Below are 115,343 nucleotides of genomic sequence, written 5' to 3' on the forward strand. Positions count from 1 at the left end.
CAAGCAATGGGTCTGGTTAGCTTTGGACTCCAATACTCGTGAAATTGTCGGTGTTTATATTGGGGCAAGGGACGAAGCGGCAGCCCGTCAATTATGGAATTCTTTACCTGCGGTTTACCGGCAGTGTGCGGTTGCTTACACAGATTTCTGGGCAGCCTATGGAGCAGTGCTACCGAAAAAGCGTCCGGAAAGCTGTGGGTAAAGAAACGGGTAAGACCAGTTATATTGAACGATTCAACAACACCTTACAAAGAGCGAGTTTCTCGCGCCGATCGCAAAACCTTGTCGTTTTCAAAGTCATTAGACAACCATATCGGTGCTATCTGGTATTTCATCCATCATTATAATGCATCATTACTTGTTTAGCACTACCAGTTAATTTAAATTATGTAAATTAACTTAATATCTTGGGGCTAAACTCAGCTTTAAGCCTATATAATATTTTACCAAAAATTAAGTAACATTCATCTTTTAACACGAAATATCGCTTTAACATTAACAATACTAATAAATTACGAGACTTAATATGATAAATCCTTGAAAAACATATAGCCATACCCAAAACCAACACTGAGGATGGTGCATAGGTACTTGTAAGGAATACGTAACGAGCTATACGTACTAATACGTACAAAATTCGGTGGCAATAAATATGTATTGAAATTTAATTACAGTAATTGAATACATAGGATACTTTTATAACTCATGGAATCAAACTTTGTGATTTTAATATTTATTGACGCGCTTGAATGTAGATTGAGTTACAGTTATGCTATCATCAAAAATTATTGCTAGAATCCTTGATATCTGCCAAGATTAGTTTAGTCCTATAATATGCTATTCTTACGAGCAAACTGCCCTAATTTTGCTTAAATTACATAGTTTAAAATGGTAGAATTTACAATAAAAAACTAAAATATAAATGTCAAAGTTGCAGTCGCCAATTTGTCAAAAATCCGACCAACAAAGTAATGAGCTTCGGAAACAATCATATTTAATCGTTCGACTTCTTTTGGAGAAAATTTCTTTGTTAGCATAGCTAGAAGCACGGGTATTTCTCAAAAATGGTTACAGGATTATATAAATAATAAATATGCCTCAATCGAACGCACAGTAAAGGTTAAGCCTAAAAAAAGTCAGATTGAATGTTGAATGTGATGAACTGTGGTTATTTGTAGATTGCCAAGAAAATAAGCAATGGGTGTGGCGCCGCAATGGATAGAGAGACCAGATAAATTATTGGTGTTTATATTGGCGCTCATAGCGAAGAAGGAGCAAAAAAATTATGGAATTCTCTACCTCCTGTATATCGACAATGTGCTGTTTGCTATACAGATTTTGGGCTACCTATGCTTGTGTTTTTCCAAGCAAACGCTATCAGCCCGTTGGTAAAGAAAGTGGAAAAACTAATCACATTGAAACATTTAATAATACTTTGCGCTAACGTGTTTCTGGGTTCGCAAGAAAAACTCTTTCATTTCTCAAAAGTTAGAAAATTATATTGGTGCTATTTGGTATTTTATCCATCATTACAACTATGTTTTGAGCCAATAGATATCTAATTACTACATATTTATTACTACCCTTTTTTCAAACAGGTGGGAAGTTAGTCTATTTTAGATTTTAAATTGTAGATTTAGGGCTCGATACTTCATCTTTTGCTGGCATTACTATATATATAATCCCGCATCAAAACACTCAAAACAAGATGGAGGCTCTGCCTCCGGCGGATCTGCGTTACTTTCGCTCGGATTGGTAAGGAGTAAAACGAGTAAATGGAGGCTTTTTTTCGCCTATCTGCGTTAGCAGGCAGAATTGCGGGGCGGCTGGATTTTTGGGTTTTCTGGGAAAACCGAGCGACAAATCCGAAGCAGGTGATGAGTGTGCCGATTCGTCGGAAAGTGCGATCCCCGAAGAGGGCTGGGCTAACGACTGATGGTACAAAGAGACGATCGCGACGTTCAGAGCAGTTGTTATTTTGATATATTTAGACATCTCCCCTCGGTTTGCAACAGGCTTTTCCAGCTTGTTCTTCAGTGTCTTTGTTTGGTATGTCTAATATATCTTCAGAGTGTTGACAAATTTTATTAAATGTGTATTACAGATTAAAAGTTCTATCAAACTAACTATTTACCCGATCGCGCTTGAGTCAGCTATAGTTGTATAATCCAAAATATAATATCAACTTGATATAAATGCTTGAATTATCAGCCCTTGGTCTGCTACAGCGGGAACCGTTGCACGGCTATCGGCTAAAGCAAAAACTAGAGCTGTTCATGAGCAGTTGCATCAGCGTTAACTACGGAGCGATTTACCCGCTGCTCAAGCGTTTGGAACAGCGAGGCCAGATTGCGACAATTGCCGAAGAAGCCGGAGATGCGGGCTGTCCGCGCAAAATTTACGCCATTACAGACAAAGGGCGCGAACTCTGGCGAAAAAAAATGGTCGATCACCCTCAAGAAAGTTGGGTAAACAGTGGTTCCCGTTTCCAAATCAAATTTTTCTTTTTTGGCGACTTAGAACCTGCAGAACGCCTGAAATTGTTGGAACACCGCTTGCGAGTCTGTTACATCCGACAAGACTACATCGAAAGTCTCAAAAGCGAATATCCACTCACCGACGAGTATCAACTCGCCTCTGGCGATCGCTGCAACTCAGTGCTGTCCTTAGAAATACAGTGGTTAACCGAGCAACTAGCTAAGGAGAAAACCGATCGCGCGATTCTCCAACCCCATCAACAAAACACTTGGGAGATTCCATCTCGCTTGAGAGGGAGGCTAGGAAGCAAAGATTCCGCCAAAGTCTAAGTAAGTCAAATGTTAAAAAAAAATCTAAGTGGTGCTCCATGAGTTATTCTAAATCCCCAGAATCCGTCGTTGAATCTAAATCTCTAGAATCCGCCGTTGAAGTTGAAAACCCAAAAACTGGTACACCAGAACTTCATCTAACCGATGCAGACAACTATCAACCCGAAGATTTTCCCGCCGTTGCCGATCGCCCGCGCCCAGCCAAACCGCGCTCGCGCTGGCTGCTAATCGCCGCCATCGCGATCGTCACAGGTGGCGGCGGCTGGTATCTGTGGCAGTCGAGTCACAGTCGCCCGCCGGAACAAGCAGCAGCAGGTAAACCCAAAGGCATACCAGTCAAAATTGCAGCCCTTGAAACCAGCTCGATCCAAGATACCTCCGAATTTGTCAGCAGCCTAGAGGCAAAACGCTCAGTACAAATCAAACCCCAAACCGAAGGGCTAGTCACGGAGATTTTTGTCAAATCTGGAGACTCGATCGAAAAAGGACAAGCCATCGCCCGGATCAAAAGCGACAGCGCTCAAGCTCAGTTAAGACAATCCCAAGCCAATCTCAGCGCCGCCGAATCGAATTTAGCCGAACTCCAAGCAGGTGCCAGGCCAGAAGAAATCGCCCAAGCCCAAGCCCAAGTCGCCCAAGCTCAAGCCAACCTAGCCCAACTGCGATCGGGCAGTCGGCCCGAAGAAATTGGTCAAGCCCAAGCCCTCGTCTCCCAAGCCGAAGCCAACCTAGCCGATGCCCAAACAGGTAGCCTCCTAGAAGACATCGCCCAAGCAAAAGCCCAAGTAGAAGCAAGCACAGCCGAAGCTAAGCTGGCGGCCCAGCAACTTGTCAGATATCAAACATTAGCCAAAGAAGGCGCAACATCCGCCAACACCCTCCAAGAATACATTCAAAAAGAAAGCACCGCCAAAGCCAATCTCCGAGAAGCTCAAAGGCGGTTGCAGCAGCGGCAAAAAAACCGAGAAGCCGAAATCGATCGGCGCACAGCAGCCTTGCAACAGCAGCGGGAAGCTTTGCGGCAATCGCAAAACGGTGCGCGCCCCGAAGAAATAGTCAAAGCCGAAGCAGAAGTCGCCCAAGCCAAAGCCAAATTAGCTCAGTTAGCCAATGGCACCCGCCAAGAACAGGTCGATCGAGCCGAAGCGCAAGTGGCCCAAGCAGCCGCTCAAGTGCGCGGTTTTGAAGTACAACTCCAAGAAACTGCTGTCATCGCGCCCTTCGCCGGAGTCATCGGCGACATACCAGTCAAAGTCGGCGACTACTTAAAAACAGGTGATGCGATCGCCATCTTAACAGAGAACCAACTGCTAGACTTGCGGTTATCAATTCCTTTAGAACGGATGCCCCAATTACGCCTCGGGTTGCCAGTAGAAATGCTCGACACTCAAGGAAAGGCGATCGCCAAAGGTCAAATCAGTTTTATCTCCCCCAACGTCAGCGCCAACTCCCAAACAATCTTAGCTAAAGCCACCTTTCCCAACCCCACTGGCGAACTACTAAACCTCCAATTTGTCAAAGCCAGAGTCATCTGGGATCAGAAGCCAGGAATTTTAGTTCCAGTCACAGCAGTCACTCGCTTGGGCGGGGAAACTTTTGTCTTCACAGCTCAAAAGCCAGAACAGTCAAAACCTGGAATGCCACCTTTAGTAGCGCGACAAAAACCCGTGAAACTGGGAACCATCGAAGGCAATAATTATCAAGTTATCGAAGGCTTGCAAGCCGGAGAAAAAGTTATTGTCGCAGGCATTCTCAACTTGACAGACGGCGCTCCGATCGTGATTCAAGAACCAGGAGAAGCGGAAGGAAAAAAACCACCAGTAGGAGGAAAAAATTAATCCCGGTTCGTAGTGCAGGCGCTGACTGACGCAACATCTAATCAGACTTACAGCAGATTCCAGGTAAGTGAGTTACAAAAAAATTATCTGTAGGGGCGATGCCCCCGTGCTCGCCCTCCGGCTCCCGCTCCGGCTTTTTTGTACTTCATAAACCTGAAATCTTCTGTAAGTCCGCACTACCAACTAATTAAATATATTCGCAGCTTATACAAAAATTCAGGAAATAAACCAACCTTTTTTGGGAGAGCAATAATTTTGATAAATAGTATCAAATCTGAATCAAGATTTAGAGTATTTTCCCAATTAACAGGATTGAATAGAGGATGAATAAAATTAATCACCTTCATCCTTAAATATCTAAATCCCAATTGCAATTACCAATTACCGATTACCCATTACAAAAATAATGTTTGCAGATTTCTTTATTAAACGACCCGTCTTTGCCAGTGTCTGCGCCTTAGTGATCATTCTAGTAGGCGCAATTAGCATTCCCACGCTGCCGATCGAACGCTTCCCCGACATTAGCCCCACCCAAATCACCGTCACAGCCAACTATAGCGGGGCTAGTGCCGAAATTGTCGAAAATGCAGTTACAAACATCCTAGAGAGGCAGATAAACGGCGTTGAAGGACTAAAATATCTAACTTCTAGCAGCAGTAACGATGGCACCAGTAGCATCACAGCCACCTTTGACTCCTCGCGCAACAAAGATATTGCCGCAGTCGATGTTCAAAATCGAGTTGCAGTCGCCCAACCGCAACTACCAGATGCCGTACAGCGCACGGGAGTGAGAGTTACAAAACAATCTAGCAGTCTCTTGCTGGCGATCGGCTTATTTACAGAAAATAAAGAATACGACACCATATTTTTAAGCAATTACGCCGACTTGTATTTAGCAGACGCGCTAAAGCGAGTAAAAGGCGTTGGCGACGTGCGAATTTTTGGAGAACGCCGCTATGCAATGCGCCTGTGGATAGACCCCAATAAATTAGCCGCCCGCAGTTTGACAATGCAAGATATCACCAGGGCACTTAACGAACAAAACATACAAGTTGGCGCCGGGAGAGTTGGCCAAGAACCAGCTCCAGAGGGGCAAATGTATCAAATTGATTTACGGGCAAAAAGCCGCCTCCAAGAACCCGCAGAATTTGAAAACATTGTCTTAAAAACAGAGGCTAATGGCACGGTTGTTAAATTAAAAGACGTTGGTAGAGCCGAATTAGGAGCCGAAAATTACAACTCTTTTCTGAGATTTAGAGGCAATGATGCCGTAGGTTTAGGGATTTACCAACTCCCGGGAAGTAATGCTTTGAATGTTGCCAATGCAGTCAAAGCAGAAATGGAAAGACTAGCTGTTGGTTTCCCTCCCGGCTTGATACATAGAGTAGCGCTGGACACGACTTTATTTGTCCAAGAGTCGATGGCAGAAGTCATAAAAACGCTATTTGAAGCAATTCTGCTAGTGGTGATAGTAATTTTTGTTTTCTTGCAAGACTGGCGGACTACTATTATTCCCACGATCACAATTCCAATTTCTTTGATTGGAACTTTTGCTTTTATCAAAATTTTTGGATTTACGATTAACAGCTTATCTCTGTTTGGTCTAACACTAGCGACGGGGTTGGTGGTTGACGACGCTATTATTGTAGTAGAAAATATCGACCGTTTGATTCGCCAAGGTATGAGTGCCCGCCAAGCAGCTTTCGAGTCAATGCGGGAGCTTTTTAGCGCTGTGATTGCGACTTCCTTAGTGTTGATGGCAGTGTTTATACCAGTGGCATTTTTCCCCGGAACTACCGGAGCACTTTACAAACAATTTGCGCTGACAATTGCTTTTTCTGTACTGCTTTCTACCTTTATGGCTATTACCCTCACGCCCTCGCTGGCAGCTATATTGCTGCGGCGGGGGCAGAAGTATGGTGGGCCGCTGGGTTGGGTGTTCGAGCGTTTTAATAGAATGCTCGATTGGATGCAGCGGCAATATCGGGAATCCTTAATATTTCTCACAAGATTTAAAACTGCTGTCACCCTCGTATTCATCGCTTCTCTGGGATTAACCGCTTGGCTTTATCTATCAGTACCGACAGCATTTATTCCAGAGGAAGACCAGGGATATTTTCTGACAATTATTCAAGGGCCACAAGGTGTTTCGCTGCAATATACTCGGCAAGTGATGGATGAAGTTGAGCAAGAAATTCTTAAACTTCCTGAAGTTGTCGGGACTTTTTCCGTGGGCGGCTTCGGTTTTAGCGGTAGCACATCTAACCAAGGTATTATTTTTACTACGCTTAAACCCTGGAGCGAACGTCACGGAGAAAGTCAAACTGTACAAGCAATTATTGGCAGCTTGCAGGGTAAGCTTATGGCGATTCCCGAAGCTAGAATTTTCCCGGTGAATCCGCCGGCAATTCAAGGTTTAGGTCAATTTGGAGGCTTCCAATTTCAATTGCAAGACCGCAAAGGTAACAGCGGTTTAGATGCGATGGTTCAGACGATGGGTGGAATTTTGAAGCAGGCAAATCAGACACCGGGATTGCAGGCGGTATTTAGTACGTTTGCTGCGAATACGCCTCAGTTAATTGTGGAGGTTGACCGCAATCGAGCTAAGGCTTTGGATATTTCTCTCAATGATATTTTCAGTACGCTACAAACGGCTCTGGGTTCGCAGTACGTGAACGATTTCAATCTGGAGCAGCGCAATTATCGGGTGTACGTTCAGGCGGATAAACAGTTTCGCAGTAACCCTGAAGATATCGGTAAATTGTACGTCCGCTCTGGAAAGAATGAAATGATTTCTTTGAGCAATTTGGTGAAGCTAACTCCGGTGGTGGGAGCACAAACTGTTAATCACTACAATTTATATAGGTCAATTGAAATTACGGGTTCTCCGGCTCCGGGAGCGAGTTCGGGACAGGCGATTAAATCGATGGAAAAGGTCGCGGCTCAAGTTTTACCAGCAGGTTTTGCCTACGAATGGTCTGGCACTTCTTTAGAAGAAATTGAGTCGGGGGGTCAAGCTCCAATTATTTTTGGTTTGGGGCTGATTTTTGTGTTCTTGGTTTTGGCGGCTCAGTATGAGAATTATGTCGATCCTTTCATTATTTTGCTGTCGGTGCCTCTGGCGATTTTAGGTGCGCTTTTGGCTCAGTCGTTGCGGGGTTTGGCGAATGATGTTTATTGCCAGATTGGTTTGGTGATGTTGATTGGATTGGCCAGTAAAAATGCGATTTTAATCGTGGAGTTTGCTAATCAGTTGCGGGAGCGGGGGTATTCAGTTACTAAGGCAGCGGTTGAAGCGGCTCAAGAGCGTTTGCGACCGATTTTGATGACTTCTCTGTCTTTTATCTTGGGTATTGCTCCTCTGATCAACCCAGAGGGTGCGGGGGCTGCTAGCCGCCGATCGCTAGGGAATGCGATCGCGGGGGGGATGGTTGTTTCTACTTTCTTGAGTTTGTTTATAGTGCCGGTTCTGTATGTGGTGGTTGTCTCGGCTCGCGATCGCTTTAGGAAGCCCTCTCGCCCGGAAAATCCCCCCGACGATGACATAAATGTGGATGGAAAAACGACTGTCCACGATGAGGTGGAACGCGATCGGGTATCGCCATTGTAGTTTTAGAGGGATGGGTTTTTACTCATCCTGATTCTGAAAGTGAGTAATTCCTTGGTCGATCAAACCCTGGGTTACTCTTATCTTTTGGGAGATTTCAGAGTTTTTCAGCAAGCCCTAATTATAGAATGTCATCGCGAGCGTAACGGATTGAGATTGGTTCGCGCGGACGATCGCAATGACCGTTAGGTAATTAGTCATTGCAGGTATCTTTTCGCCGATCGCCCTCCACCGTGCAATAATAAAATGACTTGCACCCAAACTCTATCACAAGGGTAAACACTGACAAATTTACCGCTACATATAGCGTCTCAACTGTCAAGCTATGCAAGTTTCAAAATCAAACCGGCTGTTGCACTACACAATTTTTTCCTAATGGCTGAAGTCCCCCAAACACCCTCTGAACTTGCCGAAGCCCTCAACGGCTTTACCGATATCAACTTTCAATTGCCAGATCCCGAAGACGAACAAATACCAGACTTCGACTTTGAGAATCAGGTTGACACAGCATGGAAAGTGTGCGATCGCTTCGACTTGCAAACCGACATCTGGCGCGGACAAATTCTCCGAACAGTTAGAGACAGAGAAAAAAAAGGCGGCGAAGGACGTGGCACTGGCTTTTTGAACTGGCTCAAAGAACGAGAAATTGGCAAAAGTCAAGCCTATTCTTTGATAGAATTAGCTAATAGCGCCGATACTCTAATCCAGCAAGGAGATTTAGACCCAAATTCGATTAGAAACTTCAGCAAAAGAGCCTTTATAGAAACCGCCAAAGCATCTCCCGAAGTGCAGCAAATGGTAACAGATGCAGCCGCAAGCGGCGATCGCATTACCCGTCGCGAAGTCAAACAACTGTCCGACGAATGGATGGCCATGAACTCAGAATTATTGCCAGAAGAAGTCAAAGAAAAAGCATCTAGCGGTTCCCTTCCTTCCCGCTATCTCGCACCCTTAGTCAAAGAAATGGAGAAACTATCTCCCTCTCACCAAAGCGAAATTCAAAAAGAAATAACAGAAAATCCCGACGTAGATACAGTAAAACAGCTAACTTCCGATGCCAAGAATTTATCAAAATATCTCGACGCAGCCGCCCAAGTACAAGCTCTCAACCAGTCTCATTTAGACATGGAAATGGCTTTAGAAGAATCTTTGCGAGTTGGATGTTTGGGAACCACCGCCGACGTAGTAAAACAAGCAGCACAGCTAGAACAAACAGTAGTCAAACTCTATACAATTTGGAAGCGTTTAGGGAGTTTAGCAGATAGATTGTATGTAGACACAGGAGCAAGCACACCCAATTTGCGCTTACTGTTAGGATGCTTGGACAGTCTTTCGGGAGAAAAGATTGAGGTGGATTTCGGAGACGGAGAACGCTCTATTCGCTTACAAATTTTCAGCGAATAGCTAAACGTTGAAATAGGTTTGTAGTCAGGAATTTAGTTTTTCCTTATTGATGCGGAATAAAGTCCTGACTGCGAACCAAATCGGGAGCATCTCAGTTTTGCAAAAAGCATTTTTTTTATTGTAGTACCACTCGCGAGCGGGGATGCTCGCACTATCAATGAAAAACTGAGATACTCCCACCAAATCTGCGTTAATTTATGCTTATTTCCGCTTGAAATTTCTGATTTTTTTCCAAAGATAGCGCGGACTCAAATAACGCCGATATTTAGTAACTACTTCTTTCCCCAAAATTACCACGCTCAGCCAAAAGCAAACTTCTGCCCCAACAGCTAGAATGATATTAATTGTAGTTTTTTCGGCGAGGCTCAGTGGCATAAACGGCACAATAAACAAGATTGCCACCCAGGGCACGAAAGATGCAATAAATAAAAACCAGCCCAGCTTTTGCATAGATTCACTTTGTCCGCAATGACATATTTTTTGGTAGCAAGCACTTCAATCATTGTTGAGTTTGAATCACAACAGAGGACTTATGTTCTCACTAATAACTTATATTTTGCTCCAAACCCAAAATCAATTCTTAATTCCCGTCGCCGCAATCCCGCGAATAAACTGCCGCTGACCGGTCAAAAATAGCAACACCACCGGCACAGTCCCAATTACTACCGCCGCCATCAACAACTGCCAACTGCTAGTAAACTGTTCCTGAAACTCCGCCAAAACCAACTGCACAGTCCGCAATTCCGGCCGCGTCGTAAACACCAACGGCTTAAACAAATCGTTCCACTCCCCGATAAACGTAAACAAAAACAGCGTCACCAAAGCAGGGCGGGCCAAAGGTAACATCACCCGCCACAACACCTGCCAGCGGTTAGCCCCATCCAGCATTGCCGCTTCTTCCAATTCCACCGGAATTGTCATAAAATACTGGCGCAGCAGAAAAATCCCGAAACCGTTAGCCGCCGTCGGCAAAATCAGCGCCCCGTAAGTATTCAGCAGGTGGCCCCACTTCAAAACCATGAAAATGGGAATTACCAAAAGCTGAAACGGAATCACCAGTGTTGCCAAAACTACTAAAACTAGAGCCTGCCGCCCCCGAAACTTCAGCCGGGCCAAAGCATAACCCGCCAAAGCAGAAGTCACAACCTGAAAACCCGTCACTGCGATCGCCACTAGAGTAGAATTAACAAATGCCAACAAAAAATTCCCCCTGCGCCAAGCCTCCTGATAGTTTGCCAAAGTCAAGCCTGTGGCCTTGACACCGACACCAGATGGTGACAGCGAAACCAAAAAAACAGCAGCCAGCGGCAGGAGCACCAGCGCAGCCCCCGCCAACAAAAAAATAAAGCTCAGCACTTTCAGCGCTTGAGACCAGCCCAACGATTTACCCATAAACTTGCGAATTAACCTAAAATAATAAGCTTGTGAGGCTCTCAAACCAGATCGCCTCCCAGATTCCCACACAATCGTAAATTTTTAGTCGAAAATAGGTAAAGTGTAGTGCACGCGACCCCAAAATTTTAAGGGGTTTCCAAACATCCTACAAGGTTATATAAGGAGAAAACGTATCCATGCCACAGCTTGAGGCCAGCCCAACAATAGACTTTCAAACCGAAACTTACAAAGACGCTTACAGCCGTATCAACGCCATTGTGATTGAAGGCGAACAAGAAGCTCACGACAATTACCTGACACTGGCCGAACTGTTGGCTGACAAAAAAAGTGAATTAATTGGCTTGTCCAAGATGGAAAACCGCCACATGAAAGGCTTCCAAGCTTGCGGTCGCAATCTCAAGGTCACGCCCGATATGGCATTTGCCAAGCAATTCTTTTCTGATTTGCACAGAAACTTCCAAACAGCCGCGGCTGAGGGTCAGATTGTAACTTGCTTGCTGATTCAATCGCTAATTATCGAGTGTTTTGCGATCGCAGCCTACAACATCTACATCCCCGTCGCCGATGACTTTGCACGCAAAATCACCGAAGGCGTCGTCAAAGAAGAATACAGCCACCTCAACTTTGGGGAAGTCTGGCTGCAAGCTCACTTCGAGGAATCCAAAGCCGAACTCGAAGCCGCCAACCGTCAAAACCTGCCCATCATCTGGAAGCTACTAAACGCTGTCGCAGACGATGCCCGCGTCTTGGGAATGGAAAAAGACGCTTTAATCGAAGACTTTATGATTGCCTACGGCGAAGCCCTAGGCAACATTGGTTTTAACAACCGCGACATCATGCGGATGTCAGCACAAGGCCTCGCAGCCTAGTTAATTGGGAAATAAGGAATGGGAAAAAATTAAAAATTAAAAATGATATCCCTCATTTTTAAGGGAAAAATTGATATTTTTCTTCTTTCTTCTTCCTTCTTCCTTCTTCCTAATGACGGCAGAACTGATGGGTAATCGGTAATCAATGATGGGTGATCGGGAATTCTATTATCCGTTACATCCGTTAAATCCGCTACACAATCGGCTGCCGAACTTCCTTCTTCTTCAATCTTCCTTCATTTGACAACTTAATGTTTGGTCTAATCGGTCACTTAACCAGCTTAGAACACGCCCAATCAGTAGCTAACGAGCTGGGCTATCCAGAATATGCCGATCAAGGTCTCGATTTTTGGTGCAGCGCACCGCCCCAAATAGTTGACAATATCACTGTCACTAGCATTACCGGGCAAAAAATAGAAGGCCGCTATGTGGAGTCCTGTTTTCTGCCGGAAATGCTAGCCACGCGCCGGATTAAAGCAGCCACTCGCAAAATTCTTAATGCGATGGCACACGCTCAAAAAAACGGGATTAATATCACTGCATTAGGCGGATTTTCTTCGATAATTTTTGAGACTTTCAACTTGCAGCAAATTAAGCAAATTCGCAATCTCAAGTTGGAATTCGAGCGCTTCACCACTGGTAACACCCACACGGCTTACATCCTCTGCCGCCAAGTAGAACAAGCTGCCCCAAAATTGGGGATTGAACTTTCAAAAGCTACTGTGGCGGTTTGTGGGGCTACAGGTGATATTGGCAGTGCGGTGTGTCGCTGGCTCAATGTTAAAACAAATGTAGCAGAATTGTTGCTAATTGCCCGCGACAAAGAACGCTTGCAAGATTTGCAATCGGAATTGGGGCGAGGCAAAATCATGAAGTTGGAAGAAGCCCTGCCACAAGCGGATATTGTAGTGTGGGTCGCCAGTATGCCAAAGGGAGTAGAAATTGACCCGACAACTTTGAAGCAACCCTGTTTATTGATTGACGGTGGCTATCCGAAAAATTTGGCAACTCAGGTTCAGCATCCCGAAGTTTTTGTGCTCAATGGCGGGATTGTGGAGCATTCCCTCGATATTGAGTGGAAAATCATGAAGATTGTCAATATGGATGTGCCGGGCCGACAGTTGTTTGCCTGTTTTGCCGAATCCATGCTGCTGGAATTTGAAAAATTGTATACCAATTTTTCTTGGGGACGGAATCAAATTACAGTGGAAAAGATGGAGCAAATTGGTGAGATGTCCGTTAAACACGGTTTCCGACCTTTGATGTCATTCTGATGTGATTTGTTGCGGTTATTGGTTATTGAGGAAAGTTTTTCTGAGAATAAGCAGTAACTTTTTTTGATACAGCTAACAGTTCATTAACAACGGATATATAGCAGTTAGAGCGAAAGATGAGGTGTTGACCGATCGATCTCTCATCGAGAGTCAGAACTGCTATATGTCACCTCGGAAGTTCTCCCCGCAGTTTTTGAGAGTCATGACTGCGATCATGTTTTTGCTAAGTTCATCAGGAATGTCCAAAGCTTCGGACAGTTCAAGCAAAAAATCCTGTTCTTGAGCGGTGAAAATTCCATCTACCAAAACCAAATCTGTAGCGCAAAAGCTGTTTCTCGAAGCTGAGGAGTTAAGGCATTTTTAGCAGCAGCAAATACCTCTTCAGGACTTTCTTAAAAAGTTTTTGGAAGTGTTGGTGAGAGTAAGATCTAAACAAGCGAATGTGATTGGCTGCGAGAGTTTGTCTTTCTTCTTCTGAGATTTTACCGTCGGCGACAACAGCTAATACAGACAGAGCTGTTAAAGCTTCCGAAGCGGTGAGTTCGATCGCACTGGTATCGCTTTTTGCACTGTGCAACAATTCAACAGAATTTAGTTTTTTGTTGCTGTGGCGGGCATAGGGGCGTGGGTAGTGGCGCCGGTAAACTCAGGGATCTAACAAAAACAGTGTAGCAAAAAACGAGGCTGGAGCCTCTGGCTTTTAACTCTTGTCAACGAGCCAAACATAATTAAAAATTAAAAACTTCCCAAGAACACTCTTTTTCAGCAACACCTGACAGGGTAGGATCGGGAAACAGTCGATCGACTAAACCTTAAAACCCTATAGAAATTATCAGCGTGCCAAACTCAGACCGCAAACCACTACTCCTAGATTTTGAAAAGCCGCTGGCCGAACTCGAAGCCCGAATTCACCAGATTCGGCAACTCGCCGAAGAAAACAGCGTCGATGTCACCGACGAAATTCGCAAACTCGAAGCTCGTTCCACCCAACTGCGGCAAGAAATTTTCAGCAGCTTGTCCCCCATGCAGCGGCTGCAACTGGCCCGTCACCCGCGCCGCCCCAGTACCCTCGATTACATTCAGGCAATTAGCGACGAGTGGATCGAGCTGCACGGCGATCGGCGCGGCGGAGACGACCCGGCCCTAGTCGGCGGAATTGCCCGCATAGACGGGTGTCCTACAGTCATCATCGGCCATCAAAAAGGGCGCGACACCAAGGACAATATCGCCCGTAACTTCGGGATGGCAGCGCCGGGAGGCTACCGCAAAGCCCTGCGGTTGATGGAACACGCCGATCGCTTCTCCATGCCAATTTTCACATTTATCGACACTCCCGGAGCTTGGGCGGGCTTAGAAGCTGAACAGCTAGGACAAGGAGAGGCGATCGCCTGCAACCTCCGAGAAATGTTTCGCCTCGACGTTCCGATTATATGTACCGTCATCGGCGAAGGAGGTTCCGGCGGTGCATTAGGTATCGGTGTTGGCGAGCGGCTGTTGATGATGGAACATTCTGTTTATACCGTCGCCACCCCGGAAGCTTGCGCCGCCATCCTCTGGAAAGACTCTGGCAAAGCCAACTTAGCAGCAGAAGCCCTAAAAATCACTTCCTGGGACTTAAAAAACCTCGGCGTTCTCGATCAGATAGTACCCGAACCGATTGGTGGCGCTCACTCGAATCCCCTAAAAGCTGCGTCAGCGCTCAAACAAGCTTTGTTGGAAAACTTAGCAGAACTGGCACAGCTTACTGGCAAGCAGCGGCGGGATCTCAGGTATCAAAAGTTTCGTGATATCGGTGTATTCAATGAAATTGCTGCTTGAGCCGATCGATTCAGATTTATAAGACACAAACAATAATTCTTGTGGAGCAGGCTCAAAGAGCCTGCTCTTTACAGGCTTTTAGAAGATTCATCTATTAGTCACGAGTTTAAAATTTCTTAACTTCCAGCGAGTAATATCATCTCCGGTCGATTATCACCATAACAAAAATGGATCGCGCGTGCTCTGAGTCAATCCACCGGACACGAGATCAAAACTCACTACGATCTGCAAATCTGTCAGCAGTGTTATAATTTTTCAGGTGACACCGGCTTAACAGTTCTTAATGTCGATCTCATAATTAACTGTTATCACCCGCAGCCGACATTTGTCTGATTTGCCGAAGAAGGCTGTAACGCTCGAAAGAGATTTGCCGAGGGAAAGTATCAGGAAATTTAATGAACGATCGAACAACAAAGCAGGCTCTGATTACCGGAGCCAGCAGCGGTATTGGCAAAGCGACGGCCCTGGCGTTCGCCGCCGAGGGCATCAATCTGGCCTTAGTTAGCCGAGAGTCAGAAAAATTAGAAGCCGTTGCCGCAGCGGCCAGAGAAGTCGGAGTGAAAGCAGAAGCTTATCCCTTAGACTTGGCAAAAATTGAACAAGTGCAAAGCGGCATCAGCGCGATCGCATCTCAATTCGGGCCCGTAGATATCCTGGTCAACAGCGCTGGCATGGGCTACACCGGCTCCTTGACGGAAACCTCCCTAGCCGACTGGCAGAGCGTTCTCGACCTCAATCTGACTAGCGTTTGGCAGTGCATTCTCGGAGTTGTGCCGTCCATGCGCGATCGCGGATCGGGAATCATCATCAACGTTTCCTCGATCGCCGGCAGCCAAACTTTCCCCAACTGGGGGCCCTACTCCGTCAGCAAATTCGGTCTCATGGCTTTGTCCAAGACTTTAGCCACCGAAGAACGGGATCGGGGAATTCGCGTCACAGTCGTATGTCCCGGTTCTGTCAACACTCCCATGTGGGACACAAACACCGTGCAAGCGAACTTCGATCGCACTGCCATGCTAACCCCTGAAATCGTCGCGCAATCAATTCTGCACGCAGTTCAGTTGCCGGCAAGTGCAGTAATTGAAGAAATCACGATCATGTCCAACGCAGGAGTTTTGTGAACTTGAGATTTTAGACTGCTGAATTGCGATCGAATTCAACAATCTTTGAATCGATAGCTTGATGCCAATCGAAAATCGATAGCTTGATTCCAATCAAAAATCGAAAATCGATAGCTTTATCCCAATCGAAAATCGAAAATCCAAAATAGCTCGTTCCTCACACGAAATTATTATGACAATTGCATCGAACAACGGTTCAAATACCTCGAACTCAATCTCGACAGACAGCATGAAACCTTCACAAACCGCAGACAACAACGCCCCGCGCATCACGACTAGACCCGATCGCAATTCTTCCAACGGTCAAGAGTCTAACATACCCGTATCCTCAGAAGTAGGTATGAATGAAATGATGGAGTCCGTTCGGACGATGCTGCTGGGAATAGGAGAAGATCCCGAACGGGAAGGATTGCTCAAAACCCCCAAGCGGGTAGCAGAAGCAATGCAGTTTCTCACCAGCGGCTACAGCCAATCCCTCGAAGAACTCCTCAACGGCGCTATCTTTGACGAAGGTCATAACGAAATGGTACTGGTGCGAGACATCAGCGTATTCAGTATGTGCGAACACCATATGCTGCCATTTATGGGCCGAGTTCACATCGCTTACATTCCCAACCAAAAAGTAGTGGGACTGAGCAAATTAGCCAGAATTGCCGAGATGTACAGCCGTCGCTTGCAGGTGCAGGAACGTTTGACGCGCCAAATTGCCGAAGCAGTTCAGACAATATTGGAACCGCAGGGAGTCGCTGTAGTAATGGAAGCCAGCCATATGTGCATGACAATGCGGGGCGTACAAAAACCCGGTGCTTGGACGGTTACGAGTGCCATGTTGGGCGTGTTTCAAGATGAACAAAAAACTCGCGAAGAATTTTTGAATTTGATCCGCCACCAACCAGCATTCTTTTAGTCATTAGTCATTAGTCATTAGTCATTAGTCATTAGTCATTAGCCAATCACTTTTTTCCTGGTGGCTGTAATCAAACATGGGGCCCAGAAACCGGTTTTTTTTACGATATACTTCGTTACGCACCGTAAATTGGGTAAAAAACCCGGTTTCTTTGTCGGAGTGCATCCAAGACCGATCTAAAATCTAAAATCAGTAGGTTGGGTTGAGGGACGAAACCCAACATCATCTATCAACCAAGGCTATAGCGCGTCTAAATGATTTGTACAAAAATTGTAGGAGTCAGCCCCCGTGCCTACCCCGGATGATTCGGGGTAGGCATTCTTGGCACTACCCCAACAAGAATTACACAAATGATTTAGGCTCGCTATAGTGACAGCCAACAGTCAGCAGACAACAACCAGAGTAAAGGCTGTGGAAGCAATTCCACAATCTAAAATCTAAAATCTAAAATCTAAAATCGGATGACGATCGCCCGTTCTACCAATAAAATAGACGAGTGACCTATGGCTTTTGACTAAATGAATCCTATTAAATTCGGAACCGATGGCTGGCGCGGCATTATAGCCGACGATTTTACCTTCGATCGTGTAGCATTAGTAGCTCCCCTAGCAGCACAAGTTCTCGCACAAACAGGCGGCAATAATGCCAGCAGCGGTACTGTAATTGTCGGTTACGACCGTCGGTTTCTGGCTGAAGATTTTGCCCAAACAGCGGCTGTTGCCGTCCAAAACGCCGGATTTGACGTGTTACTGAGCGATTCTTATGCTCCAACTCCGGCTTTCAGTTTAGCAGCCAAACAATTAAATGCTTTAGGTGCGATCGTCCTGACAGCCAGCCACAATCCCGGCACATATTTAGGGTTAAAAGTCAAGGGCGGATTTGGAGGTTCAGTTTCGCCCGAAGTGACGCAACAGATAGAAGCAAAACTCGAAAATCCGGCCGCACTTTCAGCAACTCCCGGAAAATTGGAGAATTTCAATCCTTGGCCGGCTTACTGCAAAACCTTGCGGGAAATGGTGGATATTGAGGCGATTAAAGATGCGATCGCATCCGGGAAAATTACAGTATTTGTAGATGTAATGCACGGCGCTGCAGCAGGAGGATTATCTCAAATATTAGAAGAAACAGTGCAAGAAATCAACAGCGATCGCGATCCGCTGTTTGGCGGCGGCGCACCAGAACCATTACCGCGCTACCTGTCGAAATTGTTCCGCGTGATGCGTACCCATCAGCGCCAAAATTCCGGTTTGTCGGTTGGATTTGTATTTGATGGAGATAGCGATCGAATTGCAGCCGTTGACTCTAGCGGCAACTTTCTAAGTTCGCAAATCCTAGTTCCCATATTAATCGAACACCTAGCTTCACGGCGCGGGTTAACCGGAGAAGTCATCAAAACCGTCAGCGGTTCCGACATCATTCCCAAAATTGCCCAACTTTACGGATTACCATTATTTGAAACGCCGATCGGTTACAAGTATATAGCCGATCGAATGCTGAGCACCCAAGTCCTAGTCGGCGGCGAAGAATCAGGAGGAATCGGCTACGGAACCCACATACCCGAAAGAGACGCTTTGCTGTCAGCCCTGTACTTATTAGAAGCAGTCGTCAAATCCGGGGAAGACTTAAGCCACATTTATAGCCGACTGCAAACAGAAACAGAGTTTACCTCAGCCTACGACAGAATTGACCTGCACCTAGCAAACATGGAAGAAAGAGCGCGCTTGCTGGATTTGCTGCAAAATCAACCCTTAACAGAAATCGCCGGCAAAACAGTAGTAGAATGCAACAAAGTAGACGGATACAAATTCCGCTTAGCTGACGGAAGCTGGCTGTTAATTCGGTTTAGCGGCACAGAACCGGTGTTGCGGTTGTATTCAGAAGCAGCCACATTGAAAGAAGTGATGCAAAACTTAAACTGGGCCAAAGCTTGGGCGCAGAAAGGTTAATTTTTTAACCACAGGTGAATGACACGGGCGAGACGCCCGTGCCACATTTGAATTCCCTTAAAAAACTCGTTTGTAGTAAGGACGTAGTCCTTGTTGAACAATGATTACAAACAAAAACTTCAATATTATCGGTGTAATCGGCGATATCCACGCTGAAGAACAATTGTTGGATAAAACCGTAGCTTTTCTGAACTCCCAAAATGTTGATAATATCCTTTGTACGGGGGATATTGTTGATGGTTCAGGTGACGCTAATCAATGCTGTAATATATTGAAACGCGAAGAAATTCTGGTTGTTTTAGGAAATCACGATCGATGGTTATTAAACAATGAAATGCGAAGTCTAAAAGAGGCTACACAGCCAGATTCCCTTTCGGTTATTTCGCAGTCGTTTTTAATTTCTCTCCCTTCAACTATGGAATTCCCAACACCTCATGGTCTAGCACTCTTGTGTCACGGCCTTGGAGAAAATGATATGGCTCGACTAAATCCTGATGATTATGGATATGCCATTGAAGTAAACATAGATATCCAAAACTTAATTCGAGGGCAAAAATACAGATATGTCATCAATGGTCATACACATTACAAGATGGTTCGACACTTTGGTAACTTAACTATTATAAACGCGGGCACGTTAAAGCACGAGCATGAGCCTGGTTTTTTAGTCATTAATTTTGTTCAACAATTTATACAATTCTACAAGTTTTTGGGAGAGTCTGCGATCGAAGAAGCAGAAAGAGTTAGTTTAATAGCGCTAAGTTGCGATCGGGGCGGGTAGGAGAGCCAGCCCGTGAAAGGTTTATTTAGAATGGTGCAAAATGTTTGTTAATATCGATGCGTAAGTTTTAACAGAAATAATGACTAATAATAAATTGCTAGTTGTGGCTACGGGCAATCCGGGTAAACTCAAAGAAATGCAGCTTTATCTTCAGGATTTAGGGTGGGAATTGCGCCTAAAACCGGAAGAATTGGAAATTGAGGAAACTGGGGAAACATTTATTGCTAATGCTTGTTTAAAAGCTTCTGAAATAGCCAAAGCTACAGGCGAATGGTCGATCGCCGATGATTCTGGTTTAATGGTAGATGCACTCGACGGTAAACCTGGGATTTATTCCGCGCGCTACGGTTCAAGCGATGCTGACAGAATATCTCGGCTGCTGAAAGAATTGGGAAACGAAGCAAACCGGGAAGCACAATTTGTTTGCGCGATCGCGATCGCCCGTCCCGACGGTACAATTCCCCTGCAAGTAGAAGGAATTTGCCCAGGTGAAATCCTGCACAGTCCTCGCGGTACCGGAGGTTTCGGATATGACCCGATTTTCTACGTGCGGGCACAGCAGCAGACTTTTGCAGAAATGACAACGGATATCAAGCGATCGCACTCCCACCGCGGCAAAGCATTCGAGGCTCTCATACCACAAATGGAGTCATTAGTCATTAGTCATTAGTTATTAGTCATTAGTTATTGGTTATTTGTGATTAGTACCAATTATCCAATGCCCAATGCTATAATGCCCAATGCCCAATGCCCAATGCCCCATTCCCCAGTATCCTAGATTGCCTCCAGGTTCTTTTCTCCAGTCCGAATTCGGATAATTTGTTCTACCGGAGAGATGAAAATCTTGCCGTCGCCAATCTCGCCCGTGCGGGAAGCAGCGATAATTTTATCAACCACCATATCAACCTGATCGTTTTCGACAACAATCTCGACCTTGAGCTTTTGCAAGAACTCAACGGTGTACTCAGAACCGCGATAGCGTTCAGTCATGCCCTTTTGACGGCCAAAACCTCTAACTTCAGAAACAGTCATCCCCACAATGCCGGCATTGACGAGTGCGATTTTCACTTCGTCTAGTTTAAAAGGGCGAATAATAGCTTCAACTTTTTTCAATTTTTTCACTCCTAACACTTAGTACCTTCGTTATATTACTTAACTGGCGTGACATCTTTTAATATCACTGATAAGATTAAGTATTTTGTAAAATATACTACCGTATGTTGTACTCGCGATGAAATGCAGGCCAATATTTAATCACATTGTCTGAATTTTCCGGCGCGGGTAATGGCTGTGGTCGATCGCGCTAGAGAAAAAAAGAACGCAGCCTTCCCCCGCCGATCTGCTAAAACAGAAAAAGAACGCAGGAGACAGGAGTTTTCATCCGTTTCGAGTTTGTTGTGTCAGGTTTGCAGGTATTGCTGAAAATTATCATTGCTACAAGCGGTCAGTTAAACTATTCCTATGCACCCAGCCAGCCCTCCCCCTGACCGCAGCGGGCTTGATGCCCTACTGAGAAATCGCCCCTTCCTCGCCTTGTGGACGGGTCAGTTGTTGGCCCAAGTGGCGGATAAAATCTTTTACGTATTGCTGATTATTCTGCTGAAAACCGGCGACTACCAACCCTGGCCGGTTTCTGCGGAGTATTCGGGAAATTCAATGCTGTCAGCGGTGATGATCGCCTACACGCTGCCAGCGATCTTCTTTGGTTCCGCGGCCGGTATTGTGGTAGACCGCTTTTCCAAAAAGCAAATGCTGATTGCCTGTAACGCGATCCGAGCCGTGTTGATTGTAGCTTTGCCGTTTTTGCCCAAAACTTTTGTCGTGTTGTTGGCGATTACGTTTTTGGTCTCTACTGTAACGCAATTTTTTGCTCCAGCAGAGGCCGCAGCAATCCCCCTGGCCGTGGGGCGAGAGGGACTGATGTCGGCAAATGCTCTGTTCGCCTCGTCCACAATGGGCGGAATTATTGTCGGGATGACGATCGGCGAACCGCTGTTTAGTTGGGTCAAACACAGCTTCGGGCCAGCTTATCAAGAGTTTTTGTTGGGCGGGTTGTACCTGATATCCGCAGGTTTGATCTATGCCATGCACATCAAAGAAAATCATGGCGGCGGCAGCAGCAAACACGTCCATCCTTGGCAAGACCTTAAGGAAGGTTTGCGCTATTTGAAGCACAACCACCTGGTTAGCAACGCGATGGTGCAGTTGACGATTTTGTATTCGGTGTTTGCGGCGCTGCAAGTTCTGGCGATCGCACTTTCGGGCAAAATAGGTCTCAAAGAAACTCAATTTGGCTTTTTGCTGGCTGCTGCGGGAGTTGGAATGGTCTTCGGCGCGGCGTTTTTGGGCCACTGGGGCGATCGAATGCAGCACAAACCTTTGCCGTTACTTGGCTTCTTGATGATGGGTTTTGTGTTGGCAATGTTTGCCTTTACCAGACAGTTGTGGCTGGGATTTAGTTTGAGTGCTCTGTTCGGTTTTGGCGCTTCTTTAATTAACGGCCCGATGCAAGCTTTGATTCAAGAGAAAACTCCAGAATCTATGCGGGGAAAAGTCTTTGGCTTGGAGAACAATGCGATTAACATTGCCCTCAGCTTGCCTTTAGCAGTGACCGGCCCGCTGACGGATGCTGTGAGCAAAGTAGTGGGATCGGATGACTTGGGTTTGCGGATCGTGCTGCTGAGTTTGGGCTTTTTGGTCTCGGTGATGGGCATGGCAGCTTGGCACCACACTCGCAAAGTCTTAAAGGATGCTCTGTGAACTTTGGCAAGAAGAAGGAAGATGGAAGAAGGAAGAAGGAAGAAGGAAGAAGGAAGAGGGAAGTTCGGCAACGAGCAATGTACGGGATGTAACGGATGTAACGGATGTAAGTCAGGAGGAAGAGGGAAGAGGGAAGAAGGAAGAGGGGAGAAGGAAGAAGGAAGATGGCTTTCTTTTCGCGATCGATCTCTAACATATAGCGGTTATCAAGCGTGGTGAGGTATGCCCAATGACCTGTTTGGCCAATGCCCTGTTTGGCCAATGCCCAATGACCTGTTTGGCCAATGCCCTATAGCGTCATATCGCGGTAAACCGGCATAGAAACGGCGATTTCTTCTATTTCTTTTCTTCCTCTGCTGTTCCACAATTTTGCGATCGTCCGATCGCACACCGCCCCAGCGCGAAACTTTTTGTAAAATATCCGCCGGTGAACTACCAGAGTTCGATCGTAGAGATTAAAGTAGTATCAAAGCTTTCATTAAAATTCATAATTAGTTGGAGGTAAAAAAATCAGTGCAATTAAAAACTAAAGTAGCCGTCAGGCGTGCAACGGGTGGATTTGCTTTAATCGATAGCTTGATCCGCCACGGTGTCAAGCATATTTTCGGTTATCCCGGCGGCGCAATTTTGCCGCTTTACGACGAACTATACCGGGCTGAAGAAACAGGCGCGATCAAACACATTCTGGTGCGCCACGAACAAGGTGCTGCCCACGCCGCCGACGGTTACGCCCGCGCTACCGGACAAGTTGGGGTTTGTTTCGCGACTTCCGGGCCAGGCGCAACTAACTTGGTGACGGGGATTGCGACGGCCCACATGGATTCTATCCCGATGGTAATTGTGACGGGTCAAGTTCCCCGTCCGGCGATCGGCACTGATGCGTTTCAGGAAACTGATATTTACGGCATTACTCTGCCCATTGTCAAGCATTCCTATGTAGTGCGCGACCCGAGAGACATGGCCCGAATTGTGGCTGAAGCTTTCCACATCGCGAGTACCGGGCGGCCGGGGCCGGTGTTGATTGATGTGCCCAAGGATGTCGGTTTAGAAGAGTTTGAGTATCTGCCGGTGGAACCCGGATCTGTGAGAATTCCTGGCTATCGTCCGACAGTCAAGGGAAATCCCCGGCAAATTAATCAAGCAATCCATTTGCTGAAAGAAGCGAAGCGTCCTTTGCTTTATGTGGGCGGCGGGGCGATCGCAGCCGGGGCCCACGAGGAAATTAAGGAACTCGCCGAGATGTTCCAATTACCTGTCACGACAACGCTGATGGGCAAAGGCGCTTTTGACGAAAAACATCCTTTGTCGGTGAAAATGCTGGGGATGCACGGCACTGCTTACGCTAATTTTGCCGTTACCGAGTGCGATTTGCTGGTGGCTGTCGGAGCTCGGTTTGACGATCGCGTGACGGGCAAATTAGACGAGTTTGCCGCCCGCGCGAAGGTGATTCACATCGATATCGATCCGGCGGAAGTAGGTAAAAATCGCGGCCCGGAGGTGCCGATTGTCGGAGATGTCCGGCAAGTTTTAATCGATTTGCTGCGCCGCTGTCGGGAAACAGGAGTTTCGGGTACTCCCGGACAAACTGCGGAATGGCTGCACAGGATCGATCGCTGGAAACAGGACTATCCGTTAGTTGTACCTCACTACCCCGACATTTTGTCTCCGCAAGAGGTGATTTGGGAATTGGCTACTCAAGCGCCGGATGCTTACTACACGACGGATGTCGGTCAACATCAAATGTGGTCGGCTCAATTCTTGAACAACGGGCCGCGCCGCTGGATTTCCAGCGCTGGTTTGGGAACGATGGGTTTTGGGCTGCCGGCGGCGATGGGCGCGAAAATGGCGCTACCCAACGAGCAAGTCATTTGTATTGCTGGCGACGCTAGCATCCAAATGAATATTCAAGAGTTGGGAACCTTAGCACAATACGGTATTAATGTCAAGACTGTGATTGTAAATAATGGCTGGCAGGGCATGGTGCGGCAGTGGCAGCAGGCTTTCTACGGCGAGCGTTATTCGTCGTCGAACATGACTGTGGGGATGCCGGATTTTGCGATGCTGGCTGAGGCCTACGGCGTGAAGGGGATGCAGGTTTCGCGGCCGGATGAGTTGGAGGGTGCGATCGCTCAAATGCTCGCTCACGACGGCCCTGTGCTGATGAACGTGAAGGTGACGCGGGACGAAAACTGCTATCCGATGGTTGTTCCGGGCAAAAGTAACGCTCAAATGGTTGGTTTACCGGAACGCAGCACGTTGCCATCTGCAGAGTTGATTTATTGTCCGAGTTGTGGCGCGAAGAATGTGTCGATCAATAAGTTTTGTCCTGAGTGCGGGACAAAAGTTTAAGGAGTTTTGAGTGGGGACTTAGGCAGTGCTTATTAGTTTCAACTTAAGGTCAAACGTACTCACAGACTGCTGTTTATTGCTAAGGCCAGATCCCCCCTAACCCCCCTTAATAAGGGGGGGACAAGATTACGATAGAAGTCAACCCCTACTCCCCTTTTTAAGGGGGATTTAGGGGGATCTGGCTTGGGATAACAGCGAGAGATACAAAGGTTTTGGGGTTAAGTTGACACATATCGGCAATGCCGTGTCCTTACCGGGATCTGCTGTTTCACATTTAAAACCATCTGGGCTGGCATCCCATCGAAAGCTTTAATCTATAATCTATAAGCATATTTTATGAGCCAGTGTCTAAACCCTGATTGCCTATTCCAAAACCCGTCTGGCTCTACAAACTTCTGTCACGAATGTGGGAATAAACTGCTATTGGGCGATCGCTACGGAGCCCAAAAAATTATTGGACAAGGGGGATTTGGGCGCACTTTTCTAGCTATTGACGAGTATAAACCCTCCAAACCTCCCTGCGTTATTAAACAATTCTACCCCCTATTTCAAGGCACTTCAAGTATCCAGAAAGCTGCTGAGTTATTTGCTCTTGAAGCAGTACGCCTAGAACAGTTGGGTAAACATTCTCAAATTCCCGACTTATTAGCATATTTTAGTCAAGATGAACGGCAGTATTTAGTCCAAGAATTCATCGACGGTGAAAATTTAGCCGAAGCACTAGAATCTCAGGGATATTTTAGCGAAACGCAGATTCGCGACTTGCTTAATAATTTATTGCCAGTATTCGAGTTCATTCATTCCCGCCAAGTAATTCACCGGGATATCAAGCCAGAAAATATTATTCTTAGGCAAGATGGGCAACTGGTTTTAGTTGACTTTGGAGCCGCGAAATATGCGACAAAAACGGCTCTATGGCTAACGGGAACCAGGATCGGGACGGCTGGATATACGGCACCTGAACAAGCCAACGGCAAAGCTATTTATGCGAGTGATATTTATAGTCTGGGTGTCACTTGTCTGTGTCTGTTAACTGAGGTTGAGCCGATTTATTTATTTGATGATAGCGAGTTTGAGTGGGTGTGGCGAGAACACTTAAAAACATCTGTCAGCTCGGAACTGGGTCAGATTTTAGATAAAATGATACAACCTGCTATTAAAAAACGTTATCAATCTGCTACTGAAGTTTTGCAAGCTCTTGCTTCTCAATCACCTCAATTATCAGCTCAAACACCTTCACCGGCAACGCCACCAGACTCGCTTAAATCAGCGCGGGGTGTTGACTATACTCGTCTCCGGGATTTATTAGCAGCAGGGAAGTGGAAAGAGGCGGATCAGGAAACACTCAACGTGATGTTGAAAGCTGCTAGACGGGAGAAGGAAGGTTATTTTAATAAGGAATCAATTGATAATTTTCCTTGCGATGATTTACGGACGATCGACCAACTTTGGGTAAAATACAGTCAGGGTCGTTTTGGCTTTAGCATCCAGAAAAAAATCTGGTTGGAAGTTGGTGGTAAAGTTGATTGGGAGACTGAATGCAAGCTAGGCGATCGTGTCGGTTGGCGAAAAGGAGGCAGTTGGTTGGACACAAAGAACCTAACCTATAATAAACAAGCACCTGTGGGCCACCTCCCTAGGGAACTGTGTGGGTGGTGGGGTGGGTTCCGGGGTTTAGGTGTGAAGTGGCGTTATGGTTCTTCTCTCGCATCGAGAACTGTAAGCTGTAATCTATAACGATTTCAGCCCCTTTTCAAGTCTTTTTGATCGAACCTTTTTTGACTAATTTATCGAATTTTAGTCATTTTATTACCTGCTAATTGGATCAGTAATAAATGCCAATCAAAGTTAGAGATATCATTAAACAAATAGAAGCAGACGGTTGGTATCTAGCTAGAACGCGAGGGAGTCACCGCCAGTACAAACATCCTACGAAATCGGGTTTGGTTACAGTTCCCGGTAAACTATCTGATGATTTAGCTATCGGTACATCCAATAATATTCTCAAACAAGCTCAATTGAGAGAAGTCAAAGAGCAACAAGAACCGAACCAAGTCGAAACAAATCATCAAGATGAGGAACTCAACTAATGCGTTATGCTATTGTGATTGAAAAAACACCGAATAACTATTCAGCTTACGCGCCAGATTTACCCGGATGTGCAGCTACAGGCGCAACCCTTGCAGAAATACAGCAGCAAATTAAAGAAGCGATCGAATTTCACTTAGAAGGATTGCGAGAGGAAGGTTTACCGATTCCCCAACCAACTACGCTTTGTGACTATGTAGAAGCACGATAATCTCAGAAACCCGGTTTCTTGCTGACACACCCTACAAATACTGTCAACTGTCAACTGTCAACTGCTATAAATGAATCTTTATTTGGGAATAGATTTCGGTACTACGGGCGCGCGATCGACTGTCATAGACTCCCACGGTACAATACATTGTGAGACTGAATATACTTTTGCCAACAACGGGCAACAACAGACTGAATTGCCCTCGGTGTGGCAAAATGCGCTGTGGGATTTGATCGAGCAAATTCCCCCAACAATCCGCAATCAGGTAAGGGCGATCGCCCTTGACGGCACATCTTCCACTGTCATGCTGTGCAATACCGACGGTATACCAGTATGCGAACCCATTTTATACAATGATGCGCGCGGTGCAGCGGTGACAGAGAGGTTGCGGGCGATCGCGCCGGATAACCACACAGTATTAAGCGCAACATCCAGTCTGGCCAAACTCCTGTGGTTGCAAGACTTTCGAGGCTTTACCAGCCCGCTTTATTTCCTGCATCAAGCTGATTGGCTGGCATTTTTGCTGCACGGAAAATTAGGAATTAGCGACTATCACAATGCTTTAAAACTCGGTTTCGATGTTGATACTTTGTGCTATCCCGATTGGCTGATCCAGGGAATTGCGGGCGCTGCAACGCCTAAATTGCCGCAAGTTGTCGCACCGGGCACGCCTGTGGGGGAAGTTCAAGATGAAGTGAGGAGTCGCTTCGGATTTCCCCGCGATTGTACAGTTTGTGCCGGCACAACCGATAGTATTGCAGCATTTTTAGCAAGCGGTGTCAATTTACCAGGGGAAGCAGTAACTTCTCTCGGTTCTACACTAGCAGTCAAACTGTTAAGTCATACCCGCGTAGATGATTCTAGATACGGGATTTACAGCCATAAATTAGGCGATTTGTGGTTAGTTGGAGGCGCTTCTAATACCGGAGGTGCGGTGCTGCGACACTTTTTTACTGATGTTGAGTTGGATGATTATAGCACACAAATTGACCCAGCACAAGAGAGTTTGCTGGATTATTACCCATTGTTGAAAAAGGGCGATCGCTTTCCGATTAATGACCCGAATTTAGCGCCCCGGCTCGAACCGCGTCCCGCTGATTCTGTGGAATTTCTGCACGGTTTGCTAGAAAGCATCGCGCGGATTGAAGCGCGGGGATATCAATTATTGCAAGAATTGGGCGCAACTCCTTTGACCAAAGTTTATACGGCTGGCGGCGGGGCGAAAAATTCGGTTTGGAGTGCGATTAGAAAGCGTTATTTGAAAGTGCCTGTTGAAACGCCAATTCATACTGCGGCTGCTTATGGAACGGCGTTATTGGCGATGCGAAGTGCGATCGATTTGAGATTTTAGGATTGAAGAAAGCGACCTCACGGATCGATATGGATGCTGGTAATCTGGATGCTTTTAGTTAGGTTTAAATGTGGTAAATTGGGAGTGCGATCGCTCTTGATTCCAACTCAAATAGAAGGAAGCAAACATTCTGCTATATTGTGTTAAGAATCTAAAAGTTAATAACTTAAACACCTCCTACAGTCCTCTCTTCTGTAAGTTACCAGATAAAAGGAGGCAGAGCCTCCGGATCTGCATTACCAGGCAGATCCTGGTAACGATCAAACATTCTGATATATTGTGTTAAGTTGTTATCCCTAAAAATTAAGGACAATGGCAAAGCTACCTGATGACATCCTGAACACAATTTTCACATTGCAGCGGCGGCTAGTGGAAATCCTCAACGAAACAACCGCCACAGAATATATATTCATGCAGCAGTTTGGCGAGACAGAAGCGACACTCCCCGAACTAGAATCTCTGGATAATATTAAGGAAAGGTTGAGAACCTCTTACAATCGTTTGTACAGGCTTTTGCAGCAGGTGGCAGAATCTCAACCCGCTGCGACTGCGGATACGTTAAACTTTCTGTATGGCACGATAGAAGACGGAGAGGCCATTGTCGATGCCTCAGCAGCAAGCATTCAAGAAATCAAAATGGATTGGAACTTACGATGAATCAACAACCTAGAATCCCCGACGCTGAAACCAGAAAGCGACACGTTGAAAAGATGCGTGAAGTCTGCCGACAGCTTGACGCTTTCAATTTGAAGTTAGATGAAGCAATTGCCATATTTGAAGCTGACAACCGCCGCGAGCGTCGAGAACGTTTGGCGGGTAAATACAGGCGTGTGGAATCTCAGGTAATCGAATAATAGAAGAAAATCCGGCGGTTGAAACCGCCAGAAAGTCAAACGATGTCCGCCTCTGCGGACTCAAGAAAACAATGTAATTTTTACCGCCATTTTTACCGCCCATTCTTCAACCCCTCAGCTCGGGTTTTACCTGTACAGACGCGGTTGAAACCGCCTGGTTTTTTTGGAGTTTTTTATATTACACTCGCTGCAACTTGGCCGTCCTCGGATCGATGATTTTGCGGCCCAAACCTTTAAACTTAATTGCCAGATTAGTTTTATCGCCCACTCCCAAAACGTGGGTAATTTCTCCAACTCCAAAAGCATGATGAAAAACCCGTTCCCCCGTTTTCCATTCTGATGGAGAACTCCCAGAATCGGCTGATGAATTATTAGTTTTTCCCTGGGATGCACCAGTTTTGCCTGTCTTAGTTTTCTTCGCACTTCCAGCTAGCAAATGTGTCGGTAATTCGCCCAAGAATAGTGAAGGCGTACAGTGTTCGCGGTATCCTCCCCAGAGGCGGCGTTCGCGAGTGTGGGTGAGAAATAGCAATTCCTGGGCGCGAGTGATGCCGACATAGCACAAACGGCGTTCTTCTTCAACTGCTTTCGGGTCATCTAAACTGCGGAAATTGGGAAATAAACCCTGTTCCATTCCGACTAAAAATACTACGGGGAATTCTAACCCTTTGGCTGAGTGCAGCGTCATCAGCGACACGCGGGAATCGTCTTCTTTCAAATCATCTAAATCGGATGCTAAGGATGCTTTTGCTAAGAATGATGTTAGCGTCGGTTCTTCGTTTTGTTCTTCAAATTGCAGCACTGCGTTGTACAATTCTCTGACGTTTTCGATGCGATTTTCGGCTTCTTCGGTTCCTTGGTTTTTTAAATCGTCAATGTAACCAGAATCTTCGATAATTCCTTGGACAATTTGCGACGCGGGCGTAGTTTCAAGTTTTTGTTGCCAATTACCAATCATGGCGGCAAACTTAATGATAGCTTTTGCCGATCGCCCTGCGAGAGTATTTACAGAAGATTCGTCGCTGAGAATTTCCCACAGCGGAATACCTAATTGAGTTGCAGCATCTTCGATTTTACCAAATGTCGTGTCGCCAATGCCGCGGCGGGGAGTGTTGATGATGCGTTTGAGGCTGACGCTATCGTCGGGATTGGCGATCGTCCGCAGGTATGCTAGGATATCTTTGATTTCTTTGCGATCGTAAAACTTCAGGCCGCCGACAATATTGTAGGGAATATCCAAGTACATTAACGCTTCTTCAAAGGAGCGAGATTGGGCGTTGGTGCGGTAGAGAATCGCAAAGTTGCTGCCGTGTTCGTATTCGGAATTTTGGCGCTTCAGGGACTGAATTTGCCCCGCTACAAATTGCGCTTCATCTATTTCGTTGTCGGCGCGCCATACCACAATCGGAGCTCCGGGTTCGCGAGTCGGGCGCAGAACTTTCTCGATGCGTTCGGTATTGTGTTCGATCAAGTGGTTGGCGGCTTGCAGGATGTTTTCGCGCGATCGATAATTTTCCTCTAATTTGACCATCGTCTGAGTTTTTTCGTCCGACAAGCCATCGCCGAAATCCTCTTGAAATTCCAGCAAAATGGTATAATCAGCCATCCGAAAACTGTAAATAGATTGATCCACATCGCCCACCACAAAAATCGAGCGATTTTGCCATTTATCAAACTCTTTCGGGTCGCTGTTATTTGTCACCAACATCCGAATCAAATCGTATTGAGTGCGGTTGGTATCCTGATATTCGTCAACTAAAATATGTCGGAATTTGTGATGCCAATAACTTAAAACTTGCTCGTTTTGGCGTAAAAGTTTAACCGGAACTAGAATTAAATCGTCAAAATCTAAGCCATTGTTGGCGGCTAAAGCATCTTGATAACGGCTGTAAACATCCGCAATTACCCGCCCTCGGTAATCCGGTTCTGCTGCGAGGAATTCTTGAGGCGACCAACCTTGATTTTTAGCGTTGCTGATGGCATATCGGACTTTGCGCGGGTCAAATTTCTTATCGTCTAAATTGAGGACTTTGGTAACAATTTGTTTGACGAGACTTTGAGCATCTGACTCGTCAAAAATTGAAAAATTCTTCTTCCACTGGCGGCCTTTTTCGTCTTGATACTTCTCAATGTCGTAGCGGAGAATTCGGCCGCACAGAGAGTGAAAGGTTCCCATCCAAATCTGTTTGGTAATTCTCTGGTAAATTTGCGATCGCAATCTGGTTTGCACATCCGGCGCTAAATCTGCCAAAGGTTTCCCATATTCCGCTTCAGCTTGCTGAGTAGCCAGCAATTTCTCAATTCTTTCTTTCATCTCCCTGGCGGCTTTATTTGTAAATGTCACCGCCAGAATATTTTCTGGATCAACTCTATGGGTGCGAACTAAGTTAGCAACTCGGTAAGTTAGAGCTCGCGTTTTGCCGGAACCAGCGCCCGCTACTACTAACAGCGGCCCGTTATAATGGGCGACTGCTTGGCGCTGAGATGGGTTGAGGTGGCTGAGGAAATCAGTGGTTTGAGTCATAGCTAGATAGTTAGTTGTTGGATTTTTTTAAGAGATAAATAATACTTAGTATGTGATAAGCAGAAGGAAGAGGGAAGAAGGAAGAAGGAAGAAGGAAGAAGAGATACACAGCAAGCCTTTGAGGGTTTCGTATTTTACGTTTGATGAAATGAATTCATTTACTCCGAGTTTGTTTAAGGTAATGAGCGATCGCCCTACAATATAATATCATGAAGATCCGACGGCGGTTGAAACCCCCAGAAAGTCAAACGATATCCGCCTCCGCGGACGAAGAGAGAATAAGGTAAAACATAATTTTCACCGCCTATTATTCAACCTGCGGAGGCGGGTTTTGTCTCTATAGCCGCGGTTTCAACGGTCCGGATTTCTAACGTTTCAATATTTGTTTGAGCAAAATTGCTGCTAATATTCCCAAGCCAATCCAAATAACAATAATTATAGCAGCCGCAGCCAGATTTATCGGTTTTTCTCGCTCTATTTCAGCAGCGGCTTTTTCCCGACACTCGGCTAAAACCTGTGGGGGAATCATCTTCAGTACCAGCCAAATTCCCAAAGGTACAATTATCAAATCGTCCAAGTAGCCGAGAATTGGTATGAAATCGGGTATTAAGTCGATCGGGCTAAAAGCATAGGCCACCGTAAGGCCAGCTAAAATTCTGGCGTACCCAGGTACTCTCTGGTCTGTACTGGCTAAATAAACGGCGTAAGTCTCTTTTTTAAGTCGGCGGGCAGCTTGTTTTAAGGATTGCATATAGTAATAACTAATGAGTAATAACTAATGAGTAATGAGTAATGACTAATGACTAATGACTAATGACCAATGACCAATGACTAATATTTTTTTTAGTTGCCAAAAATGTAACAAGCCGGATATTTAGGAATTTCAGTGGCAAAGTAAAATATAGCATCTGTTGTATGTGAGGATAATCAAAGTTATGAATTCAAATTTGCGGCGCGGTACTAGAAATAATTTCCGCAGTCTGTTAACAGCGTTGTGTTTAACGTTAACTTTCGTGAGTTTTGTGAGGTTAGATCCGGCGGTTGCTCAAGAACAGCGGCTCAGAACGTTGACTGTTACCGGGCGGGGTGTGGAAGCGATTCCTACAACTAAAACCCAAGTGCGGCTGGGGGTTGAGGTGCAGGGGAAAACGGCGACCGCGGTGCAGCAGGAAGCGGCGAGGCGATCGTCCGCTGTGGTAGAGTTGCTGCGAGCGCGCCAAGTAGAAAAACTCGAAACTGCCGGCATTACCCTCAGCCCGAATTACAGCTACGAAAACAACCAGCAGCGGCTGACAGGGTATACTGCTACTAATACCGTCAGTTTTCAGATTAATACTGAATCTGCAGGCACTTTGCTCGACGATGCGGTGACAGCCGGAGCAACGCGCATTCAAGGTGTGAGTTTTGTGGCCGCCGAAAGCGCGATCGAACAAGGTCAAAAACAAGCACTCAAAAAAGCCACTCAAGACGCTCAATCGCAAGCGGATGCAGTCTTGAGCGCGCTCAACCTCAAGCGCGGCGAGATTCAGGCAATTCAAGTCAACGGTGCGATCGCGCCAGCTCCCGTGTACCGCCAATTTGCTGCTAAGGCTGATGCTAATGCTGCAACGCCTGTGGTGGGAGGGGAACAGCAGATTGAAGCTTCTGTGACTTTGCAAATTGGATATTGATTGCAGCCTGCATTCTAAATGAACGTAAAATGCAATATCTGTTAGATACCCGACTTCTTGAAAAAGTCGGGTATCTGAGTGTTTGATGGTTTTATGTTTGTCTGCTGGTTGTCAAAGCAAATATCTTAAATATCTGACAGTCATACCAATTACGGTTGCACTCAAACATGATTTTTGACTGTTGACTGTTGACTCGATGTCAAAAAAACTGAATGGTTGAGTGTTAAATGTTGACTCGATTTTATGATTCCGATGCAACCGGAAGCGATATAACATGATAAAATTAAATCATAAAATATGAAAGCAATTTTTTATGACGCGATTTATTCACGATCGCTTTGCCAAAGACTTGTTGACAGAACTGCTGTCTCCCATCGGAACGGTGAATATCGGGCATGATGTTACTGCAGAAGTCCGAGAAATCGATGTTTATTTCATTCCCAGCACTGTAATTCCCGAATACTCAGCAACTTTAGGATTGTTGGGAAAAATGGCTGATACGGCGGCAATTTTTGAACCGTTTCGCAATGCAGCAACTGTCGGCGAAGTCATTAGCTGTATGAGTAAGTTATGGGATTTGCGAGGTGAATTGGAGCGGCAAGCCAGAAGAGAAAATACTCGCTACGACGATGCTAAGCTGCCCTTATTGTGGATTTTGACACCTACAGCGTCGAAAGCACTGCTGGAGGGTTTTGGTGCGGTACCCAAGCCGGATGATTGGCTCGATGGCATTTATTTTTTGCCGAGGCATTTGAAATCGGCAATGGTGGTGATTCATCAATTGCCCGAAACTCCCGAAACGTTGTGGTTGAGGATTTTAGGCAAAGGAAAAGTGCAGCAAAGGGCGATCGCCGAACTGAGCTCTTTAGCAACCGACGATCCGTTACGGATTATCGCGCTAGAATTGCTGTATCAGTTGCAGTCAAACTTAGTAACCGATACCGAACAAGAGTTACAGCCAGAAGAGCGGGAGTTAATTATGGCGATCCCATCACTTTTTAGAGAACAGTTAGAAGCCGCACAACAACAAGGAATTGAACAAGGATTAGAACAAGGCAGACAAACACAACAGCGCTTAATTTTAGAGAATTTCCTGCAAGTGCGATTTGGAGAAGTTAACTCGAAAATGACAGCTTTTTTATCTCCAATATCAAAGTTGCCCGCTGCGGAATTTACAGTGCTGTTGCTGGCAATATCCATGCTAACCGTCGATGAAGCAGGAAGACAACAAGCGGTGAGATTATTAGCAGAAAATGTTTTGAGAATGCGCCAAAGTGAATTGGAGGATATTCTGCCTGCTGCCCTTACCAACTTACTAGCAATGCCTGTCGATGAATTGACATTGTTTGTAGAACAATTGCCTCAGTTATCGGCTGATGAAGTGAGAGCAAGGTTGGAATAAAAACCGCGATAACATTTGTTCGGGCAGTCATAAAGTCTACCCGAATTTCCCGCCATCCCGTGCAAGTCATCCGAAAAATCTATTTCGATCGCGCCCATCCCACTCTCCAACCCCGCCCCCAACAACCCCCACAACTTCCAATTACTGCCGGATCGGATCTCGAAGTACCCGATATCGACTACAGTAAACACAAAATATTATTGGCGGTGATTTGAGTGATTGAGAGTTTAGCAACAGGAATCGCAGCAGCAGGTTCGCTGCTAGCATTGGGCGGATTGGGCCTAGAGTTGAACTATCGCCGGACTGGGAGTGCAAATAAACTAGAACTTACAGCCGGAGAATGGCACTTAGCCATAAACGAACCCAATCGCTATTTTTTAGTCGGGGAAATGGAATTCCGCAACCTGACACAGCGGTTCGAGGTGATGTTGCCGGAAGTGCGCGCACAGGTGAAACTGCTGTCAGACGCAAGTTTGGATGGCGTGACTTTCCAGACAAAAGTGATTCCTTGTCACAAAGACGCAAAAGCCCGATCGGACGATTACTGGTTCGGCTATATTGTTAAAGCCCAACAAAACACCAAAATCAAAGTTTCTGTAGACATTCAAGGGCAAGATTTAACCAAATTGCAGTCAGCTTGGGTGCAAATACATTTCGTCACCTACGGCCCAGGCGGGCGCATCCCCAAAGTCCGCAACGTAGTAGTCCCGCTGCAATTTCCCAACTCGGACACCGTACCCGTCGCCCGCAATGTCGGAGTTGCCGAAGTTTTGCCGATTCGCACCCACATACTGGCAGAACTAGACGATCCCGTCGAAATTGTCAAGCGCTACGTGCTGCCGCGCGCCCAGAAAGGTGATATTGTCGCCCTTGCAGAAACTCCCCTAGCTTTGATGCAGGGACGCTACCACCACCCCAGCGAAGTTAAACCCGGATGGGTAGCAAAGCGAGTTTGCTTGTTTTTCTTGCCGATGTCGAGTTTGGCCACAGCTTGCGGAATGCAAACTTTGGTGGATGTAGTTGGGCCTTGGCGCGTAGTTGCAGCATTTGCGATCGGCTCTGTAGCTAAAATATTGGGTAAACCGGGAGTCTTTTACCAACTAGCAGGGGAACAAGCAAGGCTAATCGACGACGTTACCGGGACTTTGCCTCCCTTCGACCAATTTATTGTGCTTGGCCCGGACAATCCGCAGCAAGTTGTAGAACAAATTCAGCGAGAAACTGGACTTGCGGCGGCGATCGTAGACGCTAATGACTTGAAAGCAGTTAAGATATTAGCAGCGACCTCCGATTTATCGGTAACATTTTTAGAGCAAGCCTTGCGAAGCAACCCCGCCGGGAATGCTGACGAACGAACACCGGTCGTATTGATTCGACCTCTGCCACAGAAATCTTGATTTTAAAACTGAAAATTAAAAATTCAAATTAAAAATTAAAAAAAGATGATTTGAAATTTTTAATTTTCGCTCGATCGAGAAAGGGAGAAGCATCAAAAGTTTTTAGTTCGCGGACGCACGGGCTGCCAGAAACCGGGTTTTAAAAAGCGTTTCCTTCGCAGTAACCCACAGAAAGAGTAAAAAACCCGGTTTCTTTGTAGGTCACGTCCCCGAACAGGTTCTAAGTTTTGAACGCAAAATTAACGCATTCAAAACTCAAAACTTCCCTAACTTTTCCCCTTTCTGAAATTTTATTTAAAAACTTCCATTCCCCACTTTCGTGCTATGACTTCATTTACCTCTCAAAACCAAAACCAGGTTGTGATTCGCCCGTTTCAGTACCGCGACATCGAGGCGATGGAACAACTGTGCGCGGAAACAGCCGAACAACCAGAAAAACGCAAGGGTGCAAGCTGCGACTTGGTACTAGGTAAAAAATTGCAGCAGATTCGTCGCTGGTACGGAATGCTAAAGCTGCTTAGCTTGTTTCCCAACCCTTGTCAGTCTTTGTTTCGGGCCCACGTTGCTGAAGAACAGGGGAAAGTTAAGGGCATAATTCAGATTTCTCCTTTCAACCGCACCCGTAGCACTTGGCGGATCGATCGCATCGGAGTAGACCCAGAAGCCCGCAGCAAAGGCATTGGTTCCATGCTGCTGCGGTACTGCTTTGAGGCAGTCTGGGAGGCGCGGACGTGGCTGTTGGAGGTGAACGTCGGCGACAAAAACTCCCTGGCTTTGTACCGGCAGAACGGGTTTCAGCCGTTGGCGCAGATGACTTACTGGACGATCGCCCCAGAACGCCTGCAAGAAATGGCAAACTCAACGCCAGATTTGCCCAACCTGCTGCCGGTCAGCAACGCGGACGCTCAATTGCTGTATCAACTCGATACCGCATCGATGCCGCCCTTGGTGCGCCAAGTATTCGATCGGCACATTCAAGACTTCAAAACCAGTTTTTTCGGCGCTTTAGTCGAAGGTGCCAGACAGTGGCTGGCGAAAACAGAAGTAGTCAGCGGTTACGTGTTTGAACCGCAGCGGAAAGCGGCGATCGGCTATTTTCAGGTGCAGCTATCCCGCAACGGCGAAGCGCCACACGTCGCCCAGTTGACCGTACACCCGGCCTACACTTGGCTGTACCCGGAACTGCTATCCCAGATGGCGCGACTCGTTCAAGACTTCCCCGTTCAAAGCCTGCAACTAGCTTCGGCCGACTATCAACCGGAACGCGAAGCTTATTTAGAGCAATTTGGAGCCGTGCGCGTGGAACACAGCTTGCTGATGTCTCGATCGGTATGGCACAAACTGCGCGAATCAAAGTTAGTCTCCCTCGAAGGACTCCAACTATCAGAAATGTTGCAGAGCTTCCAACCAACTCGCAAACCCGTACCGGGTCGGATGTCCTGGCTAGGCCCGATGGCTGGGGAAGCCGCAGCAGGGCCCGCGTCCTCAGAGATTAAACCGTTTTTGTCGGACTCAGGAAACGGTCAAGCCGATCGAATTAACCCCTTGAACGGCCAAAATTCCGAATCAGCAGCAACAGATGCCAACAGCATTTTGCCTCTGAATTTGCCGGAATTGCCTCCAGACGGCGGCTCGCTAGGAGAACTCAATTCTTAACAATCAAAAGCAGAAGGTAGCAGGTAGAAAGCAGAAAAGAATAGAATTAATCATTCAACAAATTACTTTTTTTTCTGTCATGTTTACAGGGATTTCCTTCTGCTTTTGATTGATACCAACTTAATATTGCCTATTATCTTCTTGCTTTCTTCTGTTATTCCTTCGCGTTCTTTGCGTCTTCGCGGTTCGTTAAATAAAATTGTATCCGCCCAAAAACAGTAAATCTAAAATCTAAAATCGATAATAATGTCCAACGAAAAATTATGGATTTCAGCCCTCGGATTAGATATCGGCAGCAAACGAGTCGGCATCGCCGGATGTGACGGCACAGGTTTAATCGCTACGGGGATTACTACTCTGGTGCGATCGTCCTTCGATCGCGACGTAGCTTGTCTGCGAGAACTCGTCCGATCGCGCGGAGTAAAAATTTTGGTTGCAGGCTTGCCCTACTCCATGAACGGAGAATTGGGCAATCAAGCGCGACAAGTGCAGAAATATGCTGGCCGCATCGCCGAGGCCTTAGAACTCCCCCTAGAATACGCAGATGAGCGCCTGACTTCGGTTGAGGCAGAGGAATTGATTCAAGCACAAGGAATTTCGCCTTCGCAAAATAAGGGTTCGATCGATCGCAAAGCAGCAGCGCTGATTTTGCAGCGGTGGTTGGATATGAGAAGACAAAATATCGCCCCTGTTCCCAATCGTGATAGCTTTTAACAAAGCCGTGATATCCTAGTTGTGCAAGTTTGCTAGGCACACCTGTAACCGTTGACATACTTGAGAAAATTTCGCTGTACCCTTCGGTACTGAAGCAGCACAAAATTGTGATTTGTCCTCAGTGTCGCTCTGGACTAGACAGAAATTTAAACGCTGCACTCTCCGCGTGGAAAATGCCGCGAGTCTCGCAGTTTAAACTTGTGGGCTGGCGATCGCCCGCGCCGCCAGAATATCGCCACGAAAACTCCCCATTGTCAAGCACAAATTACTGAATAATTGACGGAAAATTAAGATACACGCGATGTCCTCATCCCCAAACCGCAAAGAGAATGGCAGTTCCAACGAAGAGTCCGTCACCCTGACGGATGAATTCGGGCGCTCGCTGACTTGCAACATAGAGCATTCGATGAACCTAGAAGGTCAAGAATATGCTTTGCTGATTCCGATCGACTCTCCAGTAGAAATTTTTACTTGGCACGGAGACGAAAGCGACGAAGCAGCAATTCCTGTAGAAGACGAGACCGAAATTGACAAAATTTTTGATATTGCTCAAGTTGTGCTGCAAGAGCAGAACTTGACACTCCGGCGCACGGCGGTGACGCTGACTGTAGTTGGCGAATTGCCAGAATTTCCCGACGAGGAGATGGCACCGGATACCGATCCCGATGAAGAGTCGGATTTCGAGGAACTGATGTGGCTGACCAGCTTCTATCACGAAGAACAGGAATATGCCATTTATACTCCTCTCGATCCGTTCTTTATCTTGGCTCGCATCAATGATGACGGCGAGCCGGAATTGCTCTCGGAAGAAGAGTTCCAAAGGCTCGAACCGATGTTGCCGATGCTAGAAGACCAGTTTTTTGACGAGCCTGATTAGATATTGATTGCAGGCAGAAGACCTGACGGCAAAAAGCAGAATTTTTGATTATCTTATGGTTAGAAGTTAACTGCTTGCCCGATCGAACTTTTTCGAGATTGTGCCTTCTGCCCTGTCCGCTCAGGGTGTTGAATTGAGCCGCGCCAATATGGTTGCGGAGCGTCGATTTTAGATTTTAGATTTACTTGCAGCTAGGTGAATCTGGGATGTTGAACTCTTGTCTAAAATTTCAGTCTCTCCACGACTGAACTCGGGGGCTTATATCAGTTTTTGGGTGGATCGAACAGGCTGCATCCCTGACTTTCGGTCAACAATCGCAGAGAGTTAGTCATTAGTCGTTAATTAATTGGCGCTTATCGAGGACAACGCACTATGAGCAAAGAACAACTGACAAAAAGCAGCGAGTCTGAGAGCCGAAAAGCTGCTCCGCAACTTTCAAAATGGTTGTTTTATCTGGTGTTGCTGCCGGCAATTTGGGGTGTTTGCGCTTGGCAGGGCTGGGCTTGGTGGAGCTGGGCTTCGGCCGCTCCTAAAATCGCTGAAACCTCAACTTCTTCGGGAGATGGTGCTGCTGTTTCCATCCAAATTCCCCCCGGTACTTCCAGTCAACAAATCGGGCAGGATTTGGAAGCCGCGGGCTTAATTCGATCGGCAGGAGCATGGGATATGTGGGCCCGCTGGCTGACAATGCAAAACCGCGACGGAGGTTTTAAAGCCGGAACTTACCAACTGTCGGCGACTCAGCCTCTGAGTGCGGTTGCTGAGAAAATTTGGAATGGCGAAGTCGCACAGCAGAGTTTCACGATTCCCGAAGGGTGGTCGATGCAACAAATGAGTGCTTATTTTGAAGCCCAAGGTTTTTTCCCGGCTAAGGATTTTATGGCGGCAGCGAGTCAAGTTCCCTACGCTCAGTACCCTTGGCTACCCAGCGGCTTGCCTCATTTGGAAGGGTTTTTGTACCCGGATACTTATCAGCTAGACGGCGATGCAATTAGCCCGGAAGCTGTCATTAAGCAAATGCTCGATCGTTTCGAGCGGTTAGCTTTGCCGGTCTATCAAAAAAATCAGAACAATACTAAGTTTTCTTTGAAAGAGTGGGTGACGCTGGCGAGTATTGTGGAAAAAGAAGCCGTGGTGGCGAGCGAGCGCAATCGCATTTCAGGCGTGTTCAACAACCGTCTGAAAAACAATATGCCCTTGGGCTCCGATCCTACAGTTGAATATGCCCTCGGCATCAGGCAAACTAAGGAGAAGCCTTTGACTTTTAAGCAGGTGGAAACGCCTTCTCCTTACAATACTTATATCAATGTAGGGCTGCCGCCAACTCCGATCGCGTCTCCGGGAATTGCCAGTTTGGAAGCTACTCTGGCTCCTGAAAATACGGAATATCTGTATTTTATGGCTCGGTACGACGGCACTCACATTTTCAGCCGCACCCTGGCCGAACACAATGCTGCTGTGGCTCAAGTTGACCAAAAAGTGCGATCGGGTCAATAGATTGGCAAAAACTAATACAAAAGTAAAAAGTAACAAAGCAAAAGCAATAACGCTTGCTGGAGATTTTTTACTTTTTTAATCCTTAACTTCCAATTTCTTATTTCTGAATCTAAAATCTAAAATCTCAACTCTAAAATCATTATGACTTGGGGTAAACTATTACAGCCTGACTTAGTTTTAGGCAATTCGATCGTAAATTTAACTGCAGATATTCTTCAGGAATATCAGATTAAAGGATTAGTTTTGGATGTGGACGACACTCTCGTTCCCATGACAGCAATGAATGCTTCTCCCGAACTCAGCGTGTGGGTGGAAGAAATTAAACCGATAGTATCGCTGTGGTTGGCGAGCAATAATTTAAGTCAGACTCGGATCGGTCGAATTGCTGAGTCGTTGAATCTACCTTATATTACTGGTGCTGCTAAACCGTCGCGCCGCAAGTTGCGAAAAGCTGTGACGGCGATGAATTTGCCGGTGGAACAGGTGGCGATGGTGGGCGATCGACTTTTTACTGATGTTTTGGCCGGCAATCGTTTGGGTATGTTTACTATTTTAGTCGAGCCAATGATTGATGCTGGCTACGCGCTTCGTAAGTATCCGGTGCGCTCTTTTGAAGTGTGGGTTTCTCAAGCTTTGGGGGCAACTCTGAAAATTAAAGATTAGTCAGTAGTCAGTTGTCAGTAGTTAGTTGTCAGTTGTCAGTAGTTAGTTGTCATTAGTCATTGGTAATTGGTTAGTAGTTAGCAGTCATACCAAATTCGGGTTTTGGATACCCTTTATGAACCAGTCGGCGCAGGCCGACATCGTTTGTGTAAACGCGGTTTCAACCGCCGAATCATATATTACCCGGATTTGGTATCATCAGTGATTAGACATATCATAAAAAGCCTGTTTGGAACAGGCATCCTGCCTGTTCCACAATAGTTATTGGAGAGGTATATTAGTAATTAATCTGAAATATTGTTTATGAATAGGCCGTTTGGAACTCGATCGCAATTAAATAAAAAAGCTCTGATTGTCATAACAAACAACAAATAACAAATAACTAATAACAAATAACAAATGACTCAAACTATTGTTATCAAAATAGGAACTTCGACACTGACTCGATCGACTACCGGAAACTTAGCTCTCTCAACTATTGCTGCATTAGTCGAAATATTAGCAGGTTTGCGGCAGAGCGGCCATCGAGTAGTTTTGGTTTCTTCCGGTGCGGTGGGCGTGGGTTGCGCGCGCTTGGGTTTGACGGAACGCCCGCGAAATATCGCTATGAAACAGGCTGTGGCTGCCGTGGGGCAAGGGCGGCTGATGCGCGTGTACGATGACTTGTTTACTACTCTACAACAGCCGATCGCCCAAGTATTGCTCACGAGGGGCGATTTAGTGCAGCGCAACGGTTATGTTAACGCTTGCAATACCTTTGGGCAACTGCTGAAGTTGGGCGTGATTCCGATCGTCAACGAGAACGATACAGTAGCGGTAGACGAGCTCAAATTTGGCGATAACGACACGCTTTCGGCGCTAGTAGCGAGTTTGGTAGAAGCCGATTGGTTGTTCGTGCTCACAGATGTCGATCGGCTGTATTCTGCCGATCCGCGCAGCAATCCCGACGCGCAGCCGATCGCCCTAGTCCAAAGTATGGCACAGCTCACAGAATTGCAGATCAAAATAGGAGATTCCCGCAGCGGTTGGGGAACCGGCGGAATGCTAACAAAAATTGAAGCCGCCAGAATCGCCACAGCATCGGGAGTGCGGACAGTCATCACAGACGGCTGTTTTCCTGGTAATATCGAGAAAATACTTAACGGAGAGTCGATCGGCACTCAATTCGAGCCGCAAACTCGCCCTGTAAACGCTCGCAAACACTGGATAGCCAACGTGCTAATTCCAGCAGGAAAACTGTATTTAGATGCGGGTGCTGTCAAAGCAATTTCCCACGGCGGAAAATCGCTGTTAGCTGCCGGAATTTCTCAAGTAGAAGGAGAGTTTCAAGCAGATGATTCCGTGCAGTTGTGCGACGGAGAAGGCAAACAAATTGCCAGAGGACTTGTGAATTATAGTAGTTTAGAAATGAGACAAATTCAGGGATGCAAGTCCGATAAAATCGCAGAAATCTTAGGCTATGCAGGCGTAGAAACAGCCGTACACCGAGACAATTTAGTAATAGTTTAATTAAGTCATTAATTATCGGGGCGGGTTTAGTGGAACATCCCATAAAAAAGCGACAAAACACAGATAAAACCCGCCCGCCCCATTGCAGATTTATTGGCAGTAACAATCTCAGATTTATTGATACTCAAAAGCGCGATCGAACGCAGAAATCGAAGATACTTGCAGCACAGTATTGCAAGAATTTGTTTTGCTGTGTCCGAACAACTCTTTCATCGCTTCAGTAAATAATTCAAATACATCTTGTGCTAACTCTAAAGCCGCTTCACGTTCGGAATAAGTAACTTCCATCTCTGTCAAAACTTGCAACATTTCAGGTATATTTACAATCTAATGACTCTCCCAACCCACATAACCTCCTTCAAAATAAACATATTCTTTGTTAGTAGCTTCTTGTAACTCCATTACCACAGCTAGCGCCGCCTCGAAAAAAAACGTAGCAGTTGCTTCCAGGACTTCGACTACAACCAACTTCTGAAGGGGAGAAGCTTTCCAAGCATAGCGTTCTAGCACCGAACAAAGCGATCGCATTTTTTGAATTTCTTCACCCCAAAGCAGCCGGAAGTCGCCATAATATCAAATCCTCTCTTCATCGGAATGATTCAGATATATATTCTCGGACTCTGTGTACTCTGTGTTCTAGCGCCGGTTAAATCATTCCGATGCAAGCGGAAACGATATAATTCATTAAAACGAAGCAATCTTAGTCTCGGCGATTGCTTCGTTCCTCGCAATGACACTTCTGTCTAAAATAACAATTTGCTCTTCCCAGAATTGCCATTGGGTACATTGTGAGCTACTCTATCTTTTGGATTGGTTAAGAAAATAATAGGAGTTAATCTTGGAACGGACTTTTTTAGCGATTAAACCCGACGGCGTACAGCGCGGACTCGTCGGCGAAATTATCAGTCGTTTTGAAGCCAAAGGCTTCACGCTAGTAGGGATGAAGCTAATCACGGCGAGTCGCGAACTAGCCGAACAGCATTACGCCGTGCACAAAGAAAGACCGTTTTTTGCGGGACTGGTAGATTTCATCACTTCTGGGCCAATGGTGGCGATGGTGTGGGAAGGCGAGGGCGTGGTGGCGTCGGCGAGAAAAATCATTGGCGCTACAAATCCTCTGAATTCGGAACCGGGAACTATTCGCGGCGATTTGGCTGTGAATGTCGGCCGCAACATCATTCACGGTTCTGATGCTGTGGAAACTGCGAACCAAGAAATTAGTCTCTGGTTCAAATCGGATGAATTGAGTAGTTGGACTCCTTGCTTGAGTCCTTGGATTGTGGAGTAGTTTTGATATTCTCCCGATTAATCATCGGGAGATATTCTAAGTTTTAATCAATATAAAGCCGGATTTATATAGAAACCGAATTTCTTCCTAAATCCCAGAAACCGGGTTTATTGCGAGATTTATCGCGTTCAGCGGAAAATCTCATAGAAACCCGGTTTCTCGCTACGAAGCGACAGAATTAGATGCACTTAAATCCTAGAAACCGGGTTTGTTTCGAGATTTATCGCGTCTCACCGAAAATCTCATAGAAACCCGGTTTCTCGCTACCCAATGAATTAAATTCGAGCGGAAATCAGCGATTGTCAACCGCCATTCTCCAATTCGCGGGATGGTGGAAATCGAACAGGCGCAGTTGAGCGGGGAACAGGGAGAAAGGGAACATCAGGGCGATCGCGAACAAATACAATTATCAGAGAAATGGGTTTAAAACCCATCCTTTTAGGACGGCTTTAATTTCTTAAATTCCTTCCTAAAAATCAGGGAGTTCCTAGTGTCTGTGGTATACTAGAATAGTCAAGGTTAAACTCGCAACGCCCTCGTGAAACAGGGATTAAGACACACTTTTAGGCGTTAATCGGGGGACAAAGAGTGGCGAAAACTCGCCATACAGCTAGAGGCTTAATACAGTCTCACAACCAGAAAAACAAACAATTTACTTTTGTTAGGTAGGGTAGGGCATACCCAAACTCTAGGTCAATATCCTAGTACCATGAGTGGAGATAGACCCTCTGGGGTGGCTGCGAATCAGACTCGTTAATTAGTAGGATTTCTACGGTTAAAAGGTTTGAGTATTGCCGTAAGGACGTAACACTTAAAGGTCAGTCGCTGAATTAAGAATCCCCATCCTTTAGGTTGGGGAGTGTCAAACAAGCAAAAGGAAGAAGAGCAGAAAGATCGCGATCGAGATAAAATGATAAAAAGCGCGATCGCCAACTTGAGAATATCATCTTTTTTGTCGGAACTGCGATCGGCGGCGGCCAAATCTTTTCAGCAGCCTATCCCTAACCAAGGATACACCCATTAAATGGCAACCCGATTCTTCCCTCCCGCTTCATCCCTTCACCGCGACGATTATCTGGAGTTTGCTTGGCGGTTTAGGATTGGGCGGGCTGATATTAGTTATGCTGTGGGTGGTAAGGAAAATATTTCCCAAGTCGTAGTCGCAGCTAAGAAAAATATTGCCCAGGTAGGGGCGACTTCACCAACAATCTTTAATTCCCACCGACAATTTACATAAACCCGCCCCCACCCAACTACGAACCTAAATAAAACTCATCAAACAAAAAAATCGGCTTTCTTACCAAAACCAGCCTACCCCGAACACAAATCACAATCGCGATTGGTCATTGCTTTCATAATATATCCCTAGGGCAAATGTTATTAAAATTATTAAGGTGAACAGTGTTATCCCGAAAAAATAGGATTGGACTATGGACGGCATCGTTTTTAACTGGATTGGTAGGAATTATTAACCTGCTATCTGCCGTAACTCCCAGTTTACCCGATCGCCGAAATTGGCTGGAACCGTTTTTTCCTTTTACCGTCCGTGCAGGTAGCCATTTTTTTGCAGCCGTTATCGGGTTTATGTTGCTAACTTTGGCAGCTAATTTGTTGCGGCGCAAGCGGATTGCTTGGTTGTTGACTGTGGGACTGTTAAACGTTTCTATCGTAGTTCATTTAGTTAAGGGATTAGATATTGAAGAAAGTTTGCTTTCTGGGGTGCTGCTGTTGCAATTATTGGTGATGCGGAAGACATTTACCGCTCAATCAGATCGCCCTTCAATTGCTCAAGGAATCCGCGTTTTGGTAGGCGCTTTATTATTTACACTCGCTTACGGTACGGCTGGTTTTTACATATTGGACGGGCGTTTTGAAGTTAACGAACGAGCAGTTAATTTCAATTTGGACGATGCTTTGTACCAGACTTTCGCTATGTTTTTTACGGCGGACAATGCGGGTTTGGTTCCGAAAACTCGATTTGCTAACTTTTTCGCAGATTCGATTTATGCTGTCGGTGCGGTAACGCTTGGTTACGCACTTTTGATGCTGCTGCGGCCGGTGCTGCTGCGAAATTCGGCAAGTATTTCGGAACGCAATAAAGCTCAGGAAGTTGTAGCAGAATACGGGCGGACAACCCTAGCGAGACTGGCGTTGCTTGAGGATAAATCTTATTATTTTAGTGCTTCGGGAAAAAGTACGATCGCCTACGTGCCCAAAGGTAGAGGCGCGATCGCCCTCGGAGACCCCATCGGGCCTGCAGAAGACCGCAAAGAGGCAATTCTGGGGTTTCAAGAATTTTGCGATCGCAACGATTGGTATCCAGCATTTTATCAAACTTTGCCCGACGATTTAGAAATGTATTCTACTATCGGTTTTCGAGTATTACAAATTGGTGAAGAAGCGATTGTAAATCTCAAAAGATTTACTCTCAAAGGCAAGGCAAATCAAAACTTAAGAACTGCGATTAACCGACTGACAAAAGCAGGCCATCGTATCGAATTTTACGAACCTCCTTTAAGTGGGGAATTGATGCGACAAATGAAATCTGTTAGCGACGAGTGGCTGCAAATGGTTCAGGGTGCGGAAAAACAGTTTTCTGTGGGTTGGTTTGACGAGGCATATTTGCAGAAAACGCGCGCCGTAGCGATTCACACTCCCGACGGTAAAATTAGTGCTTTTGCGAATATGATATCTGTGGGTAATGATGCGATCGGAGTTGATTTAATGCGGCGGCGCACCGAGGTAGAAAATGGCACGATGGAGTGTTTATTTGCTTCGATGTTGCAGCACTGTCAAGAATTGGGCTATGCAGAATTTGATTTGGGTTTGTCGGCTTTGGCGGGAGTCGGAGAAGAGGGTAAATCCGGGCGGTTGGAAAAGGTTTTGATTTATCTTTCGGATCACTTGAGCAAGTTTTATAATTTTAAGGGATTGCACAGTTTTAAAGATAAGTTTGGGCCGCGCTGGGAACCGCGTTATTTTGTTTATCCGAGTTTGGGAAGTTTGCCGGATGTTGTGGTTGCTTTGATTCGGGCCGATTCGGGCGATCGGCTTTTGGATTATTTGCGTCCGGGAAGTTAGGCAATTTTAGATTGAAGGTTTTAACGCAGCAATTACCAACAAATAGGAGGCGTTTATGAATTTGACGCTGAATCTATCACCTGAATTGGAGCAATATCTCTTACAGTCTGCTGAGCGGCGAGGTCTTTCTGTGGAGGAAGTAACCTTGCAAATGCTGATGGGATGTATGCAGAGTCAGGAACAGGATTTGATCGCATCTGGGGCGGTGTGTGATGTTTGGTCTCCCTATGATGCGTTTGATGCTGCACAAACGCATCATAGGGAGTTTTAAAGCAATCGAAAGCCCAAGAGGATGAGTAATGTGGAACGATTTTCTTTTGTATCTGTTAATAATGCTTTAGGGGAAATTGGACTCGGGCTGAAAATGTACCGTTGATTTTGGGTCAGGTGAATTTCTTTATGGAGTTCGATGTTTGTTTTTATTGATCGCAATTGGCGTTTAATGTTAGTCCTCGTTGACTGGTTTAACTGGTTCCGAGGCTCTGCCTGGGAACCCATATCACTCTTGCTCTGCCTCGGCTGGAGAAATCGAACGGATATGACTACTGACTACTGACTACTGACTACTGACTAATGACTACTGACTAATGACTACTGACTAATGACTACTGACTAATGACTACTGACTACTGACTAATGACTAAGTTATGCCAAGCCCCGCAACGGCACGCGCTGCTTCTGCAAAACCTCTGAGTACAGCTTTTCTAGCTCAGTAATATTCTGACTGAGAGTGTACCGCTCGATCGCCCGCTGGCGTGCTTTTTGACCCAGCAGCATTCCAAACTCAGGATGATCGCAAAACAGCGGCAGCAAAGTTTGTAACTGACTCCGCACCCGCTGAGTGTTCAAAACTATCCCCGCGCCTTCCTCCAAAGCCTCGCCATCAGCACCGGCATCCGTTGCCAAACAAGCTAAACCGCAGGCCATCGCTTCCAGCAGCGACAGCGACAGTCCCTCCACCAAAGAAGGCAAAATAAATACATCTGCACCGCGCAGAATTTCGATCCGGCGCTCCTCCTCGGCGACAAATCCGAGCCACACAATGCCCTCCTCTTCGCCGTAGGACAGTTGCAGCGATGTGGCAAGGGGCCCGTCGCCCACGATGGCCAATACGTTACCAGGCCCAAAATTACACTGTTTCCAAGCCTTCAGCAGAGCCTCGACATTTTTCTCCGGCGCAATCCTGCCTTGGTAGACAAAAAGTCGATCGGCCTTTAACTCCGACTTCAACCCCGAAGGCCCAGGAGAATACTTCGTCGCGTCTACTCCGTTGGGAATTACGGCTACCCGTTCTTGCGGTACTCCCAACTTCATCAAAATTTCCCGCTGAATGTAAGAAAATACGATCGTTGAGTCGTAGTGAGCCAAAAACGGAGCGTAGAGTTGATACATCAGGTGTTGGGTTCCCGATGTCAAATTCCGCAATTTGCGATCGAACGGCGGGTGAAAAGTCGCCACCAAAGGCAAATTCAATTCTTGACAAATTTCCGGCAGCAGAAAGTCTAGAGGCGAAAGCGTCAGGGAAGCGTGAACAACATCGGGTTTCAGCCTCCGCAAAGATTTCATCAACACGGTGCGGGATTTGAGAGTCGGAATCGTATAAATTTGCGATTTGTAGTGACAGGGTAAAGAAACTTCATTGCAACTCGCCGGCGAGAGCGAATTGGTAAATGAAGTTTGAGCAATGGAAGCTCCCCATTTCCCATTGGCCATGCTCCACGCTGTATTGTTCCTGTCCAGCGGGCCGGCTTCTTGGGCAAAGTGCAGGAAACTTACCTGGTATCCCCGGTCTAACAGTGCGTTGGTGACTTCCCTGGAGTAAGTGACGTTACCGCAAAAAGGTGATTTTTTTCCTAGCCAAGCGATGTGCATTCGAGTAAATCAGAGTTTGTTATTTTTTAGATTCGATCGACTTTGCTATTAGTGCTACGGAAAATATACCAGGTTAAGACACCGCCAGCGATCGCCAATCCAGCCAAAGCCAAAAACACAGCAGGTAAACCCAGAAATGTTTCCGCTACTCCCGCCAAAGCTAATGGTAAACTCAAAGCGATATTAGTGGCATTATTTTGCAGACCGAAGACTTTTCCCCGCATTTCTTCTGGGGTTTCTGATTGAATTGTCGTCTGCATCGGCACTCCTACCAATGAGGCAAATAAACCCAACATGGTAATAAAAAGCACCGAGATCCACAAATGGTGTGTAAATGCAGAAAGGCCCAGCAGAGCAAGTGCCATCCCAACCGATCCGATTAAACTCAGTTGGGAATGAGAAAGTTTGTGACCGAGATAGCCGACAGTCGTCGCCCCAACAGCCATCCCCACGCCCACCGCAGCCAGCAAAAAGCCAAATTGCGACGCTTTCATACCGGGCAGCATTTCTGCCAGTCGCACCGCTAGAACTGCCAAGGCTGCAAAAATCGAAAATAAAATAATTAGTTGAATTAAAGCATTGCGGACTTTCGGTTGATCGTTGATGTAACGCAGGCCGTCTTTTAAATCTGCTAGGGGGTGTGGCGGTTCATGTTCGACTTCGTTTTTTTCGCCTGTTTTCATCAACAGCAACAGCACTCCGGCGAAGGCGTAACTTCCGCCTACTACTATTTCTTTGCCGATGCCGATTCCGCCGCCGAGGTTGGTGAATAGGGTGTCGGCTAAGGCTAGTAAGGGTTCTCCGACGGCAAAGCCAATAATCACCGAACCCATCATGGTGGTGGTGTAGAGGGAGTTTGCCGATAGCAGGTGGCGGCGTTCCACAATTAGCGGAATCACTGACTGTTCTGCTGGGGCGAAAAATTGAGTTAGGGTCGAAACTAGGAATGTTACTAGCAGCAGCAAGCAGAATCCGAGCGGCAGTTGACCGATTTCAAAACCGTCTGAGAGCCACAGCAGCAGGGGTAATGCTAGTACGAAGCCTCCCCGCAGCAGGTTTGTGGCTACGAGCACGGCTTTTTTCGGCCAGCGATCGACATACACGCCTGCAGCGGCACCGAACAGCACTGCGGGTATGGTAAAGGCGATCATGATTGCTGATACCCATCTGCTGATGCTTTGATCGGGCGCTTGAAACCGGCTGGCTACGAGGGCGATCGTCAGTACGAGATAAACTTTATCTGCTAGTTGGGAGAATATTTGTCCGCTCCACAGTGCTAGAAAATTGCGGTTTTTGATGACTGGTAAAAATCCTGTGCCTTTTTCGGGAGTTTCGCTAACTGTTTCGGATATTTCTGCTGCTGGCTCTGCTGTTGGCTGCGGGGGGATTGCTGCGGGTGGTTGGCCGTTACTTGTGCTCGCGTCTGTTTCTGGATTTGTCAGATATTTATCCATTGCTGGGTGTTGGGCGTTGCTCCATTGTCGATCGGCCAAAACAGGCTCAGACTGAAAATCTGGACAATTTTCTCGTTCTTCCATCTTGTGGTTGGTCGCAGCTAAAATAGATGTTCTCAAATCAGAATCGGACAGTCGCATCATAGGATTGGGGGGTGGCTCGCTGGGGATGGTTCAAGGTTGGGGATGTGAAGTTCAAATTGAGTTTTTTAGCTCCTAAATTTAATAATTTATAACTTGATCTATTATCTAATGTTGCGAGAATGTTGGAAATTTACCTGAAATTGCCGACAGGTTCGGATATCCCGCCGGCTCGGGGTGCTGTACGATCGCCCGTTCACTTCTTTAACCTAAAATTTAAAACTCAAAATTCTCTAAGTAAGTGTCGATCGAGCTTCCCGATCGAATCGTGCAACCTAAATGATACTGGGCATACTGTCGCAAAATATTTTCGACAGATACCCAAGCTGCGCGATCGGCAATCCCCTCTTCTAGTTCTGCACTACCCAACAGTTGCAGTGCTGCTAATTCCTTAGCATTTATATGGAAGTTTGTCAAGTGCTTGCTGTCGCTGGTTGGCCGGGAACGGGAAGCGACTCTGTAGGAGCTGCCAATTTCAGAGGATAGTTCAGCTTCTAAGTTAGCTAATTCTGGCAAGCTAAAGGTTCCCCCAGAGGGTATACTAAAGCCGGTTTGCCAGTTCGGATCGCTGAAATTGGGGGCGATCGGTTGTCTGGTGGTGCCGCAGACTTGGACTTGGGGCGCGAGGCCTGCTAGGGCGAGCAAGTGAAAAATACCTTGGGCGAGGTGGGCGATGAGGACGGCGGCGGATTGGATTTCGGTGCGATCGGACAAACGCTCCAAACGGCTTAAGTGTTCGCCCAGCAAAAAGAAGAGGTCTTCTTGGGGCTCGTCGGAAAGGGCGCTGGCGATCGCCAATTCGGCCAGATATTGTGCGGCTGCGAGTTTTCCCAAGTTGCGGCTCAAACCCGGATAGGATTCGACGGTGGACGCTTGGGTAATTTTGTCGAGCGATCGGCCTTTAGCAATTAGCAATTCGTTGACGACAAATAACTCGCTTCTACCGCCAATGCTCGATCGCTGTTTGCGAACACCGGGCGCTACAGCTCGAATTAAGCCGAATTCCCGTGTCAAAACTGTCAGCAGGCGATCGGATTCGCCGATCGGTGCACTCTTAAGATTGATTCCAGTTGCTTTGTAAGTTCGATTCATTTGTTAGTTGACTGTTGGCTGTTAACTGTTGGCTGTGGGTGGTTGGCTGTTGGCTGTTGGCTGTTGACTGTTGAGTGTTGACGGTTGACTATTGGCTGTTGGCTGTTGGCGGTCAACCTTTAGCTTTTTGTTTTAGTGAGTTAAGATAGGCATTAAGTTTGGGTGAAAGTTCATTCAATAACGGATGCAATCGATCGCTCTGTTCTTGAGTTAAAAGATTACGAGCATAGGCAAGTCTTAACCAGTGCCTTGTTTCGTTTAATGAACCTCGTGCAATTTTCACAAAGCGCTAATTATCCTGATAGCTATGGCGTCCATGTCCTTCTGCAATATTAGCACCAACACTATCAGCCGATCTGACGATTTGTTTGCCCATCGTATCCTTCGTAAAGTAGTCCCATTCTTTAACAATAAACCATATTTGATTTGATATTTTTTCGGCTAATTGATATACTTGTAACTGTTGGAAGTTCTCCATATTAACTCCTTTAAACAATTAATCACCAATAAATACAAATCAACAGTCAACAGTCAACAGTCAACAGCCAACAGCCAACAGTCAACAGTCAACAGTCAACAGTCAACAGTCAACAGTCAACAGTCAACAGTCAACAGTCAACAGTTAACAGTCAACAGTTAACGATTATCCAAATTATCGCGCTGGCGGAGTAATTCCGGGCCACGAGAAGTCCCCAAACGAGTAGCACCAGCTACTACCAAATCTATAGCTTGTTCGTGAGTACGAATTCCTCCGGCCGCTTTAATCCCAATCCGTCCCTTAGTAACTTCCTTTAGCAGTCGCACATCGTCAACTGTCGCCGCCCCAAAAAAGCCAGTGTTAGTTTTGATATAAGCCACACCAGCTTCCATACAAATTTCAGCCGCTAACTGTTTTTCCGCATCAGAAAGCAGCGAACTTTCGATAATTGCTTTGATGGTGAGATTAGTTTCTTCGCAAATTTGGGCTAATTCCCGATGGAATTCATCCATTCTTCCAGCTTTTAATAATCCTAAATTAACAGATACATCTAACTCTACAGCTCCATTATCTGCGGCTTCTAGAGCTTCATAAAGTTTCACCGTTGAAGTAGAAGCACCCGTGGGAAAACCGATCACAGTACAAACTTTTGGGCGTTTGTCGTGCAGTAGCTCAACAGCTTGTCGGACGTAGGATGGATAGACGCACACTGTCACAAAGCCAAATCTATCTGCTTGTTGGCAAAAGTGTTCTACTTGCTCTGGCGTCGCAGTCGGGTCGATCAGGCCGTAGTCAATCAAGGGGGCAATATCGATGTCTGACTGGTTTGCAGCCATTATTGTTATTTATCCTAAGTAACTACTTCCTTATTATGTAGCCAATTTACCAATCCTTGACCTTCATCAGCCCAGGTACAAGCCACCGGATTCATCCGTGAGGTCAGTTTCTTCAATTTTTCAATCTAAAATCGATCGACTTGCGGGGCAGACTCGATCGAGCACAAATACTCAATTCGCTGCTCGTAACAAATGTTTTGGGAATTAGTTGCTCTATTTATTACAATAAAATAAATTTTAGTATCTGCCTTTAGATACATTTTTAATCTTTCTTTAGGTATACTTTGTTAAATGGAGTTGCAGTAGAGCCTGCGTCAGCCACGCCGTCTGGATGAGCCCGATCGCAGTCACTGTTTTTACTCTGAGTAGTGCTTTAAAAACTTAACAGCCAGTGCTAAGCATGAATCATTTAGAACTCGAACAAGAAATTGGGAAGATGGCTAGGGCGATGATGACTCGCAATAGCTTAATTGGTAAAGATTTGATTGCCGATCTCAGAGAGCGGATTTCTGTTGAAAGTGTTGCTGCTTTGATGATTGTCAGTATTGAACGTTTGATTTGGTCTGACTGCGAGTCGGTGATCTGGAGTTTGACTTATTTGATTCCTGCTGACGTGATGGAAGAAATTCGCCGGATCACGGCGCTGATAGTTTGTCAGCGGTTGATGGGCAAGGGTTTTGTGCTGGGGAAGGATTTTAGTATTGATGCTGCTGGCAGGTTGTTGTTGAGCGAGACTGCTCAAACAGCGGTTGTGCTTGCTTGAATTTGGCAAGCAGAGGTTGGAGCCGCCAGCACTGTGGAATTTTCACTATTTCTGTAACTGCTTTCCCTAATTCGCGATGCGGTAATAGTTGTTTGACTCGCGCAGATTTCAGATTCGCAGCAGCTCCAACCAGCGATGAGTGTGGTTAGCTAAAAGAGCTTTTCGTCTTGGGAAAGTAGTTAGTTTCGATCGCAAATAGTTGAGGTTGTTACGGGCGGTTTGTACGGGCGATCGCCTTGTATCAAAATTTTCCAAGTTTTAGTGGAATTACAGTTTAACTCTGCAGATTGTTTGTGTAAAATCATTCTTAAGATAGATGCAAATATTATGAACTTAATCCAAAACTTGGAAGCGGCTTGGTATTATCATTTGGGTTCGCGCCTCCTCGAAGCTAACGATCGCGATGGTGCTCTGGCTAACTTTAACAGAGCTTTGAAGTTGCAATCGGATCATTATCAGGCTTGGTTCGGGCGAGGCATGGCTTTGGGCAACTTAGAACGGCACTTAGAGGCCTTAAAAAGTTTTGATGAGGCTTTGGCGCTGCAGCCGAATGCGAGTTTTGGCTGGCACAACCGGGCTATTGCTTTAGGAAAGTTGGGCCGCCCTTGGGAAGCACTCAACAGTTTTGACAGGGCTCTGGAGTTCAATCCCTGTTCAGCGAGTATTTGGCACAACCGAGGATTGACGCTGATCGATATGGGGCTTTTCCATAAGGCGGTTCTGAGTTTCGATCGCTCTTTAAGTTTGGAGCCAGAGGTTGCTGGGGCGTGGTACAACCGAGGTAATGCTTTGTTGGAACTCAAGCTTTACTATCAGGCGCTCAACAGTTTCGATCGCGCGATCGAATTTAACCCAGACGATGCGAATGCTTGGTACAATCGCGGTCTAGCTGCTAACTCAATGGGACTTTACAAACAAGCAGTGGCTAGTTTTAGCCGATCGATCGCTCTGAAACCGGGCGGAACTGAAGCTGTGGGCGAACGGAGAGTCGCTTTAGCGAAATTAGTCGGTTTCAATCATAAAAATAGTAAGTTCACTCCCACATCAGAGAGTGGTTTTGAGGATTATTTGATTTGGTACAACCGGGGTGTGGAATTTGCGCGAAAAGGCTCCTACTCGGAGGCAATTGCTTGCTACGAAACAGTCTTAGAAATTAATCCTGATTTTGCTAATGCTTTTTACAATAAAGCTTGTTGTTATGCTCTACTGGGATTTGTTGATTTAGCCCTTGACAATTTGCAGCGGGCTGTGGAGTTTATTCCTAATTTATACCGAGAACTAGCTTTGGCTGATTCGGATTTAAGCTGCATTTGGAAACAAGAACGTTTTGCAGCGCTGATCCGAGGTTAGTTTTAGATAGAAAATAGCTCGCCGGTGGGGCGAGCTTTTGTGGCCGGGCGACGGAAATTCGATCGCCCACAAAGAGTTTTTTGCCATCTCGATCTAACGTACAGAAACTTTGATGGAGGGCTTGACTGGCCTTTTCGCAACTACTAGCACTTTGTAAATGCCGGATTCGGGAAGTTCAGCAAAAGTTTGACCTTCGCCTTGATCTAGGAGTTGTCCCGACGGAGATTCGATCGCCACACCGAGATTTTTGCTGTTAGCACTCACCCTAATTGTCTGTCCCTGTTTTCCTGGAACTGTGAGGGGCTGGATTTGGTAGCCGGACATTTTGAGTTTGACTGTGGCTTCTTTTTCTCCGAATGCGATGGGCATTGCGCGATCGGGCCTGTAAATCCACTTGGCGTTAAAGTCGCGTCCGATTACAAAGCTGCTGGTTTCACCTTTCGGGGTGACTCGCAGGCGGTAGATTCCCGAGTCTGGTAACTGGCCGATCCACTGATTGTCGCTTTTTTCAATAACTCCCAGATTCTCGCCGTTGGGGCTGTAGAGTTCGGCTGTCAGTTGTCCCGCCCACAGCGAGAGTGTGAGCTCTCGTCCTTTGATGCCTTCAAAAATATAGGTGGTTGGTTGGTTGATAGTGGCTCGAATTTGTGAGGTTGACATTCGCTCGATCGGCTCTATCTTCGCAACTGAGTCAGATGTAGCTGGCATGGGATCGATCGGTTCTACGTTGGCAACAAAGGTAGAAGTAGCGGGTTGGTTAACGGTTTCTGTAATTTCCGAGGCGCCCATCCGATCGCCCGGTGCAATTTTTGGGGCTACAGGGCTGGCAAATACTGATTTTGCCGTCATCATTAGTAGCATTCCAGTCAGTAAAATTAGTTTTTTCATGTCACGCTTGCCAGGGGTAATCAGTTGTATATGTTTACTTGTGTGGTGCTGTTTGCACCGGATTAAATTTGCCGATCGCGCGATCGGCGTCATCAGCATAGAGGATACAGCTAAATATTTCGTAGTTTCACAAAAATTCGCGGTAGCAGATGGCTCTGCCGAAGCTAAATAGTAGCCTTGGTCGATAGGACATTTCCACCATATTCCCTACCCATAATATCATCGGATCGTCCTAGGAATTTGGCCAATAAAAATTCAAGCTTTTTCCCAAAAACTTGCTCAAAAAATGCCAACCATCAAAAAAAGGCGGTGTCTGGGTTCCAAGAGAGGCTTTACTGCCAGAAAACGGCCCTTAACCCAGCGGGGGTTACAGCCTCTACTGTTAACTGCTGCGAGGGCGATCGGCTTTTACGGCTTGCACAGTGCGCCTTACTAACCCCAAACAACATAATTTGCTTGTCATATCAATTCCGGTTGCACTCCTCATGATGTTAACGGTTAACCGTTAACCGTTAACCGTTAACAGTCAACAGTCAACAGTGAATTTACTATTCCGATGAAAAGAGGATTTGATATCATATCATGTCCGATCGATTACTATCACAAACACGGTTTGTAATGCGGACTAAAGTCCGCTTTTATGTTGCGAAGTTTAGTCCGCACTACGAACCTTAAGCGCGTGTGGCGCGAGCTAAAAACCAGAATTTTTAGGGTGCGGCAAGCCGCAATATTTAACACAAACGCAACGAATTATATAGAACCCGCTCTCTGCCACGCGAGGTTTACTTCTACTACGAATCAGAAAGGATTTTGAGGTAAGCTTGCACTGTATTGGATAATCCCATTTCTAGCGCTTCCGCAATTAAAGCGTGACCGATTGATACTTCTAGGATATCAGGAATTGAGCAAAATTCAGCTAAATTTTGCAAATTTAAATCGTGTCCGGCATTCACTCCCAAACCTACTGATTGAGCTGCTTTAGCTGCCAAGGCATATTGTTGCAAAACAGATTCTACTTTACCTTCGCGAAAAGCAGTTGCATAGGGTTCCGTGTATAGTTCTACGCGATCGGCTCCAACTTCTTTTGCTAGGGGCATGAGAGCAGGATCTGCATCCATAAACAAGCTGACTCTGATGCCGTTATTTTTTAATTTTTCAATAATTGGTAAAAGCCGATCGCGATTTTCGGGAATATTCCAGCCGCTATCGGATGTTAGCACGTCGGGAGCGTCCGGCACCAAGGTACACTGAGCCGGTTTGACATCGCAAAGTATATCCATAAAGGGCGGCTGAAACGGATTTCCTTCGATGTTGAACTCGACAGTTAGCATTTTGGCTAAGTCGTAAACATCGGCAGCTTTGATGTGTCTTTCGTCGGGGCGGGGATGGACTGTAACGCCGTGGGCTCCGGCGGCAATTACTGTTTTTGCAGCTTCGGTAACGCTGGGAATGCCGATGTTTCGAGAGTTTCTCAGGAGGGCGATTCTGTTGATGTTCACGCTGAGTTTTGTCATGGGATTGGAAGTTGCGGATGTTTGTTGATTTTTAATTTTAACCGCTGATGAACGCTAATGAACGCTGATGCAGGCGAATTGATTTTTTGGACGGCTTTTAATTGGGTTGATTTGGATGGTTATGAATCAGATTTTCTGCAAGCGGTAAGGTTTCGGCAAAAATAGCCTCTGCTGTTTGGTGTTTTGCTGCTAAATCTTCAAGATTTGTGATGCAGAAAAGGGGTGCGGTGCGATCGACTATTTGGGACGGAAAATCTCGGCTAAAATATTTGAGTTGAAAGTCGTATCTGTGGGGACGATAAATCATGCCCAACAGTTCAACTAAGGGTAGAAGCGTCCAATTGTGATAGTTGCCAATCGCCTCTACTATGTGTCCGCGATAAATCTCTTTTTTTACTAGAGGTTGCAGCAAATTAAAACGATTTTTTATTTCGTTGAAGCGAATTTGCATTTGGGCAAAATGCTGGTTTGTATCCAAATGAGCGGGTACAATTAGATTGGCTTTGTCAAAGGCGATCGGGACTTTTCCGTGTCTCTCTATTTCCAGAAAGTTGTTGCGGCTGCTGCGCCGGAAAATGGCAAAATCAATTAGCAAGAATTGCGGGGTTTCTTTTAGCCGCCAGAAGCACTGCGATTGACCGTGCCAAGCGGGTTCTGGAACTCGATATTTGAGTTCGATTTCGCTAATTTGTGCGAGGGCTTTTTCGACAATTTCAAAGGTTTCTTCGACGCAGTTATCTGCAACGACAACTGCAATGTCGATGTCTGACCATTCGTCCGTGTATCCGTGGGCTGCTGAACCTCCTTGCCACAAAGCTAAAACAAAATCTAAAGGTTGTAAGGTGGAAACAATCTTTTCGAGAATGATTTGTCTCATGGAATCAAGCTATACTGTTGGTTTGACCCTGGTTCCACAAGTTTAACAAATATTGCGGGTGGAGATTGCTGTGGCATAGTTGTGCTAGACATTGCTAATGTGTCCGATTGTGTGCTGCGGAAAATTATAGGGGAAGCTGCAAGCGAGAGTGGCAATTTTTGGGAAAGTACGATCGCCCGCTGCGAGAAAATCAGTCTTAAATTATCGCTCATCAGAAACGAGACCGCTGTCGGGTAGTATGAGAAAGGATTAATTTTTAACAGCGCGGCATGGCTACTATTTGGGAACTTGACTTTTACAGCCGTCCAATTATAGACGAGCGAGGAAAAAAGAAATGGGAAGTGTTGATTTGCGAAAGCCCGCTGAATGTAAGCGACAAGGCAGAATCTCTGTTTCGCTACTCGCAGTTTTGCCCGAGTACAACCGTGAATTCCCTGTGGCTGGCTGGCGCGATTAAAGATGCGATCGCCTCTGCACCGAAACGCCCCGAAAAAATCCGCTTTTTCCGCCGCCAAATGGCGAACATGATTACCAAAGCCTGTGAGGAGTTGGACATTCCCGCAGCCTCCAGCCGCCGCACCCTCGCCCTCAACCTGTGGCTGGAAGAACGGATGCAAAACGTTTATCCCGCCGAACCGGGCTATCAAGCCGCTCCGAACCCGAGCGTTCAATTTGTACCCGAAACGCCCGTGGCGCTGCCGGACGCTTTAATCGGCGAAAAATGGGCGTTTGTGAGTTTGCCGATCGCAGCTTTTGATGAAATGTCCGAGTGGGATATCGGATTTGGCGAAGCTTTCGGGCTACCGATGACAAAGCTGCCGCCTGAAACGCAAATTCCAGGGCTGATCGTCTATTCGTCGAGAGCAACAGCTTTGGCTGGTTGGATGTCGGGTTTGGAGTTGGCTTTTATCAAATTTGAGACTGGCCCGCCAGCTAGGCTGGTGTTAGATACGGGAGCTAACGATCGCTGGATTTTAGCTAATCTCAGAGACGCAGCAACGGAGAGAGAAGCAAAAGGATTTGAAGCAGCGAAAAAACAAGCAAGAAAAGTACATTTTTTAGCAATTCAGTCGAATCCACAATCGGAATCCTTCGCCGGATTTTGGCTGCTGCACGAACTAAGTATTTAGTGAGTTGTTAATTGTTAGTGGTTAGTGGTTAGTGGTTAGTTGTTAGTGGTTAGTTGTTAGTTGTTATTAGCTAATGCCAACTGTCAACTGCCAACTGCCAACTGCCAACAACCAACAACCAACTGCCAACTGCCAACTGCCAACTACCAACTGCCAACTACCAACTGCCAACTGCCAACTGCCAACTACCAACTGCCAACTGCCAACTACCAACTACAAAAATGACCAATCACCAATCAGCAGAACAACTGCTAGAATTAGCAACCAAAGCAGGTGCCGAAGCTGCTGAGGTATTGGAATCGCAATCGCTCTCGCGGCCGGTATTTTTTGAAGCAAACCGCCTCAAACAGCTAGAAACCGCCCAAGCAGAAGGTATTGCTCTGCGGCTGTGGCGGGACGGGCGGCCTGGTTTGGCGGTGGCCTACGGGCCCGTGGAACTGCAGATTTTGGTCGATCGGGCGATCGCGCTTTCGCAACTAAACGAACCGGAAACCATCGAACTCGGCACCGGGGAAAAAGTTGTTTATCCCGATCTCGGAGTGTCGGTGCCGGCCGAACAGCTAGTAAACTGGGGAAAAGAGGCGATCGCGATCGTCCGCCAAGCCTATCCCGAAAGCCTCTGCACCGCCGAACTCGACTGCGAAATCGAAAGCACCCGCTTGCTGAACACACTAGGCTTGGATTGCAGCCACACCGACACCACCCTCAGCGGTTACTTGTCAGCAGAATTAGTGCGGGGCGAAGATTTCCTCAACATTTGGGAAGGCGAAACCGAACGCGGTACCCTCGACTTAAACACTAGCGCCCAGCGGGTTTTGCAGCGGTTGGAATGGGCGAAAGATAATGTTGCCCCCGCCACCGGGCGCGTGCCGGTGCTGTTTACAGCCAAAGCCGCCGATTTGCTGTGGGGGACTCTCTGTGCGGCATTGAATGGCAAACAGGTACTAGAAGGCGCTTCGCCTTGGAGCGATCGACTAGGCCAACAAGTGACATCGCCCCTTGTCACCCTCTGGCAGCAGCCGGATATCGGGCCCTATAGCTGTCCTTTTGATGACGAAGGCACTCCCACTCGCGCGATCGTCTTGATCGACAGCGGAGTATTGCAGCTATTTTATACCGATCGCACCACCGGTCGAGCCCTGGGAAGCGGCACCACCGGCAACGGATTTCGCCCTGGTTTGGGCAGCTATCCCACACCGAGTTTGTTTAATGTTTTAATTAAACCAGGTTCCCTTTCATTAATCGATTTAATCGCTAAATTAGACGACGGAATTGTAGTCGATCAAACCCTAGGTGGCAGTGCCGGAATTTCCGGCGACTTTTCCATTAACGTCGATCTCGGCTACCGAGTCAAAAAAGGTCAAATAGTAGGCAGAATCAAAGACACAATGGTAGCCGGCAACGTCTACAGCGTCCTCAAACAATTAGTAGAATTAGGAGGAGACTCCGAGTGGAACGGTTCTTGCCACACACCATCTGTAATTGTAGAAGGATTGTCCGTCACCGGCAAAAACTAATCGGTAATCGGTAATCCAACTCTCTCCGGGCACCCGAAAGCGACAAATATTCACAGGAATTACGCATCGGCGGCAAAAAACCGGGTTTTTGGATAAAATAGTGCATCACAGCCTTTAATATCTATGAAAAACCCGGCTTCTTTGATATTGATACGTAACTCCTATAGCGGTTATCAAGCGTGGTGAGGTATGCCCTATGCCCTATCCCGGATATAGCGGTTATCAAGCGTGGTGAGGTATGCCCTATGCCCTATAGCCTATGCCCTATGCCGCATAGTACCTCATCTTTCGCTTGAAAGGCTATAATTCAAATCCCAACTATGAGACTATAGACTCTCACGCACAGCCCAAACGATTAAACATTCCCTCGAAAAGCAAGTCTTTAACAGACTTTTCGTGCCAGATTCATAATAGTTGTTAGAGAAGACTATTAAATAACATTGATGCAGCAGCAAACGAGATGACAATCCAATTCTAGCGTAGTAAATTATCAACTCCCCAGCCCAATTGTCTCTGGCTACAACTGGTAAGCTGGAAAGCCCGCGCACCCGACAGATAACTCACAAATTATCTGAAAAGCATCTGCGTTGCATCTGTGTTGCATCTGTTTTTCATCTGCCTTTCATCTGCGGTTGAAATATCAATCGAGGAACTATAGAATCTTGTCTGTAGAAGTTCCGGCTAAATCCCGCACTATCAAAAATCTCAAATTTTTATGCGTATTTGTTTTATCGGCGATTCTTTCGTAAACGGTACTTGCGATCCAAAATGTTTAGGTTGGACAGGACGAATTTGCTCAGCAGTTTGCAAGCAAGGACACGATATCACCTACTATAATTTAGGAGTGCGGGGAGAAACCAGTACCGATATAGAAACTCGCTGGTTCAACGAAGTTTCTTGCCGCTTACCTCACTACTGCGATGGTAGAATAGTTTTTTCCTTTGGCGTTAACGACACTCACTTTGAAAATGGCAAAACTCGCGTCGCACTAGAAAAATCTATTGAAAACCTGCGCCATATTCTCAAATCTGCCCAAGAAACAGTACCAGTTTTAATGATTGGACCGCCGCCAGTTATTGATGTCGATCGCACAATCAGAATAGCTCATTTATCCCAAGAGTTTTCCCAAGTTTGCAGCGAGTTAAACGTACCTTATTTAGATATTTGTACCCCGCTCCAGAAATCAGAAATTTGGCTGCAAGAACTTGCCCAAAATGACGATTCCCATCCCCGTGCTGTCGGTTATGCGGAATTGGCTAGAATTATTCACAATTGGGAGAGTTGGAAAGATTGGTTTAAAAATATCACTGTGTCAGAGCGAGAGACAGTAACTCTGTTTAGAGCCGTCGGCAAAAAAGAAATGGAATTAATCAAAGAAAGCGATTTTTTGGCATTTCCGCCACGGCTGTCTTTTCAACCTATTTTTTATCCCGTACTACAAAAAGATTACGCGATGCAAATTGCGCGAGATTGGAATACTAAAGATGCAGCATCTGGATATTTTGGCTATGTAACTAAGTTTCGAGTTTTGGCTGATTTCTTAAACAAATATCCCGTGCAAACTGTCGGGAGTTCGAGCCATCAAGAGTATTGGATTCCTGCTGAAGAGTTGGCGCAATTCAATCGCAACATTGTCGGTAAAATTGAAATTTTTGCAGAATATCAACCGTAAAACAAGATAAATAGGACTTAGGAATTGGCGCTCGGAAAGCGGCTTTGTTGGCGAAATAGGGGTTTATAATTTTTAATTTCTGTAATGTTATGTCCGGTTGTAGGGGGTTTTGGAGTCCTCGGTTTAAGAGCAGATTGAAATCTGCGCGCGCTATCGGTTCGTTTCCGGTAACATCGTCAGGTGATTTAACCGGTGCTAGGGCGCAGAGAACACAGAGGAAGACAAGAGAGAGAGATGAATACAGAAGTATGAAGCGCGGATTTGATCTGACTCGATTTTGTAATTCCGATGCTACCGGATTTGATATTAATGGATCGGACACGATATAAAAATCCGGTTTCTAGACGGAGCGGATCGTTTTCGATACAATAGGAGCAATGACAAATGTTGGATTTTAATCAATTTGAAGTTGTGAGTTTTGACTGTTGCGGCACTCTCATCTATTGGGAAAGCGGCATATTGCCAGTCTTGAGATAATTGCTGTCGGGTCGCGAACTCGATTTCAGCGCGCAATTTTAGAAATGCCGGATTTGAAAAGGTTGGTGGAGGCGATCGGGTAAATAAACCGCAGATTGATGTCAAAATAGTTGTTTAAAATTATAAAAGTGTGGAGATTACTATGAATTGCCAAATATTGACCGGATTGTTGACGGGATTAGTTGTTTCGAGTACCGCAAGTTTGATCGATTGTCAACCTAGTTATGCGAAAAATAATCCAATTTTAAGGGGGATTTCGATTAATTCAAATTTCAAATTGTTGGCTTCAGCAAAGGTGGATTTGGGAGTTGAGGTTGCGAGGGAGCTTGTGGCGGCAGAACCCACAGCCGAGGATTTGTATAATCAGGGTGAGGAGAATTACAACAAAGGAGATTTTCAAGGTGCTATAGAGGCTTACGATGGAGCAATTAAGCTTAATGCTAATTATGTTGAGGCCTACGTTGGTCGGGGTAATGCCCGCGATGACTCAGGAGACAGACAGGGTGCGATCGCCGATTACGATCGAGCCCTAAAAATTGACCCCAATAATGTCTCGGCCTACTACAACCGAGGTGTTACCCGAGCGAGGTTAAGAGACTATGAAGGTGCGATCGCCGATTACACCGCAGCCCTGAAAATTAACCCCAACAATGGCTCGGCCTACTACCATCGGGGTGTTATCCGATCGAGGTTAGGAGACAATCAAGGTGCGATCGCCGATTACACCGCAGCCCTGAAAATTAACCCCAACGATGCGTTAGCCTACAACGAGCGGGGTAATGCTCGCTATATATTAGGAGACAAGCAGGCTGCTCTCACCGATTTCAACGAAGCCTTGAAAATTAACCCCAACTATGCGCCTGCTTACACAAATCGGGGTAATGCTCGCGATGACTTGGGAGACAAGCAGGGTGCGATCGCCGATTACGATCGATCCTTAAAAATTGATCCCAACAATGATAATACCTACTACAATCGGGGCGTTACCCGATCGATCTTAGGAGACAAGCAGGGTGCGATCGAAGATTACAGCCAAGCCGTGAAAATTAACCCCAACAATGCTCGTGCTTACTACAATCGGGGAGTTATCCGCTATGACTTAGGAGACAAGCCTGGTGCGATACAAGATTTTCAAAAAGCCGCCAACTTGTATCAGCAACAAGGAAACACAGATAGCTACGAAAAAACATTAAACATCATTAGAAGAATCCAATAAATTGATATAACTCCGGGGCGGGTGCCGGTTACGCAAGTTCACAACTTTGATGTTAGAAATATGCGCGCACCAGCCCGACAAAATTATGCTTGTGGCTTGTTTAACCGGACAGAAGCTCAATAAGAGTGCGATCGTTCAACTTGCAACGACTTAATCCTCTTTTCAACTGCTGGGAAAGCGCGATCGCCCCTAGGAACTTACCTAAAGGGCGATCGAGCCTTGTATCCCTTACAGCATTTTTCTAAAGATTTGCTAGGGATAAAGTTCTAGCCCGCCCTTAATAAGGAGCGGTTGTGGGTGGGTCACACTTAGCACTTATTTTGCAAAATGGTATTAAATAAATCTAAATAATGTGGAAAGAGCGAAAATTGGAAAGCGAAATAAGGGCGATCGCACAAATAGTAAATTCGAGATTAAATTTCTGGCATTTTCCCAAACCAAGCAATTTCTTGCTAAACTCTAACCGAGCAGGAAATTTGCAGGCAATAAACGCTATTTATGCCGTACATTACTATCCCTAAACAATTTAGGGAACCTTCCCGGATCGTCAAATCTCAACTATTTTTAAAACCGAGAAGGCTCGCTATTTTTGAAGCTTGCTTGATTGGCTTAGTTGCCGGAATCGCAGGCGTTTTGCTCAAATCTGGAGTCGGATGGCTCGGCAGTTGGCGAGTAGCTAGCTCCACATTAATTCCAGTTTGGATATTACTCCCCAGCGTCGGATTAGTGGGCGGTTTCCTAACAGGTTTGTTGGTAGAACGTTTAGCTCCCGAAACTGCCGGTAGCGGCATTCCTCACGTCAAAGCTGCTCTCGGCGGTGTCAATCTTGCCTTAGATTTGCGAGTAGCTGTCGCCAAACTTCTCACCACTATTTTAGCAGTTGGTTCCGGTTTATCTTTAGGAAGACAAGGTCCCACCGTACAAATAGGAGCATCTTTAGCAGGCTGGATCGGTCACTTAATGCCTACTTCCCCAGACTACCGCCGACAATTGATTGCTTGCGGTGCAGCGGCGGGATTAGCAGCGGGTTTCAATGCTCCTATTGCGGGAGTTTTGTTTGTAGTTGAAGAACTTTTGCAGGATGTTTCGGGATTGACATTAGGGACTGCAATTATCGCTTCATTTATTGGTGCAGTTGTCTCACAACTTTTGGGCGGCGATAGTTTAAACTTGAACCTGCGCGAGTACCCAATAAGTTTTCAAATTTCCGAAATTCCGTTTTTCATACTGTTAGGAGTTTTAGCCGGCATTTTCGGAGCTTTGTTTAGTAAAGGGATTATTGCCAGCTTAAATTTCAACAAGCGAACCCTCAAATTGTCCTTGCCCGTGCGAATTGCTCTAGCTGGTCTAATCTGCGGTTCAGTAATAGCTTTTCTGCCAGAAACTTTTCGCAACAATACAGGATTGCGGGAGTTTTTACTGACCGGAGAAGCCAACATTACAACGAGTTTAACTGCTTTAGCAGCTCATTTTTTTCTGACAATTATTTCCGCTGCTTCTGGAGCTCCGGGAGGATTGTTTTCTCCTTCCTTAGTTATGGGTTCTGCCCTAGGTCAGCTTGTGGGAATTTTGCAAGAAAATTCCCTTGGTGTCGGTTTGCCGACAACCTATGCTTTGGCGGGAATGGGAGCGTTTTTTTGCGCGGTTTCGAGAGCGCCGATTACTGCGGTAGTAATTGTATTTGAAATTACGGCGGATTTCAAATTAGTGCTACCTTTGATGATCTGTTCTGTTGTTGCTTATTTAGTCGCAGAAAAGGTAGACAGCGGCTCGTTGTACAGTCACCTTTTGGAGTTTAGTGGCATTCAACTGACGCAGGCAAAAGCTGCTACCAATACTTTGAGTGACTTGCACGCAAACGACGTTATGCAGCGCCGAGTTGAAACTCTGTCGAGCCTGCTGACTTTGGATGAAGTGATGCAGGCTTTTTCGCGATCGCACCACCGAGGCTTTCCAGTAGTAGACGGCGGTAAATTAGTTGGAATTGTCAGCCAAACCGATTTAGCCAATACCAGCAATCGCAATTTTTCAGGCAACTCCCTGCTGAAAGAATTTATGACAGCACAGCCAATTACGGTAAAAGCAACCGACACTTTAAGCGAAGTTTTGCACAGGCTCAATTACTACCATCTCAGCCGTTTGCCGGTAGTAGAAGGCCGCCATTTGGTGGGAATTATTACCCGCAGCGACATTATCCGAGTTGAATCCGATCGCCTCAGCGGAGAAACAACCCAGGGCCCGCATCCAGAACCTTCCTATGTAGTGTATCAAACCAAAGCTCCCCAAGTCGGCAACGGCAGGCTGTTAGTGCCACTTTCCAACCCGCAAACAGCGCCGGCTTTGCTGCGGCTGGCGGCGGCCATTGCGCGCGATCGCAATTACGAACTAGAATGCCTGCAAATCATCATCGTACCGCGCAACAGTTCCCCCTCAGAAAGCGCAGTGCGGACTACAAAAAGCCGTCGCCTGCTACAACAAGCCGAGCGAATAATTCGCAATTGGAACTTGCCAGTACACACCCAAATCCGGGTAGCTCACGACGTGCCTAACGCGATTTTGGAGACAATTAAGGAGCGACATATAGACTTAATTTTAATGGGCTGGCAAGGCGAATTATCCACAAAAGAACGCATTTTTGGCGATGTTGTAGATACCGTAATTCGGCAAGCTGGTTGCGAGGTGGTTTTGGTGAAATGGAGCAAACAATTATTAATAAAAAGCCAAAAAGATGTGTGTTCAACCAGCAGCGACGGGGGAGAATATGCCTCTAAAGAATGGCAGTTAAATGCCGCAAAAATTGATGAGGTAGAAAATTCTACATTGGCGGTATTAAGTTCATCAGCGACTCCTGAAACAGAACTTTTGCCACCAAATTCTGACATTCCGGTGCCAGAATTGGGACTGCACACGTTGATGAGTTTGCGGCGCTGGCTGGTGCCAATTCGCGGTGGTTACAAACAAGCTGCAGCTTTGCGCCTGCTACCTGCTTTAGTGGCTGCGAGTTCAGTACCGGAGATTAAATTGTGTCAAATTCACCAGCCTTCTGTTGCAGAACCCTCGCGCGACGAATTAAAGCAAGCTGCGGAGTTTATTCAGCGCCGGGTTAGGTGTTCGGTAGTCGCGACTGCGGTTTGCGCTACATCGGTTTCTGATGCTTTAATCGATCAGGCTCAGAACGATCAGTGCGATGCGATCGTCCTAGGAGCGAGTCGCGAAGGGCTACTGAAACAGGTAATTCACGGGAACATCCCGGAAGCCGTGGCGCGCGGGTGCGACTGTACAGTTATTTTAGTGCGATCGGCCTCTTAGTTATTGGTAATCGGGCTGTTGACTGTTAACTGTTGACTGTGGACTGTGAACTGTTAACAACTACCAACTAACAACTGAGGGCGGGCACGCACCATCCACCGCCCCTACTAACTAACAACTAACAACTCACAACTCACAACTAACAACTCACAACTCACAACTCACAACTCACAACTCACAACTAACAACTAACAACTCACAACTCACAACTCACAACTCACAACTCACAACTAACCACTCACAACTCACAACTCACAACTCACAACTCACAACTCACAACTCACAACTCACAACTCACAACTCACAACTAAGAGGGCGGACACGCACCATCTACCGCCCCTACCAACTAACAAATAACAACAAATAACAACTAACAATGGTTCACTTTAACGTCGGCTTTGAAAACTTTAATTCCTTCGCAGACATTACCCTATCCTTGGCGAAAACATTAGACAAAATGGAAATTCCCATTTCAGTCGCACCATCGCCAATCGCCTCTCACATCACCCGCAATTCCACAGCAGACGAAAATCACCTACTAGCAAAGTGGATGAACGCCGTACCATCAGATTTATTTCAGATAAAGTGGTCTCATTACTGGAAACCTTATTTTCTCAAAGAACTTAACGGACATCTCAACTTAGAATTTTTTGCCATTAATTACGAATTCACCAGAAACGATGATAATTATGATTATTGGATTTATGATGCAGTCAATAATTCATCCCACATTTTAGCCGTAAGCGAATATTCTAAAAACGTTTTAATCAAAGCTGGCTGTCCCGACAAAAAAGTCTCAGTCGTGTCTTTAGGGTTCAATCCTTTAATCTCGCAGCTTTATTCTTCCAAACCGCATAAACCCAAAAAAGATATAAAATCTATTCTGCACATGACCAATTCTTATGATTTTTATAGATTTGGCACCGACCTCGCCATTCAAGCATTTTATCAAGAGTTTCAAGATGATCCTAACGTAGAATTAATTATCAAAGATGGCGGCAAAAATCCTGATATCATAGTGGAACATCTTGTAAATATTGAAAAGCAATTTGGCAAGTCTAAGTCAAAAGTTTACATAAAACCTAAATTTTTTACCAAAACAGAACTAGCTGATTTATACTTATCAGCAGATGCTGTTTTAGCTCCGTTTCGCGGCGAAGGTTTTGCGATTAAAATTTTGGATGCCTTTGCTGCTGGCTTACCCGTCGCCATGACTCTGTACGGAGGCCCGACGGACTACGCCAATACTGATAACTGCTATCCCATTGCTTACAATCTAATTCCCGTTGGAGAGTGTTACGATACTCAGTATCTGAAAATCAGAAATGCTCCTCATTGGGCAGAACCAAATGTTCAGTCTGTTCGCGAGCAATTGCGAAAAATTATTGAAGACCCGATGCGTTTTGAGATAGCTCAAAAAGCTAGAGAGACGGCGGATTTATTTAATTGGAAAGCAACGAGCCAAAAATTGCTAAAATTAATGCGAGAGTTGTTTTAGGAGCGGAATTATGGGACTCGAACGCAAAATGTTTAGGGGAATGTTTGCACCTAGCGAAGTCGTACAATTGAAACAGCCTTGTTTTACTCCTGGGCGGTTGTTTGAACCAGGAAGATATAATGCGGCCGATTTGCCGGATGTAGCTTTTGATATGGGTTTAGTAGACCATTTACCCCCAGTCAAAGGCAATAGTCCAGCAAATCTCAACGCCTCGAACCCAGAGCCTCAAAACCTTGATGAATAAACTCCCGGTTTGAGGGTTCGGACTTCAGTCAGAAAAATTCAAACAATCAAAAGACCTCTTGCACTCATTCCCAAATTATCTTGAAATAATCTGCGTTTGTCAGTGTTTATCTAGCTTAAATCTGCGCTTGAAAAATCTAGTTCTGATTTATGCAAGAGGTCTAGAAACTAATGTCTAGACTGCAAAAAAGATCGAGCCAATTTAACCATTTTGCTCGATCTGGGCAATTAACTCTTTCAAAATCTTACTAGCCTTATCATTTTCAATCTGACAAGTTCCGGCGTTCTGATGCCCGCCACCACCATATTTTAACATTAACTCCCCAATATTAGTTTGAGAAGTTTTGTTAAAAATTGACTTACCAACTGCGAAAACCGTATTTTGTTGTTTCAGCCCCCAAAGTACGTGAATCGAGATATTGCACTCGGGGAACAAAGCATAAATTACAAAACGATTCCCTGCATAAATCACATCTTCGTTACGCAAATCCAAAACAACTAATTTATCATAAACTTGGGCGCAGCGCTGTATTTGCTCTTTGAATTTTTCTGATTGCTCGAAGTAAAGATCTACTCTTTCTTTCACATCAGGAAGCTGCAATATTGAGTCGATAGTATGACTTTTGCAGTAATCAATTAACTGCATCATTAACTGATAGTTGGAAACGGTAAATTCTTTAAACCTGCCCAACCCAGTTCTAGCATCCATCAAGAAGTTTAACAGCACCCACTTTTCCGGGTCTAAAACTTCTTCTTGGGCAAATTGAGCGGAATCTGATTTGTCAACTGCCGCCATCATTTCCTCCGAGACATTGGGAAACTTTGTTTTGCCTCCATAATATTTGTACAACACTCTAGCTGCTGAAGCTGCATAGGGGTCGATAATGTGATTGATTTTGATTTTTTCGTGTCTGAGAGTTTCGCTGAAATGGTGGTCGAAGGCTAGATAAACTCCTTCAACATAGGGTAAATTGGTGGTAATATCGTTATTTGTTATGTCGATTTTTCCGTCCTGCATATCTTTAGGATGCACGAATTTAATCTCGTCGATCAAATCGAGTTCTTTGAGCAAAACGGCACAGACAAGACCGTCAAAGTCGCTGCGGGTGACTAATCTGTATTTTTTAGTGAGTGGCATATGCTTTGGTGATGCGGAGGAACTGATCACCCGCTAATATAACTTATTACCCGATCGCTAAACAATATGAACGCAGACCCTTACGCTTGGATAGAGAAATCCCTGGACACTGTTCGCCGGGCCGATTGGTATCGATCGCCCCAATCGATCGAAAGTTGCCCAGGCCCTGCGGTAAAATTAGGAAACCGCCGGCTGATTAACTTTGCCAGCAACGATTATCTCGGCCTCGCGGGGGATGACAGGCTAATTCAAGCGGCTGTGGCTGCAACAAAGGAATTTGGTACGGGCGCGACGGGTTCGAGGTTGCTCAGCGGACACCGCGATTTGCACCGACAGCTAGAACAGGCTATAGCTAATTTAAAACAAACCGAAGACGCTTTAGTATTCAGTTCGGGATATTTAGCGAATTTAGGGGCGATCGCCTCGATTGTCGGCAAGCGCGATTTGATATTATCTGACAAGTACAACCATTCGAGCCTCAAAAACGGAGCAGCGCTCAGCGGTGCAACAGTGCTAGAGTACGATCGTTGCCATCTTGAGGATTTAACAGCCAAACTAGAGCAAAATCGGGCACAATACCGCAAGTGTGTAATTATTACCGATAGCGTCTTCAGCATGGATGGGGACTTGTGTCCGCTGCCGCAGTTGCTAGCTTTGGCGGAACAATTTAACTGCATGGTATTAGTAGATGAAGCTCACGCTACAGGAGTTTTCGGTGCTAGCGGTGCTGGTTGCGCGGAACATTTCGGATGTACGGGATTGCCGCTAATCCAAGTGGGCACGCTAAGCAAAGCTTTGGGAAGTTTGGGTGGCTACGTTGCGGGCTCTGCGGCTTTAATTGACTTTCTCCGCAATCGAGCTGCAACTTGGATTTATACTACAGCATTAACGCCTGCTGACACAGCGGCTGCTTTGGAAGCTGTGAGAATTGTACAGCAAGAACCAGAACGCCGAGTGCGGTTGCAGCGTAATATTGAAACTTTCAAATATTGTGCTACCAATCGACAATTACCAATTAACAACTCCCTCTCCCCAATTTTCAGTTTGCCCTTAAAAGATGCAGCCACAGCTTTAACAGCCGCCAGCAAACTCAAGGAAATTGGTATTTTTGCTCCAGCGATTCGGCCTCCGACTGTAAGTGTAAGCCGAATTCGGATTTCGCTGATGGCAACTCACGAGCTCGCACACCTGCAGCAGTTGGTAGAGGCTTTGGAGCAAGTTTTGAGTCTTCAGTCAATGTAGGGTGTGCGCTGCGTACCGCTTGAATAAATATAGTTGAGTTTGTAGGTTCGCGCTTCGCCCTGCTTTAGATTGTGGGAAATGTTAAGATATCGCTATTGACTTATCGCAAATACTGTAGGTTATTGCGGTCGATCGCTCCACAAGTGTAAATTTTTTGTAAATTTAGATACTTTTTGCAATTTCGCGCTATATTAGAGAAGTAGTCGGTACAACAAATTAAATATAAGGAATGTCCATCATGAACACAAATCGCAAAAACGTACAAAAAGTAGCTGAAACCCACCGCAATAACATTCACAAGCAACTGATGCACCGCATTGAAGTAGCTAGAGCAAGCGGTAATCAAGATTTGGTTCGGGTGCTGGAAGAGGAAATGAAACAGTTGTAAGAAGCTGCCACTAGAATTTGCCCGCAGTCTGGTTTAGAGGGTTGTGCGAGAAATTGCAGAATTCCGGCAACCGCTATTCGTTAAATTTTCACTCCTCTATTTGTTGAGAGAAAAAAAAACCGATTTCTTGATGAAACCGGTTTTTTTTATTTATAAGGAAAAGAAAGAAGGAAGAGGGCACGCACAAACTCTATTTGTAGGGTGCGCCTCGGCGAACAGAGCCTCTACCAATACCGGATTGAACCATTTTTGGCGTAAGTTATTAAGTCAGAAGGAATAGGGAAGAACGGAGAACAGGAATTATACTGCATTGCTTTTATTTTTACACTATCTGTAGTTGTAAACTGCGCCGAGGCGCACCCTAGTAATAACTACAGGACTAAAGCCCCTCACCCATCACTTTAACCAGTCAGGATCACTCACCAGTTGACAGTCGCGACTAATATCAACTCCGGTAGCATCGGAATTAATATTACCCACAGTCAGGACAGGGCTTGGCCTTAGTCCCTACGATAATCGGGGTAGGGACACTCTTGCTCTCGCGGTGTCCTCCGTATCATTCCGATGCAACCGGAAACGATATAACGACCAAACTCAATAAGCACACGAATGACGTACACTCATGTGTGTGCTATTAGTTAGAAAATTGAGCAATTTCCTAAGGGACTCAAGCAATTAATCGGGAGAGAATCTTGCCAGTTCCTTCAAGCTAGAATTCAAACAAATCATATTGCTTGCCATGAACTTGTGTGGGTGCTCAAAAGTTGAGCCGATAAAAATGGTCAAATAATATATCAAATTAAACATGGGTTGCTATTAAGTTATTTAATTCAGCAACTAAAACTTCCCGTTCGATGTTTATTGTCTAATTTTTTGGTGCTGGTACACCGATCTGTGATAGTTGCGTAACTCCTGGTAATATTGAAGAGGGATTGAGATAGATTTTCATGGTTTACTGGGAAAGGCAGCTTTGCCAAAATTTAAGACTAGCAAAAATGCTTAACGGAAAAAGTTAAAAGCTATAAAGCTGAACATCAGGGTCGCGACAGCAAAATCCCCAAAATAATAGGTAAAATTGATGGCGATCGGCATCCGACACCAGCCGGAAAACGGCTACAACTCAGAACCAGCTCAGCCTTCCCCAAAAGAAAATCTTAATAGCCGATCGCTCATGCGCCTGCCTCGAAGCCTGAGTGCGGTGGAAACATCGGGCTTTGGGCTCACAGGTCACGCCAATTGGTTTACTATCGCCACAGCTATCCAAGCAGCGATCGGGCCTAGCGCCATCTTCGTCTGGTTGCCCGGTATTCTCATGGGCATGATGCTCAATCTACAGGTAAAACGCATCGGTGAGTATTTCCCAGACATGGCTGGGGGAACGCCCAACTATACCGCCCGACTGCTGAAAAATTATCCGGGTCTGGGAAGCTATGCAGCGATCGGATACTTTTTAAGCTGGGTAGCAACACTGCCAATTTCTGCGATCGTACTGACGCAGCTAATCAAAGTCAACCTCAATAGTTTAGGTTTTAGCTGTCCTGAAACTTTACTAAATATTACCTTCACGCTCCTACCTTTCATTTTGACATTCAGCGGCACTCGCGCCTTAAGTATTCTGCACGCCTTTTTTGTGTTGCCGACAGTCGGCGTATTATCCGTTTTTTCCATTTATGGTCTATTCTGGTTAGCTTTTTCCGCAAACAGTCCCGGATTTTTCCCCGCAACTTGGCCGCCATTCACCTTTATTGACTGGGCTAAGTGGTTTTACTTTGGTACATACATCTTCTACTGCTGTGACTCTGCCGCCAGTTTCGTAGCGGATAGCCGCAACCCTACTAAAACCTTGCAGTTTCTCAAAATTTCCGCACTGGGGATGCTGCCTGTGATTTTAGGAGGCGCTTGGGTACTGATGCGCTTGGCCACCGATCCCGGTCTGAAAGATGACGTATTCTTGAATTTATTAGCTGCCTGTCAGGTATTGTGGGGGCCCTGGGTTCCCTCCCTCGTCACGTTTCTGGTGGTCGCTAGCTGTCTTCTGAGTTGCGCGACCATAGTTTCCAACTGCCCTCGGATGTTGTACCAACTTGCCGTAGACGGACATATTTCGCCAACATTCGCAGTTGTATCCCGACGGGGTGTATTTGGATTTGGGCTTGTGCTGGTTTTGGTTCTGAGTTTAATCTGTCTAGCTTGGGGAAATGTCCCTCGGCTTGTGGCGATTACTAATGTTGGCTTGGTTGTGTGCCTGACACTATTCCATCTATCACTGTGGCTGCGGCGGGGTAGTCCAGAAGTTCGGTGGCCTTGGTGGTCGCTGGCCTTCTTCATAGTAGATGCGGTGGTGCTGGTAGTCGGAGGCTTGGCTTGGGGCTGGCAAGACTTTATCATTGGGTTGTTTTTTCCCCTTGCCGTTTTGGCAGTAGATGCAGGGATAAGTCGCATTGCTTTTGCCCCCTTCCATCCGTCGTGGTGGATTCGGCTTTACCGCAACAGAAGCCAGAGCAAAATGCCAGATTTTGTGGCGTTTCAGGTTGTAATTTTGATCTTGCTGATTGTCAGCGCCGTCGCTGTGGGCTGGATTTTTGGCATCAGATTATATGCTAACTCTAGTGTTGGATTGAATCTATTAGTAGTGCTGGTTTTGTTAGTTGCTTTTGTTGGGGTGGCCGTTGCGTGCTGGACGAGTTTACCCCAAGTCGTCTCAATGGATGAAGCACGAGAGGGGGCAGAACAGTTATTTACCATTGCCCTAGATGCGATCGTAGTGCTCGATGAAAAAGGTGTAATTCGCCAGACTAATCCTGCTGCTGAAAGCGTCTTCGGAATCAATTCTACTAGGCTAATGGGGTCTCACCTAAACAAATTATTACCCGGATTAGAGACTCAGCCAGAAGACTGGCTCAGTCGCAGCGAACAAACTCTCAAGTTGTCCAATGGAGACTCGCGCATTCTAGAAGTTGCCATTTCCGACCGATTCTCTCAAGAAGCTTCCCTTTCCAATCAGGATCTGCAAGAATATGTGGCGATCGTCCGCGATATCACCGATCGCAAGCAAGCCCAAGAAGCACTGCAAAAGGCTAATGAGGAACTAGAAATCAAAGTCGAGGAGCGTACCTCTGAACTCACCCATACTGTAGAGCAATTGCAGAATGAAATTCAAGAGCGCCAGCGGATCGAAGAAAATCTCAGAGCTATGCAAAATCAGATAGTTGTCCAAGAAAAACTAGCTTCTCTGGGCAGTTTAACAGCCGGAATTGCCCACGAAATTAGAAATCCCTTAAATTTTGTCAACAATTTTTCAGAACTTTCTGCTGAATTAACCGAAGAACTGTTTGAAGAATTAGAAAATCAAGGAGAACGGTTAGAGCCAGAAACCAATGAATATATTGCCGAGCTATTAACCGATCTCAAAGGAAATCTTAAAAAAATCAATCAACACGGTCAAAGAGCCGACAAAATAGTTGGCAATATGCTGTTGCATTCGAGGGGACAAAGCGCCCATTGGGAAGCCACAGATATCAATAGTTTATTGGCAGAATATATCAATCTAGCCTATCACGGGATGCGAGCTAAGGAAACTGCTTTTAACATTACCATAGAAACCGACTATGACAATGACATTGGCCAAGTAAAGGTCGTGCCACAAGACATAGGTAGGGTTTTTCTTAACATTATTAGCAATGCTTGCTATGCAGCCCATAAAAAGCAACAAGAAATCGGGTCAGGATTTTCACCTGTACTTGACGTGAAAACTCGAAATCTGGACGGTCGGATTGAAATCCGCATTCGCGATAATGGCCAAGGGATAACGCCAGAGGTACTTGATAAAATTTTCAATCCCTTTTTTACTACAAAGCCACCAGCAGAAGGTACTGGTTTAGGTCTTTCTATCAGTCACGATGTTGTCGTCCAGCAACATCGCGGAGAACTAAAAGTCGAAACAGAAGTAGGAAATTACACAGAGTTTATCATCACATTGCCGAAAAAAACAGCAGAAATCAAGGAGTAAAAAAATGAAAGTAATGGTTGTAGACGACGAGGAAGATATTCAATCTTTGTTTACTCAAAAGTTTAGAAAAGAAATCAAAGCAGGGCAAATTTACTTTTATTTTGCCCTGTCAGCAGAGGCCGCCTTGGAATACTTAGAAAATCATAAAGAAGCGTCGATTGTCTTGATTTTGTCGGATATTAATATGCCCGGGATGAATGGGATAGAACTGCTCAGAATTATCAAAGAAAAGTTTCCCGATCTAAAAGTTTTTATGATTACCGCTTATGAAGATGAGAACAATCACCAAACTGCAATGGCTTATGGGGCTGATGACTATATTACTAAGCCTGTGAATTTTGAAGTTCTCAAAAATAAAATAATGAATTTGGAGTCACAATGAAATATAATTGCTAATTGCTAATTGCTAATTGCTAATTGCTAATTGCTAGTTGTTAGTTGCACCCAGTCTCCCAGTCTCCCAGTCTCCCAGTCTCCCTCTCCCCATCTTCCTTCTTCCTTCTACTAGCAACTAAGAGGCTAATATGCCAGCTAAAATATTATTTGTGGATGACGAGCCAGATTTAGAATCTCTAATTTCCCAGAAATTTAGAAAAAAGATCCGTGCGGAAGAATACCAAGTTTTTTTTGCGTATAATGGCGTAGAAGCGCTGGCAAAGTTACAAGAACAACCGGATATAGACATTGTGCTGACTGACATTAATATGCCAGTTATGGATGGCATCGTTTTGTTAGGGAAACTTAATCAGATAGCTTCCCTAGTCAAAACAATAGTTATATCGGCTTATGGCGACTTGGGAAATATTAGAAAGGCGATGAACGCCGGAGCCTTTGATTTTTTGACTAAGCCTATAGATTTTAATGATTTAGAAATTACAATTAACAAAACATTGTCCCACGTACAACAGCTAAAGGAAAACGAGCGCTCCCGCCAAGAAAGAGAGGAGAAGTTGCGGCAATCGGAAGTGCGAGAGCGAGAAAAAGCTATCCAACTAGAAGTCGCAATGCAAAAGTTACAGCGCACCCAATCTCAGCTTATTCAGACTGAGAAAATGTCTAGCTTAGGACAGTTAGTTGCTGGTGTTGCCCACGAAATTAATAATCCGGTTAATTTTATTTATGGCAATTTAACTTATGTCAATGAGTATAGTCAGAAGCTATTGGATTTAATCAACCTTTACGAACAGCATGATGCCCATAATCACCCTGAAATCGCAGCTTTAATTGACAACATAGAGCTAGAATTTATCAGAGAAGATTTACCTAAAATGCTATCTTCGATGAAAGTAGGGGCTGAACGTATCCGTCAGATTGTGCTGACGTTGCGGAACTTCTCCCGCCTTGACGAAGCTGAGATGAAATTCGTTAATATTCACGAGGGCATCGACAGCAGTATAGTCATTTTGCAGAGTCGGCTCAAGCCTAAGCCGGATTGTCCACCTATTCAAATTATTCAAGAATATGGAGATTTGCCGAAAATAGAATGTTATGTGGGTCAGTTGAATCAGGTATTTATGAATTTGCTGAGCAATGCGATTGATGCCTTGAATTCCTATGACAAAAAACGCAGCCCGGAGCAAATTAAAAACGAGCCTAGTACGATTACGATTCGTACTGCTATGCTGAATCAGGATTGGGTAATAATCAGTGTGAAAGACAATGGGCTGGGGATAACAAGTGAGGTAATAACCCATCTATTTAGTCCTTTCTTTACAACTAAACCTGTGGGTCAAGGTACTGGTTTGGGATTATCTATTAGCTATCAGATTGTGGTGGATAAGCACGGCGGAGATTTGAAGTGTTTATCACAGCCAACAGAGCGGGGTGCAGAATTTGTGATTGAGATTCCTATTAGGCAGAATAATCGGGTAGAGATGAAGGAAACTTAAGGGGAATTAAACACAAAATCAGGGTCAAGTCTGGTAAAGTCTATAATCGCGATCGCACTTCCCCAATTTCTCTGTAATTTCTGAAGTCTCCCAAACACTGAACTACCTAGCTGAAGCCCTCGATAGTAGATTTTGAGTCGTTGGTCAACGTGTCAGTGTCCCGGACTGGTTAAGGTGAGGCGTGAGGGGGCGATCGCGCCTTCACCATGTGCCAGTTGCATAAGTTTTGAACTAATGACTAATGACTAATGACTAATGACTAATGACTAATGACTACTGCCAACTGCCAACTGCCAACTGCCTATCTTCCTCCGACTACAACATTTTTAATTCGCAGGTGGGGGCCGCCGACGCTGACGGGTAAACCGCCTTGGCCGCCTTTGCCGCAGCCGCCGTAGGCATAAACTGAGTCGTTGCCGATCGACTCAATATCCTTTAAAGTCTGAAATACATTGCCACTTAAAGTAACATCGCTCACCGGTTCGGCCAATTTGCCGTCGCGAATCATGAAGCCTTCAGCCGCCGCAAAGGTAAACATTTCGCCGTTTGTTTGTCCTCCCAACATCCGCACTGCATACACTCCTTCCTCAATGTCGCCCACCATTTCGTCAAAAGAATGTGCGCCAGATTCGATCGCCGTATTAGTCATCCGCACCAACGGCATAAAAGTAGCGCTCAGAGCCCTGGCATTTCCCGTCGGAGCTTCGCCCATTTTGCCCGCAGTCTCGCGATTGTGCATCCGAGCTGCTAAAACTCCATTTTTGATTAAATGCTTGCACTGAGCGGGCACGCCTTCGTCGTCGTATTTCAGAGTTCCCGGCAGTCCCGGCAAAGTTGCGTCGTCAATTACATTCAATTGTTCGATCGCCACAGGCTTGCCCAAAGTCAACAATTCCTGCATTTTGGGGTTTTCGTAAATGCCGTCAGCTTCCGACAAATGACCGAAAGCTTCGTGAATAAACACCCCCGACAAATAAGGGTCTAAAATCACCGGATACTGACCGCCTTTGACCGGTTTTGCGTCTAGTTGGCCAACAGCTCGAACAGCCGCACTCTTAACACGATCTTCAATATTTGTCAAGACACCGTAGTCCGATCGCGAGTGAATCGACTCAAACCCTTGGCGGACGACACCGCCCTCGCCCCGGGCGATCGCCCCGAAACGCCCCGTCACGTCCAAGCGCTCCTGAGCAATGCAAGTACCTTGAGAATTCACAAAATAAGTAATCCCAAATCTGTCGCTATAACCGGCCATTGTCGTCTGAATTCGCGGGTCATAATCTAACAGCAACTGATTGTAAGATTCGAGCAATTTCCGCTTTTCTGCTAAAGTAATAGAGCGCGGATCGCGGCCAAATTCCACCGCTACATAATCTTGAATCGGAGCGACATCTGCTAGTAGAGTTTTTTCGCTCCCAACCAAACGAGACTGAACGACAGCTTCTTCAATCCGAGCTTTTAACTCAGCTAAACCGTTAAAAGTTACAAAACTCCAGCCGCCTTTGTGACAGGCGCGGATGCCGCCGGCGAGACTGAAACTGCGGTTGACTACATCTAACCCAGGGCCGCGAAAACTAATCGCTGTTGACTCGCTTTGTTCGAGGCGAACTTCTAGATAATCTACTCGATCGCGATAAGGTGCGATCGCTTCCATCAACTGTTCCTGCATCAAATTGCCCCTATGAAGATTTACGCCCAGCGCTGACAAAAATTATTGCTAACTCCATTTTAACCAATAAATCCCGTCTTTCGGGTGCGCGAGTCCGAACGGGGAGAGGGAGAGTCTGGGCTGTTTCATTCTAGAAAAAATCAGGGTTTTGTCTTGTAGGGGTAGTGCCCCCGTGCCTACCCCTCCACTCTTGCCCCAAGCCCGGTATCCCGGAAATATTGCATTTGCTTAGAAAAATAGAATTAAAATAAATCTATCTAAAGACTTAGAAATATAGCTTAAGTGCCGGCAAATGCAATACTTTAAGATTAAAAAATTTCAAATTTCACCTTATTTAGCAGCAATTGCCACATCAGTAGCAATTTTGGTCGGAGTTGGCATTTTAGATAGATCGGAACAACAGCGATTTTTGCAGTACAAGCGCGCTAGCACGATCGATCGCCTCAGTACAGTCCGTTCTAAGCTGGAAAGTTCTTTGAATTCCCGGCTGTTTTTGATCCGGGGTTTGGTGGCTGACATTTCCAACAACCCAAACATCACCGAAGCCGAATTTGCAGCGACGACGAGAATTCTGCTGGCACAGCAAACCGGTATTCGCAACATAACTTTAGTTAAAGGCACGACGATTGCTTACATTTATCCGCCGGAGGGAAATAAAAAGGCGATCGGGCTTGACTTGATGGCGGTATCCGAACAGCGACAAATGGTCGAAGAAGTCATCAACACCAGAAAAACTTTGGTTGCCGGGCCCGTGAAATTATTGGAGGGAGGCCTGGCCTTCGTCAGCAGAACACCCATTTTTCTCACACCCCCGAACGCAGAGCCTGAAACAGGAGTTTACTGGGGGTTGATCGGCGTGATCCTCGATAAAAACTCCCTGATCGAGGAAGCAGGACTCAATGACACCTCAGCCAACATACAATATGCTGTGCGCGGCAAAGACGGCAAAGGAGCGATCGGGGACGTGTTTTTCGGCCACAAGTCGATTTTTCAGAAAAGTCCCGTGGTTCTGCAAGTGACCTTGCCCAACGGTTCCTGGCAGTTGGCAGCAATTCCGGCGGGAGGATGGCAACAGAATTCGCCGCTGCGGGGGTGGTTGCTGTTTGTTGGCTGCTGGCTGGCTGTTTTCAGCGGGGCGGTGGCCTTTAGCTGGGTGTACGGGCCTGCGAAATTGCGCGCGAACGAAGCTAAGTATCGGCAATTGGTGGAGAATGCTAACAGCATTATTGTGCAGTTAGATAGCGAAGGTAAGATTACTTTTTTTAATGAGTTTGCGGAAACTTTTTTCGGGTATTTAGAAGCAGAAATAATTGGCAAAAGTGTGATCGGCACAATTGTAGATTCGGTCGATTTGTCGGAAAATCATTTAGCCGTAATAATTCGAGACTGTGCGACAGAACCGGACAAATACTTCAAACACGAAAATCAAAACATCCGCCGCAATGGCGAAAAAGTCTGGGTAGCCTGGAGAAACCAACCTTTGCTCGATGACCGAGGACGAGCGATCGGGATTCTGTCGGTGGGTACAGATATTAGCGAGCGCAAAAAAGCTGAAATCGCCCTGCAAGCTTCTGAATCAGAATTGCTAGCTTTGTTTGCTGCCATGAACGACGTAATTTTTGTGCTTGATGTTGAAGGACGCTTCCTGAAAATTGCCCCCACCAGTCCTGAACTTTTGTACAAGCCACGGGCCGAACTTGTCGGACAAAAAACCCGCGATATATTTGAGCCAGAAATAGCAGAAATGTTTCTGGAGTCAATTCGCCTCGCCCTCGCTACTAATCAAGTCAGTAGTTTAGAATATAATCTGCAAATTGGTAGCGAACAAAGGTGGTTTTTCGCTAACATTTCGCCCATGACAGAAAATACGGTGCTCTTAGTAGCCCGTGACATTACGCAGCGCAAGCAGTCTGAAAATTGGTTGAACGGTCAAAAACAAATTTTAGAAATGATTACTCAGGGCGCTTCTTTGAGCGATACTTTAAATACTTTAATTGAAATTCTCGAACAGCAATCGAGAGATGTCATGGGTTCGGTTTTGCTGTTAGATGAAGACGGTCAACATTTTCTGCACGGAGCCGCGCCGAGTTTGCCGGAAAGTTACAACGCTGCTGTTCATGGTGCAGCCATCGGCCCGAATGTCGGTTCCTGCGGCACTGCTGTCTACCGCCGTGAACAAGTGATTGTTACAGATATTGCTACCGATCCTTTGTGGGAAAATTATCGAGATTTAGCCTTGACTTTTGGACTGAAAGCTTGTTGGTCTAGTCCGATTTTTTCGTCTACAGGTCAAGTTTTAGGCACTTTCGCCATGTATTGCGCCCAACCGCGCGTTCCCCAAAATTTTGATCTGCAATCGATCGAAACTGTCAGGCATTTAGCAGGAATTGCGATCGAGCGCAAACAAGCAGAAGAAAGTCTCAAAAAGCTCAATCAAGAACTAGAAAATATAGTCAAACAAAGAACAGCTCAATTGATGCAAAGTGAAGAACGCTGGCAGTTAGCGCTCAAAGGCAACAATGACGGCATTTGGGATTGGAACTTGCAAACAGGAGAAATATTCCTGTCCAATAGATTTAAAGAAATCACCGGATACAAACACAGACCAAATCTCGATTACTTTGACGAATGGAACAGGGACACGCATCCCGACGATTTAGCCTTAGTAATGCAAGCTTTCCAAGACCATTTAGATAGGAAAACGCCACATTATATCGTCGAATACCGATTGTGGTGCTACAACAGCTCCTACAAATGGATACTCAGTCGCGGACAAGCTTTGTGGGACGAAAATGAAAAAGCCATCCGCATCGTTGGTTCAATTACTGACATTACCGAGCGCAAACAAGCAGAGGAAGCACTGCGTTTGAGCGAAGCAAAATTCCAAAAGCTGTCAGCTAATTTGCCGGGAATGATTTATCAATGTTTGCTGCGTCCAGATGGCTCTGTCAGTTTCCCTTACATGAGTCTTGCTTCCCGAGAAATGTTTGAGTTAGAAGCCGAAGCTGTTGTGCAAAATTCGGCTTTGCTAGTAGATTTGGTTCATCCCGATGACCGCCAAAATTATTACGAATCTATTGGTGTTTCAGCGCAAAGTTTGCAACCTTGGCAGTGGGAAGGACGGCTAGTCCTGCCTTCAGGCAAAATTCGCTGGTTTCAGACAAATTCGCGTCCTGAAGCTAAAGAAAACGGCGATATTCTTTGGGACGGCATCACCATTGATGTGACGGATCGCAAGCAAGCTGAGTTAGCTTTGCAAGAAAGCCAGCAGTTCGTTCAAAAAATCGCCAATGCTACTCCCGGTATTTTGTATCTCTACGACTTGGAAGAACAGCGAAATATCTACTCTAATAATTCACTACTCGCGCTTTTGGGCTATACCTTTGACGACATTATAGCGATGGAGTCGTCAATGATCCCTCAGTTAATACACCCCGAAGATTTATTGCTAATCGTGAAACATCACGCGAGCCTTGTAGAAGTTGAAGATGGCGAAATTAGGGAAATTGAGTACCGGATGCGGGCAGCAGACGGTCAATTTTTGTGGCTGCAAAGTCGGGATACTATTTTTAGCAGGAATGCTGACGGTAAGGGTAAGGTAATAATTGGATTTTCCCTGGATATTACGACTCGCAAACAAGCAGAGGAAGCACTGCGACAAAGCGAGGCGCGAGAAAGACAAAGAGCCGGAGAGTTGGAGTCAGCGCTGCAGTCATTGCGCTCTACTCAAGCTCAACTCGTTCAAACTGAAAAAATGTCTTCTTTGGGGCAGTTAGTTGCCGGCATCGCTCACGAAATTAATAATCCGGTTAATTTCATTCACGCTAATATTAATTATCTCAAAGAGTATACGCAACAGTTGCTCGGTCTGGTGAGTCTTTACGAACAGGAGTATCCAGAACCTAATGCAAAAATTGTCGATCGCATTGAAGAGATTGATTTGGACTTCATGGCCGAGGATTTAAGAAAACTTGTGGGTTCGATGCAGGTAGGAACCGAGCGCATCCGGCAAATTGTTTTGTCCCTCAGAAATTTCTCGCGGCTGGACGAATCGGCAATGAAGCCTGTGGATATTCATGCAGGAATTGATAGCACTTTGTTAATTTTGCAGCACCGCTTGAAAAGTCACGACAGCCGTCCGGCCATTGAAGTAATTAAGGAGTTCGACAAACTGCCACTGGTGGAGTGCTATGCTAGCCAACTGAATCAGGTGTTTATGAATATTATTGTTAATGGGATTGATGCGATTGAGGAACGCTGTCACAAGTTGTCGGTTTCTGAAGCAGAGAAAAATCCCGGCCGGATTGCTATTTGGACTGCTGTAACGCCTCAAAACACTGTGATGGTGGAAATTTCGGATAACGGTACGGGCATTCCCGAGGAGATAGTCGATCGCATTTGTAACCCGTTTTTTACGACAAAAGCTGTGGGGAAAGGTACGGGGCTGGGAATGTCGATCGCGCACTCGATTGTGGTAGAAAAGCACAAGGGTAAGATTGAGTGTATTTCCAAAATGGGACAGGGAACGACTTTTAAGATTGAAATTCCGATCGGCAAAACCTAGTCGATTTTAGATTTTAGATTATAGATTTTAGATTGGTAGGGTGCGTCAGCTCATAGCTGAATTTTCAGGCTGTGAGCGATGAGCCGCGAGCTGACGCACCCTAAAAATTAGCGACTCGTGCACGAATGCTCCCCTTCTTCCTTCTTCCCTCTTCCTTCTTCCTGATGACGTTGGACGGAAAGCTCGGGGGGACAGCAAAACATGACGTTGGACTAATGACTTCTTCCCTCTTCCCTCTGCTATAGCGACTAAGATAGATCCAAGCTGCTAGAGAAGCGGTGCTGCATCAACCTTTAAATGGATAAAAACTGACATGATGGGATTAATCCTGGAAGCGCTCGAAGCAATGGGACACAATGTCCGCTGGATGTCTTGGAATTTGTTTTTAGGTTTACTACCGCTGGCGCTGAGTTTTTGGCTGTTCCGCAAACCCCGATCGCGCTGGCTACTTTGGGGTACGTGGGTTCTTCTGGGCGCTACATTTGTGCCGAGCACGCGCCATGTTTTAGCCTATCTGAGGCACATTGTGCAAGATGTGGGTAAAACTTACGTTTTGGGGGCGATCGCCATTACACTCGCGCTGATGGCTTTAGATATCTGGGTACTGCGACAGCGCGGAGTTCGCTCTCTCCGCTGGTGGGGCGGTTTTTTCTGGTTTATCGCATTTTTGCCCAACGCACCCTACGTTTTAACTGATATCATTCACCTGATTGAGCAGATTAAAGAGGATCGATCGGTGTGGACTGTGACTCTGGCTTTAATTCCGCAGTATCTGGCGTTTATGCTGGCCGGGTTTGGAGCTTACGTGCTGTCGGTGATGAATTTGGGTTACTATCTCAAGCAACAGGGTTGGGGTAGATTTATTCTCGCCACCGAGATGATTATTCACGCACTTTCGGCGATCGGCATTTATTTAGGGCGATTTATCCGCTTCAACACTTGGGACATTCTGACTAACCCCGATGCGCTGGTTAACACCGTAATGAACGATTTGATTGGCAAGCGTCCGGTTGTAGTAATGGTTGCAACATTTGTAGTAATTGCGGTTTTGTATTGGCTGATGAAGCAAGTTATTTTGGGCATCAGCCAGCGATTTTACAGCACTCAATCCGAGTCGGGGTCGATCGACCAAACCGCGACTTCTTCTGATTCCATCGATTTGAGATTCTAGAGATGCCCATTGAGAATTGACTTGTAGCTCCGTGAATCTGCCAGCTTGAACTAATAGCAGTTCAAAAAAACAATGCAACTCTAGGATAGCTGCTAAACCGCTATTTTATAAGTCATTCTCAATCAAAAAACGCAAAACAAAAAATGAAAATGCTATAAGACCCATTTTTTTTAGATCGCGTATTTAAGCCGGCAAGCAAGTATCCGTCTGTAGGTGAGATTAATTTCTGCGATCGGCTCCCAAATAAATTACTGCAGCCATCGGTAATAAAACTTGATATGTTATAACAGCCGAAGTAGTTTTGTAACAAGCAAAGATGAATCGATTTGACCGTCAGTTGTGGGAGCGATTTATGGCGATCGCTCAGCCTTACTTTTATCCTTTAGAGCCTGGGGGCGGCAGAAGATTTTTAGGATTAGTCGCACTGCTGTTGATATTTCTCTTTGCTGCGATGTTTATGGCTGTGAGCGCTTTATGTCTCGGAGGTGCTGCTCTTTTTCCAGATTTTGTCAATAGTATTGCAGCCGGCTTAGTTACTTTGTTGAAAGGAATTATTAATTCGCCCGCAATTGCGATCGTAGCTTTCATGCTAATTATTCCTTTCATTGCTTTTATCTGCTTCAAAAACAGATTGACAGCGCACTGGCAGCCCTGGGCTTTATTGACTTTGCTGCTATTTTTGTCCCTGTCAGTTAGCGGGCTTAATGTAATTATTAGTTATGTCGGTAACTTTTTTAACACAGCACTAGCTAAAAAAGACGAACTCAATTACTGGAAGTATCTGTTTGTCTATGCAGGCGTTTTTGCACTCGGCACTCCTATTGTCGTAATTTACCGCTACATCCAAGATAAATTAAGTCTCTACTGGCGAGAGTGGATGACCAATAAGTTCCTCGATAAATATTTTCAAAATCGGGCTTATTATGAAATAAATTCTCACAAAGAAATCGACAATCCAGATCAGCGAATTTCCGAAGATGTCAAATCTTTTACCAGGACAAGTTTATCATTTTTGCTAATAATCTTGGGTTCAATAGTTGACATTATATCTTTCACAGGTATCCTGTGGTCTATCTCCAAACAACTTTCGATATTCCTGATAGTTTATGCTATCTTGGGGACGGTCGCCACTCTGATTTTTGGGCAAAAATTAGTACCTCTTAATTTTAACCAACTTAAAAAAGAAGCTAACTTCCGCTACGGACTGGTTCACATTCGCGACAATGCTGAATCTATTGCTTTTTACCGGGGAGAAGAACAGGAATCGACACAAATAAAGCAGCGGTTCGTGGAAGTATTCCGCAATTTTAATTTACTAATTGGCTGGCAGCGAAATCTGGATTATTTCACAACAGGATACGGATATGCTGTTGTGATTATTCCGGCTTTGTTTCTAGCTCCTGCTTACTTTGCCGACAAAACCGATACAATCCAGTTTGGAGATATCACGCAAGCAGGTTTTGCTTTCAGTCAGGTTTTAAGTGCTTTTTCTGTGGTTGTAACTCAGATTGAACCGCTGAGTTCTTTTGCAGCTAGTATCAATCGTTTGACTGTATTTACAGATACTTTGGAAGCAGAAAAAGCGGTATCTCGTGCCGGAGAAACAACTATAGATTTAGTAGTTGATTCTCAGTTGACGCTGGAACACGTTACTTTAGATACTCCCAAACATCAAAAGACTTTGATTAGGGATTTGTCGGTAGCGGTGTCGCCGGGAGAAGGACTGTTAATTGTCGGTCAAAGCGGCGCAGGAAAGAGTTCTTTGGTGCGGGCTATTGCGGGTTTGTGGGACTCGGGAACGGGCCGTTTGGTGCGGCCGGAACTTGGGGAAATGTTGTTTTTGCCGCAGCGTCCTTATATGATTTTGGGGAGTTTGCGATCGCAACTTCTGTATCCCAACACCAGCAGCGAGGTTGATGAGGCAAAATTTCGCCGCGTCTTAGCATCAGTAAACTTAGCAGATTTGCCGGACAGATTGGGCGGTTTTGAGGCGGATTTAGATTGGACGGAGATTTTGTCGCTGGGAGAACAGCAGCGTTTAGCTTTTGCCAGATTGTTGCTGACAGAACCGCGCTACGCTATTTTGGATGAGGCGACAAGTGCTTTGGATTTGAAGAACGAGCAACATTTATATGAGCAGTTGCAAGCAACTAAAACTACGTTTGTGAGTGTCGGCCACCGCTTGAGTTTGTTGAAATATCACCAGCAGGTTTTGGAACTTTTGGGCGATGGAAGTTGGCGGGTGGTTTCTGCTGAGGAATACCGCGATAGTGCGAGCGTGTTTGATTGATAGAGGGCTGCTAAAGATGATATTATGTCCGGTAAATAAATAACGCTCTGGTTTGTAGTGAGGACTGAAGTTCCCATCCAATTTAAAAGCTGAAGTCCTCACTACAAACCAGTTTTATAGCTGTTGTTCGCTCGGACATAATATTACTGATTGCATTAGGGTTGGGAGGTTTTCCGCAGTTGCATGGTTTTTTAAACTGGTACCAAAACCTAGAATTTGGGAAAAAATATCTCAAATTTTCCGAAAAAAAAACAAGCAAACTGAACTTTAACCGATGCAATTGTTCGCCCGCGAGAACTCACAGAATATAATAGAAGATAGATTTTTAGTAGAGGCGAGATTCCTACCTTGACTACTCCGATTCCTCAAAACTTTGTGCAAAATATCGCCAAACAGCTCGGTGTGACAGATGCCGAGTTAAAAACCGTGTTTATGGCTCTTGACGGTCAATCTACCGCTACGATCGCCAAACAGCTCGGCATTAGCGACATCGCCGTTCGCAAAAGACTAGGCGAAGTTTACAAAAAGTTTCAGATTGGGGGGAACGGCCCGGGAAAATTGTCAGAATTGAGACATCAGTTGCTGTTTTCATACCACGCAGAGCAGGGAGCAAGCGATTTTAGTCCCGGAGGTAAAGGATCTTTTTTCAAAATGCCGATCCTCTCCGAGCGCTCCGCTAACGGGCGCAGACAAGAAGATTGGGGCCAAGCGCCGGATGTTGCGGTTTTTTACGGACGCAGTGAAGAATTAACTGCGCTAAAACAGTCGATCGTATCGGATAATTGTCGCTTGGTAGCGCTGCTGGGTTTGGCCGGTAGCGGGAAAACAACTCTGTCGGTACAGTTGGCGAAACAGATACAGCATGAGTTTGATTTTGTGATTTGGCGATCGCTGCGATCGACACCAACACCATCCGAATTTCTAGACAGCTTAATTCAACTTTTTTATAACCCAAAAAAGCCCGATGTGCCGTTAGCCGCTCCATCGAAAAAGATCGATCTCAACGACAAAATTTCGCGCTTAATCGAGCATTTGCGAAAACAGCGCTGTCTGCTAATTGTAGACGATTTTGAAGCAGTCCTCCGACCCGAAGAACTAGCAGGACACTACCGCGAAGGCTGCGAAGGCTATCGAGATTTAATTGTGCGCCTCGGTCAAGTCAATCACCATAGCTGTTTAGTGCTAGTTAGTGCCGAAGAACCTACAGAACTAGCTTTGCTGGCGGGAGAAAAAGTACGGTCTTTCAAGCCCGCTATTTCTTCAGAAATAGCGCGAGAAATTTTCCAAGAAAAAGGCTTGTCAGCTCGCGATCGAGAGTGGGAAATTTTGTTAGCTCGCTACGGAGGAAATTTGTTAGCATTAAAAATTGTGGCAACCACAATTAATGATTTTTTTGATGGTAATGTTGTCAAATTTTTAGAAGCGACGGCGTTATTTATTGAAGAACACATCAGCAATTTACTCGCGCAGCAATTCGATCGAATGTCGAATTCAGAACAAGAGATTGTCTGCTGGCTGGCTATTGCACAAAGTCCGATTTTCCTGACGACTTTGCGAGAAAAAATGTTAGTTAATTCCTCGCTTTCCGATTTGCTAAAAAATCTCGATTCTCTCAGCCGTCGCTTGCTGATTGAAAAAATCAGTGAGGGCGGAGAAACTGTTTTTAGGCTTCAGCCTTTAATTGTGAAATACGTCAGCGAAAGATTGGTTGAGCAGATTCGGGTGGAGGTTTTGGAAACGGTTAAAACGCAAGGAACAGAAAGAATGCGGCTGTTGAAAACTCACAATTTTAGCCAGAGTATTGCTCAAGAAAAAGCAGGTGAAGAATCTCGCAGTCGCTCAATTTTAGCATTAGTTAAAAATCGGCTGCAAGTGTTGTTTCTGAAAACTACAGGCTTTGAAGAGCCGCTAAATATCCTGACGAAAGTTGTCTCCGGTTTGGAGGATAAATCGACGCTTGAGGTGGGATATGCGAAGGAGAATCTAGCGCAGATTATTTGGGAATTTCAGTAGACTTGAATTGCATCCATGTCCTCTCAAGACTTGAAATCTGCGTTGAGCGCCGTCAATATGCTATTTTCCGAGCGATCGTATCATGTCCCGTAGATTACCATCACAAAAATGGTTCGTAGTGCGTTTAATCGAGTAGCAGAATTTGACGGACACCAAGACGCACTACGAACCGAATTGTGCGTTTGATCGAGTAGTTGTGGGGTGCGGATACATCAAAAATTCCGTACATTCCATCGACAATCTGACGTAGCGGATCTATGAAATTGTCGATTTTTTGTTATAAATTTTCGAGGAAGACGCACCCTACGCTTTCTTCTTTCTTCTTTTCACCCTGAGCGAAGCCGTTATAGCCTTCTTCGTGATGACGTTGGACGTTCGCGAGCGGCTAAAATAACTAATAACTAGCCTTCGACTTCGCGAGCGGCTAAAATAACAAATAACCAATAACTAATAACAAATAACCAATAACCAATAACCAATAACCAATAACTAACAACCAATAACCAATAACTAACAACTTCTTTGACAAAAAAAACGATCGCCCTTTCAAAAAAAGCGATCGCCCAATTTTCAACAAAAACAGAATTCGATAAAATTATTTGACAATACCGAAAGCCGATGCAGATTCAGATCCAGTAATTTGGCCCAAAGCAGGGGCTGTTGGAGTCTGTGCAATTTTGGGTGTCAAAAATCCCTTCGCATAAATCTGAGGATTTTCTTGAACAATTAGGCTGTAAGATTGGCGGACTTCGGCGTTTACCGCCACAGTCGTCGCATCGTAAACTTGCATCGCCATGTTGGGATAAAAACCAATTCCCACAATCGGTATCAAAAAGCAAAATGCGATCGCCACTTCCCGAGGTTTAGCATCAATAAACTGTGCATCACCAGGCAAAATACAACTATTACCGAAACAAACCGCTTCATCCAGATTCTCTCGCTGATTCCGCAAATCTAGATCCTCAAGGTCACAAGCCGCCAATGTTCCACAGTTGTAAAATAACTGTCGCAGCATCGAGAGCAAATAAATCGGTGTCAAAATCACTCCCACCGCCGCCAAAAACACGATCGCCGCGCGGAAAGAAGAGCCGTAAACATCGCTCGTTGCAACGCCTACAAAGACTGACAATTCGCTAGCAAAACCGCTCATACCGGGGAGTGCCAAAGATGCCATTGCGCCTGCGGTAAACAAGGCAAAAACTTTCGGCATCACTTTCCCAATCTCGCCCATCTCGTCCATCACCATTGTATGGGTGCGATCGTAGGTAACGCCCGCCAGGAAAAACAATACTGAGGCGATCAAACCGTGGGAAATCATTTGCAGCAGCGCCCCGTTGATTCCCAAATCCGTGAAGGAAGCAATACCCAACAACACGAATCCCATGTGAGAAATCGACGAATTCGCAAGGCGGCGCTTCATGTTCGTTTGGCCGAAGGAATTCAGCGCGCCGTAGATAATGTTAACAACACCCAGCACCGCCATAATCGGTGCAAAGTAAATGTGTGCTTTCGGAAGAAGTTCCAAATTCAGGCGGATCAGTCCGTAGCCGCCCATTTTCAGCAACACGCCGGCCAGAATCATCGACACCGGAGAAGATGCTTCGCCGTGGGCATCAGGTAGCCATGTGTGAAAGGGGAAAATCGCCAGTTTTACGCCGAAGGCAATGAACAATCCGCCATAAAGCAGGATTTCTAAACCCAGCGGGTAGTCCTTCAAGCCGAGTTCTACCATGTCGAAGGTAACGTTTCCTCCGCCGTAAAATCCCATTGCTAAGGCAGCTATCAAAATAAAGATGGAAGCGCCTGCGGTGTAAATCAAGAATTTGGTAGCTGCGTAGCGGCGGTTTTGTCCGCCCCAAATCGAGATTAGCAGGTACACCGGAATTAGTTCTAATTCCCAGACAATGAACAGCAGCATGATGTCTTGGGCGACAAATACTCCGATTTGTGCCGAATACATCACCAACATTAGGAAGTAGAACAATCGCGGCTTGCGATCGACCTCCCATGCAGCAAAAATAGATAGCGTCGTCACCAATCCCGCCAACAACACCAGCGGAACCGACAGCCCGTCAACCGAAACAGACCAGTTGAGCCCTAAAGAAGGTATCCAGGAATATTTCTCGACGATTTGGAAAGTAGAGATGCTCGGATCGTAGTGAGTCCAGAACACCCAGCACATCAATACAAAGTCTGCAATACCAACGCTCAGAGCATACCAGCGGACTGTTTTGCCGTCTGTATCCGGCAAAAAAGGGATGGCGGCGGCAGCTATGAGGGGTAGGATGACAATTGCGGTCAGCCAAGGAAATTGATCCGCTATCATGATAGTGAGAATAAATACTTAGTTGGAAGTTACGACAATTATAATACTAAATTTAAGTAAAACTTAACATTTGTAAATATATTTTTTTGACAAATACCGCAGTGGCTAGCAAAATCATAGATTGCGGCAAATGTCAATAGTTTTTGCAGTTATTTTATTCAGCAGTTTTTAACCGGACTCAAACATTTTCTAGCAGCTAAAGTGGCTCTAAACCTCTCTGGACAAGGTTTGTGAAGTCGGGAAGCCAAAAATAACACTAATGCGACGGCGAGCATCTGTGTTGTGTATTTCTAGCATCGCCCAGCCCAAAAAATCCTTTTTACAAAACACAGATATTCCTGCTTACGGTTTCGGGCAAGTCTTATTGGGGAAATCACAGCTATAAATATAGGGTTTCTGCCAGTTCAGAGGAATTTGTAATAAATCCCTGGTTCCCGTCATTCCCTGTCCCAGAAAGAGCAGCACAGCGATCGAATTCAAGATGACATGGACAGTGCGCCACCGATTCGATCGATCTTTGTAAATATCTTCAACAATCGCCAGCGAAAACACCATCAGCAGCGCAGCGGTGATGCCAATGTAATAGTGAGACCAATACCATTCCTTGGTTAGCCGATAAACGCCATCTTGAGTGCCAAGAATCACCAAGCCAGCACCAGTCAATGTCGCAAATATGCCACGCCATAACGCCGGTGTCGATCGATAGAGCATCACCAAAGAAGCAATAGTCGCCAAAAACATCAGCACAATGAAAACGACTTGAAACGAGTTTTTGCTCCAAATTTGTTCGGTCAAAATATGCTCAAAAATCGCGTAGCCTAAACCCAACAACGTCACTCCTACCACCGAACCAGACAGAATTCTACCTGCTTTCAGGTGTTCTGAACCGACTACTGGAGGAATTTTGCTCTTTTCCCCGGATGCAACTTGCTTGCGGCGCTGCATCGTTTGCCAAGCCATATTCAGCACCACACCAAGCATCGGAAAAACGATCGCTACAGCTAAAATCGGATGCAGCAAAGCCAGAAAATCTTTAAGTTCCATACAATACCCTTTCGTTTTTCAATTCGATTTAACCTCACATCTTGCGCCCATCTCAAATCAGGCTTTTTCATAGGGAAGAGCGGGTTTATTCAACCTCTCTGTAACTTTCTGTGACTGTTGGCGAAGTGAGCCCCTACAGGACACTCGTGTTGCAATATCTCAGTTTAACTAAACTTTTGATACCTTCACGCAATCGATCGCGCGATCGAACAACACACAAGGCTTCAACAAAATCCCAGATAGTAGCAAAAGAGACAATAACTCGCCGGAGCGCCAGGGCGTTTCCATTTACAAACGAATACCAGAAATATTATGGTACAAAATGTGAGTTTGAATCAAGTATGATAGCTCCAAAAAGATTTCTGAGTATCCGGCATCAGCTTTAATTAAGCTTAACGTAACAATTCTTTGTTATTCAGAATACTAGGCCAATTTTTGTTTGCTAAAGCAATATGACCGGGGATATCACCCATCCACTCTGCTTGTACTTTCTTGTCGTAGTTGAGATAAAGCTTCCCATTAACAATTTTCCAGGCATCAGGTTGTGTAGCAACAAGATTTCCTTCACTGGCAGCCTGAGCGCAATATCCACCGTATTCAGGAGCATATTTTTCAGGATTTTTAGCAAACATATCGCGGTTTGCTGCACTAGCAAACATCCAAGTTGTGCCACCCCAATTATGTTTGAATTGGCTAACTCCCATCACTAATTTGCTTTGGGTAAAATAGGCTACGACATCCTGACCGTCAAGAGCCATACCATTTTCGGTGTAATACTTAGGATGAACGGTTGTTGTGCTGTTTTTACCAGCGCAAGGATTGGCTTTACCCGCGCAAGGATTGGCTTTCCCCGCGCAAGGATTGGCTTTACCCGCGCAAGGATTGGCTTTCCCCGCACAAGGATTGGCTTTCCCCGCACAAGGATTGGCTTTACCAGCGCAAGGGTTGGCTTTACCAGCGCAAGGATTGGATTCTGCAATCTTGAATGAAACGGTTGTAGAGTTTGAGTTTGTGGCACCCTTGAAGTTGGCGTAGCTAACATTAGCTGTTGCCAAGCCTAGAATAGTGGCAATCGCGATCGTGGTAAAGTATTTTACTTTCATGTGTTTAATTTTCCGATAAATTGTTAGCAGTTCCATGCCAGAGATTAGCTTGAGAATTCTTACTCTGTGGCAAATCGGCTGGCTTTTTGTTGTCCTCGACGCACTTTTGACAAAAGAAACCGGGTTTTTACTTGATTTGTGGGTGACAGTGAAGGATTATTGGTAAAAAACCCGGTTTCTGGCCACCCGTGCGTCAGTCCTAATGGTGTTGTCCTCAAGACTTGAGGTTATTTACATTAACACTCAAGAAAATGAGTGCTAGATGAGGAAGAGATGGATGGGAGATAAAACATTCAGAGTTTTATCTCTCGGTTTCTTCAGCAAAAATTCATCTAAGAATTAGGAACCCATCATCTAGTTACCAGGAATATCTTATAGACTGGAGATTAAGCCTGACTATCTTTTAGTAGTTCAATCATTTAATCGCGAGTTGAGAAATGATCACAGGAAAAGACTGGTTAGTAACGGATGATGGACAGTACCGTGTTGGTGAGGCTATCAGTCAAACACAAAATTTGACTCATCCCTACCGACTTTACCGCTTTTTAACTGACTTGGAAGATGTATTAGAACAAATTAGTGATGATTATTTACGACTCCAGGCAATTTGTCCTCTTGTTCGCCAATTGTTAGATGGTTCTTCTTGGCTTCAAATTGCTCTTTTAGAGCCTGACTCTGAGACAGGATGGGCAGTACAAACACTTTATGATGAACCATTTTTTCCTCTGACGGTGCAGTTGGTGGCTTGGGCTCCGGGGGCAGTTTCTCCGATTCACAATCATGCTAGTTGGGGGCTGGTGGCGCTACTTGGTGGACAGGAAAAAAATACTTTTTGGCAGCGATCGCCAAATGCTAAATTTTCCAATAAAATCAAAACAGCGGGCGATCTTTTGCTTGCATCTGGTGACATTTTGTGCTTTATGCCCGATGCAATTCATCATGTGGAGGCGATCGGAGATGAACCAACAATTAGCTTTAATATTTATGGTGAAACAGATTACGATCGACGCTTTGAATTCAACCAACTTCAAGGCACGGCAGAAAATTTTTAAGCGAGCATTCTGATGGGAAATTGGGAATTGGGAATTGGGAATTGGGAATTGGTAAATTGAATGAAGCATATAACCAAATTTAGAGCTGCTATTAATCATTTTACTGGTAAGCGAATTTCTACTTCTTCGCTTCAGTTTCGCCTGACGCTGGAATTGCTGTTACTCTCGATTTTAGGACTTGGCAGCGTGGCATTTTGGTCTGGCTGGCAAAGGTCACAAAATCTAGTCGGTGCGCACAAACAAACGCTGGAATATATTGGAATGCGTTTTCCCGAACAGGTTGAACTTTATAGTGAAATGGGTTCACTAGAAATTGGTTTAACTCGAAGCGTTCATAAAGCTTCTACAGGAGGAATTATGGTGTGGGTGAAGCGAAATGACGGGATGCTGTTGGTAAATTCACCTGATATGGATCTGCAATCTTCTAAGATTACGAAGATGCTTTCATTGACGCAAGTTCCTGCTGAGCCGACTTTTGTGCGGGTGGAAGATCGCTACATGGTGATCTGTAGCACGACTCTGAGAATCAAAAATCAGTTGCTGGGTACGGTATATTTTTCTCAAGATATCACTGACGAGCAACGTCAATTAAATGATGGGATTCGGAGTTTAATTGTTGTCAGTATTGTGGTAATTTTGGTGTTAATGTTGGCGATCGCCAGTCGGATCCGCCATGCTCTGGGCCCCTTGGAACACATGAGTCAAGTGGCTAGCACTTTGTCTGCTGATAATTTGCAGGCGGCAAAACTCCAACTGGATGAGGCTCCTGATGAGATTTTAGGACTTGCACAAACTTTTAATGAGATGTTGTTTAGATTGTCGGGTTCCTGGGAGCAACAACGCCAATTTGTCGGCAATGTTTCTCACGAATTACGCACTCCCCTGACGGTTGTTCTCGGTTATTTACAAAGTTTGCTCCGACGCAGCACTAATTTAAGTGACTATCAGCAGCAAGCACTGGAAACAGCGGTTGGTGAAACTGAACGCACGATTCGGATGTTAGAAGATTTACTCGATTTGGCACGGGCTGATAGTGGCAATTTGCACTTTCGCTTGCATCCGGTGATCTTGAATACTCTGGTGGCTGAGGTGGTTGAAATGAGTCAAAAAGTTAGCAATCGAAAAATTATTTTGGTTTCCAATGATGAAGATGTTGTAGCCTGTGCGGATCAAGCTCGTTTACAACAAGTTTTAATTAATTTGCTTGATAATGCAATTAAGTATTCTGATTCGGAACAACCTGTGGAATTAGTCTTAGAAAAGAGGGAAGAGCAGGTGATGATTCATGTGGGCGATCGCGGAATTGGTATTTCTCTCCCCCATCAAAACCGGATTTTTGAGCGGTTTTACCGGGTGGATGAGTCAATGACTCGCTCTAGAGACGGTACAGGGTTGGGATTGGCGATCGCCAAAAGCCTGATCGAAGGTATGGAAGGACGTATCGCGCTGCGATCGAAACCGGGAGAAGGTAGTATTTTTACTATCACCTTACCTGTCTGGAATCCACAACTATGAGCGATCGCATTCTCCTGGTTGAAGATGACCCTAAACTAGCGAAGTTCATCGAATCGGAACTTACTCTAGAAGGCTATCACGTCACCGTCGCCCCCAATGGATTGGATGGATTGACGATCGCCCGCACGGCTGAACCGGATTTATTGATTCTAGATTGGATGCTTCCGGGTATCTCTGGATTGGATATTTGTTTGAGGTTGCGATCGACTGGCGTGCAAGTACCAATAATTATGTTAACAGCAAAAGATGAAGTCCCCGATCGCGTAACGGGATTAAATGCTGGCGCTGATGATTATGTGACTAAACCTTTCAGTATCGAAGAACTTCTAGCGAGGGTAAAAGCACGTCTCCGTCGCCTCCAACCAAATGACCCTGATAGCTTAGAATTTGAAGACCTAATCTTAAATTGTTTAACCCGCGAAGTTTATCGAGAAAATAAACTAATTGAACTCACGGCTAAAGAGTTTGATTTGTTAGAATTTTTGCTGCGAAATCCCCGTCAAGTCATTACGCGCGATCGGATTTTAGAAAAAGTCTGGGGTTACGATTTTATGGGCGAGTCAAATATTATTGAAGTGTATATTCGGGCGTTACGGATTAAGTTAGAAGCAAGTAACTCAAAACGCTTGCTGCATACTGTTCGGGGAGTTGGCTATGTGTTGCGAGAGCAAAAGTAATATTACAACCTATTCTAGGTTTATGAAGTACACAATCCTAACCGATTTTTTATCTAAATTATATCAAATCCTCTCTTCATCGGAATAGTAAATTCACTGTTGACTGTTGACAGTTAAAATCATGAGGAGTGCAACCGGAATTGCTATTAAAGGTCTAGATGCAGTATTTTTGCAAAAAAACCCGGTTTCTCACCACTGGTGCGTAAGTCCTATCTATACCTGTACTCTCTGCGATCGATCAAAAAAAAATGTTCGCAAACAAAATATAATTGCCATAGCTGCCGTTAAAAATAAAAAAACCAGACTTTTCCCCCCAAAGGCTGAGGCAAAAGACGACTCAAGCTAATATTGATGTTAACCTGTCCCTACCCGAGATCGAACTGTTTCATGATACCCGATGCCTCTGCCGGAGCCGCTGCTGCTGCTCAATCAACACCCGAAATCAGCTTAGATTTGCAAGTCCGACTCAAGACTGAAGACGGACAACTATTGTTGCTGCTTCCCCCAGAAACCAACACCGAGGCCGCAACTGGTGCAGCTTCGACTTGGACTGAACTTTGCCAGCAGCTAAAAGTTAGGCTGAATGCAGGAGAACGCTTTTGGCAGCCAAATGCAGAAGTAAAATTGATGGGGAGCGATCGACTTTTAGATATCCGCCAACTGCAAGAAATCGCCGATGCCCTATCGGAAGTGGAACTGCAACTCAAACGAGTCTACACCAGCCGCCGCCAAACTGCCGTTGCTGCCGCTACTGCAGGCTATTGTGTAGAACAGCAGCCTCCGGTTTCTTCTCTGAGTCAAACGGTGGCCGAAAAACCGCAATCGCTGGCGGAACCTTTATATTTGCAGATGACAGTGCGATCGGGCGTAGAAATTCGCCATCCAGGGACGATCGTACTTTTGGGAGATGTAAATCCCGGTGGCTCAGTCATCGCCGGAGGAGATATCCTAGTTTGGGGGCGTTTGCGGGGCGTAGTGCACGCCGGTGCCGGTGGCAATACCAAAAGCGTGATTATGACCTTGCAGATGGAACCGATGGTGATTAGGATTGCTAAGTATGTGGCCAGAGGCCCTGAAACCTCACCCGCTCAGTTTTTCCCGGAAGTCGCCTATGTGACACCTCAAGGAATTCGGATCGGTAGAGCCTCGGATTTTGACAAATCGCAGTTAAGTGGGGGTGATTAGTTATTGGTTATTGGTTATTTTATTGGTTATTGGTCATTAGTCATTGGTCATTGGTTATTGGCAATACTACTTCTCTTTAAGTCTGCGCTTTATAATTTTGGTCTTGGCGAAATCAGTCAGTCAAGGAAGTTTTAAATTTTCAAGGCAAATTCAGAGAGAATTGGTGGAACAAGGAGAGTTATTAGTGTTGAGCGTTGAGTTGATTCAAGGGAGTATTTCCGGCTTGACAAAAGCATTTTTTTGTGATGGTAGTGCAAACTCTTGATGTTCACTACCATCACAAAACTAAACTACTTCCTAATTCAATTAATAACAAAATCACGGAAAAATATCCAAAGAATCAGCTAATTAGCAACCCCAAATAATACCGTTGCCAATGACAACTGACAACTGACGACTAACAACTAACAACTGACAACTGACAACTGACAACTGACAACTAACAACTGACAACTAACAACTGACAACTAACAACTGACAACTGACAACTAACAACTGACAACTGACAACTGACAACTAACAACTGACAACTGACAACTGACAACTGACAACTGACTAATAAATCTAAAATCGCTTATGGCTCGCATTATTGTTGTTACATCAGGGAAAGGCGGAGTGGGAAAAACCACATCCACAGCCAATCTCGGCATGGCTTTAGCTAAGCGGGGGCGCAATGTTGCCGTCATTGATGCCGATTTCGGTCTCAGAAATTTAGACTTGCTGCTGGGCTTAGAAAACCGCATTGTTTACACGGCCTTAGAAGTTCTCGCCGGAGAGTGCCGGTTAGAGCAAGCTTTGGTGAAAGATAAGCGGCAGCCGCGTTTGGTGCTGTTGCCGGCTGCCCAAACTCGGATGAAGGATGCCATCAGCGCTGAGCAAATGAAGCAGCTTGTGGGGATGTTGGGAGCAAAATACGACTATATTTTGATTGACTCTCCGGCTGGAATTGAACAGGGTTTTCAAAATGCGATCGCCCCGGCGCAAGAAGGCATCATTGTCACCACTCCAGAAATCGCTGCTGTCCGGGATGCCGATCGAGTCATCGGGCTGCTAGAAGCCAACAATGTCAAAAAAATTAGGCTGATCGTTAACCGGATCAGGCCTGCAATGGTGCTGGCAAATGATATGATGTCGGTGCAAGACGTGCGGGAAATCCTCGCCATTCCGCTGTTAGGCGTTGTTCCCGACGACGAGCGCGTCATTGTTTCTACGAACCGAGGCGAACCATTAGTATTGTCGGAAACGGCCTCTTTAGCTGGAACGGCCTTCGACAATATTGCCCGCCGCTTAGAAGGCGAAAAAGTTGACTTTCTCGATCTCAATTCCCGTCCCGAAAACTTTTTTACTCGCCTCCGCAAGTTCTTCAATACTAAAATTATGTGATGTGCTGCCATATTGGCGATCGACCTCAAACAGCAACCACCGCACCACAAAAATTACTTGAAAGTTTTCCCAAGTGATACCGGTTCCCCAAAAGCATCAAACTGCTGCCCCCTACTCCAACCCAGACGGGAATAAGTCATTCCCCAATCTTAAAATCTCAAACTTGTATTGAGCGAAGCCGAAGTATCTAAAATCTAAAATCGACTGACTTGTTCTATGCCCAACCCTTGACAAATCCGCTATACCCATGCTATACACACTTCTCGAACGACTTTTCCCGCGCACCCCTGACAACAGCCGCGACGATGTAAAACGTCGCCTGAAACTGGTTTTAGCCCACGATCGCTCAGAGCTCAGCCCCGAAATGGTTGAATCGATGCGCCGAGAAATTCTAGAGGTGGTGTCTCGCTATGTGGAAATCGATACTACTGAGTCGGAGTTTGCGCTTGCTAGCGATCAGCGGGCGACAGCATTGATTGCAAATCTCCCGATCCGGCGAGTCCGCCTCGAACAGCCACGGGAGAATTTGCCAGAGAATTTGCCCCAGAATTTGCCCCAGGATATTCCCGAGTATGTACCGGAGTATGTCGTGGACATTCTCCCGGAAACGACAGATTAACCGGGGAGCATCTGCGGCTTTGTAAAAATATTTTTTTTGTAGGAATGCGAGCCTTTACTAGGCGATCGCGCGACAGCGCTACAAAAACAAAACTCAGATGCTCTCTCAAAAAATGCGATCGTTTCTATTAAAAATTTTTCAATATCAAAACAAATCACCGGATTAGCGATCGCTCTACGATTTCTATTCTGTTCGCTAGATTACTATAACAAAAACGTTTCGCAGTGCGGACGACCGTCCGTAATAAGAACGGACAGTCGTCCGCACGAACCTTATTTACTGGGGCTAATCGACCAAAAACTATATCTCTTGTGATTCATTTTTCTGCTTCAAGATGCTCTTACCAAAATTACATTGCAGTTGCTTTGACGAGAAATTAGGGCTGGAATATTTCCCTGTTTCATCTGTTGCAATAATCCCTCTCGACTCGCACCCAAAACAATCACATCGCTTCCATCCTGTTTGGCATAACTCAATACTGCAGCCGACACAGAATCAGCACATACAGAAGTCGTCAAGATAGAGGCATTCACTTGGGGCTTGAGAAACTCAGCGGCAGCTTTCAAGATTTCTTCGGTTGGTTCAAAGTCAACACGATTGGCTTGGCGCTCCTCAGAAGCATCGTACACATGAAATAATCTGACTTGTGCGGTTTTGGTCAGAGAAATCAATCCAGGTAGCAACCGAACTGCTTGATGGGCATTGGGCCCGCCTGCCATTGGTACTAACCACCGCTCAAAAATTGCTCGATCGATTAACTTCACCAACACCACTTCACAAACAGCCTGTCGAATCATAGTATCGACAACTCGACTAAAAACCCGCCCCGGTGTTTTAGTGCTGCCTTTCCAGCCCATTAAGACGAGATCGATATGTCGCTCTTCGATCGTTTCGAGAATGGCACTTGACAAATCATGCGCCACTAGAATCTGGGTATGGATCGGAACTTGCCACGCTTGACACAGACGGATTGCCTGCTTTAGTAACTTTTGACCCTCCGCCGTTTTTACTGGAGTTTCTGCAAGCACCTGATGTCTCGGCACAACAATCACCTGCAAACATTCAATTTCATAGTTGCGATCGCGGGCAATTGCCACTGCCATTTCTAACAGCGTCAGGGAGGTTTTTGGATTGCTCAACGGCACGAGGATGCGCCCTTGTCCAGTTTCGGGCGATTTGGTTTGATGAATTATCCGAGATCGTTCTACCTTTGGTTGAGCGAGACTTTCGTTGTTGAGATAAGCTGCTTCAACGCGAATAATATCGCTGCGGGTAATAATACCGACCAATCGCCGTCCTTCTACGACTGGTAAGCTATGGAGATTGTGTCGATCGAGCAAATGCAGCACATAGGCAAGCGTATCTTCTGGGTTAATGCGAACCGGCTCTGGTGTCATCAGCTCGCTGACAAGATTCTCACCATTCAATCCTCGTGCAGAAAAGTTGGTAATATCCTTTTGAGTTACAATGCCGACAAGCTTGCCGCTTTCTACCACCGGAAACGTGCGGTGGGAAGACAGGGAAAACGCCTGTAACGCTTCTTCCAGACGAATCCGACTAGAAAGCGTTTCTACTTTCGGCTGCATCACATTCAATGCAGTTAGATCTGTCCAAGGATCTTGAGCGCTCGTTTCTTTCGTCAGGTGAATGCCTTTAAAGGCCAGCAAGCGATCGTAAAGCGAACCCTCATCAAGCAATTCTGCAATCAGGTAAGAAGTCACAGATACGATCATCAGCGGCAACACTAAATTAAAGTCAGTCGTCATCTCAAACACTAGGATTACCGCAGTAATCGGAGTGCGAGCAACCGCACAGAAAAATGCCGCCATCCCCACCCGTGCATAGGTGGTTGCCAGACTTAAACCCAAAACTTGGTGTTCTCCGACTCCTACGAGGTATCCTAACGCTGCACCCAGTACCATGCTGGGAATCAGCAACCCGCCCGGTGCGCCAGAACCGTAGGTGACGACGATCAGAAAAAACTGGATGCAAAAGACGATCGCCACGAGTTGCCAGTCTGCATTTCCGGTTAATAGCAGTTCTTTGAGTCCGGCATTGTCTCGAAATATATCTGGTAAAGCAGCGAGTGCAATTCCCGTAATCAGCCCAGCAAATCCGATTCGCCAGGGTAAGCCGACACGGAAAAAGCGGCGGTACAACGTCAAACTTGTCAGGATTGAGCGATTGAACAGCACGCCAAGTCCGCCTGCTATGATTCCCAGCAGCAGGTAAAACGGAATCTCAGAAGCAGAAAAGCTGGTATTAAAGACAACAAGATGCAGGTCTAAATCGAGATTGTGCGAACCACTGATCCGAGCGACAACTGACCCGATGAACGAAGCTAGGATAGCGGTTCCCAAGGTGATTCCTGACACGTCTTGCAACAGTTCTTCGACCACAAATAAAACACCTGCGATCGGCGCGTTAAACGCGGCTGCAAGTCCCGCTCCGGCTCCGGCTGCGAGGATCTGACGGCGATGATCGGGTGAAGTTGGGAACCATCGACTCAGTTGACTCGCTAACGCTGCCCCAATCTGTACCGTGGGGCCTTCTCGTCCGAGGGGTATGCCGGCAGCGAGTATGAGGGTGGCGCTGACCAACTTCACTAGGGCAATTCGTAAATTCAAAGGCATCGGAACGTTGGCGAGTACCGCCTTGACTTCGCTCATGCCGCTCCCGCTGGCGGCCGGAGCGAGGCGATCGACTATGAATCCAGACAAGAATCCGCCTAGGGCCCCGATCGAGGGCAGTGCAATATAGGCCGGGATGAAATGCGTTACCTGCTGCCGCCAGCCGCCGAGCCAACCAACTCCTTGTGCCAACAACAGCGCAGCCAGTCCCGACACTAGCCCAATCAGGCAGGCTTCAAAAATCGCTAATCGCTTGGGACGCAACAGTAGATGGGAAAAGCGACTCCAGATAAGTTTTCCGATGCGTATCATTTTGCCTTTGGGGAAAGTGCAGACGTTGACGATCCCGCTTAAAGCAGCGGTTTGGGGGATGGTGGATTGAGACCCGCAGGCTGCTCGGTGGGCGATCGCCAAAGCTGTTGTGGGTGATGAAACCAGTAGTCTATCGTAATACCACCGACGAACAACAGCAGCAATAAATATAATTCTGTTCGCCCAAAAATAGCGTTTGAGCGATCGCCGGGAGAAAAATTTCTCTCTTTGTCATCAAATTCGTCTTTCATATTTCTTTAGCTAAACGATAAGAACACTCCCATTCTGACTGAAGTGGCTGCGATCTTCCTTCAGGGCGATCCTAACGTCTAAAAGTCTAGGAGATGCTTGCTTGTAACTGAAGTTCTAACGGTCGGTCGGAGCGAATTTCTAACCCTGGTAAATCGTGTTTTACTAATGTTTTTTCGCCTGTTTCAGCAGTGGCGCTCGGCCATAGCACCCAGCGGCTACCTTGGGAAAGAGTGCTTAAACTCGTAGTGTTTGGAGTCAGCCAAATTATCGACTGTTTCGATCGAGAATCGATCGCCTCTTCCCCAGAATTAACCGCGGCTAAAATTTCCAAAACTACCCGGTTCCCCGATACGAGTCCGGTTCCGGCCGTCCAAAGTTTGACGTTTAACAGGCGCTTGCTAGCATAGAAGTAAAGAGAAGCTGCTACTGTCACGGCTCGTTCAAATTCCTTTGCTTCCCACAAAGCGCCGCTGTCGAGAGCAATAATAATGTCTTGACCGCCGGCGGCAACTTCTAACTCTCTCACGCGCAGTTCTCCGTAGCGGGCGCTGGTGCGCCAGTGAATCAGGCGGGTGGGGTCTCCGTGGCGGTAAGGTCTGAGGTTGCGGGTGAGGCCTTCGGTAGCAGTTTGCGATCGACTGCGATTGTACAATTGCGGGCTGTCTTCTTGACCGATGCGATCGATCAAAGGGCAAGCGCTCAACGGCAAAACCTGCGGGTAGACAACCGCCACCGCTTTCGCCGGACGGCTGCGGCGGCACCAAAACAACCCTAAAGGCGCAGCCGTTCTCAAGTGCACCTCTTGCCAGCGATAGATACCGCGCTGCGGGACTTCTCTATAGTATGTATCCCTGTATGTACTGTTAGGCTCTATGACTTCGATCGGGCGGATGACCTCTTTTCCCAATACAAACGGCAAGATGTCTACCACTTGCAACAAAGTTTTAGGTTGGCGATCGCGATTTGTGATTTCTAGTTCGATTGTAATTTGATCGCCCGCACTCACCGGTTCGATGGGGCGACGGCGCACTTCCAAAGAACGAAGCGATTTGACCGGCAAAACCGCCGCTACGACCAACAGCGCCAAACTCCCACCGCTTAGTGCGTACAACCAACCAGCCATTGTATTAGTAGCAGATCCAAAAAAGAAAACCGTCATTCCCGATAGCAGCCAACCCGCGTAGGCGGGGGTTACAGCACGATTTTCGAGCCAGCCGACAATTTTTTGACTGATATTCATACAAGTTAAAATTGTTAATTAGTCGATCGTCCCATCAAGCCCAATTGTAAAATATTTTCAGCATCTAGCACCGAATGAGCCAGCGAGCGATTAGATTATAAATTGGGTGTTTTTTCGCAGTTATAGCAGTTCGAGCCAAAAATCGGGTATTGAGCGATCGATCCCTCAATCCTCCAATCCCTAAATCCCCCAATCTAAAATCTAAAATCTAAAATCTAAAATCGACTCACTTCTCGCCTTTTTGATAAAAGCTATAATACACTGACCTCGCCCAATAACGGATACAACCTCCCGATACTCAATCACCGTCAATTCGCAAATTGTAGACCCTCATTGAAACTGCCAGATTCACGGCGCTGCGAGTCAATCCAAAATCTCAAGTTTTACACCTAAAATCGACTGATTGGAGACTAAAAAATGAACCCATCAAACAATCGTACACCCGTTCGACCAGAGCCTCAAGCCCGCCGCACGCCTCCGCCGCCCCCGCCCTTAGCAATCGCAACTCCCGCGCCGAGTCCGCCCCCCGCCGCCCCGCCACGGGCTGTGGAGACACCCACCAGTACGATCGAACAAATGGTCAGAGATGCCCACAGCGCCTCGGCTTCCGACATTCACATTAGAGTCGGCCAAGTACCTCGATTTCGGATTCGGGGCGTGATGCAAGTAGCAACCACCCACCCCAAAGTAACGCCAGAATTGTTTCAAAATTATCTAGCCGAAATTCTCACCCCCGAACAGCGACAACAGTTTGCAGCTACCAAGGAATTAGATACAGCAATTTTTTACCCAGGCTTTGTGCGGTGTCGCGTCAACTGTTTCGATGCCCTCAGCGGCGGTGCGATAGTATTGCGATTGATCAGTTTAGAAATACCGACTATCGATTCCTTGAGGCTACCAGAAGTTCTCAAAAATATCATTTTGCGATCGCAGGGGTTAATACTGGTTACGGGGCCTACCGGTTCGGGAAAATCAACAACAGTAGCTGCCATGATCGACCATCTCAACCAGATGGAACAGAAGCACGTAGTTACAATAGAAGATCCGATCGAATTCATTCACCCTTCTAAAAAATGCTTGGTCAGCCAGCGGGAAGTCGGCTTGCACACCCACGAATTTCAGCAGGCTTTGCGGGCAGTTTTGCGGGAAGATCCAGATGTGATTCTGATCGGGGAAATGCGCGATCGCGTTACCATCAATACAGCCCTGCAAGCAGCTCAAACAGGTCACTTAGTAATTGGAACTCTCCACACTCGCAGCGCCATAAACGCCATCAACCGCTTGTTGAATATGTATCCGCCCGAAGAACAGCAAACGATGCGGATTCAAATCTGCGATTCTTTGGTAGCAGTAATTGCCCAACTTTTGCTGCCAACAGTTGACAACCGCCGCGTCGCAGTTCACGACATTTTGGTGAATACGCCCGCCATGCACGATTACTTAATGAAAGGTGCTGATGACGAAGCTTTCCGGTTGATGGAACATGACACCTACGAAGGAATGCAGATTATCAACCAGGGTCTTTATAAACTGGTGCTCGAAGGCAGAGTGACGATCGAAGAAGCAGCAAAAAGTTCTCCCGAAGCGAGCGATTTAGACCGTCGCTTACGGACTGGAGGCTACGATGTTGGGGACGCTCGCGGCTTTGAAGGCAGCAAAAAAGAACGCAGCATTCGCGACCGGTAGCAGCACGCAGGGGTAGTCTTGTTCTGGCTACCCCACCAATTCATACTATTTGACATTTGAGATTTAAGAGTTGAAATTAAAAAATTGGGAATGACTTATTGTGTACGGATATGTGGCAGTTTGAGGAAAATATGAGGTATTGAGCGATCGCTCAATACCTCATATCATATCCGGTCAATTACTATCACAAAAACCGTTCGCGCGTGCTAATCGATCGGAGATGATATCACTCGCTCAATTCCCCAATCTAAAATCGATAGAAGCCTGAATTCCCCAATCTAAAATCTAAAATTTAAAACTCGTACTGAGCGAAGCCGAAGTATCTAAAATCGACTCAGTTCTCACCTTTTTGATAAAAGCTATAACCTCGTATATAGCTGTTCTAAAAAAAGTGAGGTATACCCAATGCCCAATCCCTCCGCTTCGCGCTCGCCCTGCGCGGGCCAATCCCTCCGCTTCGCGCTCGCCCAATGCCCTGCGCGGGCCAATCCCTCCGCTTCGCGCTCGCCCAATGCCCTATCCCGTATCCCATATAGTACCTCATATGAGAGCACAGAAAGGCTATAAATAGCAATATTTTAGGCACACCGCAATATTTGACAATGTTTTCCGTATCTTTACTTAAACTTTTAATACAATTAGTAATAAAAAAGACATTTTACTGATAGTGGCAAGGATTATTAAGTTTGTTTGACGCCTGCACTACTTTACATTAACTTTAAAATTGCGTGAATATTCTGAGGTAATTACAAAGAAATGGTAAAGATCTGTTGTGACTATTGCCAACGGCCAGCAACTTACGTTTATAGTTGTAGTGACTAATTTTTGACAGAGAAAGTTCCGACTTAGCAGCTAGCCAAAGCAAGCAGATTAAAAATTCCTTAATAAAACCACAAGTAGACTGAAAATAATTATTTAGTAGGAAAGCAGATCGCCTATCTTTCCGATTAAGTAGCTTTCTCTGTAAAAACAACCCAAATCAGCCGAATTTTTAAAATTCTGTCCCTCAAAAATCAGTTTGACAACTCTGAATCAGCATCAACAACCGTATTTCTATAATTTAAAGGAGCCCAGAAAGTGAATAACACATTTAACTTCTCAGAAGTGTTTGAAGATGGCAGCAAAGCGGCAATAATCGATCGCATCCAGCAGCTAGTTCCCCCAGGTTCCCCCGAACCGCAAAATCCGCAAATCCTAGCAACGCTACAAACTCTCACCGCACAACTAATCTGGGCCTATCAAGCCGACGGACAACTAGAAAGCGAACCTTTTAGCGATGTGCGCGATCGTACCATTAACCTGTACAGCCTCGCCTGCAGCAACAAAATCAAAGGAAAAACTATCCTCATCACCGGCGGAGAAGGATGCGTCGGGAGTTTTCTAATCGAAAAACTCCTCTCTCTAGGCGCAACTAACATCATTTCCGTAGACAAAGCCCGATGTCAAAACCCCGACGAAAATCTCCCGCACTTTAACAAAGAAGGCGCAGTAACTTTCTATGCCGCCGACATTCGCAACTTGCAGGCGCTCAAACACATATTTGAAGTAGAAAAACCGCACATTGTTTTTCACCTAGCAGCCCAGCGCCAGCCCGGATTAGCTGAAATCCAAATTCGAGAAACAGTTACAACCAGCCTGTTGGGATGCAAACACGTCATCCAACTTTCCGAAGAATACGGCGTAGAAGACTGCATCTTCTCTTCCACAGGCAAAACATCTCGATATTTTACAACCGAAATTTACGCCGCCTCCAAAAAATTTGCAGAATGGCAATTTGCCAAAGCAGCTCAAGAAGGAAAAGTCACTTACGGGATGGTTCGCTTTACTCATATGCTAGAAAATAGCTTGTTCTGTGAGCAAATGTCCAAGAAAGTACAGCAAAGTAAAACAGTCAACGTTCACGCCCCCCACCGCTACGTAACCGCTCAAAATCTAGTCGAAGCCGTACATTTGTTACTGAATTCGCTCGTGGTTTCCGTTCCGGGAAAACTGAAAATTGTCGCCGTCAGCAATCTCGGATGGCCGACAGAAACCTTGGAAGTCGCTTTGTATAAAATTCTTGAATCCGGCAAAAATTTGCCGATTTATTTTCAAGGACTTTTACCGGGATACGAAGAACCATTTTTCTTAGGACAATTTGACTGGAATAAACCTACAGACATTCATCTCCTAATTAATGTTCTGGAAGATCCTTTCAGAAGAGTTGACCAGGCTGGCGACATGGTGATTCTAGAACTAGCTCCTTTTTCTTTGTGCGTGTTAGATAAACAAGTGTCTAACCTGGAAAAAATAATTAGCGATCAGAATTTCCCAGAAGTGCAAATTAAGCCGGCTCTTGTCGCAGCGGAAAAAGAGGTAATTGCTTCTTCTTTTGCGTGGAGTTCCGCCGCAGAATTGCTGAAAATTTTGCAGTGGGGAGTCAATCCGAAAAAATTGCAAGGTTACGGAACAGAAGTCGCTGACTACAGCGAAATTATCCAACTCCTCCTGCAAGGAATGTACGGGAGGCTCAACCAAAAAGTTTTGAACTGTGCAGGAGTTAATGCTGATGAATTTGATCAATTAGTGGAAAGTCTTTCTGCGGTGGATTCTCTTGAAGCAGAAGTGGGATATTTGCGATCGATCTCCAAATGTATCAGACCATCTGCACTCCCGGCACAGTTCACTCAAAAAAAATCTGAACCTGTTCCTGTGCGGGAAGCGGCGTAATTGAAAAATAGTTGAGAGATTGCTTTGTCATTTTTAGTTGATTCAAAGCTGAACAACCCGAAACCCGGTTTCTTTGAGATACCGGGTTTTTCAAGTTTGGGTCTGTTTGAGGTTTAATTAAGTGATTTACTTAAAATGGTAAGAATCGACATGATATGATATCATGTTGGAGCGAACGATTGCAATCAAATTAGTTCGTGGCAAGGACTAAATTCCTCTCTTGGAACGGACTCGCATTCCTGACTACAAACCTAATAAGGGTGATGTTTTCGTATCTTATAAGTTAGATATAGCGGTTATCAAAAAAGTGAGGTAGGCCCTGTTTGGCCAATGCCCTGTTTGGCCAATGCCCTGTTTGGCCAATGCCCAATGTCGCATAGTACCTCATCTTTCGCTTGAAAAGCTATAGTGTCGATCGCTGAGTTGACTGAGGTTAAATTTGATGAAGTCAATTCAATGACCGCTGCAAATTAAATTAAATTAAGGTGCTAGAATTGTGGAAATAAATCAGCTACCGTTGCTATTTGTTGATGTTGTACTTTTGACGATCGCCCTAATCCTGCTAATTCCCGTTGCAGTTCTATTTCTAGAATGCAGTGCAGCTTTCCTGTCGAACCTCGCCCCCACAGACGAAACCAAAGAACCCCGCCCCAAAATAGCAGTTTTAATTCCCGCCTACAACGAAGCAGGAGGAATTGCCGCCACTATCTCCACCATTCTGCCGCAGCTAACACCTCAAGACCGCCTGTTAGTGATTGCTGACAACTGCACGGATGCTACGGCAGAAATCGCCCGCAAATGCGGTGCAACGGCGATCGAGCGCCATGACACAGAACGTAAGGGGAAGGGATACGCCCTGGATTTCGGCTTGCAGTCGATCGCCTCAGACCCTCCAGAAGTAGTCATTATGGTTGATGCAGACTGCATCTGCGAGCCAGATTCCATAGAAACATTAGCCCGCGTTTCAATGGCCAAACAAAGACCGGTGCAGGCCACATATTTAATGGAACAGCCGCCCGATCCTACCCCCAAAGATTCGATTTCAGCCTTAGCATTTCTCGTGAAAAACCTAGTCCGCCCCAGCGGATTAAAACAGCTAGGATTCCCGTCATTGCTAACAGGTACGGGCATGGCTTTTCCCTGGCTAATCATTCGAGAGGTTCCTTTAGCCAGCGGCAATATCGTGGAAGATATGCAAATGAGTTTGGATCTGGCGATCGCCGGACATCCAACCGTATTCTGCCCCGAAGCCAGAGTCACAGGGTGTTTGCCGCAGCAGGAGGAAGCAGCTAAAACTCAAAGAACCAGATGGGAACACGGACACATCCAGACGTTGCTAACTCAGACACCCAGGCTGGCGACAGCTTCGATCGAGCAACAGCGTTTTGACTTAATGGCGATCGCCCTCGACTTATCCGTCCCTCCTCTATCGCTTTTAGTTGCTCTTTGGCTAGCCGCTTTTGTCGCCTCTATAGTAGCAGCGATTATCGGAGCATCCGCGATTCCTGCCATCTTGTTAGGAGTACAAGGACTACTAATTTTAGTTGCAATTGTCAGCGCTTGGGGAAAATTTGGCCGTGCCGACATTTCCGGCGCAACTCTATTATCCGTACCGTTTTATATCCTGTGGAAAATTCCTTTGTATCTGGGTTTTCTGCTGAAGCGGCAAACTAATTGGGTGCGAACAGAACGCGATGTTTAGTATTCGGTAGGGTGCGTCAGCCAGATGCTCGATCTAACTCAAACAGCTTTTTTCGGGGACACCCTACGATGAATAAACCGATCGGGAAAAACTATACTTTTACAAATTTTCTTGATGACGGATTTACCTTAAATAAATGGCTGCCCAAAAACTCGCTCGAGAAAACCAAATATTTCGATGGGGAGTAAGAAGCGGTTGACATACAGCGTATTCCCTGTAGGTAGAATACGCTGTATGAATCTGCTGGTAGAAAATAAAAACAAAAAAAATCTGAAGCTGGAAAATTCCAACTTCAGACTTTTACTAACTCCCCGGGTAGGATTTGAACCTACGACCAATCGGTTACACTTATCCCAACGTTTCCGAAGGGCGCGGACTATTTCATCATCCCTAAAACGCAGACTTATCATCTGTCGCGGGATGTCGGGCGCTGTGAGATTTATTGGTTAGGCTCCTCATCTCTAGTCTCTGCACCTTTCCGGCTACTTGCGATCGAAACCGCTGCCTTTCGCCAGACTTGGCTCAAGATTGCCGCCACCCGAAGTGCTGCGGTTTCCTTGAATTCACCCGATTTTTCAGTACCCGTTACCGGATAAAGCTGCTATGTCACTAGGGCTTTTGGTTGATGCCAAAGGCTTGCATTCATTACAGCCGATCGCTCTGCCACTGAGCTACCGAGGATTGCGTGGTTTTTGTCATCCACAATTACTAATAGTAGCTGAACCTATTCGATTTGGCAAGGCCTTTTGCAAAGTTTTTTTTTCTCATGCAGCAAGCGGGTTTGGGACGCTAATGCAGCCCCATTCTCATTCTGGCGAGGCGCTGCTGCGATTCTGGATCGAGGGAATTGGCCAGAAAGCGACTGGAATTGTGTTTGCGAGATTTGTGCTGGCGCTCGCTGCGGCGGGCGGTGGATTCTACGTCAGCCGCTAGTTGTTGGGCGGACATCCATTCGGCACCGTAGCCGACTACGGTTAATTGCTGGGCTCTGTCAGAGGTGGCGACAATCATTCGGCTTTTGCCTTTGACCGATCGCAACTCGTAGCGCAAATTAGCACAAGACTTTTCAATATAAGTATCTGCTGTCTGACCGAAGTCAGTGTAGTGCACAGATAAATTTTTAGTAATAATTTCTTTAACGCTGGGAGTGTTTCGATACTGAGCGTCAAACACGAGTCTAGCTTCAAAATCTTGTACGGCGCTGTAGTTAACCAAAGCCTCAATCAACTCGCGGCGGGCTGTTTCGAGTTCGTCGCGATCGCGCTTCTCTCGGAGTCGAGGCCAAAGTCCAATTATGTTATAGCCATCTACAAGTAACACTGCTTGCGATATATACGGTGACATGGTTCAAGGCTGAAGATCTCCAGCAGATAGAGGACATTATTTGCATTGTTCATCAAAGCTTTTGTTGCATTTTATTACACAATGATGTTCGATCGCTAGCTGCAATGTTCCCAGCAAAAACTCAACCCCCCAAATCCCTAGGGTTTTGGAGGGTAAGATTTTAGATTGAAGATTTCGGCGATTGTGTCGCGCGATCGAGCAATTTTCCAGCTTATTCGACAGATTCCACAGATACGGGCGATGGCTTACGCCCCGCTTCGCTACGAACAACAGTCGGCAGAGATATCTTTTCAACCGCAGGAGTACAGCCGAGCCACTGCACCGACAAATCCGCAAACTGCTCAGGAAGCCCGCTCACGCAAAAACGAGTCGGCCGCGCAGTACCAGAATTCCGCAGCCCCAAAACCTCCAACTCTCTAGCAGCAGCAGCCACAACCCGCACCGCCGGATCGATTAAATTCACCCCAACAGGCAAAAGCGATCGCACCACAGGAGCCAACAGCGGATAATGAGTGCAGCCGTAAATCAGCGTATCGATGCGCTGCTGAATCAAAGGAGCCAAATATTCACGAGCCACCTCATAAGTATAAGGATCGTGAATCCGGTTTTGCTCCACCAGCGGCACAAAAGCCGGACAGCTAACCTGCCATACCCGACAATCCGCATCCATTTCCAAAATCGCATTTCGATAAGCATTGCTAGCAGCCGTAGCCGGAGTTGAGATCACCCCGATCCGCTTGCCTTGCTGCACCGCAGCCTGCGCCCCCGGCAGAATTACTCCCAGCACCGGAATATCAAACTCAGCCTGTACCATTTCCATCGCCAAAGCAGAACTGGTGTTGCAGGCCATAATCACCATTTTCACATCCTGCTCCACCAGCCAGGCCATAATTTCCCGGACAAAATGCACAATTTCCGAAGCTGCGCGAGTCCCGTAAGGAAGCCTCGCCGTATCTCCAAAATAAAGTATAGATTCGTTGGGCAATTGTTCGTATAACTGCGTCAAAACAGTCAAACCGCCCACACCGCTGTCAAAAATACCGATTCTTTTTTGTCCAGAGTTGTCTGTTGTCATTTGTTAATAGTTAGTTGTCTGTTGGCAGTTGGTAGTAGTCAGTTGGTAGTTGGCAGTTGGCAGTTGGTAGTTGGCAGTTGGCAGTTGGTAGTTGGCAGTTGGCAGTAGTCAGTTGGCAGTAGTCAGTTGGTAGTTGGCAGTAGTCAGTTGGTAGTTAACAGTCAACAGCTAACAATTCCCTAATGACTAATGATTACTGACTAATGACTAATGACTAATGACTAATGACCACTGACTAATGACTACTGACCACTGACTACTGACTACTGCCAACTGACCACTGACTACTAACCATTATCTTTGTTGAAGATAAACTAAAATGCCGCGAGCGATCGAAGCAGCCATTTGACTGCGATAAGCTGGGTCAGAAAGTCTAGCAGCATCCTCAGCACCCGTGACAAAACCGACTTCCACCAAAACAGAAGGCATAGAACTCTTCCTCAAAACATAAAATCTTGCCTGTCGCACCCGGCGGTCAGTCGCCCCCGTTCCGTCCAAAATACTGGCGTGAATCACCCGGGCTAAATCTTTCCCGCTATCAAAATAATAAGTCTCAATCCCGCTAATATCTGGCCGGCTCATATTGATCGAATTAGCGTGAATGCTGACAAACAAAGTAGCATTCACCCGTTCCCCCAAAGAAACTCTCGGTTCCAGGTCGATTTCGCTGTCGTCAGTCCGAGTCATCACCGCCTGCACGCCCTGCTGTTCCAGCAGCCTCGCCACCTGATACGAGATATCTAAAACAATCTCCTTCTCCTGAATGCCACCAATCCCGACTGCACCTGGATCGCGGCCGCCGTGCCCCGCATCGATCGCCACCACGACGCGGCGGTTGGATTGGGGCAAATCCCCCGATCCGATCGTCCTTTTCGGTAATGGCTGCGGATTTGGATCGCGAGTCAAAGGCGGCGGGGCGCTAGCATTGGACGATCGCAACTGCAAAGACAGCAACTGCTGGCCCGGTCTCGTCACCCTGCCTACCTCTACCCCCGATCGTGGCTGCACCCAAATCACCACAGTCTCCGCGTCTTCCTGACTCGCAGTAAACGATACAGGACTGTTGGCATTCAACTGAGGAATTTGCCCCGTCAGGGAACTAGAAGCGATCCTGAGCCAGTAAGACCTCGA

General features: G+C 46.0%; 94 protein-coding genes and 3 pseudogenes (1 of these 97 running past the window's edge). 67 read left to right on the forward strand and 30 right to left on the reverse strand.

What is annotated here, in order from left to right; translation table 11 throughout:
- Nucleotides 1-366, forward strand: a pseudogene (locus QT998_RS09495) (IS1 family transposase); the annotation flags it as partial.
- Between the two features lie 530 nt (nucleotides 367-896).
- Nucleotides 897-1,554, forward strand: a pseudogene (locus QT998_RS09500) (IS1 family transposase).
- 183 nt (nucleotides 1,555-1,737) lie between these two features.
- On the opposite strand, the gene QT998_RS09505 reads toward QT998_RS09500, so the two are convergent.
- Nucleotides 1,738-1,995, reverse strand: a complete 258-nt coding sequence (locus QT998_RS09505) for a hypothetical protein (RefSeq protein WP_333114294.1) — start codon at nucleotides 1,993-1,995, stop codon at nucleotides 1,738-1,740.
- A 200-nt stretch (nucleotides 1,996-2,195) separates the two neighbouring features.
- Between QT998_RS09505 and QT998_RS09510 the strand changes: the two genes are divergently transcribed.
- From QT998_RS09510 to QT998_RS09525, 4 genes are all read left to right on the forward strand, one after another.
- A complete protein-coding gene (locus QT998_RS09510; protein WP_333114296.1) occupies nucleotides 2,196-2,807 on the forward strand; it encodes a PadR family transcriptional regulator in 612 nt (203 codons plus the stop codon).
- Nucleotides 2,808-2,845: 38 nt separating this feature from the next.
- Nucleotides 2,846-4,645 (forward strand): efflux RND transporter periplasmic adaptor subunit, encoded by a 1,800-nt coding sequence (locus QT998_RS09515; RefSeq protein WP_333114298.1) that lies wholly within the window; start codon nucleotides 2,846-2,848, stop codon nucleotides 4,643-4,645.
- A 406-nt stretch (nucleotides 4,646-5,051) separates the two neighbouring features.
- Entirely contained in the window at nucleotides 5,052-8,255 is a 3,204-nt protein-coding gene (locus tag QT998_RS09520) for an efflux RND transporter permease subunit (protein ID WP_333114300.1), read from the forward strand.
- Between the two features lie 372 nt (nucleotides 8,256-8,627).
- The gene (locus QT998_RS09525; protein WP_194008679.1) at nucleotides 8,628-9,656 is read left to right on the forward strand and encodes a hypothetical protein; all 1,029 of its coding nucleotides are present in this window, start codon (nucleotides 8,628-8,630) and stop codon (nucleotides 9,654-9,656) included.
- Between the two features lie 201 nt (nucleotides 9,657-9,857).
- On the opposite strand, the gene QT998_RS09530 is transcribed toward QT998_RS09525, so the two are convergent.
- Together QT998_RS09530 and QT998_RS09535 are read right to left on the reverse strand one after the other, a co-directional pair.
- Nucleotides 9,858-10,106: a transporter suffix domain-containing protein gene (locus tag QT998_RS09530; protein ID WP_194067302.1), complete on the reverse strand. Its 249-nt coding sequence runs from the start codon at nucleotides 10,104-10,106 to the stop codon at nucleotides 9,858-9,860.
- Nucleotides 10,107-10,229: 123 nt separating this feature from the next.
- A complete protein-coding gene (locus tag QT998_RS09535) occupies nucleotides 10,230-11,048 on the reverse strand; it encodes a carbohydrate ABC transporter permease (protein WP_194067303.1) in 819 nt (272 codons plus the stop codon).
- A 179-nt stretch (nucleotides 11,049-11,227) separates the two neighbouring features.
- On the opposite strand from QT998_RS09535, the gene QT998_RS09540 reads away from it, so the two are divergent.
- Complete coding sequence (locus QT998_RS09540; protein ID WP_194008682.1) at nucleotides 11,228-11,920, forward strand: aldehyde oxygenase (deformylating); 693 nt, start codon at nucleotides 11,228-11,230, stop codon at nucleotides 11,918-11,920.
- A 251-nt stretch (nucleotides 11,921-12,171) separates the two neighbouring features.
- Nucleotides 12,172-13,194 (forward strand): long-chain acyl-[acyl-carrier-protein] reductase, encoded by a 1,023-nt coding sequence (locus tag QT998_RS09545; RefSeq protein WP_194008684.1) that lies wholly within the window; start codon nucleotides 12,172-12,174, stop codon nucleotides 13,192-13,194.
- A 159-nt stretch (nucleotides 13,195-13,353) separates the two neighbouring features.
- Here the strand turns inward: QT998_RS09545 and QT998_RS09550 are convergent, their stop codons facing one another.
- Both QT998_RS09550 and QT998_RS09555 read right to left on the reverse strand, forming a co-directional pair.
- Entirely contained in the window at nucleotides 13,354-13,500 is a 147-nt protein-coding gene (locus QT998_RS09550; RefSeq protein WP_333114305.1) for a hypothetical protein, read from the reverse strand.
- Between the two features lie 43 nt (nucleotides 13,501-13,543).
- Complete coding sequence (locus QT998_RS09555; RefSeq protein WP_333114307.1) at nucleotides 13,544-13,771, reverse strand: hypothetical protein; 228 nt, start codon at nucleotides 13,769-13,771, stop codon at nucleotides 13,544-13,546.
- A gap of 260 nt (nucleotides 13,772-14,031) precedes the next feature.
- Between QT998_RS09555 and accA the strand changes: the two genes are divergently transcribed.
- From accA to rdgB, 6 genes are all read left to right on the forward strand, one after another.
- The gene (accA, locus tag QT998_RS09560; protein ID WP_333087140.1) at nucleotides 14,032-15,012 is read left to right on the forward strand and encodes an acetyl-CoA carboxylase carboxyl transferase subunit alpha; all 981 of its coding nucleotides are present in this window, start codon (nucleotides 14,032-14,034) and stop codon (nucleotides 15,010-15,012) included.
- Between the two features lie 395 nt (nucleotides 15,013-15,407).
- The gene (locus tag QT998_RS09565; protein ID WP_333114309.1) at nucleotides 15,408-16,133 is read left to right on the forward strand and encodes an SDR family oxidoreductase; all 726 of its coding nucleotides are present in this window, start codon (nucleotides 15,408-15,410) and stop codon (nucleotides 16,131-16,133) included.
- 172 nt (nucleotides 16,134-16,305) lie between these two features.
- Nucleotides 16,306-17,040 (forward strand): GTP cyclohydrolase I FolE, encoded by a 735-nt coding sequence (gene folE, locus QT998_RS09570; protein WP_333087138.1) that lies wholly within the window; start codon nucleotides 16,306-16,308, stop codon nucleotides 17,038-17,040.
- 518 nt (nucleotides 17,041-17,558) lie between these two features.
- Nucleotides 17,559-18,986: a phosphoglucomutase/phosphomannomutase family protein gene (locus QT998_RS09575; protein WP_333114311.1), complete on the forward strand. Its 1,428-nt coding sequence runs from the start codon at nucleotides 17,559-17,561 to the stop codon at nucleotides 18,984-18,986.
- Nucleotides 18,987-19,086: 100 nt separating this feature from the next.
- On the forward strand, nucleotides 19,087-19,767 hold the full coding sequence (locus QT998_RS09580) for a metallophosphoesterase family protein (RefSeq protein ID WP_333114314.1): 681 nt from the start codon (nucleotides 19,087-19,089) through the stop codon (nucleotides 19,765-19,767).
- Nucleotides 19,768-19,846: 79 nt separating this feature from the next.
- The gene (rdgB, locus tag QT998_RS09585; protein ID WP_333114317.1) at nucleotides 19,847-20,437 is read left to right on the forward strand and encodes an RdgB/HAM1 family non-canonical purine NTP pyrophosphatase; all 591 of its coding nucleotides are present in this window, start codon (nucleotides 19,847-19,849) and stop codon (nucleotides 20,435-20,437) included.
- A 104-nt stretch (nucleotides 20,438-20,541) separates the two neighbouring features.
- On the opposite strand, the gene QT998_RS09590 is transcribed toward rdgB, so the two are convergent.
- On the reverse strand, nucleotides 20,542-20,880 hold the full coding sequence (locus QT998_RS09590) for a P-II family nitrogen regulator (RefSeq protein ID WP_006633346.1): 339 nt from the start codon (nucleotides 20,878-20,880) through the stop codon (nucleotides 20,542-20,544).
- A 348-nt stretch (nucleotides 20,881-21,228) separates the two neighbouring features.
- On the opposite strand from QT998_RS09590, the gene QT998_RS09595 reads away from it, so the two are divergent.
- From QT998_RS09595 to QT998_RS09635, 9 genes are all read left to right on the forward strand, one after another.
- Nucleotides 21,229-22,527 (forward strand): MFS transporter, encoded by a 1,299-nt coding sequence (locus tag QT998_RS09595; RefSeq protein ID WP_333087134.1) that lies wholly within the window; start codon nucleotides 21,229-21,231, stop codon nucleotides 22,525-22,527.
- Nucleotides 22,517-22,720, forward strand: coding sequence for a hypothetical protein (locus QT998_RS09600; RefSeq protein WP_333114320.1), 204 nt, complete (start codon nucleotides 22,517-22,519; stop codon nucleotides 22,718-22,720). The genes QT998_RS09595 and QT998_RS09600 overlap by 11 nt, the downstream gene beginning before the upstream one ends.
- A gap of 320 nt (nucleotides 22,721-23,040) precedes the next feature.
- Nucleotides 23,041-24,876, forward strand: coding sequence for a biosynthetic-type acetolactate synthase large subunit (gene ilvB / locus QT998_RS09605; protein WP_333114322.1), 1,836 nt, complete (start codon nucleotides 23,041-23,043; stop codon nucleotides 24,874-24,876).
- A gap of 336 nt (nucleotides 24,877-25,212) precedes the next feature.
- On the forward strand, nucleotides 25,213-26,613 hold the full coding sequence (locus QT998_RS09610; protein ID WP_333114324.1) for a serine/threonine-protein kinase: 1,401 nt from the start codon (nucleotides 25,213-25,215) through the stop codon (nucleotides 26,611-26,613).
- A gap of 98 nt (nucleotides 26,614-26,711) precedes the next feature.
- Entirely contained in the window at nucleotides 26,712-26,966 is a 255-nt protein-coding gene (locus QT998_RS09615) for a type II toxin-antitoxin system HicA family toxin (RefSeq protein WP_333114327.1), read from the forward strand.
- Nucleotides 26,966-27,175 carry a type II toxin-antitoxin system HicB family antitoxin gene (locus QT998_RS09620; protein WP_333087128.1) on the forward strand — a complete coding sequence of 70 codons (210 nt, stop codon included), beginning with the start codon at nucleotides 26,966-26,968 and terminating at the stop codon, nucleotides 27,173-27,175. Before QT998_RS09615 ends, QT998_RS09620 begins: the two co-directional genes overlap by 1 nt.
- Before the next feature lie 70 nt (nucleotides 27,176-27,245).
- Nucleotides 27,246-28,526 carry an FGGY-family carbohydrate kinase gene (locus QT998_RS09625; RefSeq protein WP_333114330.1) on the forward strand — a complete coding sequence of 427 codons (1,281 nt, stop codon included), beginning with the start codon at nucleotides 27,246-27,248 and terminating at the stop codon, nucleotides 28,524-28,526.
- A 312-nt stretch (nucleotides 28,527-28,838) separates the two neighbouring features.
- A complete protein-coding gene (locus QT998_RS09630) occupies nucleotides 28,839-29,183 on the forward strand; it encodes a hypothetical protein (RefSeq protein ID WP_106146328.1) in 345 nt (114 codons plus the stop codon).
- On the forward strand, nucleotides 29,180-29,380 hold the full coding sequence (locus tag QT998_RS09635; RefSeq protein ID WP_333114331.1) for a hypothetical protein: 201 nt from the start codon (nucleotides 29,180-29,182) through the stop codon (nucleotides 29,378-29,380). Before QT998_RS09630 ends, QT998_RS09635 begins: the two co-directional genes overlap by 4 nt.
- Nucleotides 29,381-29,558: 178 nt before the next feature.
- Here the strand turns inward: QT998_RS09635 and pcrA are convergent, their stop codons facing one another.
- The gene (gene pcrA, locus QT998_RS09640) at nucleotides 29,559-31,904 is read right to left on the reverse strand and encodes a DNA helicase PcrA (RefSeq protein WP_333114333.1); all 2,346 of its coding nucleotides are present in this window, start codon (nucleotides 31,902-31,904) and stop codon (nucleotides 29,559-29,561) included.
- Between the two features lie 52 nt (nucleotides 31,905-31,956).
- Here pcrA and QT998_RS09645 point away from each other — a divergent pair, with 52 nt between their 5' ends.
- Nucleotides 31,957-32,109, forward strand: coding sequence for a hypothetical protein (locus tag QT998_RS09645; protein ID WP_333087124.1), 153 nt, complete (start codon nucleotides 31,957-31,959; stop codon nucleotides 32,107-32,109).
- 162 nt (nucleotides 32,110-32,271) lie between these two features.
- Here QT998_RS09645 and QT998_RS09650 read toward each other — a convergent pair whose 3' ends face one another.
- Complete coding sequence (locus QT998_RS09650) at nucleotides 32,272-32,655, reverse strand: YkvA family protein (protein WP_333087123.1); 384 nt, start codon at nucleotides 32,653-32,655, stop codon at nucleotides 32,272-32,274.
- 184 nt (nucleotides 32,656-32,839) lie between these two features.
- Between QT998_RS09650 and QT998_RS09655 the strand changes: the two genes are divergently transcribed.
- The 9 genes from QT998_RS09655 (at nucleotide 32,840) to proB (ending at nucleotide 43,289) form a co-directional block, all read left to right on the forward strand.
- Complete coding sequence (locus tag QT998_RS09655) at nucleotides 32,840-33,574, forward strand: SIMPL domain-containing protein (protein WP_333114334.1); 735 nt, start codon at nucleotides 32,840-32,842, stop codon at nucleotides 33,572-33,574.
- Nucleotides 33,575-33,887: 313 nt separating this feature from the next.
- A complete protein-coding gene (locus QT998_RS09660) occupies nucleotides 33,888-34,976 on the forward strand; it encodes a flagellar assembly protein H (protein WP_333087121.1) in 1,089 nt (362 codons plus the stop codon).
- A 215-nt stretch (nucleotides 34,977-35,191) separates the two neighbouring features.
- On the forward strand, nucleotides 35,192-36,373 hold the full coding sequence (locus tag QT998_RS09665; protein WP_333087119.1) for a F420-0:Gamma-glutamyl ligase: 1,182 nt from the start codon (nucleotides 35,192-35,194) through the stop codon (nucleotides 36,371-36,373).
- Nucleotides 36,374-36,697: 324 nt separating this feature from the next.
- A complete protein-coding gene (locus tag QT998_RS09670) occupies nucleotides 36,698-38,029 on the forward strand; it encodes a GNAT family N-acetyltransferase (protein ID WP_333114335.1) in 1,332 nt (443 codons plus the stop codon).
- Between the two features lie 246 nt (nucleotides 38,030-38,275).
- Entirely contained in the window at nucleotides 38,276-38,743 is a 468-nt protein-coding gene (gene ruvX, locus QT998_RS09675) for a Holliday junction resolvase RuvX (RefSeq protein ID WP_333114336.1), read from the forward strand.
- A 301-nt stretch (nucleotides 38,744-39,044) separates the two neighbouring features.
- A complete protein-coding gene (locus QT998_RS09680; RefSeq protein WP_333087112.1) occupies nucleotides 39,045-39,620 on the forward strand; it encodes a DUF3727 domain-containing protein in 576 nt (191 codons plus the stop codon).
- Nucleotides 39,621-39,992: 372 nt separating this feature from the next.
- On the forward strand, nucleotides 39,993-41,117 hold the full coding sequence (gene mltG, locus QT998_RS09685) for an endolytic transglycosylase MltG (RefSeq protein WP_333087110.1): 1,125 nt from the start codon (nucleotides 39,993-39,995) through the stop codon (nucleotides 41,115-41,117).
- A gap of 141 nt (nucleotides 41,118-41,258) precedes the next feature.
- Nucleotides 41,259-41,780 (forward strand): YqeG family HAD IIIA-type phosphatase, encoded by a 522-nt coding sequence (locus QT998_RS09690; protein ID WP_194008478.1) that lies wholly within the window; start codon nucleotides 41,259-41,261, stop codon nucleotides 41,778-41,780.
- A 399-nt stretch (nucleotides 41,781-42,179) separates the two neighbouring features.
- A complete protein-coding gene (gene proB / locus QT998_RS09695) occupies nucleotides 42,180-43,289 on the forward strand; it encodes a glutamate 5-kinase (protein WP_333087109.1) in 1,110 nt (369 codons plus the stop codon).
- A 114-nt stretch (nucleotides 43,290-43,403) separates the two neighbouring features.
- On the opposite strand, the gene QT998_RS09700 is transcribed toward proB, so the two are convergent.
- Both QT998_RS09700 and QT998_RS09705 read right to left on the reverse strand, forming a co-directional pair.
- The gene (locus QT998_RS09700) at nucleotides 43,404-43,598 is read right to left on the reverse strand and encodes a hypothetical protein (RefSeq protein ID WP_333114338.1); all 195 of its coding nucleotides are present in this window, start codon (nucleotides 43,596-43,598) and stop codon (nucleotides 43,404-43,406) included.
- Between the two features lie 18 nt (nucleotides 43,599-43,616).
- On the reverse strand, nucleotides 43,617-43,817 hold the full coding sequence (locus QT998_RS09705; RefSeq protein WP_333087107.1) for a hypothetical protein: 201 nt from the start codon (nucleotides 43,815-43,817) through the stop codon (nucleotides 43,617-43,619).
- 310 nt (nucleotides 43,818-44,127) lie between these two features.
- Here QT998_RS09705 and ndk point away from each other — a divergent pair, with 310 nt between their 5' ends.
- From ndk to QT998_RS09730, 5 genes are all read left to right on the forward strand, one after another.
- Nucleotides 44,128-44,577 carry a nucleoside-diphosphate kinase gene (gene ndk, locus QT998_RS09710; RefSeq protein WP_333087106.1) on the forward strand — a complete coding sequence of 150 codons (450 nt, stop codon included), beginning with the start codon at nucleotides 44,128-44,130 and terminating at the stop codon, nucleotides 44,575-44,577.
- Nucleotides 44,578-45,436: 859 nt separating this feature from the next.
- Nucleotides 45,437-45,601, forward strand: a complete 165-nt coding sequence (locus tag QT998_RS09715) for a hypothetical protein (protein ID WP_333087105.1) — start codon at nucleotides 45,437-45,439, stop codon at nucleotides 45,599-45,601.
- Complete coding sequence (locus tag QT998_RS09720) at nucleotides 45,602-45,814, forward strand: hypothetical protein (RefSeq protein ID WP_333114340.1); 213 nt, start codon at nucleotides 45,602-45,604, stop codon at nucleotides 45,812-45,814. It begins immediately after the preceding gene.
- Between the two features lie 218 nt (nucleotides 45,815-46,032).
- Complete coding sequence (locus QT998_RS09725) at nucleotides 46,033-47,658, forward strand: bifunctional lysylphosphatidylglycerol flippase/synthetase MprF (protein ID WP_333217985.1); 1,626 nt, start codon at nucleotides 46,033-46,035, stop codon at nucleotides 47,656-47,658.
- Between the two features lie 130 nt (nucleotides 47,659-47,788).
- The gene (locus tag QT998_RS09730; RefSeq protein WP_333217987.1) at nucleotides 47,789-47,929 is read left to right on the forward strand and encodes a hypothetical protein; all 141 of its coding nucleotides are present in this window, start codon (nucleotides 47,789-47,791) and stop codon (nucleotides 47,927-47,929) included.
- 374 nt (nucleotides 47,930-48,303) lie between these two features.
- Here the strand turns inward: QT998_RS09730 and QT998_RS09735 are convergent, their stop codons facing one another.
- The 5 genes and pseudogenes from QT998_RS09735 to deoC all read right to left on the reverse strand — a co-directional run bounded on the left by QT998_RS09735 (nucleotide 48,304) and on the right by deoC (nucleotide 53,531).
- Nucleotides 48,304-49,530 carry a glycosyltransferase family 4 protein gene (locus QT998_RS09735; RefSeq protein ID WP_333114346.1) on the reverse strand — a complete coding sequence of 409 codons (1,227 nt, stop codon included), beginning with the start codon at nucleotides 49,528-49,530 and terminating at the stop codon, nucleotides 48,304-48,306.
- A gap of 26 nt (nucleotides 49,531-49,556) precedes the next feature.
- A complete protein-coding gene (locus tag QT998_RS09740; protein ID WP_333087099.1) occupies nucleotides 49,557-51,128 on the reverse strand; it encodes an MFS transporter in 1,572 nt (523 codons plus the stop codon).
- A 213-nt stretch (nucleotides 51,129-51,341) separates the two neighbouring features.
- Entirely contained in the window at nucleotides 51,342-52,217 is an 876-nt protein-coding gene (gene recO, locus QT998_RS09745) for a DNA repair protein RecO (protein WP_333087097.1), read from the reverse strand.
- Nucleotides 52,218-52,329: 112 nt separating this feature from the next.
- A pseudogene (locus tag QT998_RS09750) lies at nucleotides 52,330-52,695 on the reverse strand (four helix bundle protein).
- A gap of 158 nt (nucleotides 52,696-52,853) precedes the next feature.
- Nucleotides 52,854-53,531, reverse strand: a complete 678-nt coding sequence (gene deoC, locus QT998_RS09755; protein ID WP_333087095.1) for a deoxyribose-phosphate aldolase — start codon at nucleotides 53,529-53,531, stop codon at nucleotides 52,854-52,856.
- Nucleotides 53,532-53,931: 400 nt separating this feature from the next.
- Here deoC and QT998_RS09760 point away from each other — a divergent pair, with 400 nt between their 5' ends.
- Together QT998_RS09760 and QT998_RS09765 are read left to right on the forward strand one after the other, a co-directional pair.
- Nucleotides 53,932-54,294 (forward strand): hypothetical protein, encoded by a 363-nt coding sequence (locus QT998_RS09760; RefSeq protein WP_333087093.1) that lies wholly within the window; start codon nucleotides 53,932-53,934, stop codon nucleotides 54,292-54,294.
- 327 nt (nucleotides 54,295-54,621) lie between these two features.
- Nucleotides 54,622-55,644 carry a tetratricopeptide repeat protein gene (locus QT998_RS09765; protein ID WP_333114347.1) on the forward strand — a complete coding sequence of 341 codons (1,023 nt, stop codon included), beginning with the start codon at nucleotides 54,622-54,624 and terminating at the stop codon, nucleotides 55,642-55,644.
- Nucleotides 55,645-55,737: 93 nt separating this feature from the next.
- Here QT998_RS09765 and QT998_RS09770 read toward each other — a convergent pair whose 3' ends face one another.
- Complete coding sequence (locus QT998_RS09770; protein WP_333114350.1) at nucleotides 55,738-56,532, reverse strand: hypothetical protein; 795 nt, start codon at nucleotides 56,530-56,532, stop codon at nucleotides 55,738-55,740.
- Between QT998_RS09770 and QT998_RS09775 the strand changes: the two genes are divergently transcribed.
- Nucleotides 56,531-56,704 carry a hypothetical protein gene (locus QT998_RS09775; protein WP_333114351.1) on the forward strand — a complete coding sequence of 58 codons (174 nt, stop codon included), beginning with the start codon at nucleotides 56,531-56,533 and terminating at the stop codon, nucleotides 56,702-56,704. The two genes, QT998_RS09770 and QT998_RS09775, sit on opposite strands and share 2 nt — an antisense overlap.
- A 619-nt stretch (nucleotides 56,705-57,323) precedes the next feature.
- On the opposite strand, the gene QT998_RS09780 is transcribed toward QT998_RS09775, so the two are convergent.
- On the reverse strand, nucleotides 57,324-58,046 hold the full coding sequence (locus tag QT998_RS09780; RefSeq protein ID WP_333087086.1) for a pyridoxine 5'-phosphate synthase: 723 nt from the start codon (nucleotides 58,044-58,046) through the stop codon (nucleotides 57,324-57,326).
- 97 nt (nucleotides 58,047-58,143) lie between these two features.
- Nucleotides 58,144-58,923, reverse strand: a complete 780-nt coding sequence (locus tag QT998_RS09785; protein WP_333087084.1) for a nucleotidyltransferase domain-containing protein — start codon at nucleotides 58,921-58,923, stop codon at nucleotides 58,144-58,146.
- Nucleotides 58,924-59,192: 269 nt separating this feature from the next.
- Here QT998_RS09785 and QT998_RS09790 point away from each other — a divergent pair, with 269 nt between their 5' ends.
- On the forward strand, nucleotides 59,193-60,053 hold the full coding sequence (locus QT998_RS09790; RefSeq protein WP_333114354.1) for a Tab2/Atab2 family RNA-binding protein: 861 nt from the start codon (nucleotides 59,193-59,195) through the stop codon (nucleotides 60,051-60,053).
- A 66-nt stretch (nucleotides 60,054-60,119) separates the two neighbouring features.
- Here QT998_RS09790 and QT998_RS09795 read toward each other — a convergent pair whose 3' ends face one another.
- Entirely contained in the window at nucleotides 60,120-60,266 is a 147-nt protein-coding gene (locus tag QT998_RS09795) for a hypothetical protein (RefSeq protein ID WP_333114357.1), read from the reverse strand.
- Between the two features lie 8 nt (nucleotides 60,267-60,274).
- Here QT998_RS09795 and QT998_RS09800 point away from each other — a divergent pair, with 8 nt between their 5' ends.
- From QT998_RS09800 to QT998_RS09825, 6 genes are all read left to right on the forward strand, one after another.
- Complete coding sequence (locus QT998_RS09800; protein WP_333087078.1) at nucleotides 60,275-61,570, forward strand: TldD/PmbA family protein; 1,296 nt, start codon at nucleotides 60,275-60,277, stop codon at nucleotides 61,568-61,570.
- A 715-nt stretch (nucleotides 61,571-62,285) separates the two neighbouring features.
- Nucleotides 62,286-63,242, forward strand: coding sequence for a GDSL-type esterase/lipase family protein (locus QT998_RS09805; protein ID WP_194066490.1), 957 nt, complete (start codon nucleotides 62,286-62,288; stop codon nucleotides 63,240-63,242).
- 619 nt (nucleotides 63,243-63,861) lie between these two features.
- Nucleotides 63,862-64,935: a tetratricopeptide repeat protein gene (locus QT998_RS09810; protein ID WP_333087072.1), complete on the forward strand. Its 1,074-nt coding sequence runs from the start codon at nucleotides 63,862-63,864 to the stop codon at nucleotides 64,933-64,935.
- A gap of 498 nt (nucleotides 64,936-65,433) precedes the next feature.
- The gene (locus QT998_RS09815) at nucleotides 65,434-68,244 is read left to right on the forward strand and encodes a chloride channel protein (protein WP_333114360.1); all 2,811 of its coding nucleotides are present in this window, start codon (nucleotides 65,434-65,436) and stop codon (nucleotides 68,242-68,244) included.
- 376 nt (nucleotides 68,245-68,620) lie between these two features.
- Nucleotides 68,621-69,742 (forward strand): glycosyltransferase family 4 protein, encoded by a 1,122-nt coding sequence (locus tag QT998_RS09820; RefSeq protein ID WP_333114363.1) that lies wholly within the window; start codon nucleotides 68,621-68,623, stop codon nucleotides 69,740-69,742.
- 40 nt (nucleotides 69,743-69,782) lie between these two features.
- The gene (locus QT998_RS09825) at nucleotides 69,783-69,986 is read left to right on the forward strand and encodes a hypothetical protein (RefSeq protein ID WP_442921957.1); all 204 of its coding nucleotides are present in this window, start codon (nucleotides 69,783-69,785) and stop codon (nucleotides 69,984-69,986) included.
- Nucleotides 69,987-70,187: 201 nt separating this feature from the next.
- Here the strand turns inward: QT998_RS09825 and QT998_RS09830 are convergent, their stop codons facing one another.
- Nucleotides 70,188-71,123: an exopolyphosphatase gene (locus QT998_RS09830; protein ID WP_333087065.1), complete on the reverse strand. Its 936-nt coding sequence runs from the start codon at nucleotides 71,121-71,123 to the stop codon at nucleotides 70,188-70,190.
- Nucleotides 71,124-71,189: 66 nt separating this feature from the next.
- On the opposite strand from QT998_RS09830, the gene bioF reads away from it, so the two are divergent.
- From bioF to QT998_RS09855, 5 genes are all read left to right on the forward strand, one after another.
- Entirely contained in the window at nucleotides 71,190-72,365 is a 1,176-nt protein-coding gene (gene bioF, locus QT998_RS09835) for an 8-amino-7-oxononanoate synthase (RefSeq protein WP_333087064.1), read from the forward strand.
- A 238-nt stretch (nucleotides 72,366-72,603) separates the two neighbouring features.
- Complete coding sequence (pirA, locus tag QT998_RS09840; protein ID WP_333087062.1) at nucleotides 72,604-72,753, forward strand: arginine synthesis PII-interacting regulator PirA; 150 nt, start codon at nucleotides 72,604-72,606, stop codon at nucleotides 72,751-72,753.
- Nucleotides 72,754-73,831: 1,078 nt separating this feature from the next.
- A complete protein-coding gene (locus tag QT998_RS09845; protein WP_333114367.1) occupies nucleotides 73,832-76,762 on the forward strand; it encodes an amino acid permease in 2,931 nt (976 codons plus the stop codon).
- Between the two features lie 4 nt (nucleotides 76,763-76,766).
- Nucleotides 76,767-77,144 carry a response regulator gene (locus QT998_RS09850; protein WP_333087059.1) on the forward strand — a complete coding sequence of 126 codons (378 nt, stop codon included), beginning with the start codon at nucleotides 76,767-76,769 and terminating at the stop codon, nucleotides 77,142-77,144.
- A gap of 142 nt (nucleotides 77,145-77,286) precedes the next feature.
- Entirely contained in the window at nucleotides 77,287-78,651 is a 1,365-nt protein-coding gene (locus tag QT998_RS09855; protein ID WP_333087058.1) for a hybrid sensor histidine kinase/response regulator, read from the forward strand.
- A 301-nt stretch (nucleotides 78,652-78,952) separates the two neighbouring features.
- On the opposite strand, the gene QT998_RS09860 is transcribed toward QT998_RS09855, so the two are convergent.
- Nucleotides 78,953-80,320 carry a TldD/PmbA family protein gene (locus QT998_RS09860; RefSeq protein WP_333114369.1) on the reverse strand — a complete coding sequence of 456 codons (1,368 nt, stop codon included), beginning with the start codon at nucleotides 80,318-80,320 and terminating at the stop codon, nucleotides 78,953-78,955.
- 292 nt (nucleotides 80,321-80,612) lie between these two features.
- On the opposite strand from QT998_RS09860, the gene QT998_RS09865 reads away from it, so the two are divergent.
- The 4 genes from QT998_RS09865 (at nucleotide 80,613) to QT998_RS09880 (ending at nucleotide 90,358) form a co-directional block, all read left to right on the forward strand.
- Nucleotides 80,613-84,884, forward strand: coding sequence for a PAS domain S-box protein (locus QT998_RS09865; protein ID WP_333114371.1), 4,272 nt, complete (start codon nucleotides 80,613-80,615; stop codon nucleotides 84,882-84,884).
- Nucleotides 84,885-85,197: 313 nt separating this feature from the next.
- Complete coding sequence (locus QT998_RS09870; RefSeq protein WP_333114374.1) at nucleotides 85,198-86,055, forward strand: DUF1361 domain-containing protein; 858 nt, start codon at nucleotides 85,198-85,200, stop codon at nucleotides 86,053-86,055.
- 316 nt (nucleotides 86,056-86,371) lie between these two features.
- Entirely contained in the window at nucleotides 86,372-88,345 is a 1,974-nt protein-coding gene (locus QT998_RS09875) for an ABC transporter ATP-binding protein/permease (protein ID WP_333114376.1), read from the forward strand.
- Nucleotides 88,346-88,693: 348 nt separating this feature from the next.
- Nucleotides 88,694-90,358: a helix-turn-helix transcriptional regulator gene (locus QT998_RS09880; protein ID WP_333114378.1), complete on the forward strand. Its 1,665-nt coding sequence runs from the start codon at nucleotides 88,694-88,696 to the stop codon at nucleotides 90,356-90,358.
- A 595-nt stretch (nucleotides 90,359-90,953) separates the two neighbouring features.
- Here QT998_RS09880 and QT998_RS09885 read toward each other — a convergent pair.
- The 3 genes from QT998_RS09885 to QT998_RS09895 all read right to left on the reverse strand — a co-directional run bounded on the left by QT998_RS09885 (nucleotide 90,954) and on the right by QT998_RS09895 (nucleotide 94,831).
- The gene (locus tag QT998_RS09885; RefSeq protein ID WP_333114381.1) at nucleotides 90,954-92,684 is read right to left on the reverse strand and encodes an NAD(P)H-quinone oxidoreductase subunit 4; all 1,731 of its coding nucleotides are present in this window, start codon (nucleotides 92,682-92,684) and stop codon (nucleotides 90,954-90,956) included.
- A gap of 342 nt (nucleotides 92,685-93,026) precedes the next feature.
- Entirely contained in the window at nucleotides 93,027-93,728 is a 702-nt protein-coding gene (locus tag QT998_RS09890; RefSeq protein WP_333087048.1) for a DUF4079 domain-containing protein, read from the reverse strand.
- A 392-nt stretch (nucleotides 93,729-94,120) separates the two neighbouring features.
- Nucleotides 94,121-94,831, reverse strand: a complete 711-nt coding sequence (locus tag QT998_RS09895; RefSeq protein WP_333114383.1) for a YHS domain-containing (seleno)protein — start codon at nucleotides 94,829-94,831, stop codon at nucleotides 94,121-94,123.
- Nucleotides 94,832-94,865: 34 nt separating this feature from the next.
- Here QT998_RS09895 and QT998_RS09900 point away from each other — a divergent pair, with 34 nt between their 5' ends.
- From QT998_RS09900 to minE, 7 genes are all read left to right on the forward strand, one after another.
- Complete coding sequence (locus QT998_RS09900; protein WP_333087046.1) at nucleotides 94,866-94,997, forward strand: hypothetical protein; 132 nt, start codon at nucleotides 94,866-94,868, stop codon at nucleotides 94,995-94,997.
- A gap of 271 nt (nucleotides 94,998-95,268) precedes the next feature.
- A complete protein-coding gene (locus QT998_RS09905) occupies nucleotides 95,269-95,883 on the forward strand; it encodes a cupin (protein ID WP_333114386.1) in 615 nt (204 codons plus the stop codon).
- A gap of 60 nt (nucleotides 95,884-95,943) precedes the next feature.
- Nucleotides 95,944-97,398: a sensor histidine kinase gene (locus QT998_RS09910; RefSeq protein WP_333087041.1), complete on the forward strand. Its 1,455-nt coding sequence runs from the start codon at nucleotides 95,944-95,946 to the stop codon at nucleotides 97,396-97,398.
- The gene (locus tag QT998_RS09915; RefSeq protein ID WP_333087039.1) at nucleotides 97,395-98,075 is read left to right on the forward strand and encodes a response regulator transcription factor; all 681 of its coding nucleotides are present in this window, start codon (nucleotides 97,395-97,397) and stop codon (nucleotides 98,073-98,075) included. Before QT998_RS09910 ends, QT998_RS09915 begins: the two co-directional genes overlap by 4 nt.
- 387 nt (nucleotides 98,076-98,462) lie before the next feature.
- Nucleotides 98,463-99,260 (forward strand): septum site-determining protein MinC, encoded by a 798-nt coding sequence (gene minC, locus QT998_RS09920; protein WP_333114389.1) that lies wholly within the window; start codon nucleotides 98,463-98,465, stop codon nucleotides 99,258-99,260.
- Nucleotides 99,261-99,836: 576 nt separating this feature from the next.
- On the forward strand, nucleotides 99,837-100,643 hold the full coding sequence (minD, locus tag QT998_RS09925; protein ID WP_194066505.1) for a septum site-determining protein MinD: 807 nt from the start codon (nucleotides 99,837-99,839) through the stop codon (nucleotides 100,641-100,643).
- Between the two features lie 247 nt (nucleotides 100,644-100,890).
- Nucleotides 100,891-101,262: a cell division topological specificity factor MinE gene (minE, locus tag QT998_RS09930; RefSeq protein WP_333087034.1), complete on the forward strand. Its 372-nt coding sequence runs from the start codon at nucleotides 100,891-100,893 to the stop codon at nucleotides 101,260-101,262.
- 329 nt (nucleotides 101,263-101,591) lie between these two features.
- Here the strand turns inward: minE and QT998_RS09935 are convergent, their stop codons facing one another.
- The 3 genes from QT998_RS09935 to QT998_RS09945 all read right to left on the reverse strand — a co-directional run bounded on the left by QT998_RS09935 (nucleotide 101,592) and on the right by QT998_RS09945 (nucleotide 105,696).
- The gene (locus tag QT998_RS09935) at nucleotides 101,592-104,204 is read right to left on the reverse strand and encodes a chloride channel protein (RefSeq protein ID WP_333114391.1); all 2,613 of its coding nucleotides are present in this window, start codon (nucleotides 104,202-104,204) and stop codon (nucleotides 101,592-101,594) included.
- Nucleotides 104,205-104,242: 38 nt separating this feature from the next.
- Nucleotides 104,243-104,455, reverse strand: coding sequence for a hypothetical protein (locus QT998_RS09940; protein ID WP_333114393.1), 213 nt, complete (start codon nucleotides 104,453-104,455; stop codon nucleotides 104,243-104,245).
- 86 nt (nucleotides 104,456-104,541) lie between these two features.
- Nucleotides 104,542-105,696: a DUF58 domain-containing protein gene (locus QT998_RS09945; protein WP_194066508.1), complete on the reverse strand. Its 1,155-nt coding sequence runs from the start codon at nucleotides 105,694-105,696 to the stop codon at nucleotides 104,542-104,544.
- Nucleotides 105,697-106,113: 417 nt separating this feature from the next.
- Between QT998_RS09945 and QT998_RS09950 the strand changes: the two genes are divergently transcribed.
- The 3 genes from QT998_RS09950 to QT998_RS09960 all read left to right on the forward strand — a co-directional run bounded on the left by QT998_RS09950 (nucleotide 106,114) and on the right by QT998_RS09960 (nucleotide 111,793).
- Entirely contained in the window at nucleotides 106,114-107,382 is a 1,269-nt protein-coding gene (locus QT998_RS09950) for a type IV pilus twitching motility protein PilT (protein ID WP_333114396.1), read from the forward strand.
- 1,077 nt (nucleotides 107,383-108,459) lie between these two features.
- Nucleotides 108,460-110,091, forward strand: a complete 1,632-nt coding sequence (locus QT998_RS09955) for a polysaccharide biosynthesis protein (RefSeq protein WP_333114399.1) — start codon at nucleotides 108,460-108,462, stop codon at nucleotides 110,089-110,091.
- Between the two features lie 496 nt (nucleotides 110,092-110,587).
- A complete protein-coding gene (locus QT998_RS09960; protein ID WP_333114402.1) occupies nucleotides 110,588-111,793 on the forward strand; it encodes a glycosyltransferase family 2 protein in 1,206 nt (401 codons plus the stop codon).
- A gap of 789 nt (nucleotides 111,794-112,582) precedes the next feature.
- Here QT998_RS09960 and QT998_RS09965 read toward each other — a convergent pair.
- From QT998_RS09965 to QT998_RS09975, 3 genes are all read right to left on the reverse strand, one after another.
- The gene (locus QT998_RS09965) at nucleotides 112,583-113,137 is read right to left on the reverse strand and encodes an NYN domain-containing protein (protein WP_194008536.1); all 555 of its coding nucleotides are present in this window, start codon (nucleotides 113,135-113,137) and stop codon (nucleotides 112,583-112,585) included.
- A 211-nt stretch (nucleotides 113,138-113,348) separates the two neighbouring features.
- Nucleotides 113,349-114,212, reverse strand: a complete 864-nt coding sequence (murI, locus tag QT998_RS09970; protein WP_333114404.1) for a glutamate racemase — start codon at nucleotides 114,210-114,212, stop codon at nucleotides 113,349-113,351.
- Nucleotides 114,213-114,506: 294 nt separating this feature from the next.
- Nucleotides 114,507-115,343 carry the final stretch of an N-acetylmuramoyl-L-alanine amidase gene (locus QT998_RS09975; RefSeq protein ID WP_333114407.1) on the reverse strand. 951 nt of this gene lie beyond the right edge of the window, so only the last 837 of its 1,788 coding nucleotides appear in the window; its start codon lies off the right edge, out of view — the gene reads right to left on this strand; its stop codon occupies nucleotides 114,507-114,509.

It is taken from the genome of Microcoleus sp. S1D4, from assembly GCF_036700765.1.
Lineage (GTDB): Bacteria > Cyanobacteriota > Cyanobacteriia > Cyanobacteriales > Microcoleaceae > Microcoleus.

Coding starts and splice junctions, on each gene's coding strand:
- QT998_RS09850 (WP_333087059.1), top strand. CDS start 76,767: ATGAAAGTAATGGTTGTAGACGACGAGGAAGATATTCAATCTTTGTTT.
- QT998_RS09785 (WP_333087084.1), bottom strand. CDS start 58,923: ATGAGACAAATCATTCTCGAAAAGATTGTTTCCACCTTACAACCTTTA.
- QT998_RS09620 (WP_333087128.1), top strand. CDS start 26,966: ATGCGTTATGCTATTGTGATTGAAAAAACACCGAATAACTATTCAGCT.
- QT998_RS09625 (WP_333114330.1), top strand. CDS start 27,246: ATGAATCTTTATTTGGGAATAGATTTCGGTACTACGGGCGCGCGATCG.
- QT998_RS09565 (WP_333114309.1), top strand. CDS start 15,408: ATGAACGATCGAACAACAAAGCAGGCTCTGATTACCGGAGCCAGCAGC.
- QT998_RS09820 (WP_333114363.1), top strand. CDS start 68,621: ATGGTTCACTTTAACGTCGGCTTTGAAAACTTTAATTCCTTCGCAGAC.
- ruvX (WP_333114336.1), top strand. CDS start 38,276: ATGTCCAACGAAAAATTATGGATTTCAGCCCTCGGATTAGATATCGGC.
- QT998_RS09940 (WP_333114393.1), bottom strand. CDS start 104,455: ATGAAAGACGAATTTGATGACAAAGAGAGAAATTTTTCTCCCGGCGAT.
- QT998_RS09595 (WP_333087134.1), top strand. CDS start 21,229: ATGCACCCAGCCAGCCCTCCCCCTGACCGCAGCGGGCTTGATGCCCTA.
- bioF (WP_333087064.1), top strand. CDS start 71,190: ATGAACGCAGACCCTTACGCTTGGATAGAGAAATCCCTGGACACTGTT.
- QT998_RS09915 (WP_333087039.1), top strand. CDS start 97,395: ATGAGCGATCGCATTCTCCTGGTTGAAGATGACCCTAAACTAGCGAAG.
- QT998_RS09860 (WP_333114369.1), bottom strand. CDS start 80,320: ATGCAGGAACAGTTGATGGAAGCGATCGCACCTTATCGCGATCGAGTA.
- QT998_RS09735 (WP_333114346.1), bottom strand. CDS start 49,530: ATGCACATCGCTTGGCTAGGAAAAAAATCACCTTTTTGCGGTAACGTC.
- QT998_RS09770 (WP_333114350.1), bottom strand. CDS start 56,532: ATGAAAAAACTAATTTTACTGACTGGAATGCTACTAATGATGACGGCA.
- QT998_RS09545 (WP_194008684.1), top strand. CDS start 12,172: ATGTTTGGTCTAATCGGTCACTTAACCAGCTTAGAACACGCCCAATCA.
- QT998_RS09790 (WP_333114354.1), top strand. CDS start 59,193: ATGGCTACTATTTGGGAACTTGACTTTTACAGCCGTCCAATTATAGAC.
- QT998_RS09895 (WP_333114383.1), bottom strand. CDS start 94,831: ATGAAAGTAAAATACTTTACCACGATCGCGATTGCCACTATTCTAGGC.
- QT998_RS09705 (WP_333087107.1), bottom strand. CDS start 43,817: ATGCGATCGCTTTGTTCGGTGCTAGAACGCTATGCTTGGAAAGCTTCT.
- QT998_RS09950 (WP_333114396.1), top strand. CDS start 106,114: ATGAACCCATCAAACAATCGTACACCCGTTCGACCAGAGCCTCAAGCC.
- QT998_RS09515 (WP_333114298.1), top strand. CDS start 2,846: ATGAGTTATTCTAAATCCCCAGAATCCGTCGTTGAATCTAAATCTCTA.
- rdgB (WP_333114317.1), top strand. CDS start 19,847: ATGACTAATAATAAATTGCTAGTTGTGGCTACGGGCAATCCGGGTAAA.
- QT998_RS09630 (WP_106146328.1), top strand. CDS start 28,839: ATGGCAAAGCTACCTGATGACATCCTGAACACAATTTTCACATTGCAG.
- QT998_RS09765 (WP_333114347.1), top strand. CDS start 54,622: ATGAACTTAATCCAAAACTTGGAAGCGGCTTGGTATTATCATTTGGGT.
- minD (WP_194066505.1), top strand. CDS start 99,837: ATGGCTCGCATTATTGTTGTTACATCAGGGAAAGGCGGAGTGGGAAAA.
- QT998_RS09680 (WP_333087112.1), top strand. CDS start 39,045: ATGTCCTCATCCCCAAACCGCAAAGAGAATGGCAGTTCCAACGAAGAG.
- QT998_RS09910 (WP_333087041.1), top strand. CDS start 95,944: ATGAAGCATATAACCAAATTTAGAGCTGCTATTAATCATTTTACTGGT.
- QT998_RS09855 (WP_333087058.1), top strand. CDS start 77,287: ATGCCAGCTAAAATATTATTTGTGGATGACGAGCCAGATTTAGAATCT.
- QT998_RS09660 (WP_333087121.1), top strand. CDS start 33,888: ATGACGCGATTTATTCACGATCGCTTTGCCAAAGACTTGTTGACAGAA.
- QT998_RS09945 (WP_194066508.1), bottom strand. CDS start 105,696: ATGAATATCAGTCAAAAAATTGTCGGCTGGCTCGAAAATCGTGCTGTA.
- QT998_RS09670 (WP_333114335.1), top strand. CDS start 36,698: ATGACTTCATTTACCTCTCAAAACCAAAACCAGGTTGTGATTCGCCCG.
- QT998_RS09870 (WP_333114374.1), top strand. CDS start 85,198: ATGATGGGATTAATCCTGGAAGCGCTCGAAGCAATGGGACACAATGTC.
- QT998_RS09875 (WP_333114376.1), top strand. CDS start 86,372: ATGAATCGATTTGACCGTCAGTTGTGGGAGCGATTTATGGCGATCGCT.
- QT998_RS09580 (WP_333114314.1), top strand. CDS start 19,087: ATGATTACAAACAAAAACTTCAATATTATCGGTGTAATCGGCGATATC.
- pirA (WP_333087062.1), top strand. CDS start 72,604: ATGAACACAAATCGCAAAAACGTACAAAAAGTAGCTGAAACCCACCGC.
- QT998_RS09610 (WP_333114324.1), top strand. CDS start 25,213: ATGAGCCAGTGTCTAAACCCTGATTGCCTATTCCAAAACCCGTCTGGC.
- QT998_RS09905 (WP_333114386.1), top strand. CDS start 95,269: ATGATCACAGGAAAAGACTGGTTAGTAACGGATGATGGACAGTACCGT.
- QT998_RS09540 (WP_194008682.1), top strand. CDS start 11,228: ATGCCACAGCTTGAGGCCAGCCCAACAATAGACTTTCAAACCGAAACT.
- QT998_RS09885 (WP_333114381.1), bottom strand. CDS start 92,684: ATGATAGCGGATCAATTTCCTTGGCTGACCGCAATTGTCATCCTACCC.
- QT998_RS09600 (WP_333114320.1), top strand. CDS start 22,517: ATGCTCTGTGAACTTTGGCAAGAAGAAGGAAGATGGAAGAAGGAAGAA.
- murI (WP_333114404.1), bottom strand. CDS start 114,212: ATGACAACAGACAACTCTGGACAAAAAAGAATCGGTATTTTTGACAGC.
- QT998_RS09800 (WP_333087078.1), top strand. CDS start 60,275: ATGACCAATCACCAATCAGCAGAACAACTGCTAGAATTAGCAACCAAA.
- minE (WP_333087034.1), top strand. CDS start 100,891: ATGCTATACACACTTCTCGAACGACTTTTCCCGCGCACCCCTGACAAC.
- QT998_RS09825 (WP_442921957.1), top strand. CDS start 69,783: ATGTTTGCACCTAGCGAAGTCGTACAATTGAAACAGCCTTGTTTTACT.
- QT998_RS09530 (WP_194067302.1), bottom strand. CDS start 10,106: ATGCAAAAGCTGGGCTGGTTTTTATTTATTGCATCTTTCGTGCCCTGG.
- QT998_RS09900 (WP_333087046.1), top strand. CDS start 94,866: ATGCCAGAGATTAGCTTGAGAATTCTTACTCTGTGGCAAATCGGCTGG.
- QT998_RS09810 (WP_333087072.1), top strand. CDS start 63,862: ATGAATTGCCAAATATTGACCGGATTGTTGACGGGATTAGTTGTTTCG.
- QT998_RS09830 (WP_333087065.1), bottom strand. CDS start 71,123: ATGCCACTCACTAAAAAATACAGATTAGTCACCCGCAGCGACTTTGAC.
- QT998_RS09965 (WP_194008536.1), bottom strand. CDS start 113,137: ATGTCACCGTATATATCGCAAGCAGTGTTACTTGTAGATGGCTATAAC.
- QT998_RS09575 (WP_333114311.1), top strand. CDS start 17,559: ATGAATCCTATTAAATTCGGAACCGATGGCTGGCGCGGCATTATAGCC.
- QT998_RS09655 (WP_333114334.1), top strand. CDS start 32,840: ATGAATTCAAATTTGCGGCGCGGTACTAGAAATAATTTCCGCAGTCTG.
- QT998_RS09760 (WP_333087093.1), top strand. CDS start 53,932: ATGAATCATTTAGAACTCGAACAAGAAATTGGGAAGATGGCTAGGGCG.
- QT998_RS09780 (WP_333087086.1), bottom strand. CDS start 58,046: ATGACAAAACTCAGCGTGAACATCAACAGAATCGCCCTCCTGAGAAAC.
- minC (WP_333114389.1), top strand. CDS start 98,463: ATGATACCCGATGCCTCTGCCGGAGCCGCTGCTGCTGCTCAATCAACA.
- QT998_RS09615 (WP_333114327.1), top strand. CDS start 26,712: ATGCCAATCAAAGTTAGAGATATCATTAAACAAATAGAAGCAGACGGT.
- QT998_RS09650 (WP_333087123.1), bottom strand. CDS start 32,655: ATGCAATCCTTAAAACAAGCTGCCCGCCGACTTAAAAAAGAGACTTAC.
- QT998_RS09690 (WP_194008478.1), top strand. CDS start 41,259: ATGACTTGGGGTAAACTATTACAGCCTGACTTAGTTTTAGGCAATTCG.
- QT998_RS09890 (WP_333087048.1), bottom strand. CDS start 93,728: ATGGAACTTAAAGATTTTCTGGCTTTGCTGCATCCGATTTTAGCTGTA.
- QT998_RS09635 (WP_333114331.1), top strand. CDS start 29,180: ATGAATCAACAACCTAGAATCCCCGACGCTGAAACCAGAAAGCGACAC.
- QT998_RS09775 (WP_333114351.1), top strand. CDS start 56,531: ATGTCACGCTTGCCAGGGGTAATCAGTTGTATATGTTTACTTGTGTGG.
- mltG (WP_333087110.1), top strand. CDS start 39,993: ATGAGCAAAGAACAACTGACAAAAAGCAGCGAGTCTGAGAGCCGAAAA.
- QT998_RS09815 (WP_333114360.1), top strand. CDS start 65,434: ATGCCGTACATTACTATCCCTAAACAATTTAGGGAACCTTCCCGGATC.
- deoC (WP_333087095.1), bottom strand. CDS start 53,531: ATGGCTGCAAACCAGTCAGACATCGATATTGCCCCCTTGATTGACTAC.
- recO (WP_333087097.1), bottom strand. CDS start 52,217: ATGAATCGAACTTACAAAGCAACTGGAATCAATCTTAAGAGTGCACCG.
- QT998_RS09520 (WP_333114300.1), top strand. CDS start 5,052: ATGTTTGCAGATTTCTTTATTAAACGACCCGTCTTTGCCAGTGTCTGC.
- QT998_RS09845 (WP_333114367.1), top strand. CDS start 73,832: ATGGCGATCGGCATCCGACACCAGCCGGAAAACGGCTACAACTCAGAA.
- QT998_RS09700 (WP_333114338.1), bottom strand. CDS start 43,598: ATGTTGCAAGTTTTGACAGAGATGGAAGTTACTTATTCCGAACGTGAA.
- QT998_RS09720 (WP_333114340.1), top strand. CDS start 45,602: ATGGCAACCCGATTCTTCCCTCCCGCTTCATCCCTTCACCGCGACGAT.
- proB (WP_333087109.1), top strand. CDS start 42,180: ATGACTCAAACTATTGTTATCAAAATAGGAACTTCGACACTGACTCGA.
- QT998_RS09535 (WP_194067303.1), bottom strand. CDS start 11,048: ATGGGTAAATCGTTGGGCTGGTCTCAAGCGCTGAAAGTGCTGAGCTTT.
- QT998_RS09505 (WP_333114294.1), bottom strand. CDS start 1,995: ATGTCTAAATATATCAAAATAACAACTGCTCTGAACGTCGCGATCGTC.
- folE (WP_333087138.1), top strand. CDS start 16,306: ATGACAATTGCATCGAACAACGGTTCAAATACCTCGAACTCAATCTCG.
- QT998_RS09525 (WP_194008679.1), top strand. CDS start 8,628: ATGGCTGAAGTCCCCCAAACACCCTCTGAACTTGCCGAAGCCCTCAAC.
- QT998_RS09805 (WP_194066490.1), top strand. CDS start 62,286: ATGCGTATTTGTTTTATCGGCGATTCTTTCGTAAACGGTACTTGCGAT.
- QT998_RS09935 (WP_333114391.1), bottom strand. CDS start 104,204: ATGATACGCATCGGAAAACTTATCTGGAGTCGCTTTTCCCATCTACTG.
- QT998_RS09740 (WP_333087099.1), bottom strand. CDS start 51,128: ATGATGCGACTGTCCGATTCTGATTTGAGAACATCTATTTTAGCTGCG.
- QT998_RS09510 (WP_333114296.1), top strand. CDS start 2,196: ATGCTTGAATTATCAGCCCTTGGTCTGCTACAGCGGGAACCGTTGCAC.
- QT998_RS09865 (WP_333114371.1), top strand. CDS start 80,613: ATGCAATACTTTAAGATTAAAAAATTTCAAATTTCACCTTATTTAGCA.
- pcrA (WP_333114333.1), bottom strand. CDS start 31,904: ATGACTCAAACCACTGATTTCCTCAGCCACCTCAACCCATCTCAGCGC.